The sequence below is a fragment of the Porphyromonas endodontalis ATCC 35406 genome (assembly GCF_000174815.1).
In the GTDB taxonomy this organism is placed as follows: Bacteria; Bacteroidota; Bacteroidia; order Bacteroidales; family Porphyromonadaceae; genus Porphyromonas; species Porphyromonas endodontalis.
On the sequence record NZ_ACNN01000020.1, the window covers coordinates 1 to 115,343 of the forward strand.

The following is a 115,343-nucleotide window of genomic DNA, read 5'->3' on the forward strand; positions in this document are numbered from 1 at the left end:
GCTTAACATTAAGCAAGCTTATAAGTTTGATTATTTCAATTCCACTAAGGTACAATTTGGAGCGATGAAGATAATGCTAGGTTTTCTGCGTTTAACCTATTTCAATTCCACTAAGGTACAATTTGGAGTTTGTCAAAGTCAAGACTAGCGGAGTTTGAAATCGATTTCAATTCCACTAAGGTACAATTTGGAGCCGTGAAGTTAGACAGAAAATATCACATAAACAAGGGCTTTGAGAAACGTTTCCGATGAGATAATGAGGAGAAAATATCGTCGATGTGCAATCCTAAGAAAAGGGCCGAGGATCGACAAGAGCACTAATTATCTGCTAACCAAACACTTCAACGGTGCAATCTATTTGAGGTATGGCTATCCTCAGAAAAAGCTCCTTCTTCGACACAAAAAGAGCTCTGAAACCGCTATCTCCCACCCTCTTTGTGCGAACTGGTACTTATCTAGCTCCAGCAATATTACCAATAAATACTGAAATAGAAAAGTACTCTCTTCAGTAGCAATCTATCGTTTAGTAGAAGCCTTGACCCTAGCAATCTTGTGCTACCTAGTATCAAGAACCTGTACTATAGGCGCCCATACAACAGAGAAAGGCCCCTCGTAATGCTAGAAAGAATAAAACTTTCTCGGATCTCCATGGCTAGAGGAAATTATCTATCGCAGCTTTTTCTTTTCCCAATATTTCCCTCTCTAGTCTTTGTCTCTGTCGCGAAGAAAAAATAATAACACTATCTTCTGTTTGATCTAAAATGCAGGATGCCTCAATCTTCAAATCCTTTAGTTTCACCTCTGTGATCTCTCCTTCAAAAACAGAGTTTTGGATCCAATTGAGGTATCTCCGGCAAAGCTTCAGCATCTTAGCCACGCGTTTTTCGCCAACGTCGTATACTAGAATAACGTACATTACCAATACATTCTAAAGGGTTCATACTCCTCTATTCCCAGCAAATCCTTCGCTAACTTATAGCACTCTAGACGAACCAAGTGCTTATAACTAACCGAACGCCCAAGCCGTCTGTGCTTTATTGTTTCGCTTAATCGCTCTTCAAATGCCTGTACGAATATCTTTTTCCCCGAAGGATTAAGCACACAACGATTCAACTTATTATCAAAGTGCCGCTCTTGTAGCATCCCCTTATTCAGCACCTTAAAGATAGTTCTATCCACAAGAATTGGCTTAAAAATCTCAGAAACATCCAAACAAAGAGAGTAACGTCTCTCGCCGGGAGTGTGTAAGAAGCTGATTGTCGGATTCAATTGTGTTTGATGTATTGATTTGAGACAAACGGTGTAACACATCATATTTCCAAACGAAATCAAAGCATTGACTTCATTCTGAGGGGGGCGTTTCGTTCTCGTTCCCATATCAAAATCATTGATGATGACGTCAAAAGCTCCGTAGTAAGCCTGTCTTATATTTCCTTCAATCCCCATTAGCTCTTCAATACTTTTTGTTGTAGCAATATGAGGAGTATACTGATCAATTTGCTCTATTATCGACTGCAAATCCTTCCCTCTATTGTGGTAATAACTTAGGTTTTTCTGCATATTGAATGCTGCTCCATAGACAAACTTTTGTGCCAGTAGGAGTCGGTGGCTTTTCTTATGATACGCTTGCGCCTGTGCCAATATCATTTTGCCGGAGAGAAGGGATTCTTTAGGCATAAATGAGCCTGTATAGTTCTCGTAGTAGTCGAAGAAATGCACGGCAATATCATTCATTCCTAGGAAATTAAACAAGGAACTATTAGCTCGCAAAGAGCCAAAGACATACATATCTCCTACAGTCTCTACAGGGATATAGCGAGGGACTCCAAAGGCTTCTGCACCATCAGCTCCCTCTTCTATCGGGAGGAAACGCAACGAATTATCCTTACGAGACAACTCCCCCGGATTGAATAAATAAAAACTCTTTTTCATAGATACCAAATCTTCACAATCTCTAATATTACACATCTCTCTCCTGGAGAAGGTTTTCCCTAGTTTCCCCCTTCTAATCCGACCTCTGCTATCTTTCGAAAAAAACCAGCCCTATTTTCTAAAAAATCTCACCCAAAATGGAAATGCCTTTTTGGGTAGAAAATTTTGAAATATCAGGCAGTAATGCTTTTGCTTTTAGGCTGGATATTTTTCTGCATTTACTTGGTCGTAAAATTGCCCTCCTCTACGACTCCTCTCCCGAGAAGCAGAAGTCGTAGTAACTGCAGAGCTTGCAAATCCGTGATTCGATACAGGAGGGACACTCCGAACTCTCTGTAATCTCTTCTATATCAGCCATTATCTTCTTGATATTTTCTCGATCAATATCCGTCAGCAAGACCTCTTCTGTTTTCCTCAGCTTGGGATATTCCAATATCCCCGTAGCTCCAAGGATGCCATTTTGTTCTAAAACATAGAGATAATAGAGCAGCTGGAGACGATGGGCTGGAGCTATTTTATTCGATTTCTTTACCTCGTGAACGATTTTATTCCTCGCGTCATAGAAATCTATTTTGATCCCATCAATAGCAAGTTCTTCGTAACGAACGGAACGTTGGGGGTAGGATTCTCCATGGATTAACTTGCCTTCGTAGACTAGATCCGAAGTGTGCTCCATCGTTATTCCTGAGGAAAACAACCACAACTTCCGATGGCAAACTTGATAGTAATTGAAGTGCGTTCCCGTAATAACCATAACGTAATAGAAGAAGAGATGTACCCCACCCTAAGAATACATCTCTTCTTTAGAAATCACATAGTTAGCATTGATTTTCGTAGTCGAAAGACTGCATCAAATGGATGAGATGCATCTCTGCCGCCTCAAGAGCATCGGCACTTTCATTCTCCACCACAATGTAAGCAGCACAGGGAAGGGCTACAAACAGATCAGCCCCGGCCTTCTCATCTACAATAGGTTTCGCCTTTGGCTTATCTCCTCCATCGTCAATCAGTTTGGCACGAATAGCTCCGGCAAGAGTATTAGCATTGTCACTAACAGCTATGGCCAAGGTCTCCATAATACTGAATGTACGTGCCTGGTTGGACGTAATGCGCCAATTTATCAAGGCATGGGCTAGAGCAGGTATCACTTTTTCACGCTCATCTTTGGGCAAAACTAAGCACTTACCAAAAACATTTTCACTCTCAACCCAACCTAAGTCTTTCAGTTTCTGTATTGTATCTGGGTCTATCTCAGGATCATGCTGATTGAGAGAAACAGAAAATAGTGTACGTAGGTCTACAGCAACATCATACACAAAGAGTCCTGAAGTTCGCTCATTATCAGGAATCCAATGGCGTCGAGTCAGAGTCCTCCCCGTGTTGTGCAAAAAATCTTCTATCTCTTCCTCGGTCAAAAGCTCCTTCTTTCCTGCTATGCGTACATTCACAGGATGATGATCCGGTCGGTCACTGCGGTCAAAGGTTATGTTCTCTTTTTGAGTTCCTGCTAGTAAAGGGTGTAATGGACGCATGGCAGATACAGATAGAGGACTACGACGTTTCTTGGTTATACCGTCTCCGGCACGCATCCATCCTCCAATAAGTTGGTCAACATGCTGAGGGTCACAGGGAGACCATGGTTCCTTCTGAGACAACTCCTTCTTTGCCGTAATCTCATAATTAAATGTCACAGGAGCCATCTGTACGCCTAGGTAGTCTGTAAGAGCCTCCAGTATAGAACGCTTTACCTGTTGCCCACTAGAATAGGCCAAGTAACGACTAAATTGGGCATCAAAATAGGTTTTCTGTCCATCTTGAACACAGAATACCGTATGCTCAGCTCGCTTGAGTGCTCGCAAATAAATGTAGGGGTTCATAACTTTATTCGTTATTAGAGTTTTTACTATTAATCACTGCATAATGGAAACGCATCAATGTAAGGAAGTAGGGAACATTGTCCGAAGGCATCGTATTTATAGTAGACGCTATATCCTCAAACTCGTTCATAGAGGCATCTGCTTCCTCCACAATCTTTCCCATTCCATCTATAAAAGCCCTCTTATTGGTAGACTCTAAAAGGATTTTTACCATGTTACTTCTCACTGTTCGAGCAGTCTTTCCTCCCAAAGAAAAGTCCTGTAGTGTTTGGGCAAAAGCCTTAGCTTTATCCCATAATTCTTCGTTGTTCAACATAGCTAATAACCAAATTTGATATGTTTCATACTGTATTATTTGTTCCTCATCATCAGACTTATAGGATGGGATCTTCCCTTTCTTCATAAGAGAACTTAGTCCCTTTGGTTCCAATGCCTTAAGACCAATAACTCCCTCTTTGCAAGCCATTGAAAAGCCAAATGCAGTACCAAATAGTTTCATTGCCCTCTTACTATTCTTTGTCCCAAAATGATGCTCATACAAATCATGAACCTTGCGAATGGGAGATAATACAAAGGGAATAAAACCAACGGTCGTATTAGTCTGACCAATATTGTACACATAGCCCATCATCCGTGGGTCCGGAAAACGACGACTCACTGCCGCAATCAGATCGACCCAAGGTAAAGTTTGAATCTCTACAAGGTCATCTTTCATTGAGAATTTATCAGGAAAGTCTAGAGAAGAGGAGCTATCTCTCGTATTATACTTCTTTTTGAGCCACTGTCCGTTCCAAGTATTGATTTGGTTCCCTCTCATCCGAGGAGTTGTATTTAGATAGTTACGATACAAGTCCCACCCCTCTGCAATATCAAGCAGAATATCGGGTTTAGAAAAAAGGATCGTCAACCCACCTTGTACTCCGATACCTAAGCCTGCACCAATCCATGACAAGTAACATTCCGCAGGATCTACCTCCTCTCGGACAATAGACACCTGCCCCGAAGTAGTAGAGAGCGTATCTACAGAAGGATACCCAACAGCAATACTTGCATCGGGCAAACCTGTATCAATCTTTGCCAAGAACTTATCCAAACGTTCTTTCCTTCTATCTGCGGACTCAAAAGGCTTCCTTCCCAAAATCATATCCTTCCAGGATAACTTAGGATTCTCAAAAGGTGAGTTACCCGCAGTCATCAGGTACTTCTCATGACCGAAGAAGCGCGGATAGTATACTTCCACAAAGAAACTCTTGGGCGTATAAGCCTTGTTATGCTTCTCATTGTATGCTTCTAAGAATATCTTTCCTATGACTGATGTTACCATTGTATCACTCTCATTTATAGTATTTCAAAGCTCTTGTTTTTCTCTTCCTCCAAAAAGTCCTCTACGTATCCTAGCTCCTTATCATAAGCTCTATCGGGAATAATATAAGGATATGACCCCTCCTCTATTTGTGTAAGCCCCTTAAATCGGATTGCTTCTGAGACAGGGATTTCAAGCTCTACCCGAGATGAGTAATTGCCCTGTAGGTAATCTGCATAATCGCTCTCCGTAATGCAGCAGACAGAATCAATGTCTAACATTTCGAGAAGAACCGACTTGGGTCTGTGCTTCAGCTCTTTAAGCGTCCATTGCCCTCCCCTAAAAATTGAATGCAACTCAATATCGACCATAGGGATTTCGGGATAAACAAAATCCAGTAGGGACTGAACTTCCGTCTCATGGAAAGGGGCTCCATCTTTCAAAGCATCGAAACTTCTTTGCAAAACATCCAACTTATAGGGTTTGCATTCAGCCTCTTGATCAGGAGGAGCCAGCACATATATAGGCTTTTGTTGGCCGATAGTTTCATAAGATCGTCGCCTATTGATCCGACCAAAGCGTTGAATTAGCGAATCCATTGGAGCGCACTCCGTTATCATAACATCAAAGCTAATATCCAAACTAACCTCCACAACCTGAGTAGATACCACTATGCAAGCCTCTGTACCTTTATCGTATTTCTCCTTCAAATCTTGCTCCAAACGCGATCGATCTCCTCGCTTGAAGCGACTATGAATAAGCATAGATGGAACTTCGGGATACTTTTCGTGCAACTCCATATAGAGCCTTTGCGCTCTCTTTACTTGGTTACAAACAAAAAGGAGCTTGCGTTTCTGTCGGATCGTTTCCTCTACGATAGGAGTCGCTTCTTCCAGCGTATTCAATTTATGAATAACGTGTCGGTCAAAAGTTGCGAGCTGCTCATCAGACAACTTTACCTCATACACTTGTTGAGATCCTCCTAAAAGGTTCAATAATGTATTGTACAAGATACTGGGCATTGTAGCTGTACCAATGTGTACACGACAACCTAGAGCTATAAGTATCTCGACAATCTTTAAGACCATAGCTTGAGCAACAAACGAATAGGTGTGGATCTCATCCAAGATTGCATCACACCCTCGTAAATCTAAAGCCATCGCCTCATACCCTTTTAGCCCAAATGCAATTGCTCCCATCTGATGCGGTGTAAGGATTTTGATAGAAGCTCCGACATGATGAGAAAGCACCCGTTCGTACTTTCCATCCAGCTTCAATATAGATGCTGCATGGAGTGGATAAATCTGAGCTTCTGACCCTTTCAAATCTTGTTTTACCCTATCGTACATGGCATTAATAGAGGCTTGAAAAGGCAATGTGTAGAATACACGTCCCTCACACCGCCTCAATAAGAAATCGGTTTTGCCTGCTCCCGTAGGAGCCGTTACTAAGGTGTGGATACGAGGGTCGTCAGACGAAATTTGGGATAAAGGGTACAATGGACTTTGCCTACTGCTGTAATAGGATAGATCCGGCTTGATAAATAGTTTCTGGAGAGCGGTATCTGTATAATCTTCTAGAGCTGAGGCCAAGTGGTCAGCAGCCATCAGTAGACCTTTCCAACGGGAACAATTGGGAGTAAGATCGCTACAATACTCTAGAGCATCATCGTAATTCTCTTCAGCCTCCTCGATAGAAATAGGACGTACTTGCCAGCCTAATTCCTTCAAAATTCCCAAAGCTTCTTTACTCCACAGCTCAAAATCTTTGCTATGATAGCTAAAGCATTCGCTCTCAATATCGTCTAAATCTAAGAATCCCTTATCTCCAATATCTTCACAAACAGACTTATGATGGGCAATAATCATCCGAGTAATAGTCTGTCTCTTTTCTACATCCTCAATCAACGATAGAAAGAAAAGAGAAGCAATCTCATGACGAAATACTAAAGCACAGGGAGGAAGATTTTTCTGTTTCAATCGCTCTTGAAAAATGGGACTAGCCTTACCAATATCGTGAAGATGCGCTCCCATACGGGCAATTTCGGGATCTAAACCTACATTTTGAGCTATACACACAGCTATCTTTGCAACATCCTCTAGATGCTGTTGGAGTGTAATCCCATTACTCTTAGCTAAAATGTGATCAAACATTTCCGTCTCTACGATAGGATAGCTTCGCCTCCAATTTCTATTCTTCCGTACATGTGAGCATTATCATCAAAGCGATTGAAGCCAACCATAAAAGCGTCCGAAAAAGAGGAGCCAAACCGTAATTCAAATCCTGGCAGGGCATCAAATTGAGATTCCTCCATGAGTATTATATCTTTTTCCGGTAGTACAACATCTTCGTTGCGACACAAGCATAGATGTTGCTCCGAAGCTACAAGGGCATCCTCCTCCGTTGTAAAAGCAAGATAAAGAGAGGGATAAAGCATCACACCCCTATTGAGAATAGATTGCTCTCTCTCGTAACATTTTTCTTTTTTCCGGAACTTCCAGGCTTGAGTCTGGGTTGTTTCTTGTTGTACATCTATACCTTTATAGGAGAGCTTATGGCGAGCAATTTTGTGTATTCCCTTATCTGATAATGTCTCGGGAAATAGTTTCTTTTCCATTCCCTCTACAATGGAAGGAGTGAGGAATTGCTGACTATACGTCTCTCCATCTCGAACGGCAGTCCAAGGTTTGATGTAGCCAAATGTACCCGAATAGTGAACTACAAATAATATTCTTTCCTTCTCCATCACATCTTTACTTTATGGCTCCAAATCCAATTCCCGTAGAGTTTCCCAAGCCGGCATTCCATGCCAAAAGTTTTGTCTCGGGGCTCCCTATAATCCGTACAGGAGACCAACTAACTTTATTTTTCACGCCTTTATAATCGACAAGCATCTCCTTAGCAACTCCTTCACAAGGAGCAAACTCTGCTGTTGCATCCCTATCATCAATCCCTGCTGCGAGGAGCTTTTTCTGTAGGTTTAGAGTCAATGCCTCATTAGCTTCTGAGTCTTGATACAACAGATGCTTATAACGGTTTTCCTTTTGTTTTACCTTAAGAAGAATAGGACTTGCCGGATAAAACAATTCGCGTTTACTTAAGTCCGGATCCTCTTCAATCACAACCTCTCGAATGATTAACCCACAAAACATCTCCGGATCTTGCTGAATCCCTCGCAAAATCTGCCTTAAGAAATCAGGGTTGCTAGCTCCAATAAAGAAAGTTGCTCGGTGATCAAAAAGAATACCCTCCAGATCTTTTACTGCCTTGCCCCCCGATAAGCGAGAGAACGAAAAGAGGGACGATTGCCCATGCCAAGTATTAGGTCCTAACCATTTATGGATACAACCTACCATTTTTTGCTGATGAAGAAAAGGAACAATGGTTCCATTTGCTTGTACATCTAATAATAATCTCATAGAATTTCTGATAAACTAATTACCAAGATCCGCCGGCTCCACCACCTCCGGTAGAACCTCCACCCCAACCACCGCCAGAGCTTCCGCCCCAACTACTTCCGGAGCTTCCTCTACCCGATAATCCTCCTAAAATACCACCCACAGCTGCGGCTGTCGCGATATCTCTCGCCGGACTTTCTTTCGGTCTTTTCTTCCTATCTTCATGGTCACAATAGAGGCATTTGTAATGGGTTATATAGTGGTTAGTCGTCTCTTCTTTTCGGACAATATAGTAGGCATAAGTACCACATTTGGGACAACGAGAATAACGCGAAGGAAGTTCTCGCACCGGAAAAACATGCTCATACCCACAGCTACTGCATTGCATCGCTCCGTACTCACGTGACTTTATATCCGCCTCCAGAAGCATCTGGGGATTGAGTAGAGCACGCACTTTTGCTCGGTCACTAATGGGTAGCATTGCTTCCTTTTGGCAATTAGGACAACGTCTACTCTCCCTATCGAGCTTCTTACGAAGATTCCTTCCTAAGAGGTAAATCACAATCCCAATAGGCAAACAAGCAATGGTAAATATCACGCTATAGGTTCTATTTTTCGACTTCAAGCGAACCAATCGCTCGGGCGCACTCATGTTTTTGTATTCTCCCTTTTTCTCGAAAATATTCGTCAATTTAGCATACGCATTAACGGCGCAATAAAGTACAAACAAGAGATAGAAAATGAAAAGAATATAGTCCCCTTCTTCATCTTCAGAGCTATTTCCTCCGTCTGATCCCTCAAAATCTCCCGTCTTAAATATCTCACTTATGGCATCTATTCCACTCATGAGACCCTCTGCATAGGCGTCTTCTTTGAAGTGGGGTATCATACGATTTCGAATGATACTAGAGCAAGTAGCATCGGGTAGTACTTCTTCTATGCCGTAGCCCGTGGTGATAAAAATCTTGTGGACGTCCATAACAAGAAGGATGAGCAGCCCACTATCGGTTTTCTTATTGCCCAATCCCCACGAGCGAAAGAGCTCCACACTAAAATCTTCTATCGTCCGATTTCCTATGGAGGGCAACACTACAAGGGCAGCATCTACCCCAAAATTTAAGCGAAGTTGATGGAGCTTATTATCCAACTCCTCCACCTCCGAGCTATCCAGGAAATGGCTAGGATCAGATACAAAACGTAGACTATCCCCTATCTGTACATTAGGTACATCCTTTACTTCAAAGACATCTCGACTCTCCGTCGCCTCCCCTGGAAGGAGGGTCGAGAGAGCCAGAAATATCCCTAATAAAGGAACTAAAAGTCTCTTCAAATTCATGGTATTATCTACCCATTTTTATGGACTTAAAATTGTACGGCAGGAGCGGATTCAGCTCCTTCTTGAGCTTTGAATTGGGGACGTACAGAGAAACCAAAAATCCCTGCTAGCATATTATTTGGGAAGCGGCGCACCAACTTATTGTAGATAGTAGCAGCATCGTTGTAGCTTTTACGGGCTACTGTAATACGGTTTTCTGTTCCCTCAAGTTGTGCTTGTAGTTGTAGGAAATTTTCGTTTGCCTTAAGCTCGGGATATTTCTCCACCACAACCATAAGTCTATTCAAGGCTCCGGAAAGACCATCTTGTGCCTTTTGAAAGTTAGCAAGTTGCTCTTCGGTCATATTGCTTGGATCTATGGTAGTTTGGGTTGCTTTGGCACGGGCTTCTATCACACCTTCGAGTGCCTCCTTTTCGTGTGATGCATAACCCTTTACTACATTTACTAGATTTGGGATAAGATCAAGACGGCGTTGGTACTGATTTTCTACCTCTCCCCATTGGAGATTTACGTTTTCATCCTCGTTTACCATACCATTGTAACCTTTCATAAGCCAGCCCCCAATGAGGATGATCAAGGCCACAATCCCAATAAGGATTAAGGGTTTCTTGTTTTTTGTCATAGTTTTATTCCATTAAAAGTTAGTAGTTATTTTCTCTGTTTGATAGGCTCTTTCCCTTTCTTTACAGACCAGCCGAAGTAGCCAACAAAGCTCCCTAATCCAAAATATTCTCCGTGTGCATAGGCAAGAAGTTCACTTTTATGGAGATCTAATTTACCCGTCTCGGGATTGAGCAAAGACTCATCTACCGATACACTTACAATCTCTGCCAAAAACATATCGTGTGAGCCAAGTGGCAAGATCTCACGCACACGGCACTCCATACTGAGGGGGCTCTCAGCCACCAAAGGGCATTGTATCAATTGAGCCTTCTCGGGGTGTAAACCCGTTTTTGCCCATTTATCTCCATCCCTACCACTAATAACGCCTGCCTTGTCGGTGGCTTCTGCCATAGATAGGGTAGTAAGATTGAGCCCAAACTCCATGCTCTCTTTGATAAGTTCATAACTATACCGCTCGGGGCGAATGCTTACATAGCACATTGCCGGATTGGTACAAACGATACCTGTCCAAGAAGCCGTAAAAAGATTGGTTCGCTTACCATCTAAACTTGCGCTCGTAACAAGTAGAGCCGGTACGGGACTAATCATCGTACCGGGTTTCCAGTGCTGTTTCATAGCTTGTATGTCTCCTTTTACTGTAAATCAGCCTCGGTGCCTATTACCTTACGACCACAATAGGCACATTGTATTACTCCCTTCTCATGCCCTTGTAGAGCCGAAAATCGGGTGGGCATAGGTTCGTTATTGGTAATACACTTGGGGTTAGAGCAGCGCACAATACCCACAATCTCGCTCGGCAGCTCTACCGATTTCTTCTCTACAACCTTGTAATCTCGTATTACGTTGAGGTGTACATTGGGAGCAATAAGAGCTATTCTATTGACTATATCCCCATCGAAAAAGTGGTCGGCTATCTTGATAATCCCTTTACGACCCAGTACTTTGCTAGGGAAGTTATTACCAATCGTAATGGGGCTTTCCATCGTGTCTAAATGCAAAAGGGCAGCTACCTTAAAAAGTTTATTACTCGGGATATGATCTATAACGGTGCCATTGCAGATAGAGGCAACAGGCATCTCTGCTGAATATTGTTTCATACTTTACGTTTACTCTAGAGACTCAATTTTTTACCTCAATGCCCAATACCTCGGACAAAATACTCTGACGAACATACAATCCGTTGAGTGCTTGCCGGAAGTAATAGGCTGCCGGATGATCATCTACCTCTTGAGCAATCTCCTGCACACGAGGCAAAGGATGCAATATTTTCAGGTTCGGCTTGGCAAGACGCAGCAACTCTCTGTCTAGTATATAGACGTTTTTGACACGCTCATACTCTTCCGGATCCGAAAATCGCTCCCGTTGTACACGTGTCATGTAGAGTATATCCGCCTCGGCAATTACCTCAGAGGTAAACTCGGTTACCTCCTCAAAGGGGATGTTATGCTCCCTACAATAGGAGCGATACTCCTCAGGCAAAGCCAACTCTTTAGGTGCCACAAAAATAAATCGTGGGGAGAAGGGTTGCATTCCCTCTATCAGCGAATGAATGGTACGCCCATACTTCAGATCACCCACCATCACTATAGTTTTCTGCTCTAGTGAGCCTTGAGTTTGACGGATAGAGTAGAGATCGAGCAACGTTTGCGAAGGATGCTGATTAGAACCATCCCCGGCATTGATAATAGGCACAGGGCTAACCTCCGTAGCGTACTGCGCTGCACCCTCAAGGTAATGCCGCATCACAATGGCATCGGCATAGTTAGAAACAATCTTAATAGTGTCCTTGAGAGTCTCTCCCTTAGTACTGCTAGAAGTACTAGCGTCTGAGAAGCCAATCACCTTGCCTCCTAAGCGACAAACCGCCGTCTCAAAGCTCAATCTGGTACGAGTGGATGGCTCAAAAAATAGGGTAGCTACCACACGCCCTTGCAAAAAGTCACGGTTGGGATTGCGCTCGAATAGAGTAGCTCTATCCAAAATACGCATAATATCTTCTGCACTACAATGGCTAATAGAGACGAGGTGTTTCATTGTCTAATGTAAAATCTAATACCAAATCTTACGTGCATTTTGGGGCTACTCAGAGATCATTTTAATCCTATAACCTCCACTTCATTTAACCTCAAATTCACTCAATACAAAGATACTATTTTTTATCTCTAAGAGGAAAGAAAGAATTTATACAGTCTCACCTCTTTTTGGGATAAGCCGGAAACGACAAAAACGCTACCCTCAAGATCGAAATTCTAAGGGTAGCGTATAGGTATCTAGAGGTAGCTTTTTCCTACGCAGAAAAGCTATGGGGTAAACTCTCCGTTACATACAAAGGGAGACGGGATTGCCACAAAGCGAACTCGCTTTCACCCACCCCGTAAAAGTCTTATTGCGACTATTCGTATGTTTTACCTTTACCCATTGCCCCTTTATTGCCATAGGCTGAACAACAACATCTGCCCCAATACGTATGGAGACAGGTGAAGACGAAGAGGGTTCTTTGAGAAGCTGAACATCTACACGAGTGGTACAACCAAGCAGTGAGCTATGAATCCATAGAGTAGGCATCTCTCCATCGCAGTAGAGATCTTCCTCTGTATCAAGTACCTGTATGGGGTTATCAATGCGAAACCAACCATTCCATTCTTCCAAAACACTCACCATATAAGAGTGCTCATTGGGCATAAGTATACGCATAACCACCCCATTGGGTGTCTGACGCACATTGGTACCCGTAGGATCGGGGTCTGTAACCCAAGCTTGAAACACCGGTTCATTGCGATGATTCTGATTGCGGTAGGTCTCCTTAAAGAGCTGCTGAGTGCTTTTCTTCTGTACCTTACTAGTTTCCGTGTTAGTGGTAGATTGTGTTTTGTTTTGCGCCACAGAGAAACAAGTGCCGAGGAGGAGCATCCCCATCATGGTCAAACAAAGTCTTACTTTTCTCATAACAATGGTATTACAATGATTTAATATTACTATAGTTAGCACAAGTAAAGATAATCTTTTTCTCTCTCATTAGGCTCAAGAAATATGTTCTTGACTCCATCAATTTTTCTGCTTCCTATCTTCTTATTGATTATTAAAATATAGAATTACATAGCTGAAGAAAAAAGCATGTTCATAGTGTAGATATCAGCTCTTACCATACCGGTAAAACCCTACTTATAAACCGATATACCAATGCTAAAATAACGAGTTATTGATCCTATTATCAACATCAATTTCCCTTGGTTTAATCGAACTTTTCTTCTGTTATCAACAATAAACCTTCTCGGTTTAGATTGCTCTTTTTAGTTTTGTCCCTTTTCGGATCGTAGAAAACTATCCCAATAACTAAATAATAACTTGTGCTAACTTGGCTTGTGTAGCTCGGATTAATTCCTTAAGGGAGGGAGGATATTAGGTCTATTTGCCCGAAGGTTGTTTTTCTTTGATAACAGGTTTGTAACGGCTTTTCTACAACTTATCAACGATTTTTCTAGCTGAAAACAGACTCGGAAAGTAGCTGGTTTTGCAAAATATATTAGCCTATTGTACCCTCCTATTTTGGCTGGAAACGGAATCTTTTTAGGGCAGGAGATTTTTCTTAATCAAGTACCTTTGTTACTCGTGAATGTATTACGCAGAATAAATTTCTAAGATGACTACAGAAGAACTCCTAGCATTTGACCAAAACCATCTATGGCACCCCTATACATCAACCATAGACCCTTTGCCCGTATATCCGGTGCAGAGTGCTAAAGGGGTAGAGATCACACTCGAAGATGGGCGTGTATTGATTGATGGTATGAGTTCGTGGTGGGCAGCTATCCATGGGTACAACAATCCCGAACTCAATAGAGCCATAGAGACGCAATCGAAGTCTATGAGTCATATTATGTTTGGAGGCTTTACCCATAGACCAGCCGTAGAGCTTGCCTCTCTTTTGCTTCCTCTTTTACCTAAGGGTATTGACCAAATTTTTTATGCCGATAGCGGTTCGGTAGCTGTAGAAGTGGCTCTTAAAATGGCTCTTCAGTACCATGAAAGCGTAGGGGACAAGAAACGAAAACATTTTGCAACGATCCGCTCGGGCTATCATGGGGATACCTGGCATGCTATGAGTGTGTGTGACCCGGTAACGGGTATGCACGGCATCTTTGGGTCGGTGTTACCGGCGCAGTACTTTTTGCCTCAACCTAAAAGTCGTTTTGGAGGAGAATGGAATGCTGAGGATATAGCCCCCTTTGCAGATCTTATTATGGAGCATGGAGATGAAATTGCAGCACTCATCTTGGAGCCCGTTGTGCAGGGAGCCGGAGGAATGTATTTTTACCATCCTCAATATTTAGTGGAGGCGATACGAAAGGCGCATGAGGCAGGTATATTGGTAATTTTTGATGAGATTGCAACCGGCTTTGGTAGGACGGGCAAATTCTTTGCGGCCGAGCATGCCGGGGTAGTACCCGATATTATGTGTATTGGTAAGGCTCTGACGGGAGGATACATGACCCTATCGGCCACTTGTACTCATAAGAGCATTGCCGACCAAATCTGTAGTGGTGCGGCAGGATGTTTTATGCACGGACCTACATTCATGGCCAATCCGCTAGCTTGCTCTGTGGCACTGGCAAGTCTGCGTCTCTTGCTCAACTCTCCTTGGCAGGAGCGCATAAAAGCAATAGAGAGCCAATTGAAGGAGGAATTAAGTCCGGCTGCTTCATTCGATACTGTTGCCGAGGTGCGTGTATTGGGAGCTATCGGAGTAGTGGAGATGCGCGAGCCGGTAGACATGGCAAAGATGCAGCGTCTTTTGGTAGAGCAAGGTGTTTGGGTGCGTCCCTTTGGGCGTTTATGTTACTTGATGCCCCCTTATATCATCAATCGGGAACAACTCCATAAGCTTACGGCTGGTCTCTTGGCGGCTATTGCAGAGAGCCGATAATAGACTTCTCTTCTTATTCTATATTCTTTATAGATAGAACATATAGTAGTAGAAGAGGGTGGGTAAATTCTGTTCTCATCCTAGGGCTATTCTGTACTTACCAACAGCTATATCTACCTATTATATATGCTATATAAACAGATTATTCACCTAGTTATCAACATAGATTTAGCTGATAAAACCAAGGAATAGACTACTTTTCAACAATAGAGTCTACCGAAGAAGTATATGATAAGAAGGAACAGACCTGAATTTATAGGTTGATAAGAGGGTGATAATCCACTTATAATTCGTGCTAACTCGCCTTGTTTAGGTCGATTTATTTTGCTAATGGAAAAGAAAGGGGTAGTCTATAATCCATAGATTACCCCCTATTTGTAGACAGGTTATGAACGGATTATCTCTCTAAAAAGGCATAGAGAGGAGTAAGGATTTCTTCGAAAGTTTGGGGCATAAGGGAGCTACGATCGGGACGCCAAGGAGTGCTAACAAGGTGTAGGGTAGCCTTGAGAGCCTCTTCGATTTGCTCTAGAGAGAAGGGATCGAAAAGCACTACCTCTTGTGTCTCTTGCAGCATACTGGCAATACCGGTAGCCTTGCTGATGGCACAGGGCAGTCCGATGGTAAGAGCTTCGTTGGCTACGGCCCCAAATCTCTCTAGGGTGCTGGCAAGTACAAAAGCATCCGCCATAAGGTAATGGCTATAAAGCTCTTTTCCCTCTTTTCTCCCTGCAAAATGAATACGTTGCCGACAAGGAGTTTTCTCTGCTTTGGCACTTAAGAAGCCTTCTAGAGGTCCATCTCCTACGAGTACTAAGTGTACGTTATTTTGCAGCTCAAAGGCACGAGAGAAGGCAGAAATAAGGCTATCTAGATTTTTTTCCGGCGAGAGTCTCCCCACGTAGAGTAGTATTTTGTCGGAGGGATGGTGGGTATAATGGCTACGAAGTGCTGCGGCATCGGGATAGAGAGGGGGCAATATCTCTCGGATCGTTTCTTCCTCTTGCAGGATAGGGAAGGTGTGGTAGCGGTGCCCCTTCCCAAACTTGTGAGAATATACCTCTTGTGCCCTCCGGTCACATAGTATCATCCCATCGAGCATACCGCTCTCGAGGATAATCTCTTTTAGGTCGAGTTGCTTTTTTACGGTCTCTTGGGCAAGGGAATAACTATCGTCTACCATGGGGACGATGCGACTATGAGGAGAAGCTATATAGCGAGCGGCAAGAGCGAGTAGGGTAGTGAGGTTAATTTCGCTGGTGAGAACAAGGTCGTATCGCCCCCGAGCTACGAGCTTGAAAATATCCCATCGCAGGTTTTTTATTCCGACTACTCCGGGGGATAGGTATTTATAGGGAAAGCGAACTCGCGACTTTAGTAGGCTTTGATTGAAACTATGGTTCTCGGCTTCTTTTTCTTCAAAGTAGATGTCGCACCCATAGCGAGAGTAGAGAGCGTTGAAAAGATCTATGCGGTAGGGAGTGAGTGCACGATGGATGATAAGGGTTCTGAGGTTCCTCCCTGATGGTTCTGTTTTCATACGAATCTACTTTCTTTATCTGGGACAAAAATACGAACATAAAGGCGAACCTCCATACCCTCCATCAAGCGAACATAATAAAGGTTTTCAATTTCCAGATTTTCTGATAGGAGGTACAATGCGGATTCAAATTCGAGAAAATTGAGCCCTTTGATTCCCTTCTATTCTCATGATAAATCGTTGATTACAAATAGAATGTATCTTGAAATATCTCTCTTCCTCTCTCCTATAATCTAGAATTATAATCTCTAAAAATCTATAATACATCGCCTAGCATACAAAAAGGGGTACCCAAATTGACTTTGAGCACCCCTCTTCTTACTTAGGATTTATTCCTCGGAAAATGTCAATCAATGACGTCCGGACCATCCAAAGGAACGAAGTTCATACTTGCAAATATGCGCTTACGTCCGTCTTTCATTTTGATAGTCCATTGACCCAAAGTGAACTTATTGCCCTTCTCGGCATGGCTGTAGAGGTTTTTCTTATCCCCGGTTTTGGAGATCGTATAGCCCAAGCCCTTGACATAAGTATCGAAGGCACCCATTATACCGAAGCCTTCTCCTGCGGGTTTAATGATGTAATTGGCAGGAGTTACTTGCAAGAGTACTTTCACGAGTTTGCCCTCTTTCATTAGGTAGCGAGCTATAAACATTTCTTCGTACTCCTCTCCGAGTTTTTGTGAGCCATAGATAATTTCCTTTCTTCCGAGTTCGTCGATTCTTTGTTCAAGGTATTTGCGACCGGCATTTTCTTCAAATTTCTTGATGGCATCTTCCGAAGCATTCCAGTCGAGCAACGGGAATGGAAGAGTTTCGAAGGTGGGTTCTTTTAGATTGAAGCCGAGGAAGGTACCAACCCCAGGATATTCTACATAGATGAATCCGGTAACTGTTTTGTACTTATCCGTCATGAGATTCATGAATTTGGGAGTCCAATCATTGCTTCCATAGATGAATCCATTTTTTTCTAAGAAGCTCTTCAACTCTTCGCTTTGAGCTACCTCGGGAGTCAAATCAATCTGAATAGACTGTCCCACGATGTACTTAATAACGGGCATCTTCTTACTCTTGGTTTGGAAAGAATAATACTGCATACTTTCGTCTTTTTCCGCAGGGATATTGCCACGAGCCGTCTCAAAGGCAATGAGTTCTTCGGCAGAATCGAACCATCGTAGGTAGGGCATCATAAGCTCTGGCTGTGGTCCATCTTCTTCTTTTTTGGTTACGGTGATGGTTGCTTCAGCTTCTTTCCCGTTGTAAGTAGCCTTGAGGGTGGCTTTTCCTACCTTGAGAGCCGTGATTTTCCCCTCCTTAGAGATGGATATAATATCCGCAGGTGTGGTGCTAAAGGCTGCTTGGCTGGTTACCTCTTTTTGACCCAACAATACTTTGATTGTGAGGCTTTCGCCCACCTTGATAGAGGCTTCTTTGGGTGTAATGGAGAGTGTCTCTTCTACGATCGGTGGTTGAGGTTTGTTACCGTTATCACAGCTTTGGAAGCCCATGAACCCCACAACGAGTAGGAGTAGAGAGGTTAGATAATTCATTCTTTTCTGTTTCATTTTCTTTTCTGTTAGTTTGTTTCTCTACTTGGTGTAGCTACTATTCACTCAGATGGTGAGGACCTTAGTTTGCTATCCTACTGACAAAGATATGCGTATTTGTGCTTGCATGTGTCACTTCTTGGGCGGTATTTGCAATATTTTTGAGTATAAACTTCCGAATTCTTGCTTCACATGTCTTTGATATCACCACGATAAATACTACTTTTGTTTGTCGGAAACAAGTAGAGATAGTGCGGAGATTGTGTCGCCTAGAGATATAGGAGATGAATATAATAGAGCAAATAGTTCAACCGATTGAGGATTATCGTTTGGCTTTCGAGGAGGAATATGCCCAAGCCTTTGTTACTGAAAGTTCTATCGTTGCTCAGTCTATAGAAAAGATCACAGCAACCCGTGGAAAGCATATTCGTCCTATCTTGATGGGGCTTCTTGTCTCATTACAGGGAAAGGAACCCAACCAGCGAACGATCTCGTGTGCAGTACTTCTTGAGATGCTCCATATGGCTAGTTTGATCCATGACGACGTGATCGATCAAGCTCCCTTGAGGCGTGGAAAACCTACCCTCAATGCCTTTTACGGCAATCACTCTGCTGTATTGGTGGGCGATTATATTCTATCTATTGCTTTTCTTCGTGCGGCAGAGATTGGCGGCTCTAGCTTGATACGCACTGTTGCCAATCTGGGAAAGCACCTTTCGGAGGGAGAGCTATTGCAGATACAGGTTGCCACAGAACGCATCATAGACGAAAAAAATTACTTCTCTATCATCGAAAAGAAAACAGCAACCCTCTTCGAAGCTTGTGCCGCCTTGGGTATGTATAGCATAGATGCTAAGCCGGAAGAGCTACTGAAAATGACGCAACTAGGCAAGCATCTTGGGATTGCTTTTCAACTCCGGGATGATATCTTTGATTATACGAAGGAGTCGGAGGTAGGGAAGCCTGTGGGTAACGACCTTAAAGAGGGAAAGATAACTCTACCGCTTATATACGTCTATAACCAAGCCGACGCCAATCTAAAAGAGCAGATAAAGAATCTACTCGATAAGGTGGAAAGTGACGAAAAAGCCATTGCGGACCTGCTCCAAATGGCACACCAATTCGGGGGTATTGACTATGCCCAAAAGAGGCTGGAAGAGGAGCTCTCGAAGGCCTTAACTATTCTGAGAAGTTTTCCCAATTCTCCCGCGAATAACTCGCTTGTCTTACTCACGGAGTACCTCGGTAAGCGCACCTATTGAGCATTTGCCAAAGCTCCTTACAGAGTGGGGTAGGGTAGTGCCAAAGGGAATTACCTTCCCTGTTTATTAGATAGATATATTTTCTCCAAGAGCATTCTATGGCTTCTTTATACCTTTGTGGGAAGAAAATTAGGACTACACTATGAATCGCGAAGAGTATGATGTGATTGTGGTCGGAGCCGGGCATGCAGGTTGCGAAGCGGCTGCCGCTGCGGCTGCAATGGGGTCGCGGGTACTGCTTATCACCCTCGACATGAATAAGATAGCCCAGCTGAGTTGTAATCCGGCTATGGGTGGAATCGCAAAAGGGCAAATCGTGCGAGAGGTAGATGCTCTTGGGGGATGGTCCGGATGGATCTCCGATGCCTCTTCCATACAATTTCGCATGCTCAATAGAAGCAAAGGCCCCGCCATGTGGAGCCCTCGTGCCCAGATCGATCGTATGCGTTTTATGGAACGCTGGAGAGAAACCCTAGACACAATTCCTAATCTTCACATCTGGCAAGATGGTGTAGCAGAGCTACTCGTAAAAAACAAGAGAGTAATTGGAGTTAAAACCTTGTTGCTCAAAGAGTTCTACTCTTGCTCTGTAGTGCTCACTGTAGGCACCTTCTTGGGAGGAATGATGCACTTTGGGCGTACCATGATACCGGGAGGGCGCATTAGTGAACCTGCTTCGTATGGACTCACCGAGCAGCTGAGGGACTTAGGGTGCCGCACCGATAGGATGAAGACCGGTACCCCGGCTCGTATCGATGGGCGTAGTGTAGACTGGTCTCTTACCACAGAGCAAAAAGGCGACGAAGGTGACTTCCATCACTTTTCTTACTGCACAGAGGGTGCGAATACCTTGCGTCAATTGTCTTGCCATATTCTCTATACTTCGCCCGAATGCCACGAGATACTTCGCGCCTCGCTCGCCGATTCTCCCCTCTACAATGGCCAAATACAAAGTATCGGTCCGCGATATTGCCCAAGTATAGAGACTAAGATTGTAACCTTTGCAGATAAGGAACAACACCAACTTTTCCTTGAGCCCGAGGGCGAAAATACCAACGAATACTATATCAATGGCTTCTCTTCGAGCCTCCCTCTAGAGGTGCAATTGGAGGCTTTACGTACCCTTCCGGCTCTGCGTAATGTGCGTATTTATCGCCCCGGTTACGCCATAGAATACGATTTCTTCGACCCCACACAGCTATATCCAACCCTGGCACACAAGCTCCTCGGGGGGCTATATATGGCAGGCCAAATCAATGGCACTACGGGGTATGAAGAGGCTGCCGGTCAGGGGATTTTGGCAGGAATAAACGCCCACAACGAGGCTCATGGGCTAGGAGATTTTGTCCTACAACGCAGTGAGGCCTACATAGGAGTGCTGGTAGACGACCTCGTAACAAAAGGGGTGGATGAGCCCTACAGAATGTTTACTTCGAGGGCTGAGTTCCGTACGCTCTTGCGCCAAGATAATGCAGACGACCGCCTTACTCCCTATGCCATGAAGCTGGGATTGGCGTCCGAGCTACGCAGAAATCGCTTTACCTATAAGGAGCAAATGATAGAAGAAGTGAAGGCATTTATGGCTCAATATTCGGTTCGTCCTGATAGAGTAAATAGCCTTTTGGAACAGCAAGGAGAGCAGCCTCTAAAGCATGCAATTCGCCTTAGAGAGTTGTTGCTTCGCCCGAGATTGACCCTCGATCATTTGCTGGATGTTTTGCCGCCATTCCATACGTTTGTGGAGAAGATAGCTTCGCAGCGAGAGGAGATCTTGGAGCGTGTGGAGATTGATATCAAGTATGCCGGTTATATAGAGCGAGAGAAACAGCAAGCAGACAGAGCCATGCGTCTTGAGAGTATTACGCTGGGCAATCGATTCGACTACCTTTCGCTGGAGCAACTCTCCACCGAAGCCCGACAGAAACTCGATCGTATTCGCCCCGAGACAATAGGCCAGGCAGCGCGTATTCCCGGGGTTTCCCCTCACGATATTAGCGTGCTTTTGGTACTCTGTGGTAGATAATTAGCCGCTTTTTGTTCCACGTGAAACAAAAGGCTCTTCCCCAAGATTTATGACCCTTGAAGAGATAAAAAAGATTCTTCCCACCCTTCCGCTTTCCCCGGGTTGCTACCAATACTACAACGCTGAGGGGGAAATTATCTATGTGGGTAAGGCAAAGAATCTAAGGCGGAGGGTGAGTAGCTATTTCCAGAAAGAGCATACCGATCGAAAAACACGCCAGTTGGTTGCTCAGATTGTGGATGTAAAATACATTGTTGTAGCAAACGAGAGTGATGCTCTTCTGCTCGAAAACAATCTGATTAAGACCTATCAACCTAAGTACAATATACTCCTTAAAGACGATAAGAGTTACCCGAGTATTGTGGTAACAAGAGAGCCTTTCCCTCGGATATTTGTTACCCGTACCATTGACCCCTCTTGGGGCGATTATTATGGCCCCTACACTAGCGTGGCTATGGCACACGGCATGGTGGGGATTATACGAGAGATGTACAAAGTACGTACCTGTAGGCATCGTTTTACCCAAGAGGCAATAGAGAGGGGTAAGTACGCTCGCTGCCTTCAGTATCATATCAAGCGGTGCGAAGCTCCCTGTGAGGGCCTCGTGTCAAGAGAAGATTATCTCAATAATATTGCGGCTGCGGTGGAGTTGCTAAAGGGGAATCTGCGGCAGGTGATACAGCAAACAACCAGCCGGATGCTAGCGCTTAGCGAGGAGCTTCGCTACGAAGAGGCCGGACAAGAAAAAGCTCGGCTTGCTATGCTGCAAGCTTATAGTACAAAACACATCGTAGCTCCCGAAACGCGTCACGATATTGACGTCTTCTCTTACGAAGAAGAGGGGCCTATGGCCTACGTTAATATGATGCAGGTGCATGAGGGTGCTATCGTGAGAGCCCTTACGGTAGAGTATAAAAAAGCGATAGACGAGGAGGCTGAGGATATTTTTGCCACAGCCATAACGGAGTTGCGAGGCCGTTACGAAAGCAGGGCAAAGGAGGTGATTTTGCCTTATCCCCTAGGCTGGGAGTCGTTGGGGCATTTCTCTATTACCATTCCGAAGCAAGGCGAGAAGAAGAAACTTTTGGAGCTATCTATAGATAACGTAAAGAGGTATAAACTAGATCAACTTAAGCGTGCCGAAAAACTGAATCCGGAGCAGCGTGTACAGCGCCTGATGAATAAGATGATAGAGGATTTGCACTTGCCTGTGGCTCCGCGTTACATTGAGTGTTTCGACAATTCCAATCTACAGGGAACGGCTCCTGTCGCTGCATGTGTGGTCTTTCGCAACGGAAAGCCCTCCAAGAAAGAGTATAGAAAGTTTCACGTGAAAACCGTAGAGGGAGCCGACGATTTGGCCTCTATGCGGGAGATTGTAGAGCGGCGCTATCGCCGTTTGCAAGAGGAGGAACTTCCTTTGCCGCAGTTGATCGTAATAGACGGTGCGCGAGGGCAACTCGAAGTTGCGGTGGAAACGCTTTCTGCCATGGGTATTGGAGCTCCGACTACTACCATAATCGGTTTGGCAGAGCGCATGGAAGAGGTTTATTTCCCGGGCGAGGAGAATCCTCTTTTTCTCTCTCGAGATAGTGAAACCCTCCGCACGCTTATGCAGATTCGAGACGAAGCACATCGCTTTGGGATAACCTTTCATCGAAGCATTCGGAGTAAGAATCAAATTCACTCTGCGCTTGATGATATAGACGGAGTAGGAAAACAAACCAAGGAGGCACTGCTCCGGCATTTTCGGAGTGTAAAGCGTATAGAAGCTGCCGAGTTGCCCGAGTTGGAGTCTCTTATTGGTAAGAAGCGAGGAGGCATTGTGTACAAAGCACTGCACTCTAATGAAGAGAAAATATAGATACTAGCTTAGAGAATGAGAGTTGTAATACAACGGGTACGCTATGCTCGCCTCTCTGTTGGAGGAGAGTTGATCAGCCAAATCTCTCAAGGTTTGATGGTATTGGTCGGCATCGCAGAGGAAGATGGTCGCGAAGAAATTAACTACCTTTGTAAGAAGCTGGCTGCCCTGCGCGTTTTTGATGATGACGAAGGGGTGATGAATAGATCCGTAATGGATGTGGGCGGAGAGGTGATGCTTGTAAGCCAATTTACCCTAATGGCCAATACTAAAAAGGGCAATAGACCTAGCTATATACATGCTGCGCGCCCTGAGATAAGTCGCCCTTTGTACGAGGAGTTTTGCTCCGCTTTGGAGAAGGTGCTCGGTAAAGAAGTGGCACGAGGACGCTTTGGGGCTGATATGCAGATCGAACTGGTCAATGATGGGCCCGTAACCATCACGATAGATACGGCTAGGGATCGATAAAAGAGAGCTATGACTATAAATGAATGGCAAAAATCCGTGGATGAATGGATTCATACTTACGGAGTGCGTTACTTCGATGAGCTAACGAATATGGCGATTCTTGCCGAAGAGACAGGAGAAGTAGCCCGTATCATGGCTCGCCGCTATGGGGAGCAAAGCGTGAAGGAGGGGGCTACTCTTGGGGATTTGGGTGACGAATTGGCCGATCTTATATGGGTAGCAACCTGCATTGCCAACCAAACCGGTATCGATCTTGAGGCGGCTCTGCATGCTAATCTGGAGAAAAAAACGCAGCGCGATAGGGAGCGTCATCGGCGCAATCCTTGCCTTCAGGGCTCAGAGAACAGCTCTCTTTCTCCTTTGAATCACGCTCAATCAAAAGACAATAATAACTCGAATTAAGATGGAACTACAAGGAAAAATCCAAGAGACTTTTGAGCATTTTACTCCGGCATCTTCTCCCGAAGAGATCGACAAGATCGTTGAGGGGATTATTGCTCGTCGCTACAAAGCCGCTTACACGATAGAGACTCTTCGCTTTTTATTCAGCACCATAGACCTCACAACACTCGCCGGGGCTGATACCAAAGAGAGTGTGCAAAAGCTTGTGGAGACGGTAAATCGCACGGCTTCTCATCCCGAGGAGGGGCTTCCCAACGTGGCTGCGGTCTGTGTATATCCCCTACAAGTGCCTGTTGTAAAGGAGTTTATGAAAGCCGATGGGGTGCATATTGCTGCTGTAAGTGGAGGCTTTCCGGCATCACAAACTTTCCTAGAGATTAAGTTGGCAGAGACGGCTCTTACTGTGGCTGCCGGTGCTGATGAGATAGATATTGTATTGAATCTCAATCACTTCCTCCCTGGCAACTATTCGGCTGTGGTGGAGGAGATAGAGGAACAGAAGGCGGCATGTCGCTCGGCACACCTCAAGGTGATATTGGAGACGGGCCTTCTCAAAGATCCGGAGTTGGTACGTAAGGCCTCGATTCTCTCGCTCTACTCCGGTGCCGATTTCATCAAGACGTCAACAGGTAAAGAGTATCCCGGTGCCGATCTTCGTGCTGCCTATACTATGTGTTGTGCCCTTCGTGATTACCGCAAAGAGACCAGTCTCTTGCGAGGAATTAAGTTCTCCGGAGGGATCCGTAGTGCCGAAGATGCGGTCAAATATTACTGCATTGTGGAGGAGATTTTGGGTGCAGAGTGGATGACCAATAAGCTATTCCGCATAGGGGCAAGTAGTTTGGCTGGGAATCTTATAAAGGCTATTTCTGAATGTAAATAACCTTCGATCATTTTGTCCTTGAAGCCCATGGCTCTTCGGAGCCGAGGGAATTAGGTGATACCTCATAGGGGTGTCACCTATTTTTTTGAGAGGATTTTTCTCTGGAGCTGGAGGCTGATTCTTGGGAATTTCCTGCGTAATATTGCGCTCTATTGTTGCCTAAAAAAGAAAAGAATTTTGCCCGAGATTTGGGAGGCTCCAGACCGAGAAACATTTTTTTCTTGCCCTGTGGCAGAATCTTTTTCACCCTGCCTTTTCTAGGAGTTTCTCACGTAATAAAATGCCTTTTCGATACCCATCAGAGAGGGACATTCCTAAGCCGAGTATGGGAGTTAGGGGACAACGACAAATGAATATCGCTTGGTGTGTTGGGTAGTAGTCAGCTCAATGGAGACAACGTAGGGAGTGTGGGGAGGTAGGGTGTAGAGCTGAGTAAGCTGCCCTTTGAGTAGTGCGCGACACCACGCTTGGGTAGTTGTGCGCCCCACGACTACCGAGCGATACCCTATGAGTGTGTAGAGCGTGAGGGTGGCATTATTGGCAGGATCTTGTAGCGTATAGAGGGTAAGTGCGGCTACCTGCTCCGGAGTAAGGGTTTCTCCCTCGCGCTCCTCGATGGGCAAATCGCACTCTGTCTGTACGGAGTTAGGCCTACCGGGGGTTGCATTTCCCTGCTCGGGGCGTGCTACATGCCAATTATCAGGAGCGAGTGCCGGTCGGGAGAATAGGATGCGCTCTAGGGATACTCCTTCACTCATTTCTCCTCGAGATGCAATTTTGGGCCCGTAGAACATCTCTTCCACAACAACCGAATCGCGGAGGGAGTAGAGTACTATTTGTCCTTCACGATTGGGGAGAGCCGGGAGCTTCTCCACCTCGCTAAGGCTGTCTATTGAGCAATGGTAGTAGTTGGCAAGACCACGCTTCCAAGGAGTGATGGCTCGATATTCGTTGGGTTGAATCAGATGATTTTCTTCCACCATGAGGGGATATAGTTTGCTTCGTCGGCCTTCTGAGCGAACCGCCAGCGCATAGTCTCGAATGTCAATGGGGTGTGTGGTAGGGTTATAAACCTCAACAAACTCCGCCGCGTGGGCTGTTGGGTGGGGGAGTACCTCGCTAAGGAGTAGATGCCCTTGGGGTAGGTGCTCTTCGTCGGGCTTGCCGAGTCCTATCGAGTCGCTGGGAAGAGATATTTCAAAATCGATCCGCTCCGAGGGGGCGAGAGCGCCATCTAGGGTTTTGATACCCCGAACAAAAAGACTGTAGTTGCCCGATTTGAATGGGTTTTCTAGATCTAGCGTGATGGTTTTCCCCTTGATGCCGGGGGTAAGAGTACCACAGGAGGGTTGCAGATTAAAGTCCGCACTCTCTATACTTACAAGGCTATGCGTTATGAGACGGATACTTTGAGGGGTAAAATCGAAAGAGGCAAAGATGGATTCTGTAGGGGTTGAAGGTGTTTCGTTTGCGGCGAGGGGCTTTTGGAAGTAGAGGAGCCGGTGAAGCGTAAAGTGCTGTGCGTTTTTGAGCGAGTAGCGTAGGGCAATGCCCGAGAAGGTGCCTTGTGCGTAATCTTGAGGGGGAAGACTTGTTGAGTCGCACCCTATGTAGACAAACTTCTGCTGTGGTTGTAGGCTCTTCTTTAGGTAAAGTTGCCATCCCCCTGTACCCGAATACGTGATATGCCAAGCGAGATGGTGGAGGTTGGATGAGGTAAATCGGATAGCGTCGTTTGCGTTGGAGGTGATGATAGGCTTGTCTCTATTCTTGTTTTTGTGTACTAGCTCTCCATTCTTGCCGAGTGAGAAATCTCCTTCAAAAAGCCCAATACTCCCTGTCTTCTCTCCCGAGAGATAGGCATAACGACAGGTTGTATACTCATTCTCTTGCCTGGGTGCGCTCAAAGGAGCTATGAGCACAACGAAAGTATTGGCGGAGGTGATGGCAAAGTGAAAAGAGACTTCGCCCCGCCACGTATGTATACCGGATAGTATGGGTGTGTGGAGTAGAGTTGCCTTATTGTTGGTTCTTTTTGGGGAGAGGTCGTGGAGCGCAACACCTTGAGGGGTGAGGGAAAACTTGGGAAGAGTACCCTGCCATGGAGGGCAGGATAGGGTAGTCGAATCCGCAAATACAACTCGCTCTTGAGCTTTTATCTGCGCTAGAGAGATTAAGAGGAGGAGTAGTGCGAGACTAACTCTAGAGGTTGATTTTACTTTATGCACGGCTACGGATAGCATCGCTTTCCCTACACTAGGATATACCTTTAGCACTGATGTATTCATCTGTTTGGGACTTAGATAAGATATTTCTTTGCAAATTTAAGCATTTCCATACTCTTGCGAGAAGGAAAGGTTTGGACTTTTAAATCCCCGAATGAAGTCCTTGCATTACTTTTGCCATACCGTTGCACTTGATACTACAATCTGAATATGTACCCGAAATGCTTTTTTCGGGTACACGTTACAAGGATGTGTACCCAAAATCCTATTTTCGGGTACATATCATAAGAGTGATTGATTATCTGTCACCGATTCTATCATCTCATCTTGTCAAGGTAATGCAGAACCTTGATTGAGAAACAAGTCCATAAGAGCGTGATTAATATAATAATTCTCCCTTCCTATCTTTACGACAATTAAAACCCTCTCTTCGACCATCATATTCAAATATTTGGCTGCTGTTTTACGCTGAACCATTAGATCCCTCTGCATGAACTCGATTTTAGTGTAGGGATGATAAAATAGATTGTTGAGCAACTCGTGTTTGTAGTTCTTGCCAAATAAGGGACGCAGAATCTGCTTATAGTCCTGCATTAGTTTAGAGATACCCTGCACCAATCGAATGGTGTCGCGAGCTGTTTGTTCGACTCCCTTGAGAATGAAAAGAATCCATTCTTCCCACTCCAACGAGTTATCTTCACTCTTATCCCTAATAGCCTGAATCAAGGAGTAATACTGCGATTTGTTTTGAGTAATATACCTGCTTAGGTAGAGAATTGGTAAGTCGAGCAAATTGTTTATCACCAAATAGAGCACGTTGATAATACGTCCCGTTCGTCCATTACCATCATAAAAGGGATGAATACTCTCAAACTGATGATGTATAATCGCCATCTTGATTAGTGGATCAACTTCGCACATCTCAGGATTATTGATAAAAGCCTCAAGGTTTGCCATATACCTCTTTATATCATCTATATTTTGAGGTGGAGTATAAACGGTTTCGCCCTGACTATTCTTTAGCATTGTCCCTGCTTGTGAACGGAAACCTGCTCTATTTCCTTCAAGGTGCATTTGAATATCCTTTATTCTGCTGTTGGTTAATAGAGCATCCTTTCTAACCAATTCAAATCCTCGCTGTAAAGCTTCTCGATACCTAAGGACCTCTTTGGTAGCCGCCGTTATAAGATGCTTCTCTATATCTATCTCAGCTTTGTAGAGATCATCTTGCGTTGTGATGATATTCTCTATTTCGGAACTCTCCTTTGCCTCTTGAAGAGTCAAGGTGCTAATCAGTATCGCTTCGTTAGGAATTGTTGCTGCTATCCCCTTTAATTCCGCCAAAGCACGATTGGCCTTGTTCACCTGTCGTAATATCTCTTTGCTCTCTATATCAAAGGCGAGAGGCAATGTAGGTATGTTATAGCCTTTGCCCATATCCATTTACTACTTATTAATTAGGCTTTCGAGTCCTTTTGAAAGAGTATTATACACTTTATCAGTGGCAAATGTAAGGAATAGAAATCTATTATATCCCTTTTCGGGCATTTATCAAGGCGCCTGCCGGAGCGGCTCGTTTCCACTTCGTTATGGGAATGTTGTGTATCTTTGGCGTGAGAATATCCGTCCTCTCTCTTGGGATTTTGCGACTCCCCGGAGAGCTTAGGATTGTTGTGCTAAACGATTAGCAGTGATAGTATGAAACAGAATACTCCCCTTTGGGCTACCGCCCTCTTGATGCTCTCTACAGCCGCTGTACAAGCTCAAGAAGAACGCTCTTTACACTGGCACGAGCAGCTTCAAAATCAAACTCTTCTTGCACATAGTGGGGCTATTCGAGGGTATAATCCTCGTCTTACGGCTCCTTTTATGGCTCAACCTCAAGGTGCTGTTCTTGCCGACCTGTTGGCTCGGAATGCTCACGAAAACTATCGTTTGGGACACACCCTTGCGGCGGAGACGATTCACTATTTCTTAACGAAAGTGCCGGTGGATGAGCGACGCCCTATTTTGTCTCTAGAGCGAGCTGCTTTGTATATGGCCGAGGGCGATTTTCATCGGGCACGCAATCTCCTCGAAAAGGTAGATGAAAGTGCCCTCTCGAGAGCCGAGCGTACCGAGTGGCAGGTGCGTACAGCGTATGCACTCCTGCGTACGAACCGAGGAGGAGAGCAGTTGGGTCCCCTGTTTGCCGAAGCTGCCCAAGCGAATAACCGCTGGGGGCGCATTGCCAAACTCTACGTGGCAAGCAGCAAGATGGCAAAGGGTGATTTGCAAGCGGCGGAGGCTATCTATCGATCTCTTTCGGGGGATCGAGAGTTGGCTCCCGAGACGCGCATCGGTATGGCCGCACTCTCCTATTACTCGGGAGACTATGCCAAGGCGGTGGCTGAGGTGGGTGAGATTGAGCGCGTAGAGCCTCGTTTGGCTTCTAATCCATCACTTTTGCAAGTGGCCGGTAATGCCTATTATCGATTGGGAGATGCCCCTAATGCGAGTAAATACTTAGAGCGGTTTATCGAAGATTCTCCCGAATTTGCTTCCCCGGAAGATTTCCTCTTGTTGGGAGCCGCTTACATGGAGCAACAGAGATACAATGAAGCTATCGAGCCCCTCAAGCAAGCTACGCAAGGGAAGGGTGCTACGGGATATGCTGCCAGCCTTTACCTAGGGCGCGCCTTGCGAGATCAGGGGAATTACCCCCAAGCCATTGTGGCCTACGAGCGAGCCGTAGAGGAGAGTGCCCCCACACAAGTGCGGGAGGCTGCCATGTACGAGATGGCGTTAGTTATGCGCTCTTCCGGCCAATCCAACTTCGGACAAGATGTGCGTATTGCCGAGCGTTTCCTCAATACCTTTCCCACCTCCAAGCATCGCCCTACGATGGAGAAGTTCCTAACGGAGTTTTATCTCTCCAATACGGACTATGCTACCTCGTTGGTATCCATTCGGCGACTGAAGAAAACGACACCAGCCATAGACGAGGCACGCCAATATGTTCTTAACCATTTGGCTCTTGATGCGCTCTCTCAGGGCAAATTTTCGCAAGCCACTAGATATATAGAAGATGCTCTCGATAAACAAGCCGTAAGCTCTCTATACAAGGGAGAGTCGCTGCTCATTCAGGCAGATATACTACGAGCTCAGGGAGATTATGCCGGCTCTATTCGCCCGCTTACCGCCTACCTCGCTTTGCCGGAGAGTGCACGGAGACCCAACCAATCGGAGGCGCAGTACTATCTCGGGTATGCCCTATTCAATGGCGGGCGGTATGCCGAGGCTAAGGGTTATTTCGCCTCTTCTGTACATGATTCTAAGCAGGGGGCTTTGCGTCAGAGCGATGCTTATACTCGCCTTGGGGATTGCCAGTATGCGACCAATGCTCTAGATGCTGCTTTTGCGTCCTACGAGCGAGCCATCAGTCTTGCCCCCTCGCAAAGTAGTGATGCTCTTCTGCGTTTGGCAGAAATTAATGGACTTCGCAAGCAATACTCTCGCCAGATAGCTTTGCTTGATAGACTTATCACCTCCTTCCCCGATAGCCCTGCAGCAGCACAAGCGTCGTACCAAAAGGGGCGTGCTTACCTGCTCCAAGGGAATAACGATGCTGCGGAAAAGGCTTTTGTTGCCACTGCTTCGCAATACAGTCAGAGTGAGGAGGGGCGTCTTGCTTTGTTGCAGCTGGCACTCCTCTATTACAATACACAACGCGTAGAGAAGTCGCTCGATACCTATACACAGCTGATGCACCGCTATCCCAAGAGTGCCGAGGCGGCTACTGCCTTTACGCACCTAAAGAGCATTTGCATCGAAGAGGGGCGCACCGATTATTTGCAAGGGGCTGTACAGAAGACGGGAGGGGCCTTCTCTTTGAGCGAAAGCGAGAGTCGAGAGCTAGAATTTAAGGCGCTGGAGAGAGAATATAAGCGTCGCTCCCAAGAGGTTGAACCCAAGATGGAGGCCTTTATTGCTCGATATCGTGTAGGGAGCGATGTCTCCACCATCCAAAAGTACCTCGCAGATTTGGCTTTTGAGCGCGGAGACAAGGATCGCGCCTACACCCTATATACCACCCTTGCAGCAGAGGTTAGGCAGTTGCCCCGTGCCGCACAATCTTCGGTACTACAACGCCTAGGAGCCTTGCAAATAGAGCGAGACGATAAGCAGGCGGCATACGATACGTACCATACCCTCTATACCCAAAGTTCGGATCGTTCGTTGCGAATGCAAGCGGCTGAGAAGGCGGCAGAAATGGCTCTCTCAATGGAAAAATGGAAGACTGCCATCGCTGTAACTACAGACGCCCTCACGGCTTTGGGAGAAGAGGGTGCAGAGTGGCTTCATCTCCTTCGAGGGAATGCTCATAGCGAACTCGGGGAGCGTGCTAAGGCACTAGCAGAGTACAAGACAATTCTTGCCAAGACGGATCTCTCGGCAGGAGCTGAGGCGACCGTCCACTATGCCACCCTACAGGCAAAAGGCTCGAGCAAAGAAAGACAAGAGGCTAAGCAGCTACTCAACAAATTTATTGAGAAGGGTACTCCGCACGAGTACTGGCTCGCTCGAGGGATATTGGCACTGGCAGAGATCTATCGCTCCGAGGGCGACAAGGTCACCGCAGACCAATATGTGGAGAGTCTAAAGAACAATTATCCCAAGCGTGAAGACGATATTCTTGAGCGCATTGCACGCTATCAAGACCAGCAAACAGGTACCCCAAAGAGATAGAGATAAGTGATGAAACGATATTCCCATACACTATTTTTTGTGGCATTTGCCACCTTCGGACTTCTCACAAGCGGTCTTGCTCAAGCCCAGCAACCCACAAAACCGCAAAGGGCAGATACACTCCGTCGTGAACTTACCGTGGTAAGCGATGCCGAAGTACACCTGGGCACAGTGCAACCCTTGGCCTCCACATATCAATTTGATAAGCCCAAAGTAACACGGCTAGAGCCTATCCCCCCTCGCTCTACGGGCGATTTTACCCCTCCTGTGCTATTGCCGGAGTATCCTGCTCTGAGCAATATGGCGTCGTGGGTGCCTCGGTCGAATAAGGCCGGCTACCTAGATCTTTCTCTAGGACTAGAGCCGGTGGTACGAGCTCAGGCCGGTTATACACAATGCTTCAAAGAGAAGCACGTTGTGGATTTGCACCTGCGTCACAACTCTACCTTCAACAACAATTCTCGTATCTATCAAGGGATCCCTGCAAGGCTTTACACCTATCGCCACCTAACGGACTGGGACTTAAGCTATGAGTATAGGGGGAAAAAGTTTGCACACTCCTTCCAGATTATTGGGGACTACGACCAGTTTAACTACTATGGATTGGATGCTCAAACAGCAGCCTACTTGACGAGCAATCGCCCTCCCATGGAGGTAAAGCAGGACTACGAAGCCGCTATTTATCGTTATGTCCGCCCCGGTAATGTGGGGCGAGCCAATCTGTTTGGTCTTGATAATCAGACCTCGTTTCGCTTCCTTGTTGAGCATACGGGCCGTAACTACTCGCAAATCCCTGCCTTCTTTAGCAAGTGGAAGCATCACGAACTCCGCTTCATCGGCGACTTCGACCTTCTCTTTACTTCTAAGCAAGACTTTGCTTGGGGGCTTGCCGGTATGCTGCTCTATCAAGATTGGCAAAGAACCCCAAAAGACCCAAAACAACAAACTATTTACGTACCAGGGGGGCCGTTGCTTTCTCTCTACTTCAACATCACGCCCAAGATTTATTTCAATGGCTGGCTGGGGAATACGGAGTGGCAAGTAACGGCGGGAGTGAATGTGCTCCCTCTTTCTCCGGTATTCAGAGCTTCGCTTCGTTGGCGTAATAATTTGGAAGTCTTTGCCCGTGTGGATGGTAAGGTAAACATGCCCTCTTTGCACGAGTTGGCTCGGGAGAATCGCTATCTGCACCCCGATTCGCTCCTCCGTCCTGAGATGAAGTTTGTGGATAGCGAGTTGGGCATACGAGCACAACTACCCGGTGGTGTCTCTCTCTCCCTCTCGGGAGGCTATGAGCGCACACGTAATACCCACTTCTGGCAACCCTTCCTTTTTGGCGAAAGGGCAGACAATAACACTCCTCGCTTCTTGGCTTTTACGCCTCAGTATGCGAGGTGCCACTCTTGGTTTGTTTCGGGTCGTGTAGGGTATGCCTTGGGGGCTAAGTTGCAAAGCTCTCTGCAATGGACCGAACGCCGTTACAAGCTCGATGGAGGAGGGGTAGCGCAAGGGAAGCCCATCCGTTCGATTGACTTTTCTCTTATCTATAGCCCCACTTCAAACCTCGACATCTCGGCTCAAGCCTCTTTGCGAGAGGGTATTCCCTTTATCTCTCCGCACGATGCAACCAAGACCCTTACCACGGCGCAACGTGTGGCTCGCGTAGCTACGGCATGGCGCATTACAGACTGGCTTGCCCTACACGGAGAGCTGTCCGCTCCCTTCCTTCTTAATAGCGAATATCCCCTGGCTTACCAAGATCCCAACTATATCGTAGGCATTGTTGGAGCCACTCTTCGCTTCTAAAGTAAGGATAATATGTTGAGAAAACGTACAAAGTCTAGTAGAATGTGCCTACCTTTGTGCCGTTATGGGGAGATAGAACGCTTCCTCCCATTTTGTTAGGACCAAGTAGAAATATCAATACAATTCTAGAATAATAATTGAGTTTAGTATGCAACTGAAACGTTTTGCACTAGGTGTGCTCCTGATCTTTGGCTGCCTCGTACCTGCGAGTTTGCGAGCCCAAGATCCAATGATGCAGCAGTTACCCATTGATCCGGCTGTACGTATGGGTACGTTGCCCAATGGTTTGACCTACATTATTCGTCACAACGAAAACCCCAAGAATCGTGCTAATTACTACATCGCACAGAAGGTGGGTTCTGTTCTCGAAGAAGACTCACAAGCGGGGCTTGCTCACTTTCTTGAGCACATGGCATTCAACGGGACGAAGAACTTCCCCGGGAAGAACCTTATCGGATTCTTGGAGCGCATTGGTTGCCAGTTTGGGGCAGACCTTAATGCTTACACTGCATTTGACGAAACAGTATATACTATAATGGATGCTCCTACAGACAAGGGGATTGAAATTATCGATAGCTGTCTTCTTATCATGCACGACTGGAGCAACAACATTACACTCGACGGCAAGGAGATTGACGAAGAGCGTGGTGTGATCCACGAAGAATGGCGTTCGCGAGACAATGCAAGCTTGCGTATGCTTACAGCTCAGCTCCCCAAAGTGCTCCCCAATAACAAGTATGCAAATCGCATGCCTATTGGCACAATGGAAGTAGTAGACAACTTCAAGCACAACGAAATCCGTGACTTCTACCACAAGTGGTATCGTCCCGATCTCCAAGGTATCATTGTAGTTGGGGATATTGATGTAGACTATGTAGAAAAGAAACTCAAAGAGATTTTTGCTGACGTACCTGCTCCCCAAAATCCTGCCGAACGCTACTTTGTACAAGTAGAAGACAACGCAACTCCTATTGTCGCTCTCGCTACCGACAAAGAAGCTACCTCTACCAATATCTCTGTAATGTTTAAACACGACGTTCTCTCTAGAGAGGAAAAAGGTTCTATTGCTGGAGCATTGGTAATTTATATGGAGGCTATTGCTACTCAGATCATCAATGAGCGTTTTAATGAAATTACCATCAAGCCTAATGCTCCTTTCCTTCGTGGTGGTGCTTTCGACTACAACTACATGGGCATTGCCAAGACCAAAAATGCCTTCACTTTTATGGCGATTGCTAAGGATGGTGCATTCAAACCCGCTTTTGAAGCTCTCGTAGCAGAGATCCAACGTGTGAAGCAACATGGTTTCCTCAAGAGCGAATATGACCGCGCTCGTACGGATGTACTCAAGATGTTCGAAGACCAATTCAAGGCTCGTGCTGACCGCAAAAATGGTTCGTTCTGCGAAGAATACAAAAACTACTTCCTCGATGGTGGCTATATCCCCGGTATCGAAGTAGAAAAGCAACTCATGGAAATGATTGCAGAGCAGGTTACTCCCGAGATGGTGGCTCAGTACATCCAAGAGATGATTACTACCGATGGTAAAAATCTCGTTATTACGGTTACCGGCCCCAAGAAGGATGGTATTACCTATCCTACCGAGGCTGAAATAATCGCTCTTTACAATGAGTGCGTTGCTAAACCTGTAGAGGCAAAGAAAGAAGAGATTGTTGATACAAACCTCATCGATAAGGATCTCAAGGGTGGTAAGATTGTTAAGGAAAAGAAGAATCAGAAGTTTGGAACAACGGAGCTAACCCTCCAAAACGGCATCAAGGTTTACCTCAAGAAGACCGACTTTAAGGAAGATCAGATCCTTATGTCCGGTACTACAAACGGAGGTTTCCGTCTCTACTCAAAGCCCAGCGACATACTCAATACTAAGATTGTAGACGATATTGTATCGCTTGGTGGTTTGGGCAAGTTCGATGCTATTGCTCTTGGCAAGGCTCTTACAGGTCGTACGGTAAGCGTATCTCCTGCTTTTGGCAACTTTACTTCAGGTTTTAGCGGAAACTCTACGGTAGCTGACTTTGAGACAATGCTCCAGCTCACCTACCTCTATATGACTGATATTCGTGCAGACAAAGAAGCCTTTGCTGCATACAAAGAAAAGACTACCGAAGCTCTCAAGATGGCCGAGCGTCAGCCCTTCGCTTCTCTCAGCGACTCTATAAACTACCTCCTCTTCGACAATGATATCTGGCGCAAGAAGGTAAAAGCTGATGATATGGAAAAGGTAAGCTATGAGCGCGCACTCCAGATGGCTCGCGAGCGTCTCTCTTCTGCTGATGGCTTCCAATTCTTCTTTGTTGGTAACATTGACGAAGCTAAGGCTAAGGAACTTATCGTAAAATATCTCGGATCTGTACCCAAGGGCAAGGCTACTCCTAAGATGGATAGAACGAAACAAGCCGGCTTCCGCAAGGGTGAAAAGACAATGGAAGTATACAAGGATATGAATACGCCTACCGGTATTGTTATGGACTACCTCCAGGGTAAGGCTGTTTACGATCATAAGACGATACTTGCAGCTCAGATCCTCAACGGCGTACTCGATCAGACTCTTATTGCCTCTATCCGTGAGCGCGAGAGCGGAACCTATTCGCCCTCTGCCGCTGCCGAGGTAGACGAATTCCCAACACCAGAAGGTTCTGTTACGGTTCAATTCTTCTGCGCTCCCGAGCGTGCTGCTCAGCTCAATCAGGTTGTATACGACGAGTTGAATCTCATTGTTAAGAATGGCGTAAGTCAAGAGTATTTCGACAAGACCGTTGTGAATATGAAGAAGCGTCATGCAGAACGTATTCGTGAGAATGGTTACTGGCTTGGCAACATAGAAGAATACTTCTTCAATGGTAAGAACTGGGTCGACAATTACGACAAAGTACTCGACTCTATCAAGCCTGCCGATGTACAAGCTCTGCTCAAGTCTATTGTTACCAGCGGCAATCGCTTGCAACTTTACTTCCGCAGCAACCAAACAGAAGCTGACCAGAAAAAATAAATTTTCAGCCCAGCATAGAGAGGGGAGTCTGACCTAAAGATTTCTCCTTTCTGCCCTGAGAGGATGTATCTCCGCAGCGGAGGAAATAGGAAAATACAACCTATTCCTTCTCTCGGAGATACATCCTCTTTCTTTTCTCCAAAGGGAGGGATACTCAAGGGAGTTACCTACCTACAAATGCCTCTATAGGAAGATTCTGTACCTATTAATTGGTACGAAATTTGCCTTTTTCTTCTATTCGGATGCTTAAATACCCCCGATTTATGTTCTTTTAGTTCGCATGATAGGAATGTTTTCGTACATTTGCTGGCGAAGAGCGAAGGGAGAGGAGGAAAATTCCGAGGAGGCAAAGTTGCCATCTGCCTCTCGTGCCTTGATAAAAGTTGATTGACACAGGATTTTATAAGGAATAAACGGATAATGTAATGAAGAAACAATTACTTGTTGGGAGAAATCTCTTTTTCTCCGCCTTTTTCGCGTTAAGCGGAAGCTGCTGGGCTGCGTATGCTCAGAGTGGGACTCCTACGGTATCGGATACCTATGTTGAGCTTACCACGAAAAATGCCGACGATCCCCTGGAGATTACGGTGAAGGGCGCGTCTTATGATGACCTCTGTTGGGTGGATCTTAATGGGAACAATAAGTATGATGGGGCAAGTGAAGACGCTCCTAGATTCTTTGGCAAGCTCGCAAAGAATATTGCTTCGGTGCGTGTTTATGGTAACATGGGAGAGTTGTCAGCCAATCGTACTAATCTCGTAAAGATTGATCTTACTCACAACCCTTCTACTCTAAAAGAGGTCTCAATCAATGGAAATGAAGAGTTGGCTGAGCTAGATCTTTCGAAGAGTCCTCAACTAGAGTCCTTAGAACTGGATGGGTGCAAAGCCATTACTAAACTTTCTTTCCCCGAGGGATCAAAGCTTACACTCCTTTCTTGTGGAAAGACCGCTATCAAAGAGCTTGACCTGAAGAATCTAAAGGAATTGACCGCCCTTATGTGTGGTGAAACGGGGCTTACAAAGCTAGATGTCTCTATGTTGAGCAAGCTTACGAACCTTAGTTGCTTTGGAAACAAACTCGCAAAACTCGACATTAGTAACAATAAAAAACTCTTCTCTCTAAAGTGTGATGCCTGCGAGATGGAAGAGCTTATTTTGGGCGATGTAAGCACTCTTAAAGCCTTCTCAGTTAACAACAATAAGCTTAAACACATAGATGTATCAAAACTGACAGGGATTACGACAATCGCCCTGCAGGATAACCTACTGGAGTCTATTGTTGTGAGCAAGGAGATGTCAAAGCTTAATGAGTTCCGCATCTACAATAACAAGCTGAGTGCAGGAGCTATGATGTCTTTCATCGAGCAGCTCCCGAAAAAAGAGTACAACGATGGTTCTCTTTTTGTTATCAACACAAAGGTTGCAGATAAAAATGTTTGTACCAAAGATGCTGTTGCTAAAGCAAAGGAACTCGGTTGGACTGCCTACGATTGGCAAGATGGTATGGGAAACGAGGGGTACAATAAGTACGAAGGCTCTGATCCTGAAGAGGAAACCCTTGCCAAAATGACGGTTACTGCAAACAAAAATGATGGAAGATGGAGATTCCTTTTCAATGCAGAGGAGGAGGATAAGGCTAACTGTTTTGTCGATCTTAACGGCGACGGAAAGAAAGATGTCGGAGAAGAAATCACCAACTGGAGCATGTATCTTGATGCCAATCACTATACTCGTAACACCAACTCCGTTACTATCTATGGTAATATTACCTCTTTCAGCTGCGGAAGCAATGATATTACAGAAGTAGATGCTTCTGCTAATCCTAACCTCAAGGTATTGCGTTGTACCAGCAGTCCTCTCGAGAAGGTAGACATGACTAAGCTCCCCAACCTCAAGGAGCTTATGGTAAGTCATACCGATATTGCCTCTTTAGACCTCTCAAAGAACACCGCACTTCAGGAACTTTATGTTTCTTCTTGTAAGAACCTCAAGTCGTTGAATGTTACTGCTAATACCGACCTTCGTATCCTCAATGTAGCTTTTGTGAGGGATCTTAAGGAGATTGACCTCTCAAAGAATACGAAGCTTACTACGTTCTTCTGCGATACAACTTCTATTAAAGAGCTTGACTTCTCTAACAATCCCGAACTTGACCGCTTTGAGTGTGCAGGTACAGGCCTTAAGAAGCTCGTTCTAAAGGGTACTAGCAAATTGCGTGTCTTGCATTGCAACGACAATCCTCTAGGCAAGTTGGACGTTTCGGAATGTGCCGCTCTCGAAGTGCTTCATGCTCACCGTGCACAACTCACCGAGGCTAACCTCTCGGGTCTTAAGAATATGACCGACGTTTGGTTGGACAACAACAAATTGTCTCAGCTCGATGTGAAGTCGGCTTCTGCCCTCCGCGAACTTGATATTAGAAACAATGAGTTTAAGACAATTGACCTCAGTGGTTGTAAGAGTCTAGAGAGCTTGTTCATCGAGTTCAATAAGTTTGAGTCGTTGGATGTCTCCAAGTGTGAAGCTATTGCTGTAGTTTCTTGCTTCCAAAACAATCTGAAGGGTGAGGCCGTAGACGCTCTTATTGCTTCTCTTCCCCAACAAGATCCCGACTTTGGTGTAGGTACTCTCCTCTTTGTGGATCTTACTCTCACGGGAGATAACAACAAGATCTACGAAGATCAAGTGAAGGCTGCTGCTAAAAAGGCTTGGACTGTATACGACCACAATGGCGGAGGTTCGATGGTGAAATATCCTGGTGAACCTCGTGGGCTAGAGTCTGTACGTGCCGAAGAGGTTACGCTCTATCCCGTACCCGCAGATGTAGAGATGACACTCAATATGCCTGCTGAGTTGGTTGGAAAGACCATTGCAATCTTTGATGCAACAGGGGCAAAAGTGCGTGAGTTTACAGCCACAGCACCCTCTATGCTCCTTTCTGTAGAAGATCTCAACGCAGGAGTATATGTACTCTCTATTGATACTATTTCTAAGACTTTTGTCGTTCGCTAATTAACCGATTATACTAGGAGTTCTCGCCTATATGGACTGGGAACTCCTAGTTTTATCTACAGAACACTATTAATTACAAAAACGCAAAATGAAAGCCTTTCGCTATTTCATGCTTGGAGGAGGGATTCTCTTTTCTTCCCTTGCTGCAACGGGTCGTGCCACGGCTGCAGACCCATCTTCATACACGACTGATGGTCCAAAGATTGTTATGACCACAGAGGCCGTTTCCTCGTTTGTCCCCTGGGCTATCATGATAAAGGCAGATGCTGCAGATGCAGAGTCTATTTGGATTGACCTAAATAATAACCAGAAGTACGACGACGGCGAAGATGCCAAAGTCAACACGGACAGAGCGGACGAATACCCAAAAACAGGAGCGACCGTAACTATATATGGAGCCGTTCGGGAGCTAACGGTTAATTTGCAAGCACTCTCCTCTTTGGTGGTTTCGGGGAACGAGAAATTACAAGTTCTCAATTGCTACAAAAATAAACTTACCTCACTCGATCTCTCCAAAAACAAGGAGCTGACCCATCTTACTTGTCGCAATAATCAACTCACGCGCCTTGATCTCTCGGCTAACGGCAAGTTGCAATCGCTTGATTGTGCTGTCAATAATCTTGCGGATCTTAAGCTCAATCCATCTGCTCCACTCCAGAAAGTGAACCTTGGCAGTAACCAATTCATAGGTTGGAGTGCAACCGGTTACGCTCAGTTAGAAGAGGTGGCTTGTTTTGGCAATTTCATCTCTTCTGAGAAGATGATAGCCCTCATTCAATCGCTCCCAATGCGCACTGCCGAGAATCCCGGTAGTTTCTATATGGTAGATACACAGGACTTCCCCAATGGTCGCTATAGCGCTGATATTGTAAAGGAAGCCACCAAGAAAAATTGGAAGGTTTTCGACAATAAGGGAGGGAAAAAAGGTGTAACCTATGAGGGAACATCCCTTACTATTGCTCCGGGAGAAGAGGAGTATATCATCATAACAACAAGTAAAACAACCGGTCAAGGTTCAGATACTTGGGGTATCAAAGCTGTGCTTGCCGATAATGCAGATGCAGGTAAGGCTTGGATTGACTTCAATGGCAATGGGGTTAAAGATGCGAATGAAATCATTAAGGAGAATGGAGTGCCCATCTACCTCAAGAAGACCGTTCCTACCATTGTTGCCTATGGTAAGTTTGCTGCTTTTGACTGTGGTGGTCTGGAAGTAGCAGATAATTGTATCTCTGCGATCGATCTTACTCATGCTCCTACTCTGGTCGTTCTTACTGCTTATCGCAATGAACTTACCGAGTTGGATATAACGAACAACCCTAATTTGGCTCAGGTTAGCTGTGCAAAGAATAAAATCGAAAAGGTAAACTTCTCGCAGTCTTCTAAGATGCAAGTAGTAGAGCTTTCGGAGAATAACCTCACCTCACTGGATCTCTCTGCATGTGAAGAATTGAAGGCTGTTTTTGCGATGAATAACGAGATTTCTTCTCTAGAGCTTCCTGAGTCTTCTCAGATGGAGATGTTGATAGTTCCTTTCAATAAACTCACGAGTATAGACCTTAGGGCGAACAAAAACTTACTCCAATTCGTTTGTGAGGGCAATAAGATAGAGTCGCTTAATGTGGCAGATCTTCGCAAGCTCTACCTCCTCAGCTGTGGTAGCAATAAACTGAAGAACCTAGACCTTCGCAATAATGCAAGTCTAAGGCTCTTGCGCTATGAAAATAATGACGATCTAGAGCCTGTAGATCTCTCCAACCTCGTAAACCTATATCAACTCTACTGCGGTACGAAAAAACTTACCGAGTTGGATGTTACACATATGCCCGCTATCTATGAGTTGGATTGTAGTGAAGCAAGTCTTACTAAGCTCCTTATCCCTAAAGAGAATATCTTGCATTTGGTAAGCTGTTACAATAATAAATTGAACGAGCAGGCTATACGAGACCTTGTTGATCGTCTCTGTGACCGCTATAAGGTAAATACGGCAGAGTTTGAGCCCGGTAGCTTTTATGCTATAAACACGAGCAATAGCGAGGAAGGTAACTTCGTCTCTGTGTATGCTGCTGATGTAGCTCGTAGCAAGGGATGGGATACCTACGACTGGCAAGACGGTGAAAATAAAGGTAAGAATCCCTATGCCGGAAAGCCTGGCGCTGCGGTATTGCTACAGACGGAGGCTGTGGCTCTCTATCCTACAGTAGCATCTGAGACTATTACGCTCTCTATCCCTAATAAAGAGGGTGCTCGAGTACAGATTTATGCGCTAGATGGTACACTCGTGCTTAACACTGTAGCTACTTCATCAAAGACTACTATAGATGTTTCTTCTCTCTCAGAGGGAGTTTACTTCTTGCATGTAGCTAATCGCATTGAGCGTTTTGTAGTAGCTCGCTAAATCATATTCTTCTAGCCCCTTTACAAGAGAGGCTAGGGGATTTCATCTTAGAGGGTGTCTTGTGAAGGGGGGGGATCTCTCACTGCAAGACACCCTATTCTGCTTTTAATTGAGGGCTTGGGAGTATCCCCGCTTCTTTTCTCCCTTGCACGTCCTCGGAAGGTGTTGGATGGTGCTAGCCTCGCGTTGTGGAGGTGTGAGGGGAGTGATGTCTCAACGGGATAGTTTATCCTCCACGTTGTGGCTGCTGTTCTAGCGAAGAGGTTACTCCCTCGCAGATTATTTGTTTTCTTAAGGAAATGTGCTAGTCTTACCGAGGTGAGGCTGTTGGCCGTTGCATCTTTTTCTCCCCGTTGCACTCGCTACTAGAATCTACATTCTGAGAAATAGGGAGAAAACTTTTGCCAGGTGAGAAATTCTTATTACCTTTGCCGCGCTATACGTATAGTTATGCTGTAGCAACTACATAAGTAGATTGATTAATAAATGAAATAAGAAATGCCTACGATTCAACAGTTAGTTAGAAAAGGAAGGGAATCATTCAACGAAGTTGGTAAGTCGCCTGCCTTGGGGGCTTGTCCGCAACGCCGTGGGGTTTGTGTACGTGTGTACACCACTACGCCTAAAAAGCCTAACTCGGCTATGCGTAAGGTGGCACGTGTGCGTCTTACTAATGGTAAGGAAGTCAATGCGTACATCCCAGGAGAAGGTCATAACCTCCAAGAGCACAGTATCGTGCTTGTTCGTGGTGGTCGTGTGAAGGACTTGCCAGGGGTGCGTTATCACATCGTGCGTGGTACTCTTGATGCTGCCGGCGTTAATGGACGTCTTCAGCGTCGTAGCAAGTATGGGGCTAAGCGTCCTAAGGCTGCTGCAAAGAAGTAATTCCCTTTGTTTTTAGAGAGACGTGAGGGTAGGGGGGTTAGAGAATACAATAGTCGCCCTCAACTCAAAGATCTCTCATCCTCCTTTCCTGTTCTACAGTTGTTTTAAGCCAAAGAGTGGCTTAGAGAAAGAAGAAAAAAAGAACCAGTTTCGGGTTCAATTGGATAGGCTATCCTTAGAGATAGGTTGAGTAAATGCCCTTGCGTGGGCGTTGAAGACGTAAATTACCGACAACCAATTCGATTCGAACGAATTTTAGACAACAATGAGAAAAGCAAAGCCTAAGAAGCGTCAGGTACTTCCTGATCCTGTATTTGGTGATCGTCAAGTGACTAAGTTTGTCAATCACTTGATGTATGATGGCAAGAAGAATCTTGCCTATAGCATCTTCTACAATGCCCTTGAGATCGTAAAGGGTAAGCTCGCGAATGAAGAAAAGTCTTCGCTTGAGATTTGGAGGGCTGCATTGGATAACATCACCCCTCAAGTAGAGGTGAAGAGCCGTCGTATTGGGGGGGCAACCTTCCAAGTGCCTACGGAGATCCGTCCTGAACGCAAGGAATCTATATCAATGAAAAATCTCATCATCTACGCTCGTAAGCGTGGTGGTAAGACTATGGCAGATAAGCTTGCTGCGGAGATTGTTGATGCTTACAACAGTCAGGGTGCTGCATTCAAACGTAAAGAAGATATGCACCGTATGGCAGAAGCCAACCGTGCGTTTGCCCATTTCCGTTTCTAATACATAACGCATCATGGCAAACGAAAAACATCTCGAATTAACTCGCAATATCGGCATCATGGCGCACATTGATGCCGGTAAGACTACGACTTCAGAGCGTATTCTCTTCTATACTGGTCTTACTCACAAGATTGGTGAGGTGCACGATGGTGCCGCTACCATGGACTGGATGGAGCAAGAGCAGGAGCGAGGAATTACGATCACGAGTGCTGCTACCACTACTTTTTGGAATTACAACAACAATCGCTACAAGATCAATCTTATTGACACCCCGGGACACGTTGACTTTACTGTTGAGGTAGAGCGTTCTCTTCGTATCCTCGATGGTGCTGTAGCTGCATTTTGTGCTGTAGGGGGCGTTGAGCCTCAGAGTGAAACTGTATGGCGTCAGGCTGACAAGTACAACGTACCTCGTATTGCATACGTAAATAAGATGGACCGCTCTGGTGCCAACTTCTTCGAGGTTTACAACCAGATGCAGACGGTCCTTGGTGCCAATCCTTGTCCTATCCAAATCCCCGTAGGGGCAGAAGAAACCTTCAAGGGAGTAGTGGACCTCGTACGTATGAAAGCTATCCTTTGGCACGATGAGACTATGGGGGCTGACTATGATGTAGTGGAAATCCCTACAGATCTTCAGTCCGAAGCCGAAGAATGGCGCGACAAGATGCTTGAAAAGCTCGCAGAGTGTGACGATGCTCTCATGGAAAAATACTTCGACGATCCTTCTACTATTACAGAAGATGAGATCCGTGCTGCTATCCGTAAGGGGGCGCTCTCAATGAAGATTTTCCCCATGCTTTGTGGTTCTTCTTTCAAGAATAAGGGGGTACAAACTCTTCTTGATGCTGTTTGTGCATACCTCCCCAGCCCTATCGATACTCCAGAGGTTACGGGTACGGCTGTTGATGATCCGGAGCAAGTTGTTACGCGCAAGACTTCTCCCGATGAGCCTCTTTGTGCTCTCGCCTTTAAGATTGCAACCGACCCCTATGTAGGTCGTCTCTGCTTCTTCCGCGTTTATTCAGGATCTCTCACGGCTGGTAGCTATATCTACAACACACGTACGGGTAAGAAGGAACGTATCTCTCGCCTCTTCCAGATGCACTCTAATAGCCAGAACCCAATGGAGGTAATTGGCTGCGGTGATATCGGTGCCGGTGTAGGTTTCAAGGATATCCGCACAGGGGATACCATCTGTGACGAAAACGCTCCTATGACTCTTGAGGCAATTGACTTCCCCGATCCCGTGATCGGTATCGCCGTAGAGCCTAAGACTCAAAAGGACTTGGATCGTCTCGGTGTTGGTCTTGCTAAGCTTGCAGAAGAAGATCCTACGTTCCGCGTTCAGACCAACGAAGAAACAGGGCAGACTGTAATTAGCGGTATGGGTGAGCTTCACCTCGAGATCATTATCGACCGTCTTAAGCGTGAGTTTAAGGTTGAGTGTAACCAAGGTCGCCCTCAAGTTTCTTACAAAGAAGCCATTACAAAGTCTGTTCAACTTCGCGAAGTGTATAAGAAGCAGACCGGGGGACGTGGTAAGTTCGCAGATATTATCGTGCGTGTAGAACCTGCCGATGACGACTTCGAAGGCGATCTTCAGTTCGTAGACGAAGTGAAGGGTGGTAATGTGCCTAAGGAATTTATTCCCTCTGTTCAGAAGGGTTTCCAACGTGCTATGAAGAATGGTGTGTTGGCAGGCTATCCTCTTGATCGTCTCAAGGTGACTCTCGTAGATGGTTCGTTCCACCCTGTGGATTCAGACCAACTTTCGTTCGAAGTTGCCGCTATCCAAGCATTCAAGAATGCCTCTGCACAGGCTGGTCCTGTCTTGCTCGAGCCTATCATGAAGCTTGAAGTGGTTACTCCCGAAGAGAACATGGGTGATGTCATTGGCGACTTGAATAAGCGTCGTGGTCAAGTAGGTGGCATGGAAACAAGCCGTACTGGCGCACGTATCGTAAAGGCAGATGTGCCCCTCTCTGAGATGTTTGGTTATGTAACTGCTTTGCGTACGATCTCTTCAGGTCGTGCTACCAGTACGATGACCTTCTCGCATTATGCAGAAGTTTCTTCGTCAATTGCTAAGCAGGTGCTTACCGAAGTTGATGGTCGTGTAGATTTGATTAAGTAATAAGCTCTATATAAAAAGATGAGTCAGAAGATTAGAATCAAGCTTAAGTCTTACGATCATATGCTCCTCGACAAGAGTGCCGAGAAGATCGTAAAGGCAGTAAAGGCTACCGGTGCTATGGTATGTGGTCCTATCCCCCTGCCTACGCACAAGCGTATCTTTACGGTGAATCGTTCTACGTTCGTGAATAAGAAATCTCGCGAGCAGTTCGAACTATCGTCGTACAAGAGACTTATAGACATTTATAATGCCTCTAAGCAGACTGTAGATGCTCTTACAAAGCTCGAAGTCTCCAGCGGGGTTGAGATTAATGTCAAGTTATAAACGTAGTAAATAACACAAGAAATGCCAGGATTATTAGGAAAGAAAATCGGAATGACTTCCGTTTTCAGTGCCGATGGTGTAAATACGCCATGCACTGTTATCGAATTGGGTCCTTGTGTGGTTACTCAAGTCAAGACAAGTGAACATGACGGCTACGATGCTCTTCAGCTCGGTTTCCAAGAAACCACTGAGAAGCATGCAACAAAGCCTCTCATGGGGCACTTTAAAAAGGCAGGAGTAGCCCCAATGAGACACTTGGCCGAGTTCAAAGGTTTCTCTGGAGACTACAAGTTGGGCGACACTATCAAGGTCGACATCTTTGAGAATGTAGTCTATGTGGATGTAATAGGTACTTCTAAAGGTAAGGGTTTCCAAGGGGTAGTTGGTCGTCACGGCTTTGGCGGTGTAGGTCAGTCTACTCATGGTCAGCACAACCGTCTACGTGCTCCCGGTGCTGTAGGTGCTTGTTCTTACCCTGCAAAGGTCTTCAAGGGTACTCGCATGGCTGGTCAGACGGGTAACGAACGCGTAACGGTTCAGAACCTCGAAGTAATTAAGGTAATGCCCGAGCACAACTTGTTGCTCATCAAGGGTAGCATTCCCGGGCACAAAGGTTCAATTGTAGCAGTGGAGATCTAAAGTATGGAAGTATCTGTATATAACGTAAAGGGCGAAGATACAGGGCGCAAGGTTGTTTTGGACGATGCCGTATTTGGTATCGAACCCAATGATCACGCTATCTATCTTGCTGTAAAGCTTTATCGCGCCAATCAGCGTCAAGGTACGCACAAATCGAAAGAGCGTAGTGAAATGAGTGGCTCTACTCGTAAGCTCGGTCGCCAGAAGGGCGGTGGCGGAGCACGTCGTGGGGACATTAACTCTCCTCTTCTCGTGGGAGGAGCTCGTGTGTTCGGGCCTCGTCCTCGCAGCTATAGCTTTAAGTTAAACAAGAAGCTCGTACGCCTTGCACGTCGCTCTGCTCTCTCCTACAAAGCGCAAGCTCAGGAGATTAAGGTTGTAGAGGCTTTTGACTTTGCAGCTCCTAAGACAAAAGATTTTGTAGCACTCACATCTGCACTTGGTCTTGCCGGAAAGAAGACTTTGTTTGTAATGAACAATATCCCTGCCAACGTGTACCTCTCGGCTCGTAACGTGCCTAGTGCTCGCATAGCTAATGCGGTATCTCTTAATACATATAGTGTATTGGATGCTACTCAGCTTGTGTTTACAGAAGAGGCTATTGCTACAGCTAACGAAATGTTTAAGGCTTAATCTAGGAGAGTACAATGAGTATTATTATCAAGCCTGTTATTTCGGAGAAGATGACAGCGATCACGGACAAGCAACCCGAGCGTTGCGCCTTCCGTGTTTCTCCTAAGGCAAACAAAATCGAGATCAAGAACGCTGTTGAGAAGATGTACAATGTGAAGGTGGTAGATGTCAACACTATCAAGGTTACTCCAAAGCTCAAGACTCGCTATACCAAAGGTGGTATTATCAGCGGTCGTGCAGCTGCCTACAAAAAGGCAATTGTAACTCTTGAAAAGGGGCAGTCTATTGACTTCTTCAGTAATATTTGATTGAGTAATGGGAATTAGAAAACTCAAGCCCACAACTCCTGGGCAGAGACACAAGATTATTGGTGCGTTTGACAAGATCACAGCCAGCACACCAGAAAAATCCCTTGTAGAAGGTAAGCGTAAGACCGGCGGTCGTAACAACACGGGTAAGATGACCATGCGTTACATCGGAGGTGGTCATAAGCAGAAATTCCGTTTTATCGACTTCAAGAGAACCAAGGATGGCATTCCCGCCACGGTGAAGAGTATCGAGTACGATCCTAATCGTTCGTCTCGTATTGCCCTTCTCTACTATGCCGATGGGGCAAAGGCTTATATCCTCGCTCCTGATGGTATAGAGGTTGGTCAAACTGTGATCTCGGGAGAGAATGTTGCTCCCGAAGTAGGGAACTCACTTCCCTTGTCTATGATTCCTGTTGGTACCGTGGTGCACAACGTCGAGTTGCGTCCCGGTCAGGGTGCTAAGTTCGCCCGTTCGGCAGGAACATTTGCACAGCTTGTTGCACGTGAAGATAAGTACGTCGTGTTGCGTATGCCTTCTGGCGAAACTCGTCGTGTGCTTTCTATGTGTAAGGCTACGGTTGGTAGCGTAGGGAATAGTGACCACGCTCTCGAAAAGTCGGGTAAGGCAGGTCGCTCACGCTGGCTTGGACGCCGTCCTCGCAACCGTGGTGTCGTAATGAACCCTGTAGATCACCCCATGGGTGGTGGTGAAGGACGTGCCTCTGGGGGCCATCCTCGCTCACGTACGGGGCTTTATGCTAAGGGTCTTAAGACGAGAGCTCCTAAGAAACACTCTTCTAAGTACATTATAGAAAGACGCAAGAAAAAGTAACTCTGATAAGAACAAGATAATATGAGTCGTTCGCTAAAGAAAGGTCCCTTTATCAGTGTAAAGTTGGAGAAGAAGGTGCTCGAAATGAATGAGTCCGGCAAGAAGTCCGTGATCAAGACTTGGTCTCGTGCTTCTATGATCTCCCCCGACTTTGTAGGGCATACGATTGCCGTACACAATGGGAATAAGTTTATTCCCGTGTATATTACGGAAAATATGGTAGGTCATAAGTTGGGCGAATTTGCTCTTACACGTACCTTCAGAGGTCACTCTGGTAATCGTAAGTAAGAGAGTGTAATTGGTCCAAGTTGTAGACACAATACAAAGTACAATGAGTGATAAGAATAAAACTATGGCCACCGACGGTACAATCGATTGCTTCGCGAAGCTAAACAATGTACCGACATCTCCTCGCAAGATGCGTTTGGTGGTAGACAATATACGAGGTATGGAGGTAACCCGAGCATTGGGTATCCTTCGTTTTTCTTCACGCAAAGCTTCTGCTACTCGTCTTTTGAAGCTTCTCCAGTCTGCTATTGCCAATTGGGAGCAGGTGAATGGTCGCAAGACCGAGGAGGGAGAGCTTTATATCTCTCGCGTTTTTGTCGATGGAGGTGCAACGCTTAAACGTCTTCGTCCGGCTCCTCAGGGGCGCGGCTACCGCATTCGTAAGCGTAGCAACCATGTGACCCTTTATGTAAGTTCGCTTAATAACGCTAATAATCAGAAGCAGGATGGGACAGAAGATTAATCCTATAAGCAACCGTCTAGGTTATATCCGTGGCTGGGATTCAAATTGGTATGGTGGAAAGAATTACGGTCCAACTCTTCTAGAGGATAGCCGTATCCGCAAATATCTCAATGCACGTCACGCCAAGGCCGGTATTTCTCGTATTGTTATTGAGCGTGCTCTTCACCTCGTAACAGTAACGATTTGCACTGCTCGTCCAGGTCTTATTATTGGTAAGGGCGGTCAAGAAGTAGATAAGCTCAAGGAAGAACTCAAGAAACTCACGAAGAAGGAAGTACAGATTTATATCTATGAAATCCGTCGTCCTGAGCTCGATTCTTCTCTTGTAGCCTCTAGTATAGCACGTCAGCTCGAAGGTAACGTTGCTTATCGTCGTGCCGTTAAGATGGCTATCGCATCTGCGATGCGTTCGGGAGCCGAAGGTATCAAGGTGCACCTCTCTGGTCGTCTCAATGGCGCAGAAATGGCTCGCAGCGAAATGTTTAAGGAGGGGCGTACTCCTCTTCACACATTGCGTGCCGATATAGACTATGCGCACGAGGAAGCTCTCACGAAGGTGGGGATGATCGGTGTAAAGGTTTGGATCATGAAGGGCGAAGTTTATGAGAAGCGTGATTTGGCGCCAAACTTCCAACAAGCCTCTCAGAACAACCAACGCCGTCAAGATTCCTTCGGTCGCAACGATCGTCGCCGTCGCAACAATCGTAAACCTAACCGCTAAAGAAAAGAAGGAAAGTAATTATGTTACAGCCAAAGAAAACAAAGTTTAGAAGGCAGCAGAAGGGTCGCATGAAGGGGAATGCCCAGCGTGGCAATCAGCTCGCTTTCGGTTCCTTCGGTATCAAGTCTCTCCAGACCAAGTGGATCACGGGGGCTCAGATAGAGGCTGCGCGTATCGCCGTTACTCGTTACATGCAGCGTCAAGGTCAGGTTTGGGTTCGTATCTTCCCCGATAAGCCTATTACTAGCAAGCCTGCCGAAGTGCGAATGGGTAAGGGGAAAGGTAATCCCGAAGGCTTCGTAGCACCTGTTACCCCAGGTCGTATGATCTTTGAGGTAGAGGGTGTTTCTTACGAGATTGCTAAGGAAGCATTGCGCCTTGCAGCTCAGAAGCTTCCCGTTACTACTAAGTTTGTTGTGCGTCGAGACTTCGATGCTACGAAAGAAAATGCGTAATCAGTAAGAGAGAGAACCTATGAAAATGTCTGAGATTAAGGAGCTAACAACTCCCGAAATAGTGGAAAAGCTTGAAGTTCTTCGCAAGAGCTACAACCTCGACCGCATCAATCATTCTGTTTCTCCTCTTGAGAATCCGGCATCGCTTCGCGCTCAGCGTAAGACGATCGCTCGTCTCGAGATGGTACTGGCTATGCGCCGTGTAGAAAATCAATAATAAGAGACTTCACAAGAATGATGAGAAATCATAGAAAAGAACGTGTCGGGATTGTGACTAGCAACAAGATGGAGAAATCCATCACGGTTGCTATTCGCTGGAAGGAAAAGCATCCCATTTATGGCAAGTTTGTAAATAAGACAAAGAAACTCTATGCCCACGACGAAAAGAATGAATGCAATGTGGGCGATAAGGTACGTATTATGGAGACTCGTCCTTTGAGCCGCCTTAAACGTTGGAGACTAACAGAAATCATCGAAAGAGCGAAGTAATAGACTATGATACAGCAAGAATCAAGACTCAAAGTCGCTGATAATAGTGGTGCTCGTGAGGTACTTTGTATCCGTGTACTTGGCGGTACTCGTCGTCGCTATGCTTCAGTGGGCGATATTATCGTTGTCTCGGTAAAGAGCGTTGTGCCTTCGAGTGATGTAAAGAAGGGTGCCGTATCTAAGGCTCTCATTGTTCGTACGAAAAAGGAAATTCGTCGTGCCGATGGTTCCTACATTCGTTTCAGCGACAATGCCTGTGTGCTCCTTTCTGCTTCCGGGGATCTCCGTGGTACTCGTATTTTCGGTCCCGTTGCTCGTGAGCTTCGTGCCGTTAATATGAAGGTTGTTTCACTAGCACCCGAAGTGCTCTAAAACCAGTTTGAATTTATGAGCAAGTTGAATATAAAGAAGGGCGACAACGTATTCGTCAATTCCGGCGAGTACCGTGGTCGTACGGGTCGCGTCCTTAAGGTGTTGGCCGAAAAGAATCGTGTCATTGTAGAAGGGCTTAATATGATCAAGAAGCATACGAAGCCCAATGCAAAGAATCCTCAAGGTGGTATCATCGAAGAAGAAGGACCCATTCACATCTCTAACGTCAATCTTGTAGATCCCAAGTCTGGGAAAGCTACTCGTGTTGGTCGTAAGAAGGATGCCAATAACAAGAGTATTCGTTACGCTAAGAAGTCAGGAGAGGAGATTAAGTAATGAGCGCCAATACAACGAGTCTTAAGACTGAATATAAGGAGCGCATTGCTCCCGAGTTGATGAAGCACTTTGGTTACTCTAGCATCATGCAGGTGCCAAAGCTTTCTAAGATTGTGATCAATCAAGGTTTGGGTATTGCTACGGGTGATAAGAAGATCATTGATGTTGCAATTGAAGAGCTTTCTGCTATTACTGGGCAAAAGGCCGTACCTACCTATTCGAAGAAGGATATCTCGAACTTCAAATTGCGTCGTAAGATGCCCATTGGAGTTATGGTTACTCTTCGTCGTGATCGTATGTATGAGTTCCTAGAGCGTCTCGTGCGTGTCGTTTTGCCTCGTATCCGAGATTTCAAAGGTATCAATAGCAAGCTTGATGGTCGTGGTAATTATACCCTTGGTATTGATGAGCAGATCATCTTCCCCGAAATAAATATCGATACGATTACCAAAATATTGGGGATGAATATTACCTTTGTAACCACTGCGGAAACTGATGAGGAAGGTTTCGAACTTCTCAAAGAGTTTGGTCTTCCCTTTAAGAGCACTGCTAAGTAAGAAGAGTTATGGCAAAAGAATCGATGAAAGCCCGTGAGGTTAAGCGCCAAAGAATGGTTGCAAAGTATGCTGCGAAGCGCGCTCAGCTCAAGAAAGAGGGCGACTACGAAGCACTCCAAGCAATCCCTCGCAACGCTTCTCCTGTACGTTTGCACAATCGTTGCAGCATGACTGGGCGTCCCAAAGGGTATATGCGCCAGTTTGGTATTTCGCGTATCCAATTCCGCGAAATGGCATCTAAGGGACTTATCCCCGGTGTAAAGAAGGCCAGCTGGTAAGGTCCTTTGGAAAGAAAGAGTATTTAAATATTGTCTGGGTAGCCAGATCAATTTAATTCAGAATATATATGACTGATCCTATTGCAGATTATCTGACAAGATTGCGCAACGCAATCAGCGCAGGACATCGTGTTGTAGAGATCCCTTCTTCTCGCCTCAAGCAGGAGATTACGAAGGTTCTCTTCGACAAAGGTTATATCCTAAACTACAAGTTTGAGGATGTAGATGAGTGTCGTGCTATTATCAAGGTCGCTCTTAAGTATGACCTTGCACAGAAGACCAATGCCATCAAGGCTCTAAAGCGTGTATCACGCCCCGGTCTTCGTCGTTATGTAGGTTATCGTGATCTCCCTCGCGTACTCAATGGCCTCGGTATTGCCATTCTGTCTACGTCTAAGGGTGTGATGACTGACAAAGAAGCTCGCGACCTCAAGGTAGGTGGCGAAGTATTGTGTTACATCTATTAATCACAGGAGAAACAGGTTATGTCAAGAATAGGAAAATTGCCCATAGCACTACCTAAAGGCGTTACAGTTACTCTTGCTGATAATAAGGTAACCGTAAAGGGCCCTAAAGGCGAGCTTACGCAGTATGTAGATCCTCGTATTAGTGTATCTATCGAAGAGGGTGAAGTAAAGCTCTCTCGTGCAACTGACGACAAAGAAGATCGAGCTCTTCATGGGCTTTATCGTTCGCTCGTCAATAATATGATTGTAGGGGTATCTGAAGGCTTCAAGAAGACTTTGGAACTCGTAGGGGTAGGTTATCGTGCTTCTAATCAAGGTCAGCTCCTTGAGCTTTCTCTTGGTTTTACACACCCTATCTTCTTTATGCTTCCCTCTGAAATAAAGGTGGAAACGAAGAGTGAACGTAATAAGAATCCTTTTATCTACCTCGAGTCTTGCGATAAGCAACTCCTCGGGCAGGTATGTTCTAAGATTCGTTCATTCCGTAAGCCAGAGCCTTATAAGGGTAAGGGTATTAAGTTTGAAGGCGAGATTATTCGTCGTAAGTCGGGTAAAACAGCCAGCAAGTAACTCTAGATTATCATGACAAGAAAAGAACTTAGAAGACTTCGTATCAAGACGAGTGTGCGTGGTAAGATTAGTGGTACTAAGCAGCGTCCTCGTCTTACGGTATTCCGTAGTAATAAACAGATCTATGCTCAGCTTATCGACGATGTAGAAGGTCGTACTCTCGCTAGTGCTTCCTCTCTCGCTCTCGAGGCTGCCGGAGCTAAAAAGGAGATTGCCGCCAAGGTGGGTGAGCTTATTGCTCAGCGTGCCAAGGAAGCCGGCGTTGAATCTGTAGTATTCGATCGCAATGGTTATCTCTATCATGGTCGTATCAAAGAGTTGGCAGATGCCGCTCGCAATGGTGGTCTTAAATTTTAAGGAACAATGGCAACAGCATTCAATAGAGTAAAGTCTACCAACGACTTAGAGCTAACCGATCGCTTGGTGGATATCAACCGCGTAACTAAGGTGACTAAGGGGGGGCGTACCTTCACTTTTGCCGCTATTGTTGTGGTTGGTAATCAAGATGGCGTTATCGGATTAGGGCTCGGCAAGGCAGGTGAAGTAAGCACCGCTATTGCTAAAGGTGTAGAGGCTGCAAAGAAGAACCTTATCCGTGTTCCTGTTCATAAAGGAACTATTCCTCATGAGCAGAAAGCGGCTTTTGGAGGTGCTCGTGTCCTTATTCGTCCGGCATCTCAAGGTACCGGAGTAGTGGCCGGAGGTGCTATGCGTGCCGTATTGGAGAGTGTGGGTATTACCGACGTTCTCGCAAAGAGCCAAGGCTCGTCTAATGCACACAACCTCGTAAAGGCTACTATCGCGGCTCTTGCTGAACTTAGAGATCCTCTTATGGTTGCTAAGTCTCGTGGCATCTCAGTAGAAAAGGTTTTTAGAGGTTAATAGGAAAGGAGAAGATAGACTATGTCTACAATCAAAATCAAACAAGTACGGAGTCGTATCCGTCGCCCCAAGAACCAAAAGCTAACCCTTGATGCCCTTGGGCTTAAGAAGCTCAATCAGGTTGTAGAGCACGAAGATACTCCTCAGATAAGGGGTATGGTCGCCAAGGTTAGCCATTTGGTGGAAGTAGTAGAGTAATAAGCATAAGCAATAGAGAACTATGAATTTGTCTAGTTTGAAGCCAGCAGCTGGTTCTGTTCATGCTCGCAAACGTATTGGTCGCGGTCCCGGTTCGGGGCTTGGCGGTACCTCTACTCGCGGTCATAAGGGGGCTAAATCGCGCTCTGGCTATAAGCATAAGGTCGGCTTCGAAGGAGGTCAGATGCCTATACAGCGTCGTCTCCCGAAGTTCGGATTCAAGAATATCAATCGTGTAGAATATCGTCCGGTAAACTTGGAGGTGGTACAGGATCTCGCAGACAAGCTAGGTTGTACTACCATCAACAAGGAGCTACTTATAGAGACAGGTTATGCTTCTGCTAAGGATTTGGTTAAGATCCTTGGATGTGGAGAAGTGCGTACCGCTCTTACTGTAGAAGCTGATGCTTTCTCTAAGAAGGCAGAAGAAGCTATCACGGCTGCTGGTGGTTCTGCTGTAAAACTGTAAACTTTATGAGGTTAGTAGAGACATTGAAGAACATATGGAAGATTGAGGATCTTCGCAAGAAGCTTCTTGTCACCATATTATATGTGGTTATTTACCGCTTAGGATCCTTTGTGGTGATCCCTGGGATCGATCCCGAAGCATTAAGCGCCCTTCAGTCTCAGACTGAGGGTGGTCTATTGGCTCTAGTAGATATGTTCTCTGGGGGAGCATTCTCTCATGCTTCGATCTTTGCGTTGGGTATCATGCCCTATATCTCCGCATCGATCGTAATGCAGCTTGCCGCCATTATTGTTCCTTCTATGCAAAAATTGCAGCGAGAGGGAGAGAGTGGGCGTCGCAAGATAAACCAATGGACACGTTACCTTACGGTCTTAATCTTGTTGCTTCAGGCTCCTGCTTACCTCATGAACCTTAGTTCGCAACTTGCCGCAACAGGGGCTCAACTCCCTGCCGGATTCTGGTTCCAAGCATATGCTACAATCATCCTTGCCGGTGGTAGTATGTTTGTGCTTTGGCTGGGAGAGCGCATTACAGACAAGGGTATTGGTAATGGTATTTCATTTATCATTCTTGTAGGTATTATCGCACGTTTGCCTCAAGCTCTATCTGCGGAGTTCCTGTTCCGTTTGAATAGTGCTGCCGGCGGTATGGTTGCTTTTTTGGCCGAGATTGTTTTCCTCCTTTTTGTTTCTGCAGGTGCTATCCTATTGGTACAAGGTACTCGCAAGGTGCCTGTACAGTATGCAAAGCGCATCGTAGGCAACAAACAATTTGGAGGTGCTCGTCAGTATATTCCTCTTAAGGTTAATGCTGCGAACGTGATGCCTATCATCTTTGCTCAGGCTATCATGTTCATCCCTATCTCTGTGATGAACATGGCTCGAGTAGGAGAGGGAAGTGCCTTTGTGCGTGCCTTTACGGATAACACAAGTTTTTGGTACAACTTTACGTTTGCCGTCTTGATCTTGCTCTTTACCTACTTCTATACTGCAATCACTATTAACCCAACGCAGATGGCAGAAGACCTCAAGCGCAATAATGGTTTTATCCCCGGGATAAAGCCTGGCAAGCAGACTCGAGACTACATTGACACGATCATGGATAGAATTACCCTCCCTGGGGCATTCTTCCTTGCCATTGTTGCCATCCTTCCTGCTTTTGCTGAGTTGCTTGGTATTAGCGCAGGTTTTGCTCAATTCTTTGGGGGGACTTCGTTGCTCATCCTTGTGGGTGTAGTGCTTGATACGTTGCAGCAATTGGAGAGCCACCTCTTGATGCGTCACTACGATGGCTTGCTCAAGAGTGGTCGAATCAAAGGGCGTTCGGGTAGCGTTTCGGCATATTAATTTAGAGAATGATTACTCTCAAAACAGAAGAAGAAATTAACCTCATGAGGGCGGCCAATCAGTTGGTTGGTCGCACCTTGGCTGAGGTTGCCAAGCATATTGCTCCTGGTGTATCTACCTTGCAGCTAGATAAGATAGCGCACGACTTTATTTGCGACAACGGAGCAACGCCGGCCTTCCTAGGATACGGAGGTTTCCCTGGGAGTATTTGTACTTCGATAAACGATCATGTGGTGCATGGTATCCCACGGGCTGATGTCCTCCTGCAAGAAGGAGATATCATCTCCGTAGATTGTGGTACCAAGCTTAATGGCTTTACTGGGGACTCTGCTTATACATTTGCTGTAGGTGAGATCTCTGAAGAAAAGCGAGCTCTACTTGTGGCAACAAAGACTTCTCTTTACAAGGGTATAGAGCAAGCCGTTGCCGGTAACCGAGTGGGGCATATTGGCGAAGCAGTGCAGCGATATACAGAAAGTCTCGGTTATGGGGTGGTGAGAGAGCTTGTAGGGCATGGCATTGGTCATGACATGCACGAGTCTCCCGAGGTGCCCAATTATGGACGCCGAGGCACGGGCGCATTGTTGCGCAATGGTATGTGTATCTGCATTGAGCCCATGATCAATATGGGAAGCAAGAATGTAGTATTCGGCGATGATGGCTGGACGGTACGTACCAAAGATGGTAAGCCTTCAGCCCATTTCGAGCACTGCATTGCTATCGTACAGGGCAAGGCGCAGATTCTTTCTTCATTTGATTTTATAAAAGAGGTTTTGGGAGATCGAGAGTTTTGATATGGCAAAACAAACAGCGATAGAGCAAGATGGCGTAATTTTGGAGGCTCTCTCCAACGCCATGTTTAAGGTCGAATTGCAGAATGGGCACGTTATTACGGCTCATATCTCGGGGAAGATGCGTATGCACTTTATTCGTATTCTCCCCGGAGATAAGGTAAAAGTAGAAATGTCGCCCTACGATCTAACTAAGGGGCGTATCAGTTATCGTTATAAGTAAATAGAGACTTCAAGAGATATGAAAGTAAGAGCATCTTTAAAGAAGCGTACGCCCGATTGTCAAATAGTACGTCGCAAAGGGCGTCTGTACGTGATCAACAAAAAGAACCCTAAGTTTAAGCAACGCCAAGGGTGATCCGCAACCAAAGAATAATACAAATATAGACTATGGCTATAAGAATTGTCGGCGTTGACTTGCCGCAAAACAAGAGAGGTGAAATTGCCTTGACCTATATTTTTGGTATAGGCCGCAGCCGAGCCGCTTATATCCTTGATAAGGCGGGTATCGACAGAAACATCAAGGTAAAAGATTGGTCTGACGACCAAGCTGCCCAAATCCGTGAGATTATTGGTTCTGAGTTTAAGGTAGAGGGAGACCTCCGCAGCGAAGTTCAGCTCAATATCAAGCGTCTAATGGATATTGGTTGCTATCGTGGTATTCGTCATCGTGCTGGTCTTCCTGTAAGAGGGCAAAGCACCAAAAACAATGCCCGTACACGCAAGGGTAAGAAGAAGACCGTTGCAAACAAGAAGAAGGCTACTAAGTAATAAGGCGATTATCATAGATAAGATATGGCAAAGAAAGTAACAGCCAAGAAGAGGGTGGTAAAGGTAGAGGCTACCGGTCAGGCACACATCCACTCTTCTTTCAACAACATCATTGTGTCTATCACCAACAACGAGGGGCAGGTTATCAGCTGGTCTAGCGCCGGTAAGATGGGGTTCAGAAGTTCTAAGAAGAACACTCCCTATGCTGCTCAGATGGCAGCTCAAGATTGTGCCAAAGTGGCTTATGATCTTGGTCTCCGTCGCGTAAAGGTGTATGTAAAGGGACCGGGTAATGGTCGTGAATCGGCTATTCGTACTATCCATGGTGCCGGGATCGAGGTAACAGAGATTATCGACGTTACGCCATTGCCACACAATGGTTGTCGTCCTCCCAAGAAGCGCAAAGTATAAGTTTTACGGCATAAAGATAAGAATAGGGATACTGACTGCATCTCGGATGCCCTGTGGTATTTCTCTTGTGTAGTGCAAGCGTGCATTCGCAACTCCCATATCGTTTCTTTCTTCCTCATTTGGAGGTTTTTGACCTATTCACTTTTCCCTCTCTTACGAATAGGACTGCGGCTGTCTACTCTCCAAGGATTGGGTGGAAGAGAAAGAGATGCGGAGACAAGAAAATACAAGGCTTTGCAAGCAAAGAGATAACTATTATAACACACAGAGACCCATCTCTCTTGAAGTAGAGGATGCAGGGTAAATGTCCCATTACTCATTAAATATTATGGCAAGATATACAGGTCCTAAATCAAAAGTCGCTCGTCGCTTTGGCGAGCCTATCTTTGGCCCCGATAAGGTACTTAGCAAAAAGAACTACCCCCCGGGGCAGCATGGTGAAGGTCGCCGTCGTAAGTCGAGCGAATATGGTATTCAGCTCGCAGAAAAGCAAAAAGCAAAGTATACCTACGGGGTGTTGGAACGTCAGTTCCGCAATCTCTTTAAGGCAGCTCAACGCTCTAAAGGGGTAACGGGTGAGGTGCTTCTCCAGCTTTTGGAGTGCCGTCTCGACAACATCGTTTACCGTCTCGGTATTGCTCCTACGCGTGCTGCAGCTCGTCAGATTGTGTCGCATCGTCACATTACGGTGGATGGCAATGTGGTAAATATTCCTTCTTACTCTGTAAAGCCCGGGCAGATTATTGCTGTTCGTGAGCGCGATAAGAGCATGGAAGTAATAGCCAACTCACTGGCAGGCTTCAACCACGGTAAGTATTCTTGGATCGAGTGGGACAACAGCTCAATGTCCGGTAAGTTCCTCAACATACCTCAGCGTGCTGATATCCCCGAGAATATTAAGGAACAACTTATCGTTGAATTGTACTCTAAATAATCCCTGACATCATGGCAATATTAGCATTTCAAAAACCCGAGAACGTAGTAAAGGTAGAGGTGCCTCAGTATGTCCTTGACGAATGCGAACCGTACGAACTTGTCGGTCGTTTTGAGTTCAAACCTCTAGAACCCGGCTATGCCAAGACGATTGGTAATGCCCTGCGTCGGATCTTGTTGTCCTCTCTTGAGGGGTATGCCATCGCCTCTATTCGCATTGATGGTGTAGAGCACGAATTTGCTACTATTCCTGGTGTAACGGAAGATGTTACAAACATTATACTCAATCTCAAGAAGATTCGCTTCAAGCAAAAGGTTGACAATGCAGACGAAGAGGTGGTAACAGTAGCTTTCCCTGCGAATAAAGACGTATTTACCGCAGAGGATCTCAATGCCGCTCTTGGCAACTTTGAGATAACGAACTTAGATCAACATATCTGTAGTTTCGACCCTCAGGTAGCTAGCAATGTCAAGATAGAGTTCCGCATCAATAAGGGGCGTGGTTATGTACCCAGTGACGAGAATGCTCGTGAGGGAGACCCTCTCAATACGATTGCTATCGACTCTATTTACACTCCTATTCGTCGGGTAATGCCCAAGGAAGAGTCTTTCCGTGTGGAGCAGAAGACCGACTACGAGAAGCTTATCTTGGAGGTAGTTACCGATGGTACTATCGAGCCGGAGATGGCTCTTCGCGAGGCTGCAAAGATCCTTATTGATCTCTTCTCTCTCTTTAGTGATGGAGAGATGCATATGGAAGAAGCCGGCGACGAGACGGGTGATGTAATGGACGAAGAAACGCTCCGCATACGTCAGATGCTAAGACAAGAGCTTGACTCTTTCAATCTCTCGGTGCGTGCTCGCAATTGTCTTCGCTCCAACAATGTCTTCACTCTAGCCGATCTCGTGAAGCACAATCGCCAAGAGCTGCTTAAGTTCCGCAACTTCGGTAAGAAGACGTTTGAAGAACTTGAGGGATTCCTCGCAGAGGTTGGCTTGGAGTTTGCTACCGACTTGAGTAAGTATAACCTAGATAAAGAGTAAAAGATGAGACACAATAAGAAATTCAATCATTTAGGTCGCACGAAGGCACACCGCGAGGCTATGCTTTCTAACATGGCCACTTCGCTTATTATGCATAAGCGTATCGCTACTACGGTGGCTAAGGCAAAGGCGTTGCGTGTGTATGTAGAGCCTATCATCACACGCTCTAAGAATGACAATCTTCACTCACGCCGTATGGTTTTCTCTGAGCTTCAAAACAAAGAGGCTGTGAAGGAGCTTTTCGGTGTAGTGTCGGATAAGGTTGCCAATCGTCCCGGTGGGTACACTCGTATTCTTCGTACGGGCTATCGTCTTGGAGACAACGCTGCTATGTGCATTATCGAGCTTGTAGACTTCAACGAGGCTATGCTTGGCGAAAGCAAGAAGGCTGCTCCTCAGAAGCGTACTCGCCGTTCGCGCAAGTCTTCGGCTGCTCCCGCAGAAACTGCAGCTCCTACAGAAGCTTAATCGCTTTTCTGTAGAGCTTCGAAGAAGCGAGGCTACATTGCGAGGAGGCTTGTGATTAGGCTTCCGATAATATGTAAAGACCTCCATTCTTTCAAATACTAAGGTCCTACCCCAACACATCCGTGGGGTAGGACTTTTTGTTTGTAGAGAGCTTTCTCCTCGGGGACTATCCACGGGGTAGGCGACGAGAGGCCGCACCTTGTGATATCGTTTAGTCCTAGCCGCGAATGGTGGCTCCTACATACTAATCCCTCCTCTCTATTCGTTTCTGTAGTATGTACGAGAAAGGATTGAGGCGTAGAGCGACCTTGTGGTGGCTCCTCAAAGGGGCGTTTTTGTTGCTATTAGGGGTAAAGGCTTTACCGCTGATGGGGCAATACGACGCCATTTTCTCGCAGTACGATAGGGCGGCTACCTTCTATAACCCTGCCGCCGCCGGCGGGCAAGAGGAGTTGGATATAACCGCCATATACCATCAGCAATGGGTAGGTATCTCGGGAGCTCCTGCCAATATCTCCCTTCTTGCCAATACGCAGGTCGATTTTTTAGAGCGAAAGCATGGGGTGGGAATAGCCTTCCTTACGCAGAAGAAAGGGCTTTTTGTCAATACCGACTTAGCCGGACAATATACCTTTTTTTTGCCCTTGTTTAAGGGGCAATTGGGCATAGGGCTACAAGCCGGTTTGTTCAATAGTGCCTTTGATGGTACGAAGCTTTTTCTACCCGATGGTGAGGGCATTACCCCTAATGACCCTGCTTTACCCCTTACGCGAGTGTCCGGGAAGTCTTTTGATTCTGCGGTGGGGCTTTCGTGGCACAATAAGCGCATGTATATAGGCGTGGCGTCGCATCATCTTTTGGCTCCGCGTGTTCGGCTCAGTAATAATTACTCTATTGAGCTAAAGCGGAATTATACCTTTCATACCTCTTATAAGTTCTCTTCGGAGACCTCGTTGCTTACTTGGAAGCCCTCTCTCTTGGTGCTTACGGACCTTAAGGCATGGCGCATTGATGCCAACTTGCAGCTGGAGTATGCCGAGCGTTTCAGGGCAGGGGTAATGTTCCGGCCGATGAATGCCGCAGGCTTTTCCCTCGGGATGAAGTTTGGGAGTGTAGCGGTAGGGTATGCCTTTGAGATGCCTATCAATCAAATGGCTAAGGGGAATTGGGGTAGTCACGAACTGGCGGTCTCTTACCTCCTCCCCCTCAAGAAAAACAAAAACAAAGAGGTGCGCTACAAGAGCGTGCGTCTACTCTAGAGACCGGCTAGCCAATTTTGTACGATGCTTGCACCGTGGGGCGATAGGTAGCTCTCGGGATGGAATTGTACCCCAAACAGGGGGAGTGTTTTGTGTCGGAATGCCATGATAGCCCCATCGCTTAGTGCCGTCGCCGTAATCTCTAACACGTTGGGGAAAGACTCTTCTGCCACGCACCACGAGTGATAACGCCCTACCGAACTATCGGCGGGGAGCTGCTCGAGGAGGGTGTGCCCTTCTATCTCTTTTATCGAGAGCCTCTCTGCATGACCATGTAGGGGGTGGGGCATTTGCAATAATCGCCCACCAAAGTGTAGGGCAAGAGCTTGATGCCCGAGACAAACCCCAAAAAGGGAGTGTGTATGCACGGTGCGAGCAATGAGGGGCATGAGCCCTTTCACCTCCTCAGGATGCCCCGGCCCCGGGGAAAGCAGTATCCCTTGGTAGTTCTCTAGGGTTAGGGAGGAGCAATGCTCCGTCGCTACAACGTCGAAGGTACAATTAGGGCATTTCCTAAGGATTTCTACGAGATTGTAGACAAACGAATCGTGGCTATCTGCCACCAATAGATGCACTTTGTTCATTCCGACCACGAAGGTACTACGGATTCTCTATACAAGGAGCACTCTCTGCAAAAAGAGGGGCTCCTCTCTCTCTAATACTACGCCTCTTCCTTTGGGGAGGGAGCCCTCTCTTCCTCCCATGCGCCCTCTTTGCATACAAACGAAGAGCCCCCGACTCCTGTAAGAGACGAGGGCTGTAAGAGATGAAAAATAGTTGTATTTCGTTATAAGGGGGCGGCGTTACTTCGTCGTAATGTAGACAACCCCGTCTAATCCGAGGGCTTTGAGGTCGTACTTCTTCCCTCCGATGGTTACTTCCTTTTGAGATTTGTCTACGCGCATTTCTGCGATCTTTTCGCTGGGCAGGTTGCTTACGTCGCTTACTACCTTGCCGTCTAGTACATAGAGGGCTTTAGGCGCAGTTGGGCTACCCGTTGTGGAGGACTTGCTATTATCCGCGCTTAGCTTGAAGTGGATGGGGAGGGTAAAGGAGACACGTACGACTTTTCCTTTGAGCTTCCCGGGTGTCCACTTGGGCATCTTGCCCACTACACGTAGGGCTTCGGCGTCGAGCAGAGGGTCTACACTTTGCATGATGGTGGGGCTGCTTACGCTGCCATCTTTTTCCACAATGAAGTGTACAAGCACTCTGCCTTCGATACTCTTTGCTTCCGCCTCTTTGGGATAGCGTACCTCCTCGGCAAGCCAGAGGAAGAGATTGTCATTCCCTCCGGGGAATTGGGGGAGTACCTCGCACGTTTCGTAGACGGGGTCTTCATCCCCTATGTTTTGTAGGAGGGGGAGACGCTCCGCAACCGGGCGAGCCAGTAGGTAATTACCGCCTAAGAGAGTAAGAGTAGCCATGGGTAGGGCGAGCCATAGGCGTTGGATAGCTCGCTTGGGTGAGTTTTTCTTGTTCATCATTTTGATCCTTTCTTTTAAGTTGTTAGAGCCATTGTAGGGGTTGTATAGAGGGCTTACAGAGCTGTCTGTAGCGCATCTTAGGAGTTGGTATTGATAGGGTTTGCCCTCAATGCCTTGGGCTAGCACGGCCTCGTCGGCTAGGTGCTCAAGGTTTAGGCTGAGGTCTCTACGCAGTAGCCACATGGCGGGGTTCCACCACGAGAGGATGAGAGATAGCTCTGCGAGTAGAAGGTCTATGTAGTGTCGCTGTTGGGTGTGCTCCTCTTCGTGTGTGTAGACCATAGTCCACTCGTTCTCCTCTAGCATCTTTTGGGAGATGTATATCTCTCCGAAGGCACTAAACGCGGTATACCCTTGGGGGAGAAGTTGTATTTTCCGTCCATTGGGGAGGAGGTAGGGGGTGCAGTGCCGTTTGAGTTTGACCAGAGCTCGCAGAGCTCGCAGGGCGACCAAGAGGCGAATCCCTCGAGCGAGTGCTCCTATCCCCCAAATGCAGCTCAAAGCTAGGGGGAGCCACCCCCAAATGGAGGGCGATACCTCTTCCGTCATGGGAGATAACTCTAGGGGGAATGGGGCGAGTGCTACTCCCCCTTGGGAGGGTGAGAAGAGTATTGACCAGTCGATATAGGGAACTACAATGCCAACGAGCGGTATCACCCACGCCGAGACGAGAATGATAAGGTAAAAGGCGCGAGTTGCCTTATGCCACGTAAGGGGGAGGAAGAGCCACCGCCCGAGCAAGGCTCCGAGGGCGAGGGATGCTCCGCTGATGAGTAGGTAGTAGAGTAGTACTTCCATGGGGTAAGGGTGGCTAAAAGGTGAGGTTACTTCTTCTGCTCAATCAAGTCTATTATCTCTTTGAGATCCTGGGGCGAGATACTCTCTTTGCGTGCAAAAAACTGCACTACTTGCCTGTAATCTCCTCCAAAGAAGTTTCGTACGATGTGCTGGAGAGAGGAGGCGGAGTATTGCTCTTGGGTTACTTCAATCCCGTACAGCATGGTCTTTCCGCTTTTTTCGGGTTGGATGTATTCCTTGGTGTGCAGGTTTTTTACAATGCTTGCCAGGGTGGTGTAGGGGGGCTTGGGTTCGGGTATCTTGTCCAATATCTGCCGTATGGCTACTCCATCCCCTAGCTCCCAAATAATCTGCATAACGCTCTCTTCTTGAGGGGTTAATGGGGTGAGTTTTGTCTTGTTCATAGCTCTTTGTATTGCTTATCGAGCGCAATGTACGAACTTTTCGTAGATAATCAACGATTTTTTCGTAGATATTTTTCTCTTTCCGATTTGGCTGAGGATAAAAGAGCCCTCTTGAGGGATGTCCTTCGAGAGGAGGGAGGGGACGAGGGGATTCGGGTATCGCTCTCTCTCAGCTTGTTTTTGGTGCCATTTTCGCCCTCGGGGGAGCAGCGTGTGGGTCGTTGGCTAAAATCGTGGAGAAAACTATCCTAGAAATATTTTTATTTCAGCTGGTTTTACCCTCACATTTTGGGCAAGAAATATTTTATTTTCAGCCAAGAGGGGAAATGGTTTTCACCCAGCATTTTTTCTCCGTTTTACGCCACCTGACTTGCGCTATTCTCGTGGACTGAATATCGATGTTCTACTTCCGTAAAAGAGCCTGTCTCCATTTTTTCGGAGGGAGAGTCTGTAAGAGAGGAGCGATCACGGGGGCTACTCTCTAGGCAGGGCGAGGCTGGCATTTGGCTAATTCAAAAAGAATCTGTACCTTTGCAGGGAAATTGAGACAATATCGCGGGGTGGAGCAGTGGTAGCTCGTCGGGCTCATAACCCGAAGGTCAGAGGTTCGAGTCCTCTCCCCGCAACTCTATACAATACATTACAGGTCTCCAAAATTCATCTAGGGTTTTGGAGACTTTTTTTGTGCATTCTCTCCGCCTTCTTTATTACCCTTCGCCGTTTCTAGGGTTGTCTTGCGTCATTTTCTGTTTGGACGGTCGGCACCCTGTCTCTTGCTCTTTATGGGAGGCCTTCTATCGTCTCTATGTACTCTTCTTAGGGCTCGTCCTGTTCCATTTGAGGGTTATTCCCTCCTTTTTATCACCTAACTTGCGATAATTGGAGAGATATGGCGATGCTTTTTCATTACCTTTGTAGCCGGTTATTATAGAGCAGTATGCAAGAAATACGCAATATCGCGATTATCGCCCACGTAGACCACGGCAAGACAACGCTTGTTGATAAGATGCTACTAGCGGGCAAACTTTTCCGAGACGACAAAGCTACCGAGGTAGATACCTATCTAGATAACAATGCTATCGAGCGAGAGCGTGGGATTACCATCGTGAGCAAAAACGTGAGTATTCGCTATCGCGGTGTTAAGATCAATATTATAGATACCCCGGGGCACGCGGACTTTGGAGGCGAGGTAGAGCGTGTACTCAATATGGCAGATGGATGCCTTCTCTTGGTGGATGCCTTCGAGGGCCCCATGCCACAGACGCGCTTTGTGCTCCAAAAAGCTCTAAACCTGGGTCTCAAGCCCATTGTAGTAATTAATAAGGTGGACAAACCCAATTGCCGCCCCGGTGAGGTGCAAGATATGGTCTTCGACCTGATGGCAAGCCTCGATGCGAGTGAAGAGCAGTTGGATTTCCCCACTCTCTTTGGTTCGGCCAAACAGAACTGGATGAGTGAGGACTATAATAATTCCACCGATACCATAACCCCCCTACTGGATGCTATTGTAGATCATATACCCCCACCACCCATGCTAGAGGGACCGGCGCAGATGCTTATCACCTCGCTCGACTACTCCTCTTATGTGGGGCGAATTGCCGTGGGGCGTGTGCATAGGGGTACTATCTCCGAGAATAGCGATATTGTGCTTTGTCGCCGCGATGGTTCTGTAGTGCGACAGAAAATAAAGGAACTCAACACCTTTGAGGGGTTAGGGCGTGCCAAAGCGTCATCGGTCTCCTCGGGCGATATTTGTGCCATTATCGGGTTGGAGTCCTTTGAGATTGGGGAGACGGTGGCCGATGCTTCTGCTCCCGAACCTCTTACGAGTATCCGTGTAGATGAGCCTACGATGAGTATGCTCTTTACCATCAATAACTCGCCCTTCTTTGGCAAAGATGGCAAGTTTGTCACCAGTCGTCATATCCACGACCGCTTGGTCAAAGAGCTGGATAAGAACCTCGCACTACGTGTAGAACCAACAGACTCTGCAGATTCGTGGCTCGTCTATGGGCGAGGCATTCTGCACCTTAGTGTGCTTATCGAGACGATGCGCCGCGAGGGGTATGAGTTGCAGGTGGGGCAGCCCCAAGTAATTATAAAGGAGATAGATGGGGTTAAGTGTGAGCCGATAGAGCAACTTACGGTCAATCTGCCCGAAGAGTATTCGAGCCGTGTAATCGACCTAATTACCCGCCGCCGTGGAGAGATGACCTCTATGGAGAGTAAGGGCGATCGCATCATGCTGGAGTTCACCATCCCCTCTCGAGGTATTATCGGTCTCAACAACTCCGTACTCACGGCTTCGGCCGGGGAGGCTGTGATGGCGCACCGATTTATCGAGTTTGCCCCCTGGCGAGGCGATATACAACGCCGCCTCAATGGCTCTATTATAGCGATGGAGAGTGGTACGGCTTTTGCCTATGCTCTTAATAACCTCCAGAGCCGAGGCCGATTTTTCATTGCACCGCAAGACGAGGTGTATGCAGGCCAAGTGATTGGGGAGCATACCAAAGACAACGATCTCGTGGTGAATGTGTGCAAAAGCAAAAAACTGACCAATATGCGCGCCTCGGGTAGCGATGATAAGGTGGCTCTTGCCCCTCCCGTCATCTTTAGCCTTGAGGATGCTCTCGAGTACATCAAAGCAGACGAATATGTAGAGGTTACCCCCAATAGTATGCGTATGCGTAAGATTATCCTCGATGAGCTGGAGCGCAAACGTCGCTCTCGTAGCGAAGATTAAGGGTTCTCTTCCCTCCTGTCTACTCTGGAGGAGGGACCACAATAGTATAAACAAGAAATTAATTATGAAAGTAAGAAATCTGATTCTAGGGCTAGCCGTAGCTTTCGCAGGCTTTGCCTCTTTGGGTGAAGCAAATGCCCAAAAAACGTTTGAAAAAGGTACGCAGACTGCAAGTATTATGATTGGCTTGCCCAGCACCACCGGTTTGTTCTCTAGCATTGTTGTTCCTCCCCTTACGGCAGTGTATGAGTATGGCATTGTGGGCAACCTCTTTAGCAACGGCAAGGGTACTATCGGTGTTGGTGGTCAGGGCGAGTATGTCCTCTTCCGCTCCGGGGCTGATAACTATGCCGGTTATTTCTTCTTGGGAGGTCGTGGTGCATTGCATTATGAGTTCGTTCCCAAATTGGATACTTATGCCGGGCTTGCTCTAGGATGGTCTTTCGTTGGCGGTGCTGCTCTACGGAATAGCGGAGCCTTCGGTACTCAAGGTTTTGTAGGAGCTCGTTACTATGTGACTCCTACTCTTGCCCTAGGGGGAGAACTGGGTTATGGCCTCACCCTTGTAAACCTAGGGGTGACCTTCCGTTTCTAAACCTCGTCTCTTAGGTACCTCTCCTCTTCTTTTTATTGGAGAGATGCCGTCAATGTAGGGAGATGCTCCAGGTAGAGGGGCATCTCCTTTTTTGTTTGGAGGAGGTTTGTCAGAGGGGGGAGAGGTTGTCCTCCCCTTCTGCTTCCAATGACGATGGTGAGAAAATCTTGTCTGTAGTCTTTAATCTCCGATCGCAAGAAGATAGACAAAGGCCTCCAAGACGAAGATGCAGAATGTCTGTGCCTACAGGAGGTTGCTACTCTCCAAGGAGGGGCTGTTGTCGTTACAGGAGATTATACATGCAACTTGCGAAAGTAATGGAGAGATTACATATACGGTTACTTCTACTAATGCATTTTACATGAGAGTTGCATATATACCTACGAAAATGAAGAAATACACAGTCTTGTGACAAGTCAAAAATCCACTCTACCTACGGTCACATGGTTAGCAACAGGGAGCTACACTTTAAGGTAGAAGTGCTTTTTACCAACAGGAATAAAGAGGTGGTAAGTCATTCGGGGATTAAAGTTGTCTCTTTGGCGCCTATTCAGCGAGAAACTCGTAACTTTACCGCTTGATAACAAAGTGATTAGATAATGCATAAAGACGATATAAAGTCCATTGGTTCGGCTCAGATAGACTCAGCGGGTTGCAAAGGGTGTGGCAAACAGCCCCTTAATAGCTACGACTGGCTCTCGGGTTATGCCGATGATATAGACCGTAATAAATACGTAGAGGTTCAGTTTAAGAATACCCGCAAAGTAGTCTTTACCAATCCTCTAGGGCTGGAGGTACACAAAGATGATATAGTGGCGGTGGAGGGTTCTCCCGGTGTGGATATAGGGCGAGTGGTACTCACAGGCACACTGGCGGCTCTCCGATTCCGCCGTCAAGAAGCCCATAGTCGTGAGCCCATCCGTCAGCTTTTCCGCCTAGCTACCCAGAGTGACCTCGACCGTTGCGAGGAGGCAAAGCGCCGAGAGCATGGTACCATGATTGAGGCACGCCAGATAGCCGAGGAGCTGGGACTGGAGATGAAAATAGGCGATGTAGAGTACCAAGGTGATGGGAGCAAAGCCATTTTCTACTATATAGCCGATGGGCGTGTAGACTTCCGTAAACTCATCCGCGTACTGGCAGAAACCTTCCATGTACGCATCGAAATGAAACAGATTGGGGCGCGTCAGGAGGCTGGGCGTATTGGGGGGATTGGTCCGTGTGGCCGTCCGCTCTGCTGTGCTCAGTGGATGACCTCCTTTAAGAGCGTAAATACGGCTGCGGCTCGTTACCAAGATCTTACCCTCAATCCCGAGAAGCTCACGGGGCAATGTGCCAAACTCAAGTGTTGCACCAACTTTGAGGTCAATGCCTATGTGGAGGCTCAAAAGCGGATGCCACCGCGTGATGTGGTGCTAGAGACGGAGGAGGGAAGTTTCTATTTCTTCAAATGGGATCTCCTCAAAGGAGAGGTGACCTACACTGCAGAGAAGAATCGTTCTACCAATGCATGTACGATTACAACCCGACGTGCTCGGGAGGTGATTGAGATGAATCGCCGAGGAGAGAAACCTGCAACTCTACTTGAGGAGCGGTATATAAAGAAACCTGTTTCGCTAGATATTTTGGACGAAAATCTCCTTACTCGCTTCGACGATAAGGGGCGTAAGCGTCGCAAGGGCAATGGCAACAACAATCGAGGTGATCGTACTTCTCGCTCCCGTAATACAGGGGAAAAAGAAGCCGTAGAAGGGGCGAATCCTGAACGTAATACACATCCCAAGCCCAAGAGAGAGACGGATACTCCTTTAGTCGAGGGGGGCGTATCTGATCGTAATCTGCCTAGAGAAGAGGGAGCAGAAGAGGGGCGCGCAAATAATCGTCGTCGCCTCCCTGGGGATCGTTATTCCAATTCTCGCCGTCGTTCTCCACAAGAGTCTCGCGAGGGTGAGGGCTCACACCTCGAATTTGAGGGAGGGGCTCGCAGAGAGAGGCGTACCCCAAGGATGAACAGCAACCGCCCCGTAGGCGATAGGCCGATAAACTCAGAGGGAGAATCTACAGCTCGCCGAGAGCATCGCACTCAGCGTGATAGGCGTTCCGTTCGCCCGGGAGGAGAGGCTCGTCTTATTAATAAGGACACTGAGCCTCACCTAGAGTAAATCACCCTGAAGGAGCGTGCTTTGTACTATGGCTTGGAGGTTTCGGCGAAGTCTGTTGCTGCTACTTTCTTCGTTCTTTGTCACCCTGTTTTTCTGTGTGGTGGCTTGCCGTCCTACACGCGAAGCCTCTATCGTCTACGAAAAGGTGCCTAACGCGAGCTGGAAACGAGGCCAACAGCTTTCATTCCGCTTCTTGGTGACGGAAGCGCATCGCCCCTACTATTTCGACCTCCTTATTCGGCATAATAACAATGTGGAGTACTGCGACTTTGAGGTGTTGGCAACGCTCAGTAATGGAGCTCTCTATGAGCGACGAGATACGTTGCATCTTCTTCTCTCGGAGCAAGAAGGGCTTTGGCGAGGAACCGGTGTTGCCCTTACTGAGCTTTCTTTCCTCTATTTACAGGGGATTCGTCTCCCCACGTCAGGTATATATACTTTGACTTTAGAGCCGTGTAGTTTGCGACCCTCGATTCGAGGGATTGAGAATGTAGGGGTGGCCTTTTGCTCCTCGGCTGGGGTGTCTTGGTAGATGTGTGGGAGAAAAATCCTTGCCTAGTTTCTCTCCAGAAACCAGCTGGTTTATTTTAATTTCTCACCCAGAAAGGGAGAGACATTCTGGCTGAGAAATATTTCGTTTTAGCCCTGCACTTTTCGGAGTGTAGGGCTGTTTGGGAGGGGGGTAGGAAGCTAGGTTTTCGCCTATTTCCTATTCATGAGAAGGGGAACGAAGAGAAGGGTGTTCGGAGAGCCCGAATACCCAAAGGGGAGGCTGTGACAAATGGAGCGAGGGGGAAATGTTCTGTTAGGGCGGAACGATGTGAGACCTTAGGTGTGATCGATTCCTAGAGAGTGGGGATTGAGGGTTTAAGTCACCCTAGCCTAAAGGCGGATAGTCCCCTTGGCTTATTTCTCGGCAAGAGAGAAGAGCAATTGCCAGAGTTTGTCGTGGGGCGGTGTGGCGTGTAGTTCTATCTTTTGGTGGCTTACAGGGTGCTCAAAGACCATGGAGTAGCTTAGGAGGGAGATGCTTCCGTCGGGGTTGGAGCGTGGTGCTCCGTATTTAAGGTCGCCCTTGATTGGGCAGCCCATCCCTGCAAGTTGTGCTCGTATTTGGTGATGTCTCCCCGTCAGTAGCTCTATCTCCAGCATTTGGAAGCGCTCTGCCGTGGCAATTCGTCGCCAGCGGAGGTGTGCTCGCTTGGCATCGGGGTGATTCTCTTTTACGATGTAGGTTTTGTTTTGTTTGGCATTGCGCCAGAGCCAATCTATACACTCCCCTTGTGTGCCTTTGGGACTGTTTTGTACCACAGCGCGGTAAGTTTTGTGTACTCCGCCCTCGGCAAAGAGTTTATTCATGCGTGCCAGAGCCTTGCTGGTTTTGGCAAAAAGGACCAATCCGCCCACCGGTCTATCGAGCCGGTGTACTACGCCCACGAATACATTCCCCGGCTTATTGTATTTCTTTTTAAGGTAGAGGGCGACCATGTCCTCTAGGGAAGGGTCGCCCGTCTTATCTGCGTGAACAATCTCGCCCGGCAGTTTGCTTACGACGAGAAGGTGATTGTCTTCGTATACGACTTTCATTAGCAATTCATGCCGCCACAGCAATGAATAACTTGCCCCGAAACGTAGGCAGAGAGGTCGCTTGCAAGGAATGTTGCCACCCCTGCCACGTCTTCCGGCGTACCACCGCGGCGTAGAGGGATTTGGGCAGCCCACTGCTTCTTCACATCTTCTGAGAGTGCGTTGGTCATATCGGTGATGATGAAACCGGGGGCAATGGCGTTGGCGCGGATGCCACGAGATCCGAGTTCCTTAGCGGTACTTTTGGCGAGACCGATCATCCCGGCCTTGGAGGCGGAGTAGTTGGCTTGCCCTGCATTACCGCTCACCCCTACTACTGAGGCCATGTTGATAATGCTGCCGCTACGTTGGCGCATCATGATGGGAGTTACGGCGTGGGTTAGGTTGAATGCGGATTTGAGGTTGACGTTAATCACCATATCCCATTGCTCCTCGGTCATACGCATGAGTAGCCCGTCGCGAGTAATCCCTGCATTGTTTACCAGAATATCGATAGCGCCAAAGTCAGCAGCTACGGCCTCTACCGTCTTGTGAGCATCGTCAAAATCGGCAGCGTTGGAGGTGTATGCCTTGGCTTTTACGCCCATAGCATTGAGTTGAGCGATGAACTCTTCTACCTCGTCTGTGATCCGAATATCTGTAATGGCTACGTTTGCTCCCTCTTGGGCAAAGCGGAGTGCAATAGCGCGACCGATACCGCGACCTGCGCCCGTTATAAGGGCAGTTTTTCCTGCTAATAAGTTCATGATTTCTCTGTATTATCGTTGTTTTGATCTTGTTTTTCTGTGGGGTAGTGGTGTATCTCACCTCTGTAGCCAACGCCTCGGAATACTAAATACTCGGCGGCTCGGCGTAAGGAATCGAATTCTTGGCTCCCCATGCGGCGCGTTTGCCGGTGTATGTAGGGAACTTCCAGCCCCTTGAAGGCGTGTTGTAGGATATTGGCAGTCATCTTGACATCGCGCACCGAGAAAATGCCATCTCGGTTACCCTCCTCCAGTATGGAGGCAATAATATCCTGCTCGCGGAGGTCAAACTTATAGCGAACCCGCTCCACGCGGCCTATATCGTTGAAAAACTGAGCCTTGAGAGAGCCGTTGCGCATGACTACTTGCAAGATGGTATCCATGTGGGTATAGATGAGGCTCATCAATTTTTCGGGGGCAGACCCCTCGGACTCTGCCACAGCCTCAAGCCGCTTGCAGAGGAGATCCAGCTCTCGCCCTACCACAGCATAGAAGACATCGCTCTTGCTATTGAAGTACATATAGACGGTACGCCTACCCCGCTTGGAGGCTTCGGCAATATCGTTCATGGTGGTTTTTTCTACCCCAAAGCGTGCGAAGAGCTGACGAGCTGCGTCAATAAGCAGTTCGCGAGTGCGCAGGCTCGATTGCCTTATCTTGTTTCTACTTGGCGTCTTCATCCTCTACAAAGTTATACATTATACATCATAGAGCCTAACTTTTGCCTGCAAAGTCTGAGAAAAGTCCCCTTTTATGTATGCTTTTCTCCCCATTTCTCGGGAGGCTATTACTGAGTAGTTTGCCTAGGGGTAGCCTCCACACAATTGGGGATTGCGTAGAAAAGAGAAGGGGAGTACCTTTGCCTTGGAGAAAAAAGTGTGCAAGAGGAGCTTTTTTGGGGTAGTAGGGAACCCAATCTCTCTTTCTCTTGTTATACACAGATATACAAAACGCATAATATGAATAGGTACATTTTACTTCTGATTTCGTTGCTGATATGTTTTAAGGCAACAGCTGTTACTCCTACTCCTCCGCCCAGTGATGCAAATATCATCGGGCACGTTGTGGATCGAGCAACCGGAGAGCATTTGCCCGGTATCTCTGTCTTTGTTAAGGGGACTAACATCGGTACTGCCACGGATGCTTCCGGGCATTATTTCCTTCGCCACCTACGCCCCGGGGAGGTTACCCTTGTGATGCGAGGCATGGGTTACCTTACGCAAGAGAAAAAGGTAACCGTGGTGCGAAATAAAATTGTGGAGGTCAATTTCGAGGCTCAGGAAGATGCCGTCGCCATTGACGAAGTGGTGGTCTCCGCCAACCGCCAAACCACGCTCCGCCGTTTGGCTCCTACCGTCGTAACGATTGTGGACGAGAAGGTTTTTGGTAAAGTGAACGCGAATAATCTTCTCCAAGGTCTCGTGTTTCAGCCTGGGGTGCGCGTGGAGAACAATTGTCAAAACTGCGGATTCAATCAGGTGCGTATCAATGGTTTGGATGGACGTTACTCGCAGATCCTTATCGATAGTCGCCCTATCTTTAGTGCCCTAGCCGGCGTGTACGGTATTGAGCAGATTCCCACCAACATGGTAGACCGCGTGGAGGTGGTACGCGGTGGAGGTTCGGCTCTTTTTGGCTCTTCGGCTATTGGCGGTGTGGTCAATATTATTACCAAGGAGCCTAATGGCAATAGTTTTTCCATCAATGAGTCCGTATCGTTTACCGGTATGAGTAGCCCCGACAATAACCTTGGTATGAATGCCTCCCTCGTCTCCCCCGACAATAGAATGGGAGCCATGCTCTATGGTCAGGCTCGCTACCGAACGCCTTGGGATGCCAATGGCGACGGCTTTAGCGAACTTGGCAAACTTAATGCGCGCACCGTGGGAGCTCATTTCTACCTCAAGCCTAGTGATTACAGCAAAATATCGGCGGACATTCATACCATTCAAGAGGATCGTCGAGGGGGAGATCATTTCGATTTGCCCGATCATGTCGCTGCCGTCTCGGAGCATCTCGGCCACAGTATCTACAGTGGGAACCTTAAGTACGACCTTTTCTCTCGCAACCTCAAGCACCACTTTCAGGCTTTTGCCTCGGGGCAATCTGTAGACCGTAATAGTTACTATGGGGGGCTCGCAGATCGTGCGGATGAGCTAGGGAAGGAGTTCGGTAAACTCGGAGCTCCCGTACCTAAAGAGCTGTATGGCGATAATTACGGAGTTACTCGCGGACGTACCTACATGGGAGGAGTGCAGTACAATTATAGTGCAGATCGTCTGCTCTTTATGCCTGCTGAGATCCTGTTGGGTGCAGAGTATGTGTATGACTTCCTCGATGACAAAATGCCCATCCGCTCGTGGCAGCAACGGAAAGACGACAAGGGAAACGACATCCTCGAAGGTGGCAAACTCCTCTCGGCATTCCCCGGTATTCATCAGCATGTGCACAATGCGAGTCAGTTTGCTCAGGTAGAATGGAAAAATCAGCACCTCTCCATCCTCTTGGGTACACGCCTCGATGAGCATTCGATTGTGGGCAAGCCGATTTTAAGCCCGAGAGCTACTCTGCGTTACAACCCGACTAAGGAGGTTAACCTGCGCGCCTCGTACGCTAAGGGCTTCCGTGCTCCTCAAGTTTTTGACGAAGACCTACACGTGAGCATCGTAGGGGGTGAAGCCAAAAGGGTAATCAATGGAGAGGGGTTAAGACCCGAAACCAGCCATTCTTTCAATATGAGTGCCGATCTCTACCACCGCTGGAAGGGAATTAGCGGCAATCTTCTTATAGAGGGCTTTTACAATCGCATTATTGACGTCTTTGTGAATGAGGAGCAACCTTCGCAAAACGATGGCGTGATGCGCCTCTTGCGCACCAATAGTCAAGGAGCGCGTGTATACGGATGCAATATGGAGGGCAAGCTAGCATGGCGTAACCTCCAGTTGCAGGCAGGCTTTACCTATACTCAGAATCTCTACGACAAAGCCGTGGAATACGGTGAGTATACCGAGTTCGATGCCTCGGGAATGCCGATAATTGACGCGGATAAGAAGGTGCAGAACCGTAAATTGACCGACCGCCGGATGATGCGAACGCCCAATGCATACGGTTATTTTACCCTTGGCTATGAGCCGATTCATGCCCTTTCTTTCTCCTTCACAGGTACTATAACGGGGCCGATGCTTGCACCCCATACGATAGAGTATGGAGCCGGTAGTGCCCAAAGCGATAGGGAGGCCAAGCACGATGCCGGCATATTTACCGAGCACTTCAAGAGCCATGGCGTTGCGCCTGAAGACCGGATTGTACGTATTGACGAGTTGACGACTACGCCCACCTTCGTGGAGTTGGGTGCGAAAGTCTCTTACCACTTCGATATTTTCCGCCACAGTGAGATTGAGTTGTACAGCGGTATCAATAACTTCCTAGACGCACGCCAAAAGGATTACGACCAAGGTGCCGGTCGGGATAGTGCCTATATCTACGGGCCTACCCTCCCTCGGACGCTCTACCTAGGTTGCCGCCTCTCGTTTTAGGGCGAGCCCTGTCCCCTTTTTGCCCCTGCTCCCTTCGGCTTCGGCCGTCGGGATGCGGGGCGTTTTTTCTTTTCTTCCCCTCGTGTGATAAGCTCGACAGGAGGGAGAGAGTTTTGTGAGGGCTCTCATTCAAATTTTCGCGCGGAGAGAAAATTGTTTGTGTGCGGGAGAAAGAATATTTTCGTGGGCACAAAAAAATATTTTTGTGCCCACGAAAATTTGAACTTGAGCGGATGTGTGTTAAAATGGTTAGATACAGATTGTTAGCATGATCGAGGGGTTGTCCCCTCCGCGCCCCTCCCCAAAAAAGTTGTTACCTTTGGGTTCGGATAAAGAATACAACCCTCTTTGCCGGAGGTAACAGCCAATGAAGCAGACTACCCTTAACCTCGGGGGACGATTATTCTCCCTCGCTCAGCCCCAAGTAATGGGTATCGTTAATGTAACTCCCGACTCCTTCTATTCGGGGAGCCGCGTCTCGGGAGAGGACGCTTTGTGCGCTCGCTTTGAGGAGATTGTGCGCGAAGGGGGGACGATGATTGATCTAGGCGGCTGCTCCACACGCCCGGGGTGTACCATGCCGAGTAGTCAGGAAGAGATGGATAGGCTGCGTCCTGCCCTCAAGCTCTGGCGCGATGAGTATAGTACCGTCCCCCTCTCTGTCGATACTTTTCGTGCCGATGTAGCTGCCATGGCTGTGGAGGAATACGGAGCCAACCTCATTAACGATATTGCCGGAGGGAGCGAAGACGACAAGATGTTTTCCACAGTAGCTCGTTTGGGTGTGCCCTATATCCTGATGCATCTAGAGGGGCGCGTTGAAGGGATGCACCACGAGGCGACTTACCTCCCCGATGTGGAGACGGCCGTTCTCGACTACTTCGTGCGCAAGGTAGACACTCTCAGGCAACTCGGAGCCAAGGATATTATCCTCGATCCCGGCTTCGGCTTCTCTAAGTCCCCCGATGATAATTACCGCCTTTTGGCACGCTGTGCAGAAGCCCTTGCGCCCCTGCAACTGCCCATCCTTATAGGCGTCTCTCGTAAGCGCATGGTCTGGCAGTTACTCGAATCCTCTGCTGCGGAGGCTCTTAACGGCACTACCGTACTTCATACCATAGCCCTACTGCAAGGGGGGGCGGACATCCTACGCGTGCATGATGTGCGTGCTGCTGTGGAGGCGATTCGCCTTGTAGAGCGGATGCGTCCCTACCTCTCCTTATGACCCTCTTAGCGTTTCCCCTAGAGATAATCCCCTCCTAAAGACAATGCCCATGCCTCTACTCTGGCTCACCTTCTCCTTCAAAGACGCCATAGATGTGCTGCTTGTTGCCGTCTTTTTGTACTACACCTATCGCATTCTCAAAAGCTCCGGCTCCAAAGCGATCTTTGTGGGTCTGTTTACCTTTGTGGCCATTTGGGTTTTGGTTTCTCAGATACTGGAGATGCGTCTCATGGGGGCTATCCTCGATAAAATTGTGAGTGTAGGAGCCTTGACGCTCATCATCATTTTCCAAGACGAGATCCGAAAGTTCCTTGTGGGGATGGGTTCTACTCGCCGGTGGCGTGCCGTACGCCGTTGGTTCAATAAGGAGGCGCGCGCCGCCGAGGTGGAGGAGAAAAAATATATTGCTCCGGTGGTTCTGGCGTGCCTTAACCTTGCCAAAAAGAAAACAGGAGCCCTCATTGCCATTCAGCACGCCATGGATCTCTCCAATTACATCCATACGGGCGAAATGTTTCGCGCCGAGGTCAATGCTCGACTGCTCGAAAATATCTTTTTCAAAAACAGCCCCCTGCACGATGGAGCGGTGATTATAGCCGAAGGCAGTATCCGTGCTGCAGGATGTATCTTGCCCGTATCGGGGGTGGACGACCTGAATAAAGACTTGGGCTTGCGTCACCGATCCGCCCTCGGGCTCTCTCAAGAAACCGATGCCATGGTGATTATCGTAAGCGAAGAGCGTGGCAAAATATCCTATGCCTATCGCGGTGAGATACACCAAGATATAACCACAGAAGAGCTTCGTCTGGCTCTTGAAGAAAACTTCTAATCTCCTTCGAAATATGTCTATGAAACGACTTATTCTCCTCCCCTTTCTCGCCTTTTGTCTTTTTGCCGAGGGGGGACTCTCTAGTTATGCCCAGTCTCGAAACGACAAGCAAATCTACTTCGATGCCCTACAAACAACGGGTACTATCCTCTCGAGTGTGCAGCGATATTTTGTGGATACGATAGACCTGCCAACTATTCACGCTCTGGGGATGAATGCGATGCTCTCGCGTCTTGACCCCTACACTGAGTACATGACTCCGAAGGATGCTCAGGCCTTTCGTGAAGCAACCACCGGTGTCTATGCCGGTATCGGAGCCATCATCAGTCAACGCCCCGATAGCACCGTGATCATAAACGAACCCTTCGAGGGGCAACCGGCCGAGAGAGCAGGGCTCAAACCCGGAGACCGTATACTTAGGATTGATGGAAAGAGCTACGCCCGCTCCACTACGCCCGAAGTTAGCAATGCGCTAAGGGGCAAGGAGGGTACGGAGATTCACCTCGTGGTGCAACGTGCCGGAGAGCCGGCTCCCCGAGAGTTCCGCTTTATGCGAAAAAAGATTTCGCTCAATTCGGTTGCTTATGCAGGGCGATTGGCAGGAGATATTGGTATTATCAGGCTCTCGCAGTTTACCCAAGACTCGGGTAAGGACTTCCGCGAGGCGCTTACCTCTCTTACGGAGAAGGCTCCCCTCAAAGGCCTTGTGATTGACCTGCGTAGCAACGGAGGGGGAGTGTTGCAGTCCGCCATAGAGATCGTAAGTCTCTTTGTTCCCCATGATACGGAGGTGCTAAGTGTGAAGGGGCGTGACGCCTCAAGCAACAGTACCTACCGCACCACATCCGCACCCATTGCTCTAGATCTTCCGTTGGTTGTGCTTATCAACGAAGAGAGTGCCTCCTCTTCTGAGATTGTAGCCGGTGCGCTGCAAGACCGCGATAGAGCCGTTATCATTGGAGAGAAAAGCTACGGAAAGGGGCTTGTGCAGAGTACAATACAAACCCCGGGTGAGGGGCTGCTAAAACTTACTACGGCTCGCTACTATATCCCTAGTGGGCGGTGCATCCAAAAGATTGCCTACAATCACTTGGGCGACCGCACTCAGATTGCCGAAGAAGACAGCCTGGGAGCCGCCTTTTCTACTCTTGGCGGACGTACCGTGTACGATGCCGGAGGTATCATGCCCGACCTCAAGATTGTAGCAGATACCATGGCGAGTATGCTCGTCTACATGAGTGTAGATACCCTTGTATTTGACTACATAACGCGCTACGAAGCAACCCACAAAACTCTTGCCTCGCCCGAGCAGTTCCATCTGACGGATGCTGAGTACAACGATTTTATCACCTATCTCTCGACCCACGGATTTACCTACAAACCCCGTAGTTTGAAGTATCTTGATCAGATGCAGGAGCTGATAAACTACGAGCAGGTACCCGAGAATGCGGCTAAGGAACTGGAAGCATTGCGCAAAGTGCTTGAGCCGGATATCAAAAGGGATGGTACGCGATTTAAGCGAGATATTAAGGAGTACATTGAGTCACAGATCATGCTGCGTCGTTACCACAGAAAGGGCTACTTCGGATTCATTATGCCAGGAGATAAGCAGGTGAAAGCTGCTTGTGAAGTGCTGAGTAATCCCTCTCGTTACAAGGGGCTCTTGGCGCCCCAAAAAGGGACTGCCCCTACAAAAGGAAAAGCGAAGTAGAGTAAGGGCGCTCTTTTTCTTCCCTAATTTTTCATCAGAAAATAGCCTAAAACGATAGCAAGTTTTGGGCTATTCTTTTTTATTTTCCACCCAAAACCACAAGGCGTTTCTGCCCTAAATCGGAAAATTTCTTACCCTATATTCGGGGTGTTCTCTCTTGAGGTCTTTATTCTACCTAGAAGATGGGCAGAATTGGGGTGAGGCAAAAGAAAACCCCTCTTTCTGCATCTCCTCGCTCCGATGTACGGGGGAGAGGGGCAAAAAGAGGGGGAAAGCGAAGAATCCGACCGCTTAGAAGGTCCACTTAAGACCTAGGGTCGGCATCACGAAGAAGCGATTTCCTGCAAAATTGTAGCTCAACTCCCACTCTGTACCTACGCTCAGACGGAACTCTTCGTTCATACCCGGGATCTCGTTTAGGTTGAGCCAGAATTGGGGTTCGGATAGGAATATAACAGGCGTTTTTGCCTTACTGTCGCCATCATACCAGAGGTCCATAAAGCCGTTGAAAGAGCAAATCCTATTTGCAAAGTGGTAATACCACGTAGCTGTTAGTTGTGCCGAATGGGGATTCTTGTTGCCGCGGATGTACTTATACATGGGGGTGATTGTGAACCCATAGGAGAAGTCGGGATCATTGAGTGCGTACGTACCCCCGAGGAGAAAGGCACTGTGGAACGAAAATTTGTTGGTCAGTCCGCCATTGTACTCAGCGTGGATAGCAAAGGGGGCTTCCCAGAATTTAAACTCACGAGCAATCTCCCAATAAGCACCGCGTATGCCACTCCCGCCGTAATCCATATCGATGAAGAAGAAGGTATTACCCCAACTGTCAGGGCGGAACATCTCTACCGTGGTGGTGAGACGAGGTCGAGTAGGGGCATCTTTGCTGTAAATATGGCGCCCGAAGTCGTAATGCAATTGAATGTTTGTGCCTTGGCAAGACGAGGTGCGGCACACAGGGCAACTGTCGTTGCCATAAAGAGTAGTAATTTTTTCATTTCTTATTATTTTCTGTTTTTGTTGTTTCGATTGATTTCTTAGGCTCAGGCAGGATAAGATTGAGGACAACAGCAATGACAGCCGAGAGCCCAATCCCTGCGAGAGAGAAGTTGCCAAATTGCATGATGGCACCACCAATCCCCGTTGTAAGCGTCACAGAAATGATGACAATATTGCGAGACGAACCAAAGTCTACCTTGCTATTGAGGAGGTTGGAGATACCGGCTCCGGCAATGGTCCCGAAGAGAAGTAGCATAATTCCTCCTAGTACGGCTTGTGGGATACTGCTAAGAAGAGCACTGACTTTACCCACGAGAGAAAAGACAATACCCGTAACTGCAGCAATGCGGAAGACAGAAGGGTTGCTCACTTTAGTCAGAGACATGGCTCCTGTTACCTCGCTATACGTGGTAACGGGTGGCGCCCCGATCACGCTTGCCACGAGGCAGGCAAGTCCATCCCCAAGCATGGTGCGGTGTAGCCCCGGGTCTTTGACAAAGTTTTTCCCCGTAACACTATTAACTACGTACACGTCTCCGATATGCTCAATAACCGGCGCAATAGCTACCGGAATCATGAAGAGAATGGGCTCCCAAGAGATCTTGGAGGGGAAGATTAGCTTGGGAAGAGCGAACCAATCTGCCGCCGCTACTTTAGTGAGATCTATCTCACTGGGGAAGAATATGAGAGCTAAGATATACCCTACGACAATGCCGCAAAAGATAGGGATAAGCTTGATAAGACCGCGGGTGTAGAGCGTTACGATAATGGCCGTCGCGAGCGATGCCGCAGCCAGCCACCAATTGGTCGATGCCATATTAACGGCACTCGGGGAGAGCGATAGCCCAATGAGCATGATTACAGGCCCTATCACGATGGGAGGGAAGAGCCTATTGAGTAGCTTAGTGCCCTGCCAGCGAACCAATGCTGCCATCACAAAGTAGACGGCCGATACACCTATCAAACCGAAAAGAGCACCCTCCAATCCGTATAACTCCGTTGCCTTGACAATGGGGGCAATAAAGGCAAAACTACTCCCCAAAAAGATGGGGACTTTACCTTTTGTTACAAGGTGAAAAAGCAGTGTGCCGATACCAGCCGAAAATAGGGCTGTAGAGGGATCTAGCCCCACCAATAAGGGGACTAATACTGTTGCCCCAAAGGCTACGAAAAGATATTGCACACCTACAATACCCTTTCTGATAGGGCTCAAGTCGTTTGATTGATTCATCTCTTATTTTATTTTGACAAAGCTATTCTGTCCACAAAGGTAGCAGAAACTAGCGCAATATCCCCTGTCATGTGCAGGTTATTCTCTCCTTAGCACGCAAGATAATAGGGGTGGGAGGCGGTACTTGACAATGAGAAGTCACGAGTTCTCTCCCCTTAAAACAACGAGGGTGAGAGTAGAATGGATCCACCCTCACCCTGTTAAGGTTGAAGCCTGAGGCGATAATTTATTCGCTTACAAGTAGACGATAGGCTTTAGATCCCACGACGAGGACATAAGTACCCGGCGTTATCCCTTCTAATCCAATGCGTAGAGAACCTTGGGCATCGCACTGTATCTTGCGCAATAGCACCCCATCAAGCGTTGTCAAGCGCACTTCTTCCGAGGCATTGGCACCTTGCAACTCGGTATAGCTCGAGGCGGGGTTGGGTGCAACAATAAGCGAATGAGAGGGAAGAGTAGCCGCCGTAGAGGTCAGCTTTTGCACCAAAGAGTCCGGATTTTTGAGGATGAAAATACCATCATTGGTGCAGACGTAGAGCTCGCCTTTCTCATTAAAACGAGCCATATATACATCCGTGGGCGTGAAGCCTTCTGTAGTCCCAATTTTGTAAAAGACACCCTCTTTGGTCATCAAATAAAATCCTTCTGTCCAGCAAGAGATCCAGCGATTGCCTTTTGCATCAAAGGCAACATGATTGACATAGCCAGAGATAAAACCGTTGGAGGCACCGTAGTTGGTATATTCGTTGGTAGTTAGGTTACGTACCTGTAGCCCCGTATTCGTGCAGATATACATGGAGCCGTCGGAGGCGAAAAGGATGTTGCGAACGTTATCATCGGGGAGCTTATGCTCACTCTTTGTGAGGGCAGTGAATTTTCCCCCCTTGTACTGAATGGCTCCGGCTACTGAGGAGAGCCAAAGCGATCCGTCGGCTCCGGGGGTTATACCCAAGAGCGAGTTGGTAGGCAATCCTTGCTCCTGCTTTATCGTTTCCCACTTATTGTTTGCATATTTGGCAAGCCCTCCGGAGAAGGTGGTGACCCATGCTATTCCTTCGGCATCTACCCATACATCGGTAACGGTACCTACCGGTAGTTTGCCTTCTCCTACGCCGTGGTTGGTCCACATCTCCATAGTAGGATTGTAAACAGAGACACCCCCATCGTAGAACGCAGCCCAGAGTTGCTCCTTTGCATCAAGATAAAGACGACGAGTATTCAAGCCAATCAGGCCTCCATTCGCTTGGGTAAAGCTTTTCCACTTCTTACCGGTAGCATCGTAGTGGCTTATGCCTGAGGTGGTTGCCACCCAGAAGTTCCCTCCATTGGAGAGTACTATATCTTTGCAGACATTGCCCACAAGTCCATCGCCCGAGTAGAGTGCCCATGTATTGCTTTCTGTCTGGTAAGCTACCCCTGTCTTGTGGGTTGCAAGATGAGCCTTGCCCTCAGAAGAAAACGTTATATCGAAGATATCTTTGGCATGTAGGCCTTCGTTCTCTCCGATGAGTAGCCATTTTCCTCCTTCTTGGTGGCATACTCCAAAGCCATCAGTACCGACCCAAAGTCTCCCCTTTGCATCAAACATTACCGTGGTAAGGAAGTTGTCGGGCAACCCATTTTCGGTTGTTTGGGTGCTCCATCGTGTGCCATCGAAGTGTTGTAGTCCGTTCTGAGAAGCAATCCAAACGTCCCCTTCGCGCGTTGTAATGTCTTGGATAGATCCAAACGTATTAGATTCCTCTAGAACTTTCCACTCCGTGCCTTCGAAGTAGTAAACACCGCTCTCGCAACCAGCCCACACCTTGCCGGCTTTGTCTATTGCGAGGGTAGTGAAGGTGGTAAAAGGGTTGGATGCGGGGTGATAATGGGTGCGCTCTGCTCCCTTTATGTAGGTGAGCGTAGCTCCATCGGCTACCCAATAGCCGCCCTTCTCGTCCTCTAGAATATCTTGAGTGAAGCCTCCCTCTAGGTCACCGCTCTCCGTGGTATAGAAGGTCCATTCTCCCTGTGGAGAACGCATGGCAAGCCCCTCTTCGTTGGCTGCGAGCCACATGTTTTTGTTCTTGTCTAGGAAGAGTTGGTTTGCAGCCTTTCCCTCCAGAGCCTGCATCCCTTGGAGCATTGTCCAAACTCCTCCCTTTAGGAGAGCAACCCCCTTGTTGGTGGCAGCCCATAGGGTGCCTTGCCCGTCGAACTCCAAATCGTAGACCTCATCGCTAGGTAATCCTGAGGAGGTGTTGTCGGTACCAAAGCGTACCCACGTTTGGGCTTGTAGTGTAAAAAGGCTTGCCACGAGGGCAGCGGTGATCAGAAAAAGTCGTTTCATCAAATAGCTATTATGGTTGAATTATTGCTCGAGAGTTGCCTGTTTAGAACTCCATTCGGTAGCGGATGGGGCGCTCAAAGGGAGGTGTATTGCCTTTGGAGGTGGCGGTATAAATCACATCATTCCACTTACCTAGCATGGTGCCACGCATGTCAATTGGAGCCTCCTTTATAGCATTGGAGCTGTAGGTCTTGCGCTGTGTGAAGTGATAGCTTAGTACATCTTCGGCTTCTTGGCTCTCAGTATCAGCAACGAAGCTACCCGCAAGAGCCTCTTGCCATAACCCGTTTTTGTTCTTTGTCACGAAGAAGATGCGGAAGTCGTCCGTGCCTACGAGTGCGCTTTTGGGCGATCCATCTGAGTTTTTCCCGTCTTCGGAAAGAGTCGTTATAAAGTAGGAAGAGTCTAGTTCTACCTCTGTTCCATCCTTTAATATGGCAAAAACGGATCGATAATTGCTCTCTTCTTCGTCGCGACTTATCACATTTACAACCTCGCCTTTGGGGGCTGGGTGCCGGAGAGCCTCGAAGTCGTTGAACCAAATTGCACGCAAAAACGAAAGCACCTTTACTGTCCCATCTTTTTGGATGAAGTAAAGCATCGGGTTATCCCAGTGCTGACCTTTATTGATAAACACAATCTTAGAGCACTCTTCTGTAAGCCCCGAGACCTCGTACTCGTCGTTGGCAGCGTAGTAGAAAGGAGCGAGGGGGATGTCTTGGATAGGATAGAATTCCCAGATCTTCTCGCGGAGAGATTTGGGGAAGCGCAGCCAAGCCTTACCGTCTCTGAGAATGGCTTCGAATGCAATATCCTCCTCAATGAGCATAAGAGCTAAGGGGCACTGTTGGACTTCCTCTTTGCCAGAAGTAGAAGATTGCTCTGCATTGGCAGAGTCTTTTTGCTTATCTGAGTGGTTGCTACCGCAGGCGGGTAGGATAAAAAGCCCCAAAAGGGCGGTGATTACAACGCTGTTTACGAGTCTCATACTATCTGTTTTATTTATATATCTGTGTTGCGTCTACGTCGCATATTTCTGCAATTTTGGATGAGGTTAGCTCAACAGGATTGCCTATCCCTTCCCTACGGGTGAGGGTGAAGTTGCCCGTCTCTTTGATATCAAATGCCTTTGCCCCTTGCCCATCTTCACGTTCGAGATAGAATAAGTCGAAGGTGTAATTGCCTTTCTGTCCCTCGTCAAGCCAATCGGGGCCCTCGAAAGTGCCTTGATAGACTTGTCCCCAAGTACCTTCATAACGATCCATCAAGATTTGGATTTTGTAGTCCGAGCTGAGCACGATTACGAGAGGAGGATTGCCCACTTCGTTTAGTATGGGGTAGCGCAATTCGTGCTTTACCATAAAGGGGAGGATCTCAAACTCTTTGCCCGAAGCGTCTTTGGCAAAAATGGTTACGTAGGTGTTGTCCACCACTTTAGACTCAAAGCTTTTTATATTCTGGAGCTGTTTGATAGGGGCACTGGCATTAAAATCTTTGTATAACACCGCTTGGAAGATATTGAGTAGCTGTACTCGCCCATCACTTAGCAGCATACAGAGCATAGGATTTACGTCTTGACCGATGTCACCAACAAAGATATTGACGCAGGAGCCTGCAAGGCGAGTTACTTCGAATAGGTCTTTGCCTACGGGATTTGCCACGTCTTCGGGGAGGTATAGCGAGCTCCCGAGACTAAGCTCTTGGCGCAGTGCTATGGGTAAGTGTAGGGAAACTCTCCCATCCTCTAGGAATACTTCGTAGGGGATATCACCGTCTACACTAGGGAAGGTGAGCTTGATGGTGTCTGACTTTGTCGTCTCATTTGTGTCTTTTTCTTCTTGCGATGAGTTTTTTTTGCCACAAGAAAGGCATGTGAACGAAACGAATAATAGAACAAATAGAAGTGTTTTCGTTTTCATGGATGTCGTCGTTTGGAGGAGGATAGTTGGCTAGATAAGGCAAAGTCCCTGCTCTTCTGTTCTGCAACTCTGCGAGCGGAGTGTGTGGTGAAAGGTGGGGGCTGAGGGACTTGAGCAGTCGTCTAAAAAGCCAAGAAGAGAGGCGTTGAGCATTCGAAACGCTCCGCCCCTCTTCAAGTGCCTTTGAGTATTACTTCAGCGGTTTGATGTGCTGAAGATTTACGGGTTTGATCATATTTTCGGGACTCAAGATGGTGTCAAGGTCTTCCTTCGATAGGATGCCATGCTCGAGTACGAGGTCGTAAACGCCACGGCCTGTCTCCATAGCTTCCTTGGCAATCTTGGTTGAGTTCTTATACCCAATTACGGGGTTAAGAGCTGTTACAATGCCGATGCTGTTGCGGATATAATCGCGGCAAACATCTTCATTTGCGGTGATGCCATCAACGCAAAGGGTGCGGAAGGTGTCCATTCCGTTCATGAGGAGGTCGCAGCTTTCGAAGCAGCATTGTGCCATCACAGGCTCCATTGCGTTAAGCTCCATTTGGGCAGCGTCGCCGGCCATGGTCACCGTGAGGTCATTACCGATCACCTTGTAGCAAACTTGGCTGAGCACTTCGGGGATCACGGGGTTAACCTTACCTGGCATGATCGAAGAGCCGGGCTGCATGGCGGGTACGTTGATTTCGTGTAGACCGCAGCGAGGACCCGAGGCAAGGAGACGAATGTCGTTGCCAATCTTATTGAGTTTTACAGCGATGCGCTTGAGGGCACTAGAGTAACCAATCATTACCGAGGTGTCGCTCGTTGCTCCTACAAGGTCTTCTGTCAATTTGATATCCCAGCCTGTGATATCTGCCGTAGCCTTGATGCAAGCTTCTGCATACCCCGGTTCGGAGCAGATACCTGTACCGATAGCCGTTGCCCCCATATTGATGGTGAGGAATTGCTTAGCCGCAAAATCGAGGTATGCCAATTCTTCTTCTAGGATAGCGGCAAAACCGCCGAATGTTTGCCCTAGAGACATGGGCACGGCATCCTCAAGTTGGGTACGACCCATCTTAAGGATATGGGCAAACTCTGCACTCTTTTTGCGCAGTGATGCGATCAGTTCTTCGAGGTGAGGACGCAGAGCAAGGTGCGTTGCATAGAGCCCAAGGTGGATAGCCGTTGGGTAAGCATCGTTGGTCGATTGGCTGCAATTGACATGATCGTTGGGCTGTAGATATTTGTATTCTCCGGCCTCGTGCCCCATGATTTGTAGGGCGCGGTTGCAGATCACCTCATTGGCATTCATATTGGTGGTAGTGCCGGCACCACCTTGGATCATATCCACAGGGAATTGATCGTGGTGCTTGCCTTCGAGGATTTCTTTGCAGGTGGCTACGATGGCGTTGTATTGCTCATCGGTGAGCAAGCCGTGGGCATGATTGGCAATAGCAGCCCCCCACTTTGTGTAGGCTAGCCCATTGATAAAAAGGGGATACTGATCTAGACGGAAACGACTGATCTGAAAGTTTTCGATACCGCGCAGTGTCTGCACTCCGTAGAGCTTATCTGCGGGGATTTGGCGTTCGCCCAAAAGGTCGCTCTCTAGGCGGAATTTAGAGTCGGGATTCATGTTCGAGTACGCTTATTAATAGTATTGTATTTATAGAATTCTCTGTTTGTACGCCTTTTGTTTGAGGACAAAGATAGCCATTTTAGTTAGCTTTTGCACCCCCCGGTACATAAAGCAAGGCAAAACGGGAGGGGTGTGGAATGGGACGCTCCATCAGGGCGTTGTAAATACGCAGGCAGGCATAGGCGTCGAGGGCGGCATATAGTTGCTGTTTGAAGGAGAGGGTCGGGCTCTCCCAGTTGGTCACTCTCTGAGATTTGCTAATGCGCTCCCCAAAGATGATGGCGTAGATATTTTGCAATCCGGCATCACGTATACCATAGGCAGGGCATAGGCTCTGTAGCTCGATGAACCCCTCGGGCTGCACCTCTGCACGGCGGCGCATTACCTTGTAGTCGTCGCGCAAACTTAGCCCAACTTTCAAGATATTGGGGTTGGCAAGAAAGGCTTTGAGGCGGGGCGTAAAGTCTGTTTTATTTACACGGATAAGGTAAGCATCCTCCAACGTAGAGATCTGTATCAAAGCTACTTCTGCGGTTTCGCCTCGGGTGAAACAGGGTTTAGACTCGGTGTCAAAGCCCACAACGGACTGCCGTTCTAGCTGGTCGAAGATTGCTTCTGCCTCTTCTGCCGTCTCCACGAGGTGTATTTGTCCCGGGAAAAACGCGGTATGAGAGAGGGTGGCGATCTCCTCTTTTGTAATATGCTCCTGTAGGGATTCCATTTTCTTTTCGTTAAAAATCCTCTGTTGTAGGCTCTAGTGGGGTCTCTTCGTCAGGCTCAAGACTCTCGGTAAACTTTAGGTGATGCAGGGCACGTAGGGCAGCCAAGATGCGATCGCCCCAATAGGTGCCAAATTGCTCAGAAAGCTCGTAGAGAGCTAGAGGGATGAGGTCGAAGACTTCGTCGCGAAGAAGCCCAACAAAGTTGCCGATAGGTTGATAAATATCCGTAAGCGTCTCCGAGAGGCGTGCCGTAAGAGGGCGGTCGCTATACTGCATCTCGGGCGATAATGCTTCAAGGAAGAGGTCGCCTCGCCCAAATTGCTGCTCCAAACCTCGCTCTACGAGGGTGTACTCCGTCTCGCTTACGTACTCCGGGAGAAAATACTCCTCCTCCTTGTCGAAGAGCGTAGCATCGTCTCCTCCCGATTGGAGCAGGGGCAAGGTCTTGATATAGAGGAGGGGGAGTATCCTCAGCAACTTATTGGTAAGCTCAGCCGGAGCCATCTGTGCGGCATCGTGCAAGAGGGTGCAAAAGGGGACGGCTACTGTGGCAAATTCGAGTACCTCCGGCGTGAGAGCGGTTTGAGATTGTTTCATCACAAGTGGGGGAATGGGTTACTTGGCAAACCTGCCATGGGCGATAAGCCATTCGGCAATTTGCACGGCATTGAGAGCCGCCCCTTTGCGGATTTGGTCGGCAACGCACCAGAAGGTGATGCCCCCGGGGTGTGCAATGTCTTGTCGGATACGCCCTACATACACGGGGTCTTGATCCGCGGCCAAAAGGGGCATCGGATAGCGGAGTTGTTTGGGATCGTCCACAACAACGATGCCCTCTTGTGCCTCAAAAGCACGGCGCGCCTCCTCGGGAGTTATCGCGCGTTCGCCCTCTACCCATATTGCCTCGCTGTGTGCTCTCAGTACCGGAACTCGCACACACGTTGCACTCACGGCTATTGAACTATGGAGGATTTTTTGCGTCTCGTGGTACATTTTGAGCTCCTCTTTGGTGTAGTCGTCATCGGCAAAAACATCAATATGGGGAATCACGTTGTACAGGAGTTGATGGGCAAATTTATTAACCTCAAGAGGTCTGTTTTCGGCTTCGTCTCGTACCTGCTGGCGTAGCTCTTCCATAGCTAGGTTACCGGCTCCACTGGCTGCTTGGTAAGTCGCCACATGCACCTGCCGCAGAGGGGTTATCTTATTGAGGGCATGTAGAGCCACCACCATTTGTATCGTAGAACAATTGGGGTTGGCAATGATATTTCTAGGAGTAACGAGGGCGTCGGTTGGGTTTACCTCAGGTACAACGAGAGGTACATCTTCTGCCATCCGAAAGGCACTCGAATTGTCGATCATCAGTGCTCCGTGGCGCGTAATTACCTCGGCATACTTACGAGATGTGTCTCCTCCTGCGGAGACGAAGGCTATATCCACACCGCGGAATGCATCGTTGTCTTGCAATTCTTCTACCTTGCATAGCTGCCCTGCTACCTTGTACTCTTTGCCTGCACTGCGAGAGGAGCCAAAAAGACGGATCTCTGCTGCCGGAAAGTTGCACTGCTCAATAAGGCGCATGAACTCCCCGCCTACTGCTCCCGAGGCTCCTACAATTGCTATTTTTATACCCATATTTCTGTAGACTACTGACTAACTCGTTGATTCTATTCGCACTCACCCTTGCATGGAGAAGAGAGCCCTCGCCGTATGGGTGTTGCCTCCCACAAAAGTAGTCACTTTGGGTGGATAAACATCGCCTTTCACCTGCTTCTGTGGGGAGTTGCGTCGTGTGGATGGGTATTGACTTGCCCTTGTGGCGTGGTGCTGTCTAGAAGAGTTGCACCCCCCCTCTCAGCTAGGGGTAAATCTCCCTAAGGGAGAGAGGCTCGAAATTCTCTGGGTGAAAAATTTTCCGTTCTTGCCCAGAATGTGTCTCCATTCTTGGCTGAAAAATAAAAAAGTTTTAGGCAGAAAAGAGAGTACTTTCTACCCAAGAAAAAGTAAGAATCTAGGCAGCCATTTTTTCGTCCTCCCCTTTTAGGTGAAAAAGAGTGCGTACTCGGGTTCCCTCTACCAATCCGCTGTGCAAAGCACCTCTACGCCGTCAAGTGTGAGACCTGTGCCATCGCCCCGGCTTTATGCCCAAGGGGGCAGCAACTTCTTCCGCTGGATTCGGGTAGAAGTAATGCCTCCAATTGAGTGGATTCTTCGTAACATTTTATCCGAGAGGGATTGTTGTCCGCCATTTTTGTTGGTTTTTGCTCTCAAGTAAAATCCCATTTCCTCCTGTATACGTTGGGGAGGGGTTGGGCTAAGATTTGCCCGATAGCGGGATTTGTGCTACTTTTGCGTGGTCATAGATTGTATAAGTGAAATAGAAATAGACAAGAGATACAAATGAACAGTACGTTTACCACAGAAGCTCCTCGCAGAGGCATCGTAACCGTCTCTATCGAAGCTGCCGACTACGAAAAGGCAGTGAAAGAACAACTCCGTAACATCCGTCAGCGTATGGATATGCCCGGATTCCGCAAGGGCATGGTACCCCAAGGTATCGTAACAAAGAAGTACGGAGCTTCTGTAAAGATCGAAGAAATCAACAAAATGGTGGGCGACAAGCTCTTTGAAACCCTCCGAGAAAATAATGTGGAGTTCCTCGGTCAACCCATGATTCAACCCAATGATCAAGATCTAGAGAAGGGGTCGGACTTTACTTTTTCTTTCCATCTTGCCCTTACTCCCGACTTCAATATACCTCTCTCTTCGGACGTGAAACTTCCCTATTACACCGTAAAAGTGGGAGAAAAAGATATTGATGAGGCAGACAACTACATGCGTAGAGCCTATGGTAGCATGCAACAAGCTGAGGTAATGGGAGAGGACGACTCTCTCTATGGCCTACTCGTAGAGCTGGACGAAGAGGGGAATCCTAAAGAAAACGGTCTTCGTAAAGAAAACTGCCTCCTTCTGCCCAAGAGCTTCAAGGATGAGGCCGAAAAGGCAAAGTTCAAAGATGTGGCCCTCCACTCTGTGGTGCGCTTCAATCCCTACAAGGCAGACGGAGAGACGGATGCTATCACCAGCAATCTCTTGGGCATCAAACCCGAAGAAGTAGAAGATCACAAGGGGGACTTTAACTTCGAAGTAGAGAAGATTAATCACTTTGTAGAGGCTGAACTCGGCGAAGAACTCTATAAGAAGGCCTTTGGCGAAGAGACAACAATCAAAGACGAAGCTGCCTACCGTGCTGAGTTGGCAAAGCGTCGCGAGATGGAGTATGCTTCTGGTTCTAACAACCTTTTTGCCAATAAGCTGATTGAATATGTAAAGGCAAATATCGGCACTCCCGAGTTTGATAAGGAAACTTTCCGTCCTTTCGTTGCCAACATTCAGAAGAAGAATAACGAAGAGCTTACAGAGGAGAGTTTCCAGTCCATCATAGACTACGTCTTCTTCACAACAGCCCTCCGCCAGATGGCAAAGGCACAAGGCGTAGAGGTTACAGACGAGATAATCCGTCAAGAAGCTCTTGGTGAGATTCGTCAGCAAATGGCCGCTTATGGTTATAGCAGTCTCCCCGATTCTATTTTTGAAACACTTGTAAAGTCTCACCTCGAAGACGAAAACAAGCGTGCCGAGACTGAGCTAAATGCAACGATCCGTCTTGTGGCTCTTGATGCTCAAAGCAAGGTAACTCTCGAAAAGAAAGAGGTTACTTCCGAAGAGTTTGAGAAGCTCTTCCATGGAACAAGTGAAGAACCTGCCGAAGAGGCATAAGGTAAACTAAGGAGAGAGACTGCTCTCCCCCTCAATCTTTGCAGCACTCATCTCCCTTTGGTGTGGGATGGGTGCTGCTTCTTTTTTAGTAGCCGGAGAAAAGGAAGAACCCTATGAATGTACGTATTGAAGAGGGCTGGAAAAAGGTGCTTGCCCCTGAGTTTGATAAGTTTTACTTCGAGACTTTGACCGATTTTGTGCGCAAGCAATACCGGCAAGGTGCGGCCTATCCCCCCGCAGCACAGATCTTTAGAGCCTTTGATTGTTGCCCTTTCGATCGGGTGCGTGTTGTGATTTTGGGGCAGGATCCCTACCATGAACCCGGGCAAGCCGAGGGGCTGGCATTTTCTGTCCCCGAGGGGATTACTCCGCCTCCTAGTCTACGCAATATTCTGCAAGAGATTGCAAGTGACTTGGGGCATCCCTCCATCATACAGGGGGGGCATCTAATGCCTTGGGTAGAGCAGGGGGTATTGCTTCTCAATGCCACGCTTACGGTGGAGGCGCACAAGGCTGCTTCGCATCAAGGGCGGGGCTGGGAGACTTTTACCGATGCGGCTATAGAGGCTCTTGCTAAGCAGCGCGAGGGGCTTGTCTTCATGCTCTGGGGTAGCTCCGCACGACGTAAGGCAGCCATGATACCCCAAGGAAAACACTTTGTACTAGAGGCTCCTCATCCCTCTCCGCTTTCGGCACATCGTGGCTTCTTAGGCTGTCGCCATTTTAGTAAAGCCAACGAATATCTCCGCCGTCGTGGGCAACAGCCCATTGAATGGTAGAGCAACGCCCTCTATCCCCATTGACTAGGAGATAAGGGCGTGTGGTAGCAATGAAAAAGCCTAGAAGGCTAAGATTGTAGTATCCGAGCTTAGCGCATCTTGAGTGTCGCCAGAGAGAAAGCGGCAAGTAGCAGGGCTATAATCCAAAATCGAACAACCAACTTATTCTCCTTCACGAGCTTTTTGGGTACATCAATAAGCACTCTTGTATCGACATTTTGCACCGCTTTTTGGAAGTGATGGTGCAGCGGAGCCATCCTAAAGATACGTACAGGCCCTCCTGCCTTGTGCTTTGTGTGCTTGTAGTAGGCCGTCTGGATCATTACAGAAAGTCCCTCTACAACGAACAATCCGCATAGGATAGGCAAGAGGAGTTCTTTGCGCACCAAAATGGCAAAAACCGCAATGATTCCACCCAACGTGAGGCTCCCCGTATCGCCCATGAAGACCTGTGCGGGATTGGCGTTGTACCAAAGGAAGCCAATGGTGGCACCAACAAAGGTTGCCGCAAAGATAACAAGCTCTTCCGCCCCTGGTATATACATGATATTGAGGTAGCTAGCCATGTTGATATGGCTGGATACATAGGCAAAAATAAGGAGCACAACTCCGACCGGCGCCGAGGAGCCTGCCGCCAGTCCATCCAATCCATCTGTAAGATTAACGCAGTTGCTGATAAAGGTCACGATGAGGGTAGCAACTACGATAAATAGAATCCATCCGACAACCTCTTTGTGCTCAGCCTTGACGGGGAGGAGGTCCGCATAGTCGAAGTTATTGTTCTTGACAAAGGGGATGGTGGTCTTGGTGCTTTTGGTTTCTACGTTGGAATAGGTCACATTAGTGATCTTGCCTTCGTGTCGTACCTCTCTATTCTCGCGGATCGAAGTCTCGGGGCTAAGGTAGAGTACAAGCCCCAAAACGAGACCGAAGAGAGCCTGCCAAACTAGTTTGTACTTGCCCGATAGTCCTTTTTTGTTGTGCTTAAATACTTTGATATAGTCGTCGATAAAGCCGAGAAGCCCCATCATCACCGTGGTGATAAGCATCAAGATAATGTAGATATTATCGAGGCGAGCAAATAGGAGGGCAGGTATAAGTATTGAGATAATTATGATAATTCCCCCCATGGTGGGCGTGTTTTTTTTGGATTGCTCCCCCTCCAAACCTAGCTCTCGGATCGTCTCTCCAATTTGTTTCTGACGCAATTTGTCGATAATCTTGCTCCCTACAAGAGTGGCAATAAGGAGCGAAAAAACGAAGGCGAGTACGGCTCGAAAGGAGACATAATGGAGTAGGCGCGCTCCTGAGAGTTGCCAATCTTGCATTAAATCTGCTAGGTAGTAAATCATATGAATAGAGGCTGTATTTAATTTGCTTGGAGAGGGGTGTTGCGGAGGGCTAGGCGTAGCTCTTCGCGGTCGTCGAAGTGATGGCGTACCCCATGGATCTCTTGATATGTTTCGTGCCCTTTGCCGGCAACGAGTATTACATCGCGAGGGGTGGCAAGACGGCAAGCGGTGGCAATGGCACTACGCCTATCCACATTGGTAAGGCATTGAGCCTGTTCTTCGGGGGTTAATCCTGCCATCATTTCGTTGATGATGGCTTGAGGGTCTTCGTCTCTGGGGTTATCGCTTGTAAGGATAAGTAGGTCACTCCTGCGGAATGCCTCCTGAGCCATGATGGGGCGTTTCCCTCGGTCCCGATTCCCTCCGGCTCCTACTACGGTGATCACTCGCCCCCCCTGAGGTACTAAAGGACGGATGGTTTCTAAGACTTTGATAAGGGCATCGGGGGTGTGAGCGTAGTCTACAATACCGATTCTCCCCCCCTCGGAGATGACCTCAAATCGCCCTTCTGCCGTTTCAATCGTGCTGAGGGCTTGGAGCAAAACGTCTTGCTCGAGATCCGGCAATAGGAGCCGGGCAGCGGCATACACTAAGGTGATGTTGTAGGCATTAAACGCCCCTACAAGGGGAATCCATACGGAGCGGTCATTGAGGAGCAGCTCAGTGCCTCGGAAGTCTCCCTCCACTACTTTGGCTTTGAAGTCGGCAAAACTCTTGAGTCCGTAGGTGTACTTCTTGGCGGAGGTGTTCTGCAACATTACAGAGCCGTTGCGGTCGTCCGCATTCACAAGAGCAAAAGCGTTGGGCGAGAGTTGGTCGAAAAACATTTTCTTCGCACGTATATACTCCTGCATGGTGCCGTGATAATCAAGATGATCGCGAGTGAGATTGGTGAACAATCCACCCACAAACTCCAGCGAACCTATGCGTCGCTGATGCGCCGCGTGGGACGAAACCTCCATAAAGACATGGCTACACCCAGCCTGTTGCATCCGATAGAGCAACTGGGCTAGGGCTATCGGATCGGGGGTTGTGTGCGTAGCTGGGATAATTTCGTTGCCTATTCGATTTTCGACTGTGCCGATCAATCCCGATTTGTAGCCGAGTCGCTCAAAAAGTCGATGGAGCATAGTGGCAGTGGAGGTCTTGCCATTGGTTCCTGTCACCCCCACTAAACGTAGATGTTTGCTCGGGTAGTGCCATAGGGCTTGAGCTAGGGCGGCGAGAGCTTCGTGTGCCGAAGAAACTGCAATATACGAGGCATCTACCTGCTCAAATAGCGCCTTCTCTTCTTGCGAGAGCACGTGCTCCCCTACAATGTATTTGGCTCCTGCCGTTAGAGCTTTGGGTACAAATTGCCAGCCATCCAGCTCTGCGCCCGGGATGGCAACAAAGAGACTGCCCGAGGTTACCTTGCGAGAGTCGTTGGTAATATGCTCTACAGAGGGGGAAGTCCCTGCCTCAAAATCCTGTTGGGGCAGGTGCCAAGAAGCAACGGCTTCGAGCAGCATCTCTCGGGATAGAGACGCCGGTTGTAGGGAAGTATTGAGGGGTTGATCAGAATTCATGAGGGAATAATTTAGCAAAGATCATCCTTTGGGCACAACAACCTAAGAGGACTTGTTCTAACGTTTTTGTGGCGTTTCCTCCTTAGTCTCCGAGATCGCAGGCTTTGGCTGAGCAGCTGCGCGATACCCCAAGGTGAGTACGATGACATCGCCTTTTTGGAGGGGCATCCCATAAGCGCGAGACTGAGCGATGACGTGCCCTTGTCCCATTAGTCGCACCTTTGCACCGCGGATTTGGAGTTGATATAGAGCCTCGCTAACCGAGAATCCTATGAGGTTGGGCATAACATTCTTGGGCACATCTGTATGAGCGCGTACCCTCCATTTCCCTTCGGAGATCTCTTCTACCGAAACCGGAGTCTCGTGTTGTATCTTCTTGTCTATCTCTAAGTCGGCTTTCTCTTGTGCCGCAAATTTGGAGATGGCACCTAGTCTGCCGGAGGTGATATGTACCCCCTTGAGTTTATCCTGCTTCGGTACCATTTCGGTTACGCTGCGGGCTGTCCCACGACTGGCTACCGCCTCGGCAATGGCACGAACTACCGCTCCGGGTTGCTGCCCTGCCGAGTAGACCGCTCCGGGAGGCAGCATGACGGTCGATATCACGGAGTAGCGAGGGTTGTCGCTAGGGAAGTATCCACAAAAAGAAACATAGTGCCCACAGTGCTCGTAGGTTCGTGTTTTAGGATTAAGGGTTTGGGCTGTACCTGTCTTGCCACTAATGGAGACAAGAGGAGAATTGACCGCCTTACCCGTCCCATCTACGACTACACCGCGGAGCATGTGGCGTAGTTGCTCGATAGTTCTGTCGCTACAAATGGAGTCGCGCAGCACTTTGGGTTGAGCAGAATAAATTACTCTTCCCGATTTATCCACGATACGATCGACCAAATAGGGGTTAAGCATTTTCCCCCCGTTGGCGATGGCGTTGTAGAATGATAGTATGTTGATGGGTGGATGGCGCGACACGTAGCCAAAGGAGAGCCACGCCAAGGTGGTTGCGTCCCACGTGTCTACCGGTTTGATTCCACTCTTTTGTGCTCCGGGGATCTCTTGGCAGCAAAGTTCGTCGAACCCAAGGTCTAAGAAGGCTTTGCGGAAGTCGTTGGGAGAGTCGTGGAAGCCGCCCACAATCATTTTGGCGATACCCACATTAGAAGAGTACTTCATCACCTCTTCGTAACTAATGGTTCCATACCCTCCTCTATTGGCATTGTGGTCGCGAACGAACCTCTTTCCATATTCCCAAACACCGTTCCCAACGTCTACCATTTGCTCCGGAGTGACGATGCCTCTGTCTAAGGCAATCATCATGCTTACCGGCTTGATGGTACTCCCGGGCTCTACAAAGTCGATGCAAGCCGAGTTGTCGCGCTCTTTGTAGGCGGGGTCTTTGGCTAGTCGTTTGAGGTTGCTGATGGCAACAATTCTTCCCGTAGATGCCTCCATTAGGATGGCGGTGCCGTAGAGAGCATTGCTCGTCTCTAGTACCTCGCGGAGGGAGTTGGTGGCCACACGCTGTAGCTCCGGATCTATCGTAGTGTAGATGTCGCAGCCATGGATGGGGGCTGTGGTAATGATACGAGTGCCCTTGCGTGAGGCATAGGCTACCTGAGAGCGTCCGTCAGCTCCCGAGAGCACATCGTCGTAATAGGCTTCGAGCCCACTTTTTCCTATCCCGGTTTCTTTGTTTATTGAGCCTATTGTGGCATCGGCTAAGTGGTTGTAAGGGCAGGCGCGTACGTAACGATTTTGAGACTTGAAGCCTCGATAGTAGGGACTTCTCTTCTTATTCCCTCTCCTGTCGTAGCGGTACATTACAAGCGAATCGGTAAAAAACGCATTGTACTCGTAGTAGGTGATAAGGCGACCAATGGGGTCTACGATAGGGTGAGCCTTACTGTTTTTGGTCTTATGTATCTTCTGGCTCCATTCGTTAACGAGCTGATTGTGCGATTTTTTTGCCTTTATATCGGGGAAGTGACGCAGCACGGCATCGGCAAGGGTGTCGAGTACTCTTCGCTCGCCGCATTGCTCATACAGATTCTTGAGCCCCTCAGCTTTTAAATCTAGATCAATCTTGTAGTAGGCAACGGTTACACGCAGAGGCTCTCCTGTGGAGGCATAGATATTGCCTCGTAGTGCGATCTCCTTTTTCTCGCGTGGCCCATCCAGGGTTTTGCTAAGAGCGACCCACTTATCTCCCTCTACACAGCCCGTCTTTGTGGCGCTGATAACGATCGCAAAGAGAGAAAACAGAGAAAAGACCACAAAGAGGGTGTGCCAAATACGCATGATGGAGCGTTTGCGCTTCTCTTGAGCATGATGCTCCCGCCGTTCTTGCACAGAACGTGGCTCTCGTTTGGCCTTAGATGTGCTTTCTTTGCCGCTGGGGTGAGTCTGTTCCATAAACAATGGTAATCGAGATAAATTACTCCTCTCTTAGATCATTGGGGATTGGGACGTATATAATATAGGGGGCAGAGTCTGCAGGCGCTAGCGTCATGCCCTGCTGTCGGAGTCGCTCCAGAAGATCTTCTTGAGTGAGGGCATGGGTAAGCTCCGATGAGATAAACTGCTGCCGCTTTGTGTAGTCGTCCATTTCGGTTTGGAGCCGTTCTTCCTCTTTGAGCTGACCGGCGAGGATGTAGTGCAGCGTGATATTAAAAATAAGACTAAACAATATAGTGACGAAGACCAAGCGATAGGGACCTGTCAGTATGGCTACAAATCGATCGCCTTTGAAACCCATGAGGGAGCGACCGAGGAGGCGTCCGATGTTGCTTGCTACGGAGCCTTGCGAAGAATTTTTCTTCTGTTGGGGTGTGGATGAGGGGTGGGATTGTGCCTCTTCTGGGGTTGAGGAGACTTTCTCTTGGGGCTTAGACGAAGACCTGTCTACACCGATGCTCTCTTGAGTAGACGGCGCGGAGAGTATCGGCTCCTCCTCTTGTGACCCCTTTCCCTCCGGAGCTACTTCTCCCCGAGAGAAAGACTGCTCAGGAGCCTCTTCTTCGTCCTCTTCTATAAAATAACTTTCGCGAAAATGAGTCGCTCTCTCGGGGGATGACTTAGTTTCTCCATAGGGAGCCTCATTAGAATCCCCCATGATTGGACTCTCATCTCTATTTGGATTGTCTCTATCCATCCCTATAATTCCCCCTAAAAATAACTAGACAAAGGTACTAAATAAGATTTGAAAGATCAAGATGTATGGACGCGTAGCTGAGGGAACGCAAAGCCAATGCCCTCTCGGTTGAAGACCGTATAAATCTCCCGATTGATGTCCCAATACAACTGCCAATACTCTTCGGTGTGGCACCACCCTCGTAAGAATATATCTACGGAGCTGGCACTCAGTTTGCTAAGAGCTACCTGATGGGCCGGCTCGGGTAGGATGCGTCTTTCGTTAATGGCAATTTGTTCTAGGAGTGCGCGTACTCGTTCGTAGTCGGTGTTATACTCTACATTCACCACCCATTCGCAGCGTCTCAATTTCATTTCGCTGTAATTGATGAGGGCGTCACTTGTGATTTTGGCATTGGGGATATAGATCGACTTATTGTCCACCGTGGTAAGAGTGGTAAAGAAGATGGCGACACGGCTTACAATCCCTTCTACTGTACCCGTAGAGATGTAGTCGCCTACCCGGAAGGGGTGCGTAATCAATATGATAACGCCACCGGCCAGATTTTGCAGTTGCCCACTGAGCGAAGCCCCGATAGTAACTCCGGCAGCAGCCATAAGAGCGGCAAATGATACGGGGGCTACCCCTAGGGCATTAATGGCGGCAACTACTACGGCAATGAGTAGGATTACCTTGAGAATAGAATGCAAGAACCCACGTACGGCAGCTTCTAGTTTACGGCGTTCCATGGCACGATCTGCCACCCGAAGTAGCCACTTGACGATAAGGCGTCCTACATAAAATATAAGCACCGCGATTAGGACGCGGACGCCAAAATTGATGGCTTTCTCTAGCCAGTCTGAGAGAAGCCCCCCGTAGTCGATGTTTGTCAACTTATCGGGAGTTAGCACCTCTGTAATGGGAGGAGCCGCTGTGGCAGTTGTGTCTATAATGGGAGGAATAGCGGGCATATCTAACGTTGTTTAGAGCTCAGAAGGAGGGGCATTGCTAATGGTAATGGCAGCAAGACGCGCTTTTTGTCGGGGTGTAATGTGGGCAGGGAGACAAGAAGCTGGGAACAAAAGAGTGTGACCACATGGCAGCTCTACTTCGTAGCCGGAGCAGTCTCTGACCGATACACTTCCCTCTAGAGCGACAAAAACGACGCACTCGTTTTCTCCCGAGGGAGGCATGTAGCATAGTGGTTGGGTGAGCGAAAGGGTGGAGAATACGAAGTAGGGAGTTTCTAGCAGTACATTGACTTGGTTAGGCTCCTCGTGGTAATCAATGCGATAGGGCGGGGTGGCATCGAAGTCGAGAGCTCTCTCTGCGGCTTCGAGGTGTAGAGGACGTTTCTCTCCGGCACTATCGAGACGATTGTAGTCGAAGATGCGGTAGGTTACATCCAAGGCTTGCTGTACCTCCAAAATAAAAGAGCCTGCCCCAATGGTGTGAATGCGCCCTGCCGGGATATAAAATAGGTTGCCGCGAGCGATAGGGTCATAGCGGAGAAGATCCGTAATAAAGCCGCCTTTAATGGCTTGTTGGTACTGCTCTTGAGTTGTGGAGGCGGCAAATCCTGCCGAGAGACGAGCCCCTTTTGTTGCATCTACAATGTACCACATTTCGCTTTTCCCGTGAGGGAGCCCAAGAGAGGGGGCTAAAGCGTCCGACGGATGTACCTGTACCGATAGGTCTTCTCGAGCATCGATAAATTTGATGAGGAGGGGAAAGCGCGCGCCGTAGCGGCTGTAATGTTTTTCTCCTAGGATAGAACGCCCAGCTTTTTGCATCAATTCTGTGAGAGAAACTCCTGCCAAAGCTCCCTCTAGCACTACAGAAGTATGCCCCTCCATGGGTGATAACTCCCAACTCTCTCCTATCGCTCTAGGCTCGCTTAGGATACCTTTGTAGGGCGCAATGCGGTAACCCCCCCACAGTACGGGGCGGAAGATTGGGGCAAAGCGCAGAGGATAGAGAGGAGTATTCATCCAATCAAATAGGAAAATTTAGGTGTCGGACACCTGTTTGTGGATTGTTTTCGCGCGGATTATTGGCGCCATTAGTCCGATTTTTAGCTTTAATGGCATCGCGCTTTCGCAGTACAAAGTAAAGTACGATAGGGAGGAGCAGTGAACCTCCGAGGATAAGGTAAAAATCCCAAGAGGGGACAATACGCTCTTTGAGCAGGGCATAGAGGGCAATCCCTATTACCCATAACTCTAATCCTATGACGAGTAGGAGCGTGCGTTTTTGGGAAGGTAAGGATGACTTGACCATAACTCCTAAAGCCAAGGGGATTTAACCGCGTATTTTGTGTTCCATCTCAAAGGGGATAATCATAGACAGCTCTACAAAGCCCATGTATTCCCCTTCTTCGTACCAAGGAATTTGATAGATGAGCTTTTTCTTTCCCTTCTTTTCTATGGTGTACACATGCTTCTCGCCGTTCTCCATCATACGCACGAGCAGAGAACGTGCGGGCTCGGGGTGGCAGTCAAGAATGTTCTTTCCCATCAAGTCTGTCCCGGGCTTTTGGTTTACCTCTTTGCTTTGGTTATTCATGTAGATGATGCGTCCTTCGCGGTCGCATACGGTCATCGCAATGTCTGCTTCTTTTAGGAAATCTATCATAAGGCTACTATGGCTCTCTATGGGTTTTGTCTTAATTGTGGTGGTAGGGTTCGTTGTTTAGTATCGTGAGAGCACGATAGAGTTGCTCTACGGCAAGGAGGCGAATCATATTATGAGTGAAGGTAAGTCGACTAAGAGACAGACGCTGAGGGATGGCGTTGTACACCTCTTGTGAAAAACCAAAAGGCCCTCCTACCACCCACGTCCAACGCTTGGCGCCGGAGAGCATCTTCTTCTCAAGCAAAGTGGCTAGCTCTTGACTCGTGGGTTCTTTGCCCTTTTCGTCGAGTAAAACCACCTCGTCACTAGGCTTTATCCGTCGTAAGATTTGCTCGCCCTCTAGCTGTTTGAGTCGTGCTAGGTCATAACGAGTTTGCCCTCCCGATATGTTGGGGATTACCTCTATTTCAAAGGGGATATAATGAGAGATGCGCCCACAATACCCCTCAATGAGAGAAGTGAGTAGACGATCTTCTGTAGGTCCCACAATGAGGAGGCGCACTTGCATATACTCTCTCTATATCTAGTACTACTCTAAGCTAAAAGAGGCAATGCCCTATCTCGTACTGAGTAAGGGCTTGCCTTTTCGTGACGTCTCTATTTTCTTCTCCCTCCGGAGAAGGATTTTCTTTCTTCCTTCCCTGTCTTTGTCGTGGAGGTTAGAAAGGCAGATCGTCGCCCTCGGCAGGAGCGTTAAACTCGCTCTGAGTCTGGGGCGCTACTTGCTGTGCTTGAGAGAATGAGGGGGCTCCTCCGGAGATCCCTTGGGCTCCACTGTATCCGTCCATGGGGTTCATAGATGGCTCTGCACCACGCTCTACGCGCCATGCGCGGATGTCTGTATACCAACGGCCATTGAACTCACGGCTCTCAATGTCTACGGAGACGGTAAGGGTTTCTCCCTCTTGGATGGCAAACTCGTCCACCTTATTACCAAAGGCATTGAAGCAGATCTTTTTGGGGTATTGGTCAAAGGTTTCCAATACATATTCTTGCTTTTTCCACTGATTTCCGGCCTTGCTTATCCCTGAAACTTCGGGGAGGACGGCTATAATGCGACCTTGAATTTTTAGATCCATATTCTGTATCCTATTTGTATGAATTTTAGTGAATTGTGGGCATGAAGCCAATGATATGGCGTACTTCTTCCAGCGTCTTGCGGGCACTTTCTCGAGCACGTTCTGCTCCCTCACGAGCCACCTTATTAAGGAACTCTTGGTCGCTGCCCAGCTCTACGATACGCTCGCGGATAGGGGCTGTGAGGGCAACGAGATCCGCAGCGAGCTGAGCTTTGAGGTCGCCATAACGGATGGAGCAATCGTTGTAGGTGGCAAGATAGTGCTGATAGGTCTCTTCGGACGAGGCGATTTTGAGTAGCGTAAACAGATTGGCAATAGGCTCCGGCATTGTGCTATTAGGCTCCGTGGGTCCGCCGTCTGTTACGGCACGTTTCACCTTTTTGGTAAGGGTCTTTTCGTCGTCGATGAGGTAGATGGCGTTTCCTTCGCTCTTACCCATCTTGCCGGATCCATCGAGCCCGGGTATTTTTATCGCCTTATCTCCAAAGTGCCAAGAGGCCGGTTCGGTAAAGTACTCGGTCTGGTATATCGTATTAAAACGACGCGCAAACCGACGAGCCATCTCCATGTTTTGTTCTTGGTCTTTGCCTACGGGCACCTTAACGGCTTTGTGGATAAGGATGTCGGCCGCCATCAAAGAGGGGTAGGTGAGTAGCCCCGCATTGACGTTGTTGGGTTGCTGGCGTGCCTTGTCTTTGAAAGAGGTCGTGCGTTCGAGTTCCCCTAGGTAGGCATTCATGTTGAGGTAGAGATACAACTCGAGCACCTCGGGTACATCACTCTGCCGGTAGATGGTTACTTTGTTGGGATCGAGTCCACAAGCGAGGTATTCGGCAAGTATCGTATTGGCACCGCGTACGATGTCTCCGGGGTGGGGATGGGTAGTAAGAGAGTGCCAGTCTGCGATGAAGAAAAAACAATCGTACTCATGCTGCATCTCCAAGAATCCTCGCACAGCCCCAAAGTAATTCCCCAGGTGGAGGTTCCCCGTGGGTCTAATACCACTTACTACTCGTTCCATTATTAGTATGTATTATTCTACAATCTCGTGCAAAGGTAGCAAAATTAGGTGCGTTGTACAATTCTTTCTTTCCGTTGCAGATTCTACAGATTCCAGTATCATGTGCAACGGTATGACAAAAGTAGTGCTAGTACTTTAGATTTGTTGTTGCCTGCATTTTCATTTTCCATAGCAAGATAAATAACCATTGGAATTGACCTTCCTAAGTGGGGGGGCTGGAGCTTTTAAAATGTTGTACTTCTGACTAGAATGTCCATAAAAACGGGCTATTGAACAGAGTTCGATTTAGTTCGGTTCCTTTTTAGGCGTTCGAGAAGGAAGAGTAGAGATGCAACAACTCGGGATAGATACAAGCTGAAAGGATAACTCTTGGGAGAGTTGAAATAAATAGATGTTAGGTATTTGATAAACTTGAAAGAGTCTCGTATGATGGCTTGGGGTTTTTGTCGTTTCCGAGAAGAGGAACTCTCTCTCTCGTTGACATAATAGGTAGTGTCTTTAGCTAATCCAACATATTTAATATCTCGACTTAGTGTAAACATGAATAGGGCGTCTTCACTAATGGCGCACTGTTCGTTGAATCGAAGTCCCTTTATCAAGTTAATGGGGATGAGTTTTGAGCAGACAGAATTTAAGATGCCACGCTCATAAAAGAGTGAAAATCCTCGCTTCTCCCGACTCTTGGTGATGACCTGTAGCCGGGTATTTGTCTTGTTCTTGGGGGCTGTGGTTCCATCGGGTCTTAGTGCTTTTGTTTGCGATTGAGCAAATCCATGTTCATCCCCAACAGCTGCAAGTAATGCCACAAGGTAATTGTCTGCAAGGAAGTCATCATCATCTACAAAGACAAGGTAGTCATAGTCCTGTGATTGCTCTATCCCTATATTTCGTGCATTTGAGACTCCTTTTTTTCTCTGTATAAATCAGAGATGTGTTGATCTGAAGATCTTTGGTGTATTGTTGGATATTACTATAGTAGGGCTCTTTTTCACCATTAAGGACAATAAAGAGATGGCTACAATAGGGAATGTCGCCCATTTTTTGTCCTTCAATAGACTTTAGACATTTATAAATATACTTTCCAGGGCGGTATGTTGGTATGATAATACTTATCCGTTTCATATGATATTTTGAAAAAAAATAGAATCGTAAATATACTCTCTCTCAGGGGAAATGGTTACCTTTAGAATGTAGAGAAAGGCAAAAAAGATGAAGATAAGAAAGGAAGTTGTAGGGCTCTTAGTGTTGAGATAGCGAAGTAAGAAAACTAAAGGAAAGATCATTAATAGCTCGAAAGACATCCCCAGTCTATTGGTGATAGAAGAAGCTAGACACATTAGTTTTAATGCGTAGAAAAAAATGCCTGTAGAGAATAGTTTGTTTTCAAAGTCGTTAAAGACAAGTCTTTTTCTCATATAGATAGCTGTCATAAAGAAGGGGAGAAATATGAGCTTTGAGTAGATATTAATAGGAGAGAGGGACATTACATAATCGGCCTTCCCTTGTAGGTATCTTTGATACCCCAATCCTAAGGTGATTACCTGTTCTATGAGAAATGGGATCTGATCGAAATATACACTTGAGAGTAGGGGTACTAAGCTTGATATTATGAGAAGGAGGTAGAGAATTTTATTGGAAATCTTACATCTGGATAGGAGATAAAGGATAAGGGCAATGGCAATAAATATAATACCAGACTTATGAATGCCAAAGCCAATGGTGAAAAATAATAAGGCGGGAAGGTGCTTCTTTCGCAAAAGCAGTATAAAGGCAAGCGAGAGGATGACGATAGCTAAATATTGTCGAATAGCATTAAATTGGTTATTAAAGGCTGTAGAGAATGTGACGAAAATGAAAAAATAAATCCACCAATCTCCCTTATCCATAGATTCTTTCATGAGGATATACAGAAAGGTGACGAAAATGAGAGATAACAGGAAGAATGTTATTTGTGGATTATTCCATATGTCCTTTGATAACTTTATTATAGAGAGAAATACATATTCGTTGCTGAACGCGACTTCGGCCGAATCGATATCAGAAAATTTCTCTAGGTAACTAAAATAGTCTGTTCCTACACCATACTGCCCCCCTACAAAAAGTATCCAACTGATAACAAATAATACAATCGGGACATACTGACTTTTCTCCCCTAATCTTCCGGCAAGATGAAGTAATAGGGTAGAAATCAGTAAAAATAGAATAAATGCCATAATTACTTATTTGTATGGTTACATAATATTGGTGGAGAGTTTTTGCTGGCTTTTTTTTACTGCTTGAAGAAGGATGTCATTATCCTCCACTTCCGTAGATAGAAGGCTTCCGTTTATCTCTTTTTCATGAGAGATGATGTCTATTTTTAATGTGTTTAGCAGGGAGGAAAGTCGGTCTTTCCCTCGAAAGCGATTCTGTAGAGATATACAAGGACGGTGATAAATGAAGGAGAAAACGGTTCCATGGAACGAATCTGTAATCACCATATCAGCACTGCGCATATGGGCCAACCATGATGCTGGAGAAAGCGATCGTTTGTGCGTAGGGATACTTGCAAAGACAACCTCCATGCCCTGCTTTTGGGCATATCCTTCTATAGATTTCATTTTCTCCGAAGAGAGGTCTAGTACATATGCCAAAATGTATTTAGAGCGAGGTAGAGGAGTTTCGTTGCTCTTGCTATAAGTTTCTATCAATTCGTCGTAAAATGAAGCAGGGTGCAATAATGTGGGATCCAAGCATACGCTCCCTTTGGTATAATGAAACGTGTTTTCTAAAATGGCAATACCAGATTGTTCACGCACCGAAACGTAATCGAATTGCTGGAGTAGGTCCTCTAGTTCTTTATTCTGAGCATCATTATGGCCTTCCCATTCGGAGATCCCAAAAGATGCAGCGTAGGCAATTTTTTTAGTTGAGTTGTCGATCCCTTTTAGGAAGTACTTCTCAATTTTATTGCCAACATAAGCATATCGCCATACTTGATCACTTCCTACTATGATGGCATCTAAAGCATTCCCTGTCGTAATGAAATCTTTTTCGGAACTTACAATCTTCGTTTTTCGAGAAAAGGCCCTATCAACGAAATCGCACATGGGCTGGCAGTTGAGAAACCTCCGGTGGATATGGTTATGATCGTAAATTCCTGCGAAAGGGTTACGCTCCATGACTTTGCGAAGCATACTTTTTAGGGGGGACTCATCCTTACTGAGACGAAAGAGGATTGGGGTATGTCCAAGCTGCTCCACCTCCTTATAGAGGGCATATGCCTGTAGAATTCCTCCCATATTTTCCCTTAAGTTCATTGTGAGTATACCAACATTTGCCATTGTGCTATTCCTCCTATTTTTGATTAGTGCAGGATTTTTTTTGCTATGCCTTTAAGACTCTCGAAGGTTTCATTACCTAGGTTTTCTCGTATTAGATTGCCTACTACATTGGCCGTTTTTAGCGTTTTTGAAGCCTTAATGTTAGCAATCTGTTCTAGGGCATCACTTTCGTTTTGACTATCGGTAAAAACCTCAAAGAGCAAGGGTCTATTGCCAATTTCTGGCGCTACAAAGGCGTGGTACTTTTCGTTAAACTCTTCTTTGGACGAAGCTGATAGATACTCGAAGCCGAGATCCTCAGCGAAGTGTTTTACGAGAAGGGGAGATTTATTCCCATAGTGTCCGCGAGCTGCCATAAAGGCATCAGCATCTTCTCCAAACTCCGCAGCTCGGTGATTGTAATTCCTAAATTCAGTGCCTACTCCATTGTTGAAGAGTAGTATACGTAAGTTTTTGCCTAAGTGTCTATTGCCAAGAACATTCATGTCGTAGAAGAAGGCTAGGTCTCCTATAGCAATAAAGAAGAGCTTTTCTGGGCGAGCAAGAGCTGCTCCAAAACAGGAAGAAAGCCCACCATCTATACCAAATCCACCCACATTGGAAAAACCATCCACTCCTTGAGGAAGTGGAAATAAATTCCAAGCTCTTAGGCTATTAAGGATCCCCAAGTGCAGAGATGATCCCGAAGGGAGGAGAGGGATAACTTGCTGAGCAACCCAAACATTGGAGAAAGGGACTTCGGGAAATTTACTTCGTAGTTCGCTATCCAAGGATTGTACCGTTTGATGGTATGATTGTTCTCTGGAGATCGTTCCCGTCTGCTTGTTGTAAAAATCAAAGAAAAATTTTGGTGCCACTTCAAATAGATGGGATAGTTTGCCAAACGTGTCGCGGAGATTTCCATCTTCGCTGATACGCCATACTTCTCCTTTATAGAATCGCGTGGAGGGATAATCTCCAGACACCTCTCCTATGTGCAATACAAGTTCGGGCTCTATGCTGTGCAAATCTAGGCTTTTTTGACTCCCTATAAGAGCCCCGACTACTTTATACTTTCCATAGTATCCACTAGTGTGATCGCAAAATACAATGGCATTATACTTTTTGCAGAAAAACTCAATAGACTCAACGAGAGCCCTATCCATAAGGACATGTGAACCAATAGAGATTCCAACCTTAGAAGCGGTAATCTCGGGAAAAATATCCGTGTAGGTGTGGTAGTGAATTTCTCGTACTGTAGGAAGCTCTTTTACGCCATAATTACGGCTATAGGAGGTCTCTATATTTATATGTATAGGGCCACCGCCTTTTCGTGTAAGGGCAATGAGAGCTTCGTTTACTTTTGCTTCACAGGATGCGAAGTCCTCTTGGTCTTTTACGATGGGAAGTGTTGTGCTATACAGTGCGACATCGTTAGCTATCTGTCTGCGGTCGAGGACTTGAGGGACATGCTGTCCAATACGTGAAGATATCTGAGTAGAAGTAACAGCAATAATGGGAAGTTTCCTGTAGAAAGCCTCTGTCATACCGGGATAGTAGTTCCGTGAAGCAGTTGCCCCTGTACAAGAGAGAACAACTGGCTCTTGTCGCTCTGCTGCCATACCACATGCGATATACGCAGCCGAGCGTTCGTCAACCGAGGAGAATATCTTGAAAAAAGGATCCGACTGTACGCTTGATAAAAATGAGACGTTTGTAGCTCCTGGTGAAGCTATGATATACCTAATGCCTTTTTTCTTGAGGAGTGCAATTAGGATTTGATGATTCTTTTCAGATGTGTAGTGAAACTCCATAAGTGATGTATTGCTATTAAGGGGAGATACCGGACGCAAAGATACAATACACGATCTTTTGTTGTTGGGATCTCTTTAAGTGGCGTTCTTTCTTTGCATATTTTGTCAATGCGGGCTTGAGCAAACCAGTTAATGGTAGAGAAGTTCGGATGCTCAAAGAAATACTTTAGACATGATGCAAGACCATTCAATGGGGAGGTGAATAGATTTGTATCTATATATTGATCAATTCTTTTTGTTGAAAAGATGCGATGGTACTTCCGATCATAAAGAACCTGATAAGGGGAGTGTTGTAGTGTGAGAAACGTTTTTAAATCGACAAACTTGACTGCAGGAGTCTCTCCCAAATGATTACTCAGAAGCTGGATATAGAGTTGTAGAGCCTCTTGCCAAGTGATCGCTTTCGGTTGGACAATATGGATGGCTTTCCCGAATACCTTAGTTTGTCCTATTATGCTCTTTATCCCTAGAGCTACATCGCGTCCATAGGATAGGGTTGTGAGTTTAGAGCCAATCTCCTCTGTGAATAAGATACTTCTTCCATGCAATGCTCGGTATAGCCAAATTTCCTTCTCTAAGGTGCCTAATTGCAGGCGCTCTTCGCTATAGGTTATATAAGGCCGGATTATTGTCCAATTCTGTTTTTCAGAGGATTGCAACAGGTTTTCTTGTCGGGCTTTAGTGAGGGAGTATTCGTCCGTGCGGAGAAATTTCTCATCTGTGGATTGATCAATCAGTCTTGGAGAATCCTCTTGTATGGGGAGATTGCTTTCAGCATATACACGCGAAGAGCTTAGGAATAGGTAGTGGTTTGTGGCAGATAAAAGTGCTTTATAATGATTTTGGAACTCTTGTGTATTATAGATCATAAAGTCCACAATCGCATCCCAAGGTCCTAATTGTAGTGTTTCGGCAATAAAGGATTCTTCTTTGGCATTCCCTTGAAGATAGGTTAGGTGAGGATGAAGGGGGGGGCGTTTGCTTCGAGTGGTAACAAAGACTTGATTATCCTCCTCCAATAGTATTTCCGTTAGGTGTTTTCCCATAGCACCTGTTCCTCCGAGCAACAATATCTTCATGGCATTACTTTTTTTGCCTTTTGGATAAGGAGTTGCCTTACCCTTAATCTCCACTGCTTATCTAGTCCTAAGAAATAGATACAAATTCCGTTAATGAGGAAAGAACAGAGGATAATGAGAATCGTGTACAACGGCCCCGTGGGTAATAAGCTCTTAAGAGCTATTGATGGAGAGGCTGAGCAGAAGACCACCACAAGGCAAGGACTCACAACGTACTTTAGGAACTGACTCATGGAGAGTCCTATAAGATTTTGTACTATGTAGAGACGCAATACAAAGAGAAGTGCATTGGCAATTATTGATACCACATACATGCTGTAAGCAGCTGCACCGAAGTGGAAAGCAATAAGTGTTGCTACAAAGATCAGAATTTGTACAATACCTAATGATAACTCATATGTACGCATCCTGCCGGGAGCGCGAGCTGCTGTAGTGAGAGGTAGAGAGAGAGCATGCAAAAGAGCTTCTATAATGGAAAGATTCGCAAACAAAACGAGTAAAGGAGGGATTGAGCCTAACCACAAGGCAAGTACTGATTGCATCTCCAACATAAGCGGAAGTGCTAATATCCACAAGAGGAAAAAGCATATTTTGGAGCCACTATATACCAAGGAGTGCATTTGAGAGTGTTCTCCGGAGGCGTAGTATTTAATGATAGGAGGATACAAACTAGTATTGAAGTTTGTGGAAAAAGAGTTGACAGCTCCCGAAATATTCTTGGCTATTGATTGAGAGGCCAAAACAACGGGAGAGAAGTATTGATTTACAATAATGGTAATAGCTTGTGTGCGAAACACCGTACTTATCTGCCCAAAGAGAGTCCAACCTGTGAAACTCAGTAAGTGTCGTGCAATTTTAGTATCCCAGTAAAACTTTCGGTATTGACATTCCGCATATTTAATACCACATAAGGTAATATAGGCTATGGCTGTAAATAGAGATACCAAGCAAAGCAATCCTCCATAGAGGATAAGTTTATCGGTAGTTATAAAATACTGAAGTATTATTACCGATCCCAGTTTGAGCAATGCTTCAACTATGGATATCCCTGCAAAAAGGTGCATGTCTTCGTGCGCTATCATGATAGCATTGAACGGCGTGCGAAGAACCATAAAGAAAAAAGAGAATACGGCAAGATGGAAGTTTGCCACAACGGCATCGAAGCGTGCAGGGGGAATGGTTAAACGATGATGTACAAACCATAATCCGATTGTCTCTAAGGCTAGAAGTAGCAATAGGGCTATGCCCACATAGAGAACCATATTAACGGAAAAAATCGATTTAAGTCTCTCTTGTGTTTTTTGCCCTAGCTCGAAAGAGAAAAATCGTTGTGTTGCGGAGGTAAGAGTACCGCTCACAAAAGACAGTACTGTAACTGTTCCCGCAACAAGATCGAAGAGCCCATAGTCTTCTGCTCCCAAGGCTTTTAGAGCTGCACGCACTGTGTAGAGACTTACAACAAGAATCACCAACTGCCGGACATAGAGCAGAAGGGTATTCTTGGCAATGCGCTTGTTATTTTCGTTGTTGTTGCCCACAGAGTAATAGGATTGATTAGTTGTACTCAAAGGTTTTATGCATATAAACTATCATTCTGCTCGTGGAAATGCCCTTCTGCCTCGACACTATCTTATACATGAGAGTACTCTACCCCTATAATTAATCTAGCGATATACTGCTTTTGTCATTGTTACAGATGCTTCACCCTATTTCCTTGCACAGGACAGAAAAAGTGAGTGTACTCGCATGCAAAGGTAGTGTTTTCAGACTAAAATGAACCCCCTACTAGATTGTGGATACTAGCTTTGGTATACTTCCTTTGCGAAGAAGGGCTCTTTGTTTTGTTCCTGATTTGTATGCTCTTTGCAAAATGATAATAAAAATTCCTAGAGGAAACATCCCTCTAGGAGTGAGTGTCCACTAACAAGTGCATAAACATTCCTGTATTTGGAGCGGAAAACGAGACTCGAACTCGCGACCCTAACCTTGGCAAGGTTATGCTCTACCAACTGAGCTATTTCCGCAGGCGAGAGACCTTCAAAGAAGGTGATGCTCTCTATATTGCTACTGCAAAGGTAATGCAAATAAATTCTTCTGACCAAATTTTGAGCAAGATATCTCGGAATAAGAGAGGTTGTGCTGCCGCTTGATCGCTGCCTGTTTGGGAAGTCCTCTAGGGGGAGCCTTTGTAGCCTGCTAGATGGTTTGGAAAATCCTTCAGGTGAAAAAGCAAAAAAACACAGCTAAAAAGTGCTTCCATTTTTGGCTGAGAAATTTTTGAATTTAGCCCGAAAATCAAAAGTTTTCTGACCTGTGGATTTTTTGTTTTCAGGCAACGTTTTTGCCCCCATGGGGGAGGCTGTCGATTTTTCCCAAGTGGCACCTTTCGGTCGGGCAGCCTCTAGAGTATCGGGAATATGCCGAGTTATTACTATTTTTGCACGAGATATACTACAACGTACAACTGAAGATAGAGATGACTAACGACCCTTCTACAAAGAGATTTAAGCGTACCCTTGTTACAACTGCGCTCCCTTATGCCAATGGACCTGTGCATATAGGTCACCTTGCCGGTGTGTATGTCCCTGCGGACATTTACGTGCGCTACAAACGAATGCGAGGAGAGGAGGTGTTGTTTATTGGGGGGTCTGATGAGCACGGAGTGCCCATCTCTCTCAAAGCCAAAGCCGAGGGCATCACCCCTCAGCAGGTGGTCGATCGCTATCATACGCTCATCAAGGAGTCGTTTGAGCAGTTCGGTATTGATTTCGATATCTACTCTCGCACCTCTAGTCGTGTGCATGCCGAGACGGCATCTCAGTTCTTCCGTACCCTCTACGATAACCATAAATTTATAGAGCGTACGAGTGAGCAGTACTACGACCCTAAGGCAGAAGCCTTTTTGGCCGACCGCTATATCGTGGGAACTTGCCCCCATTGTCACAAACCCGGTGCCTATGGAGATCAATGTGAGTCTTGCGGTACATCTCTTAACGCGACTGACCTCATCGATCCTCAAAGTACCATCAGTGGAGCAAAGCCCGAGCTGAGAGAGACGACCCATTGGTACCTGCCATTGGATCGCTACGAAGATTGGCTTCGTGAGTGGATACTCGATGGACACAAAGAGTGGAAGAGCAATGTATATGGTCAGTGTAAGAGCTGGATTGATATGGGGTTGCAGCCACGCGCGGTGAGCCGAGACCTTGATTGGGGAATCCCCGTCCCCGTGGAGGGAGCCGAAGGTAAGGTGTTGTACGTTTGGTTTGACGCCCCCATCGGTTACATTAGCAATACAAAAGAGCTTCTTCCCGAGACGTGGGAGACGTGGTGGAAAGACTCGGAAACTCGCCTTATCCACTTCATTGGTAAGGATAATATCGTTTTCCATTGCATCGTCTTCCCTGCCATGCTTAAGGCTGAGGGGAGTTACATTCTCCCCGACAATGTGCCGGCTAACGAATTCTTGAACCTCGAAGGGGACAAGATTTCCACGAGTCGGAATTGGGCAGTTTGGCTGCACGAGTATTTGCAAGAGTTCCCCGGCAAAGAGGATGTTTTGCGCTATGTGCTTACGGCTAATGCGCCCGAGACAAAAGATAATGACTTCACTTGGCGAGACTTCCAAGCCCGTAACAACAATGAATTGGTAGCCATCTATGGCAACTTTGTGAACCGTGCCGTTGTGCTTACCCACAAGTATTTTGAGGGGAAAGTGCCCGAGATGGGGACGCTTACAGAGTATGACCAAGCAACTTTGCAGGAGGTAGCCGATTTGGTGCCGCACCTTGAGCGTCATCTTGATGAGTTCCACTTCCGCGATGCTCTACGTGATGCGATGCAGATTGCACGTATTGGGAATAAATATCTTGCCGATACCGAGCCTTGGAAGGTGGCAAAAACGGATCTCTCAAGGGTGGCTACTATTTTGCATGTTGCCCTCCAGATTTCGGCGAATCTATCCATAGCTTTTGCGCCTTTCCTCCCCTTTAGTACCCGTCGTTTGCTCGATTTGCTTCGTGTTGCTCCTTTTGATTGGAGCAGTTTGGGGCGTGCCGATTTGCTCGTGCCCGGGCATCAGCTGGCCGAGCCTTTCCTCCTATTCGAGAAGATAGAGGATGCCGCTATCGATGCCCAGATGCAGAAACTTGCTGCCGCCAAGGCTGCCAATGATGAGGCCAAGCGCAAGGCAGAACCCATTGCTGAGAACACAACCTTCGACGATTTCACGAAGATGGACCTTCGTGTCGGACGTGTTTTGGAGTGCGTTAAGGTGCCTAAGAGCGACAAGTTGCTCCGCTTCCGCTTAGACGATGGACTCGAAGGGCGTACCATTGTTTCGGGCATTGCCAAATATTACGAACCCGAAGAGTTGATGGGTAAGAACCTTGTTTTCATTGCCAACTTCCCCCCACGTAAGCTCATGGGAATTGAGTCGCAGGGGATGATCCTCTCGGCTGTGGATTATAAGACAGAACGCCTCCAAGTAATGATTGTGAGCGATGATATTGCTCCGG

General features: G+C 47.2%; 108 protein-coding genes and 2 tRNA genes (1 of these 110 running past the window's edge). 59 read left to right on the forward strand and 51 right to left on the reverse strand.

What is annotated here, in order from left to right:
- Nucleotides 1–652: 652 nt before the first annotated feature.
- The 14 genes from cas2 to POREN0001_RS04435 form a co-directional block, all read right to left on the reverse strand.
- The gene (gene cas2, locus POREN0001_RS04370) at nucleotides 653–916 is read right to left on the reverse strand and encodes a CRISPR-associated endonuclease Cas2 (RefSeq protein WP_040580730.1); all 264 of its coding nucleotides are present in this window, start codon (nucleotides 914–916) and stop codon (nucleotides 653–655) included.
- Nucleotides 916–1,932 carry a type I-B CRISPR-associated endonuclease Cas1b gene (gene cas1b / locus POREN0001_RS04375; RefSeq protein ID WP_040580733.1) on the reverse strand — a complete coding sequence of 339 codons (1,017 nt, stop codon included), beginning with the start codon at nucleotides 1,930–1,932 and terminating at the stop codon, nucleotides 916–918. Before cas1b ends, cas2 begins: the two co-directional genes overlap by 1 nt.
- Before the next feature lie 244 nt (nucleotides 1,933–2,176).
- Entirely contained in the window at nucleotides 2,177–2,686 is a 510-nt protein-coding gene (gene cas4, locus POREN0001_RS04380) for a CRISPR-associated protein Cas4 (protein ID WP_004333643.1), read from the reverse strand.
- 64 nt (nucleotides 2,687–2,750) lie between these two features.
- Entirely contained in the window at nucleotides 2,751–3,809 is a 1,059-nt protein-coding gene (locus POREN0001_RS04385; RefSeq protein ID WP_004333577.1) for a hypothetical protein, read from the reverse strand.
- Nucleotides 3,810–3,813: 4 nt separating this feature from the next.
- Nucleotides 3,814–5,133: a hypothetical protein gene (locus POREN0001_RS04390; protein ID WP_004333553.1), complete on the reverse strand. Its 1,320-nt coding sequence runs from the start codon at nucleotides 5,131–5,133 to the stop codon at nucleotides 3,814–3,816.
- Nucleotides 5,134–5,147: 14 nt separating this feature from the next.
- Entirely contained in the window at nucleotides 5,148–7,265 is a 2,118-nt protein-coding gene (locus POREN0001_RS04395) for a CRISPR-associated helicase/endonuclease Cas3 (RefSeq protein ID WP_004333836.1), read from the reverse strand.
- 8 nt (nucleotides 7,266–7,273) lie between these two features.
- Nucleotides 7,274–7,858, reverse strand: a complete 585-nt coding sequence (locus tag POREN0001_RS04400) for a hypothetical protein (protein ID WP_004333741.1) — start codon at nucleotides 7,856–7,858, stop codon at nucleotides 7,274–7,276.
- Nucleotides 7,859–7,865: 7 nt separating this feature from the next.
- Nucleotides 7,866–8,531 carry a CRISPR-associated endoribonuclease Cas6 gene (cas6, locus tag POREN0001_RS04405; protein ID WP_004333790.1) on the reverse strand — a complete coding sequence of 222 codons (666 nt, stop codon included), beginning with the start codon at nucleotides 8,529–8,531 and terminating at the stop codon, nucleotides 7,866–7,868.
- A gap of 19 nt (nucleotides 8,532–8,550) precedes the next feature.
- Nucleotides 8,551–9,846, reverse strand: a complete 1,296-nt coding sequence (locus POREN0001_RS04410; RefSeq protein ID WP_004333689.1) for a TPM domain-containing protein — start codon at nucleotides 9,844–9,846, stop codon at nucleotides 8,551–8,553.
- A gap of 26 nt (nucleotides 9,847–9,872) precedes the next feature.
- Nucleotides 9,873–10,469: a LemA family protein gene (locus POREN0001_RS04415; RefSeq protein WP_004333499.1), complete on the reverse strand. Its 597-nt coding sequence runs from the start codon at nucleotides 10,467–10,469 to the stop codon at nucleotides 9,873–9,875.
- A gap of 26 nt (nucleotides 10,470–10,495) precedes the next feature.
- The gene (locus tag POREN0001_RS04420) at nucleotides 10,496–11,086 is read right to left on the reverse strand and encodes a flavin reductase family protein (protein ID WP_004333711.1); all 591 of its coding nucleotides are present in this window, start codon (nucleotides 11,084–11,086) and stop codon (nucleotides 10,496–10,498) included.
- 17 nt (nucleotides 11,087–11,103) lie between these two features.
- The gene (locus POREN0001_RS04425) at nucleotides 11,104–11,568 is read right to left on the reverse strand and encodes an aspartate carbamoyltransferase regulatory subunit (protein ID WP_004333517.1); all 465 of its coding nucleotides are present in this window, start codon (nucleotides 11,566–11,568) and stop codon (nucleotides 11,104–11,106) included.
- Between the two features lie 22 nt (nucleotides 11,569–11,590).
- Entirely contained in the window at nucleotides 11,591–12,505 is a 915-nt protein-coding gene (gene pyrB / locus POREN0001_RS04430) for an aspartate carbamoyltransferase (protein WP_004333659.1), read from the reverse strand.
- Between the two features lie 285 nt (nucleotides 12,506–12,790).
- Nucleotides 12,791–13,417, reverse strand: a complete 627-nt coding sequence (locus tag POREN0001_RS04435; protein ID WP_083797837.1) for an SH3 domain-containing protein — start codon at nucleotides 13,415–13,417, stop codon at nucleotides 12,791–12,793.
- Nucleotides 13,418–14,111: 694 nt separating this feature from the next.
- On the opposite strand from POREN0001_RS04435, the gene bioA reads away from it, so the two are divergent.
- Nucleotides 14,112–15,395 (forward strand): adenosylmethionine--8-amino-7-oxononanoate transaminase, encoded by a 1,284-nt coding sequence (bioA, locus tag POREN0001_RS04440; RefSeq protein ID WP_004333682.1) that lies wholly within the window; start codon nucleotides 14,112–14,114, stop codon nucleotides 15,393–15,395.
- Between the two features lie 397 nt (nucleotides 15,396–15,792).
- On the opposite strand, the gene POREN0001_RS04445 is transcribed toward bioA, so the two are convergent.
- Nucleotides 15,793–16,935, reverse strand: coding sequence for a glycosyltransferase (locus POREN0001_RS04445; protein WP_004333635.1), 1,143 nt, complete (start codon nucleotides 16,933–16,935; stop codon nucleotides 15,793–15,795).
- Nucleotides 16,936–17,281: 346 nt separating this feature from the next.
- Entirely contained in the window at nucleotides 17,282–18,499 is a 1,218-nt protein-coding gene (locus tag POREN0001_RS04450; protein WP_083797838.1) for an Ig-like domain-containing protein, read from the reverse strand.
- Between the two features lie 266 nt (nucleotides 18,500–18,765).
- Between POREN0001_RS04450 and POREN0001_RS04455 the strand changes: the two genes are divergently transcribed.
- The 6 genes from POREN0001_RS04455 (at nucleotide 18,766) to deoC (ending at nucleotide 25,383) form a co-directional block, all read left to right on the forward strand.
- Nucleotides 18,766–19,743 carry a polyprenyl synthetase family protein gene (locus POREN0001_RS04455; RefSeq protein ID WP_004333713.1) on the forward strand — a complete coding sequence of 326 codons (978 nt, stop codon included), beginning with the start codon at nucleotides 18,766–18,768 and terminating at the stop codon, nucleotides 19,741–19,743.
- A 142-nt stretch (nucleotides 19,744–19,885) separates the two neighbouring features.
- Nucleotides 19,886–21,766 carry a tRNA uridine-5-carboxymethylaminomethyl(34) synthesis enzyme MnmG gene (gene mnmG / locus POREN0001_RS04460; protein ID WP_004333838.1) on the forward strand — a complete coding sequence of 627 codons (1,881 nt, stop codon included), beginning with the start codon at nucleotides 19,886–19,888 and terminating at the stop codon, nucleotides 21,764–21,766.
- Nucleotides 21,767–21,815: 49 nt separating this feature from the next.
- Nucleotides 21,816–23,630 carry an excinuclease ABC subunit UvrC gene (gene uvrC / locus POREN0001_RS04465; protein ID WP_004333812.1) on the forward strand — a complete coding sequence of 605 codons (1,815 nt, stop codon included), beginning with the start codon at nucleotides 21,816–21,818 and terminating at the stop codon, nucleotides 23,628–23,630.
- A 15-nt stretch (nucleotides 23,631–23,645) separates the two neighbouring features.
- Nucleotides 23,646–24,098, forward strand: a complete 453-nt coding sequence (gene dtd / locus POREN0001_RS04470) for a D-aminoacyl-tRNA deacylase (RefSeq protein ID WP_004333708.1) — start codon at nucleotides 23,646–23,648, stop codon at nucleotides 24,096–24,098.
- 9 nt (nucleotides 24,099–24,107) lie between these two features.
- On the forward strand, nucleotides 24,108–24,500 hold the full coding sequence (locus POREN0001_RS04475; RefSeq protein ID WP_004333547.1) for a nucleotide pyrophosphohydrolase: 393 nt from the start codon (nucleotides 24,108–24,110) through the stop codon (nucleotides 24,498–24,500).
- A 1-nt stretch (nucleotide 24,501) separates the two neighbouring features.
- Nucleotides 24,502–25,383 (forward strand): deoxyribose-phosphate aldolase, encoded by an 882-nt coding sequence (deoC, locus tag POREN0001_RS04480; protein ID WP_004333648.1) that lies wholly within the window; start codon nucleotides 24,502–24,504, stop codon nucleotides 25,381–25,383.
- A 332-nt stretch (nucleotides 25,384–25,715) separates the two neighbouring features.
- On the opposite strand, the gene POREN0001_RS04485 is transcribed toward deoC, so the two are convergent.
- Both POREN0001_RS04485 and POREN0001_RS04490 read right to left on the reverse strand, forming a co-directional pair.
- Nucleotides 25,716–27,671, reverse strand: a complete 1,956-nt coding sequence (locus POREN0001_RS04485; protein WP_040580740.1) for a lamin tail domain-containing protein — start codon at nucleotides 27,669–27,671, stop codon at nucleotides 25,716–25,718.
- 267 nt (nucleotides 27,672–27,938) lie between these two features.
- A complete protein-coding gene (locus tag POREN0001_RS04490) occupies nucleotides 27,939–29,051 on the reverse strand; it encodes a Fic family protein (RefSeq protein WP_004333853.1) in 1,113 nt (370 codons plus the stop codon).
- 255 nt (nucleotides 29,052–29,306) lie between these two features.
- On the opposite strand from POREN0001_RS04490, the gene POREN0001_RS04495 reads away from it, so the two are divergent.
- The 39 genes from POREN0001_RS04495 to POREN0001_RS04685 all read left to right on the forward strand — a co-directional run bounded on the left by POREN0001_RS04495 (nucleotide 29,307) and on the right by POREN0001_RS04685 (nucleotide 62,635).
- Entirely contained in the window at nucleotides 29,307–32,336 is a 3,030-nt protein-coding gene (locus POREN0001_RS04495; RefSeq protein ID WP_004333668.1) for a tetratricopeptide repeat protein, read from the forward strand.
- A gap of 9 nt (nucleotides 32,337–32,345) precedes the next feature.
- Nucleotides 32,346–34,142 carry a hypothetical protein gene (locus tag POREN0001_RS04500; protein ID WP_040580742.1) on the forward strand — a complete coding sequence of 599 codons (1,797 nt, stop codon included), beginning with the start codon at nucleotides 32,346–32,348 and terminating at the stop codon, nucleotides 34,140–34,142.
- Nucleotides 34,143–34,290: 148 nt separating this feature from the next.
- Nucleotides 34,291–37,152: a M16 family metallopeptidase gene (locus POREN0001_RS04505; RefSeq protein ID WP_004333578.1), complete on the forward strand. Its 2,862-nt coding sequence runs from the start codon at nucleotides 34,291–34,293 to the stop codon at nucleotides 37,150–37,152.
- 425 nt (nucleotides 37,153–37,577) lie between these two features.
- Nucleotides 37,578–40,166 (forward strand): T9SS type A sorting domain-containing protein, encoded by a 2,589-nt coding sequence (locus tag POREN0001_RS04510; RefSeq protein WP_004333619.1) that lies wholly within the window; start codon nucleotides 37,578–37,580, stop codon nucleotides 40,164–40,166.
- Nucleotides 40,167–40,254: 88 nt separating this feature from the next.
- A complete protein-coding gene (locus POREN0001_RS04515; RefSeq protein ID WP_004333591.1) occupies nucleotides 40,255–42,564 on the forward strand; it encodes a T9SS type A sorting domain-containing protein in 2,310 nt (769 codons plus the stop codon).
- A 498-nt stretch (nucleotides 42,565–43,062) separates the two neighbouring features.
- On the forward strand, nucleotides 43,063–43,449 hold the full coding sequence (gene rpsL / locus POREN0001_RS04520; RefSeq protein WP_004333797.1) for a 30S ribosomal protein S12: 387 nt from the start codon (nucleotides 43,063–43,065) through the stop codon (nucleotides 43,447–43,449).
- A 265-nt stretch (nucleotides 43,450–43,714) separates the two neighbouring features.
- Nucleotides 43,715–44,191 (forward strand): 30S ribosomal protein S7, encoded by a 477-nt coding sequence (gene rpsG / locus POREN0001_RS04525; protein WP_004333602.1) that lies wholly within the window; start codon nucleotides 43,715–43,717, stop codon nucleotides 44,189–44,191.
- Nucleotides 44,192–44,204: 13 nt separating this feature from the next.
- Nucleotides 44,205–46,328 (forward strand): elongation factor G, encoded by a 2,124-nt coding sequence (fusA, locus tag POREN0001_RS04530; protein ID WP_004333760.1) that lies wholly within the window; start codon nucleotides 44,205–44,207, stop codon nucleotides 46,326–46,328.
- An 18-nt stretch (nucleotides 46,329–46,346) separates the two neighbouring features.
- Nucleotides 46,347–46,652, forward strand: coding sequence for a 30S ribosomal protein S10 (gene rpsJ, locus POREN0001_RS04535; protein ID WP_004333583.1), 306 nt, complete (start codon nucleotides 46,347–46,349; stop codon nucleotides 46,650–46,652).
- Nucleotides 46,653–46,673: 21 nt separating this feature from the next.
- Entirely contained in the window at nucleotides 46,674–47,291 is a 618-nt protein-coding gene (rplC, locus tag POREN0001_RS04540) for a 50S ribosomal protein L3 (protein WP_004333552.1), read from the forward strand.
- A 3-nt stretch (nucleotides 47,292–47,294) separates the two neighbouring features.
- Complete coding sequence (gene rplD / locus POREN0001_RS04545; RefSeq protein WP_004333510.1) at nucleotides 47,295–47,924, forward strand: 50S ribosomal protein L4; 630 nt, start codon at nucleotides 47,295–47,297, stop codon at nucleotides 47,922–47,924.
- A gap of 14 nt (nucleotides 47,925–47,938) precedes the next feature.
- Nucleotides 47,939–48,232, forward strand: a complete 294-nt coding sequence (gene rplW, locus POREN0001_RS04550) for a 50S ribosomal protein L23 (RefSeq protein ID WP_004333657.1) — start codon at nucleotides 47,939–47,941, stop codon at nucleotides 48,230–48,232.
- Between the two features lie 7 nt (nucleotides 48,233–48,239).
- Nucleotides 48,240–49,067, forward strand: a complete 828-nt coding sequence (gene rplB / locus POREN0001_RS04555; protein WP_004333537.1) for a 50S ribosomal protein L2 — start codon at nucleotides 48,240–48,242, stop codon at nucleotides 49,065–49,067.
- Nucleotides 49,068–49,088: 21 nt separating this feature from the next.
- The gene (gene rpsS / locus POREN0001_RS04560) at nucleotides 49,089–49,355 is read left to right on the forward strand and encodes a 30S ribosomal protein S19 (protein WP_004333700.1); all 267 of its coding nucleotides are present in this window, start codon (nucleotides 49,089–49,091) and stop codon (nucleotides 49,353–49,355) included.
- 43 nt (nucleotides 49,356–49,398) lie between these two features.
- Entirely contained in the window at nucleotides 49,399–49,818 is a 420-nt protein-coding gene (gene rplV, locus POREN0001_RS04565) for a 50S ribosomal protein L22 (protein WP_004333762.1), read from the forward strand.
- A complete protein-coding gene (gene rpsC / locus POREN0001_RS04570) occupies nucleotides 49,802–50,539 on the forward strand; it encodes a 30S ribosomal protein S3 (protein WP_004333616.1) in 738 nt (245 codons plus the stop codon). The genes rplV and rpsC overlap by 17 nt, the downstream gene beginning before the upstream one ends.
- Nucleotides 50,540–50,559: 20 nt before the next feature.
- Nucleotides 50,560–50,994, forward strand: a complete 435-nt coding sequence (gene rplP, locus POREN0001_RS04575) for a 50S ribosomal protein L16 (protein ID WP_004333770.1) — start codon at nucleotides 50,560–50,562, stop codon at nucleotides 50,992–50,994.
- A 19-nt stretch (nucleotides 50,995–51,013) separates the two neighbouring features.
- Entirely contained in the window at nucleotides 51,014–51,211 is a 198-nt protein-coding gene (rpmC, locus tag POREN0001_RS04580) for a 50S ribosomal protein L29 (protein WP_004333826.1), read from the forward strand.
- A gap of 17 nt (nucleotides 51,212–51,228) precedes the next feature.
- Nucleotides 51,229–51,483 carry a 30S ribosomal protein S17 gene (gene rpsQ / locus POREN0001_RS04585; RefSeq protein ID WP_004333615.1) on the forward strand — a complete coding sequence of 85 codons (255 nt, stop codon included), beginning with the start codon at nucleotides 51,229–51,231 and terminating at the stop codon, nucleotides 51,481–51,483.
- Nucleotides 51,484–51,489: 6 nt separating this feature from the next.
- Entirely contained in the window at nucleotides 51,490–51,855 is a 366-nt protein-coding gene (gene rplN / locus POREN0001_RS04590) for a 50S ribosomal protein L14 (protein WP_004333691.1), read from the forward strand.
- A 15-nt stretch (nucleotides 51,856–51,870) separates the two neighbouring features.
- A complete protein-coding gene (gene rplX, locus POREN0001_RS04595; protein WP_004333623.1) occupies nucleotides 51,871–52,191 on the forward strand; it encodes a 50S ribosomal protein L24 in 321 nt (106 codons plus the stop codon).
- Entirely contained in the window at nucleotides 52,191–52,748 is a 558-nt protein-coding gene (gene rplE / locus POREN0001_RS04600; RefSeq protein WP_004333655.1) for a 50S ribosomal protein L5, read from the forward strand. The genes rplX and rplE overlap by 1 nt, the downstream gene beginning before the upstream one ends.
- Before the next feature lie 8 nt (nucleotides 52,749–52,756).
- Complete coding sequence (rpsN, locus tag POREN0001_RS04605; protein ID WP_004333502.1) at nucleotides 52,757–53,026, forward strand: 30S ribosomal protein S14; 270 nt, start codon at nucleotides 52,757–52,759, stop codon at nucleotides 53,024–53,026.
- A gap of 68 nt (nucleotides 53,027–53,094) precedes the next feature.
- On the forward strand, nucleotides 53,095–53,493 hold the full coding sequence (rpsH, locus tag POREN0001_RS04610; protein WP_004333663.1) for a 30S ribosomal protein S8: 399 nt from the start codon (nucleotides 53,095–53,097) through the stop codon (nucleotides 53,491–53,493).
- Nucleotides 53,494–53,511: 18 nt separating this feature from the next.
- Nucleotides 53,512–54,063 carry a 50S ribosomal protein L6 gene (gene rplF / locus POREN0001_RS04615; RefSeq protein WP_004333498.1) on the forward strand — a complete coding sequence of 184 codons (552 nt, stop codon included), beginning with the start codon at nucleotides 53,512–53,514 and terminating at the stop codon, nucleotides 54,061–54,063.
- A 12-nt stretch (nucleotides 54,064–54,075) separates the two neighbouring features.
- A complete protein-coding gene (rplR, locus tag POREN0001_RS04620; RefSeq protein ID WP_004333670.1) occupies nucleotides 54,076–54,420 on the forward strand; it encodes a 50S ribosomal protein L18 in 345 nt (114 codons plus the stop codon).
- Nucleotides 54,421–54,426: 6 nt separating this feature from the next.
- Entirely contained in the window at nucleotides 54,427–54,945 is a 519-nt protein-coding gene (gene rpsE, locus POREN0001_RS04625; RefSeq protein ID WP_004333653.1) for a 30S ribosomal protein S5, read from the forward strand.
- Between the two features lie 21 nt (nucleotides 54,946–54,966).
- Nucleotides 54,967–55,143: a 50S ribosomal protein L30 gene (gene rpmD, locus POREN0001_RS04630; RefSeq protein WP_004333535.1), complete on the forward strand. Its 177-nt coding sequence runs from the start codon at nucleotides 54,967–54,969 to the stop codon at nucleotides 55,141–55,143.
- Between the two features lie 22 nt (nucleotides 55,144–55,165).
- Complete coding sequence (rplO, locus tag POREN0001_RS04635) at nucleotides 55,166–55,612, forward strand: 50S ribosomal protein L15 (RefSeq protein WP_004333835.1); 447 nt, start codon at nucleotides 55,166–55,168, stop codon at nucleotides 55,610–55,612.
- A 5-nt stretch (nucleotides 55,613–55,617) separates the two neighbouring features.
- Nucleotides 55,618–56,958, forward strand: coding sequence for a preprotein translocase subunit SecY (secY, locus tag POREN0001_RS04640; RefSeq protein WP_004333822.1), 1,341 nt, complete (start codon nucleotides 55,618–55,620; stop codon nucleotides 56,956–56,958).
- Between the two features lie 8 nt (nucleotides 56,959–56,966).
- Entirely contained in the window at nucleotides 56,967–57,752 is a 786-nt protein-coding gene (gene map, locus POREN0001_RS04645) for a type I methionyl aminopeptidase (RefSeq protein WP_004333606.1), read from the forward strand.
- A 1-nt stretch (nucleotide 57,753) separates the two neighbouring features.
- Nucleotides 57,754–57,972 (forward strand): translation initiation factor IF-1, encoded by a 219-nt coding sequence (infA, locus tag POREN0001_RS04650; RefSeq protein ID WP_004333810.1) that lies wholly within the window; start codon nucleotides 57,754–57,756, stop codon nucleotides 57,970–57,972.
- A gap of 18 nt (nucleotides 57,973–57,990) precedes the next feature.
- Nucleotides 57,991–58,107, forward strand: a complete 117-nt coding sequence (gene ykgO / locus POREN0001_RS04655) for a type B 50S ribosomal protein L36 (RefSeq protein WP_004333565.1) — start codon at nucleotides 57,991–57,993, stop codon at nucleotides 58,105–58,107.
- A gap of 32 nt (nucleotides 58,108–58,139) precedes the next feature.
- The gene (rpsM, locus tag POREN0001_RS04660; RefSeq protein WP_004333525.1) at nucleotides 58,140–58,520 is read left to right on the forward strand and encodes a 30S ribosomal protein S13; all 381 of its coding nucleotides are present in this window, start codon (nucleotides 58,140–58,142) and stop codon (nucleotides 58,518–58,520) included.
- A 24-nt stretch (nucleotides 58,521–58,544) separates the two neighbouring features.
- Nucleotides 58,545–58,931, forward strand: a complete 387-nt coding sequence (rpsK, locus tag POREN0001_RS04665; protein WP_004333829.1) for a 30S ribosomal protein S11 — start codon at nucleotides 58,545–58,547, stop codon at nucleotides 58,929–58,931.
- 328 nt (nucleotides 58,932–59,259) lie between these two features.
- A complete protein-coding gene (gene rpsD, locus POREN0001_RS04670; RefSeq protein WP_040580746.1) occupies nucleotides 59,260–59,865 on the forward strand; it encodes a 30S ribosomal protein S4 in 606 nt (201 codons plus the stop codon).
- 11 nt (nucleotides 59,866–59,876) lie between these two features.
- Nucleotides 59,877–60,908 carry a DNA-directed RNA polymerase subunit alpha gene (rpoA, locus tag POREN0001_RS04675; RefSeq protein ID WP_004333497.1) on the forward strand — a complete coding sequence of 344 codons (1,032 nt, stop codon included), beginning with the start codon at nucleotides 59,877–59,879 and terminating at the stop codon, nucleotides 60,906–60,908.
- 3 nt (nucleotides 60,909–60,911) lie between these two features.
- On the forward strand, nucleotides 60,912–61,376 hold the full coding sequence (gene rplQ / locus POREN0001_RS04680; RefSeq protein ID WP_004333824.1) for a 50S ribosomal protein L17: 465 nt from the start codon (nucleotides 60,912–60,914) through the stop codon (nucleotides 61,374–61,376).
- Between the two features lie 275 nt (nucleotides 61,377–61,651).
- Complete coding sequence (locus POREN0001_RS04685) at nucleotides 61,652–62,635, forward strand: PorP/SprF family type IX secretion system membrane protein (protein ID WP_083797839.1); 984 nt, start codon at nucleotides 61,652–61,654, stop codon at nucleotides 62,633–62,635.
- Here POREN0001_RS04685 and POREN0001_RS04690 read toward each other — a convergent pair.
- From POREN0001_RS04690 to POREN0001_RS04700, 3 genes are all read right to left on the reverse strand, one after another.
- The gene (locus POREN0001_RS04690; RefSeq protein WP_004333722.1) at nucleotides 62,632–63,219 is read right to left on the reverse strand and encodes an anthranilate synthase component II; all 588 of its coding nucleotides are present in this window, start codon (nucleotides 63,217–63,219) and stop codon (nucleotides 62,632–62,634) included. The genes POREN0001_RS04685 and POREN0001_RS04690 overlap by 4 nt on opposite strands.
- A gap of 219 nt (nucleotides 63,220–63,438) precedes the next feature.
- Nucleotides 63,439–64,920: a M56 family metallopeptidase gene (locus POREN0001_RS04695; RefSeq protein ID WP_004333735.1), complete on the reverse strand. Its 1,482-nt coding sequence runs from the start codon at nucleotides 64,918–64,920 to the stop codon at nucleotides 63,439–63,441.
- A gap of 26 nt (nucleotides 64,921–64,946) precedes the next feature.
- Nucleotides 64,947–65,324 (reverse strand): BlaI/MecI/CopY family transcriptional regulator, encoded by a 378-nt coding sequence (locus POREN0001_RS04700; protein ID WP_004333515.1) that lies wholly within the window; start codon nucleotides 65,322–65,324, stop codon nucleotides 64,947–64,949.
- Nucleotides 65,325–65,878: 554 nt separating this feature from the next.
- Between POREN0001_RS04700 and POREN0001_RS04710 the strand changes: the two genes are divergently transcribed.
- From POREN0001_RS04710 to gldH, 6 genes are all read left to right on the forward strand, one after another.
- Nucleotides 65,879–65,950, forward strand: a tRNA-Met gene (locus POREN0001_RS04710).
- Nucleotides 65,951–66,261: 311 nt separating this feature from the next.
- Nucleotides 66,262–68,070 carry a translational GTPase TypA gene (gene typA, locus POREN0001_RS04715; RefSeq protein WP_004333642.1) on the forward strand — a complete coding sequence of 603 codons (1,809 nt, stop codon included), beginning with the start codon at nucleotides 66,262–66,264 and terminating at the stop codon, nucleotides 68,068–68,070.
- Nucleotides 68,071–68,134: 64 nt separating this feature from the next.
- Complete coding sequence (locus tag POREN0001_RS04720) at nucleotides 68,135–68,665, forward strand: hypothetical protein (protein ID WP_004333833.1); 531 nt, start codon at nucleotides 68,135–68,137, stop codon at nucleotides 68,663–68,665.
- 443 nt (nucleotides 68,666–69,108) lie between these two features.
- A complete protein-coding gene (locus tag POREN0001_RS09375; RefSeq protein ID WP_004333720.1) occupies nucleotides 69,109–69,246 on the forward strand; it encodes a hypothetical protein in 138 nt (45 codons plus the stop codon).
- Nucleotides 69,247–69,264: 18 nt separating this feature from the next.
- The gene (locus POREN0001_RS04725) at nucleotides 69,265–70,827 is read left to right on the forward strand and encodes a regulatory iron-sulfur-containing complex subunit RicT (RefSeq protein ID WP_004333513.1); all 1,563 of its coding nucleotides are present in this window, start codon (nucleotides 69,265–69,267) and stop codon (nucleotides 70,825–70,827) included.
- A 28-nt stretch (nucleotides 70,828–70,855) separates the two neighbouring features.
- Nucleotides 70,856–71,359 carry a gliding motility lipoprotein GldH gene (gldH, locus tag POREN0001_RS04730; RefSeq protein ID WP_004333629.1) on the forward strand — a complete coding sequence of 168 codons (504 nt, stop codon included), beginning with the start codon at nucleotides 70,856–70,858 and terminating at the stop codon, nucleotides 71,357–71,359.
- Nucleotides 71,360–71,733: 374 nt separating this feature from the next.
- Here the strand turns inward: gldH and POREN0001_RS04735 are convergent, their stop codons facing one another.
- From POREN0001_RS04735 to POREN0001_RS04745, 3 genes are read right to left on the reverse strand one after another with little or no spacing between them, the layout of a single operon-like run.
- Nucleotides 71,734–72,414, reverse strand: coding sequence for an RluA family pseudouridine synthase (locus POREN0001_RS04735; RefSeq protein WP_040580748.1), 681 nt, complete (start codon nucleotides 72,412–72,414; stop codon nucleotides 71,734–71,736).
- Nucleotides 72,414–73,160, reverse strand: a complete 747-nt coding sequence (gene fabG / locus POREN0001_RS04740) for a 3-oxoacyl-[acyl-carrier-protein] reductase (RefSeq protein WP_004333645.1) — start codon at nucleotides 73,158–73,160, stop codon at nucleotides 72,414–72,416. Before fabG ends, POREN0001_RS04735 begins: the two co-directional genes overlap by 1 nt.
- A complete protein-coding gene (locus tag POREN0001_RS04745; protein WP_004333678.1) occupies nucleotides 73,157–73,840 on the reverse strand; it encodes a TetR/AcrR family transcriptional regulator in 684 nt (227 codons plus the stop codon). The genes fabG and POREN0001_RS04745 overlap by 4 nt, the downstream gene beginning before the upstream one ends.
- Before the next feature lie 279 nt (nucleotides 73,841–74,119).
- On the opposite strand from POREN0001_RS04745, the gene POREN0001_RS04750 reads away from it, so the two are divergent.
- From POREN0001_RS04750 to POREN0001_RS04765, 4 genes are all read left to right on the forward strand, one after another.
- Nucleotides 74,120–76,696: a TonB-dependent receptor gene (locus POREN0001_RS04750; protein ID WP_004333686.1), complete on the forward strand. Its 2,577-nt coding sequence runs from the start codon at nucleotides 74,120–74,122 to the stop codon at nucleotides 76,694–76,696.
- Between the two features lie 367 nt (nucleotides 76,697–77,063).
- On the forward strand, nucleotides 77,064–77,921 hold the full coding sequence (gene folP, locus POREN0001_RS04755; RefSeq protein ID WP_004333693.1) for a dihydropteroate synthase: 858 nt from the start codon (nucleotides 77,064–77,066) through the stop codon (nucleotides 77,919–77,921).
- A 49-nt stretch (nucleotides 77,922–77,970) separates the two neighbouring features.
- Entirely contained in the window at nucleotides 77,971–78,750 is a 780-nt protein-coding gene (gene cdaA, locus POREN0001_RS04760) for a diadenylate cyclase CdaA (protein WP_004333631.1), read from the forward strand.
- A 19-nt stretch (nucleotides 78,751–78,769) separates the two neighbouring features.
- Nucleotides 78,770–80,461, forward strand: coding sequence for a S41 family peptidase (locus POREN0001_RS04765; RefSeq protein WP_052296684.1), 1,692 nt, complete (start codon nucleotides 78,770–78,772; stop codon nucleotides 80,459–80,461).
- A 291-nt stretch (nucleotides 80,462–80,752) separates the two neighbouring features.
- Here POREN0001_RS04765 and POREN0001_RS04770 read toward each other — a convergent pair whose 3' ends face one another.
- The 9 genes from POREN0001_RS04770 to POREN0001_RS04810 all read right to left on the reverse strand — a co-directional run bounded on the left by POREN0001_RS04770 (nucleotide 80,753) and on the right by POREN0001_RS04810 (nucleotide 90,920).
- A complete protein-coding gene (locus tag POREN0001_RS04770; RefSeq protein WP_040580750.1) occupies nucleotides 80,753–81,421 on the reverse strand; it encodes a nucleoside-specific channel-forming Tsx family protein in 669 nt (222 codons plus the stop codon).
- A gap of 37 nt (nucleotides 81,422–81,458) precedes the next feature.
- On the reverse strand, nucleotides 81,459–82,694 hold the full coding sequence (locus tag POREN0001_RS04775; protein WP_004333649.1) for a uracil-xanthine permease family protein: 1,236 nt from the start codon (nucleotides 82,692–82,694) through the stop codon (nucleotides 81,459–81,461).
- Nucleotides 82,695–82,920: 226 nt separating this feature from the next.
- Nucleotides 82,921–85,026, reverse strand: coding sequence for a two-component regulator propeller domain-containing protein (locus tag POREN0001_RS04780; protein WP_004333613.1), 2,106 nt, complete (start codon nucleotides 85,024–85,026; stop codon nucleotides 82,921–82,923).
- 43 nt (nucleotides 85,027–85,069) lie between these two features.
- The gene (locus tag POREN0001_RS04785; protein ID WP_004333729.1) at nucleotides 85,070–86,014 is read right to left on the reverse strand and encodes a hypothetical protein; all 945 of its coding nucleotides are present in this window, start codon (nucleotides 86,012–86,014) and stop codon (nucleotides 85,070–85,072) included.
- 10 nt (nucleotides 86,015–86,024) lie between these two features.
- Nucleotides 86,025–86,945: a hypothetical protein gene (locus tag POREN0001_RS04790; protein ID WP_004333662.1), complete on the reverse strand. Its 921-nt coding sequence runs from the start codon at nucleotides 86,943–86,945 to the stop codon at nucleotides 86,025–86,027.
- A 190-nt stretch (nucleotides 86,946–87,135) separates the two neighbouring features.
- Nucleotides 87,136–88,566, reverse strand: a complete 1,431-nt coding sequence (locus POREN0001_RS04795; protein WP_004333506.1) for an aspartate ammonia-lyase — start codon at nucleotides 88,564–88,566, stop codon at nucleotides 87,136–87,138.
- An 82-nt stretch (nucleotides 88,567–88,648) separates the two neighbouring features.
- Nucleotides 88,649–89,290 (reverse strand): 3'-5' exonuclease, encoded by a 642-nt coding sequence (locus POREN0001_RS04800; protein ID WP_004333680.1) that lies wholly within the window; start codon nucleotides 89,288–89,290, stop codon nucleotides 88,649–88,651.
- A 10-nt stretch (nucleotides 89,291–89,300) separates the two neighbouring features.
- Nucleotides 89,301–89,888: a DUF5063 domain-containing protein gene (locus POREN0001_RS04805; RefSeq protein WP_004333799.1), complete on the reverse strand. Its 588-nt coding sequence runs from the start codon at nucleotides 89,886–89,888 to the stop codon at nucleotides 89,301–89,303.
- A gap of 18 nt (nucleotides 89,889–89,906) precedes the next feature.
- Nucleotides 89,907–90,920: an aspartate-semialdehyde dehydrogenase gene (locus POREN0001_RS04810; protein ID WP_040580805.1), complete on the reverse strand. Its 1,014-nt coding sequence runs from the start codon at nucleotides 90,918–90,920 to the stop codon at nucleotides 89,907–89,909.
- A gap of 771 nt (nucleotides 90,921–91,691) precedes the next feature.
- Here POREN0001_RS04810 and POREN0001_RS04815 point away from each other — a divergent pair.
- Both POREN0001_RS04815 and ung read left to right on the forward strand, forming a co-directional pair.
- Nucleotides 91,692–93,071 (forward strand): trigger factor, encoded by a 1,380-nt coding sequence (locus POREN0001_RS04815; RefSeq protein WP_004333864.1) that lies wholly within the window; start codon nucleotides 91,692–91,694, stop codon nucleotides 93,069–93,071.
- Between the two features lie 113 nt (nucleotides 93,072–93,184).
- A complete protein-coding gene (gene ung, locus POREN0001_RS04820) occupies nucleotides 93,185–93,850 on the forward strand; it encodes a uracil-DNA glycosylase (protein WP_004333501.1) in 666 nt (221 codons plus the stop codon).
- A gap of 89 nt (nucleotides 93,851–93,939) precedes the next feature.
- Here the strand turns inward: ung and mraY are convergent, their stop codons facing one another.
- From mraY to POREN0001_RS04915, 18 genes are all read right to left on the reverse strand, one after another.
- Nucleotides 93,940–95,202, reverse strand: coding sequence for a phospho-N-acetylmuramoyl-pentapeptide-transferase (mraY, locus tag POREN0001_RS04825; RefSeq protein ID WP_004333647.1), 1,263 nt, complete (start codon nucleotides 95,200–95,202; stop codon nucleotides 93,940–93,942).
- A gap of 17 nt (nucleotides 95,203–95,219) precedes the next feature.
- The gene (locus tag POREN0001_RS04830) at nucleotides 95,220–96,770 is read right to left on the reverse strand and encodes a UDP-N-acetylmuramoyl-L-alanyl-D-glutamate--2,6-diaminopimelate ligase (RefSeq protein ID WP_004333749.1); all 1,551 of its coding nucleotides are present in this window, start codon (nucleotides 96,768–96,770) and stop codon (nucleotides 95,220–95,222) included.
- 57 nt (nucleotides 96,771–96,827) lie between these two features.
- Entirely contained in the window at nucleotides 96,828–99,179 is a 2,352-nt protein-coding gene (locus tag POREN0001_RS04835) for a penicillin-binding protein (RefSeq protein WP_004333580.1), read from the reverse strand.
- A gap of 22 nt (nucleotides 99,180–99,201) precedes the next feature.
- On the reverse strand, nucleotides 99,202–99,879 hold the full coding sequence (locus tag POREN0001_RS04840) for a hypothetical protein (RefSeq protein WP_004333665.1): 678 nt from the start codon (nucleotides 99,877–99,879) through the stop codon (nucleotides 99,202–99,204).
- 95 nt (nucleotides 99,880–99,974) lie between these two features.
- Nucleotides 99,975–100,868 carry a mechanosensitive ion channel family protein gene (locus tag POREN0001_RS04845; RefSeq protein WP_004333847.1) on the reverse strand — a complete coding sequence of 298 codons (894 nt, stop codon included), beginning with the start codon at nucleotides 100,866–100,868 and terminating at the stop codon, nucleotides 99,975–99,977.
- Between the two features lie 12 nt (nucleotides 100,869–100,880).
- The gene (locus POREN0001_RS04850) at nucleotides 100,881–101,888 is read right to left on the reverse strand and encodes a type I phosphomannose isomerase catalytic subunit (RefSeq protein WP_004333694.1); all 1,008 of its coding nucleotides are present in this window, start codon (nucleotides 101,886–101,888) and stop codon (nucleotides 100,881–100,883) included.
- A 4-nt stretch (nucleotides 101,889–101,892) separates the two neighbouring features.
- Nucleotides 101,893–102,177: a hypothetical protein gene (locus POREN0001_RS04855; protein WP_004333621.1), complete on the reverse strand. Its 285-nt coding sequence runs from the start codon at nucleotides 102,175–102,177 to the stop codon at nucleotides 101,893–101,895.
- Between the two features lie 21 nt (nucleotides 102,178–102,198).
- On the reverse strand, nucleotides 102,199–102,531 hold the full coding sequence (locus POREN0001_RS04860; protein ID WP_004333676.1) for a PAS domain-containing protein: 333 nt from the start codon (nucleotides 102,529–102,531) through the stop codon (nucleotides 102,199–102,201).
- A 31-nt stretch (nucleotides 102,532–102,562) separates the two neighbouring features.
- Nucleotides 102,563–103,039, reverse strand: coding sequence for a 23S rRNA (pseudouridine(1915)-N(3))-methyltransferase RlmH (locus POREN0001_RS04865; RefSeq protein ID WP_004333658.1), 477 nt, complete (start codon nucleotides 103,037–103,039; stop codon nucleotides 102,563–102,565).
- 151 nt (nucleotides 103,040–103,190) lie between these two features.
- Nucleotides 103,191–103,610, reverse strand: coding sequence for a DUF3127 domain-containing protein (locus POREN0001_RS04870; protein ID WP_004333644.1), 420 nt, complete (start codon nucleotides 103,608–103,610; stop codon nucleotides 103,191–103,193).
- A 25-nt stretch (nucleotides 103,611–103,635) separates the two neighbouring features.
- Nucleotides 103,636–104,631 (reverse strand): tryptophan--tRNA ligase, encoded by a 996-nt coding sequence (gene trpS, locus POREN0001_RS04875; protein ID WP_004333555.1) that lies wholly within the window; start codon nucleotides 104,629–104,631, stop codon nucleotides 103,636–103,638.
- Between the two features lie 266 nt (nucleotides 104,632–104,897).
- Nucleotides 104,898–105,551 carry a glycosyltransferase family A protein gene (locus POREN0001_RS04880; protein ID WP_083797840.1) on the reverse strand — a complete coding sequence of 218 codons (654 nt, stop codon included), beginning with the start codon at nucleotides 105,549–105,551 and terminating at the stop codon, nucleotides 104,898–104,900.
- Nucleotides 105,552–105,749: 198 nt separating this feature from the next.
- Nucleotides 105,750–106,844, reverse strand: a complete 1,095-nt coding sequence (locus POREN0001_RS09680) for an EpsG family protein (RefSeq protein WP_004333622.1) — start codon at nucleotides 106,842–106,844, stop codon at nucleotides 105,750–105,752.
- A gap of 18 nt (nucleotides 106,845–106,862) precedes the next feature.
- Entirely contained in the window at nucleotides 106,863–107,954 is a 1,092-nt protein-coding gene (locus POREN0001_RS04895; protein WP_004333521.1) for a polysaccharide pyruvyl transferase family protein, read from the reverse strand.
- A gap of 23 nt (nucleotides 107,955–107,977) precedes the next feature.
- Nucleotides 107,978–109,747 (reverse strand): thiamine pyrophosphate-binding protein, encoded by a 1,770-nt coding sequence (locus POREN0001_RS04900; protein WP_004333743.1) that lies wholly within the window; start codon nucleotides 109,745–109,747, stop codon nucleotides 107,978–107,980.
- Nucleotides 109,705–110,826 carry an NAD-dependent epimerase/dehydratase family protein gene (locus POREN0001_RS04905; RefSeq protein WP_004333783.1) on the reverse strand — a complete coding sequence of 374 codons (1,122 nt, stop codon included), beginning with the start codon at nucleotides 110,824–110,826 and terminating at the stop codon, nucleotides 109,705–109,707. The genes POREN0001_RS04900 and POREN0001_RS04905 overlap by 43 nt, the downstream gene beginning before the upstream one ends.
- On the reverse strand, nucleotides 110,823–112,394 hold the full coding sequence (locus tag POREN0001_RS04910) for a lipopolysaccharide biosynthesis protein (RefSeq protein ID WP_224208862.1): 1,572 nt from the start codon (nucleotides 112,392–112,394) through the stop codon (nucleotides 110,823–110,825). The genes POREN0001_RS04905 and POREN0001_RS04910 overlap by 4 nt, the downstream gene beginning before the upstream one ends.
- 380 nt (nucleotides 112,395–112,774) lie before the next feature.
- Nucleotides 112,775–112,850 (reverse strand) — tRNA-Gly (locus POREN0001_RS04915).
- 452 nt (nucleotides 112,851–113,302) lie between these two features.
- Here POREN0001_RS04915 and metG point away from each other — a divergent pair.
- Nucleotides 113,303–115,343 carry the 5' portion of a methionine--tRNA ligase gene (gene metG, locus POREN0001_RS04920; RefSeq protein WP_040580758.1) on the forward strand. Its footprint extends 17 nt past the window's final position, so only the first 2,041 of its 2,058 coding nucleotides appear in the window; the start codon lies at nucleotides 113,303–113,305; its stop codon lies beyond the right edge, outside the window.

Coding starts and splice junctions, on each gene's coding strand:
- cdaA (WP_004333631.1), top strand. CDS start 77,971: ATGCCTCTACTCTGGCTCACCTTCTCCTTCAAAGACGCCATAGATGTG.
- rplC (WP_004333552.1), top strand. CDS start 46,674: ATGCCAGGATTATTAGGAAAGAAAATCGGAATGACTTCCGTTTTCAGT.
- typA (WP_004333642.1), top strand. CDS start 66,262: ATGCAAGAAATACGCAATATCGCGATTATCGCCCACGTAGACCACGGC.
- fabG (WP_004333645.1), bottom strand. CDS start 73,160: ATGAACTTATTAGCAGGAAAAACTGCCCTTATAACGGGCGCAGGTCGC.
- POREN0001_RS04695 (WP_004333735.1), bottom strand. CDS start 64,920: ATGGAAGTACTACTCTACTACCTACTCATCAGCGGAGCATCCCTCGCC.
- POREN0001_RS04500 (WP_040580742.1), top strand. CDS start 32,346: ATGAAACGATATTCCCATACACTATTTTTTGTGGCATTTGCCACCTTC.
- rpoA (WP_004333497.1), top strand. CDS start 59,877: ATGGCAATATTAGCATTTCAAAAACCCGAGAACGTAGTAAAGGTAGAG.
- POREN0001_RS09680 (WP_004333622.1), bottom strand. CDS start 106,844: ATGGCATTTATTCTATTTTTACTGATTTCTACCCTATTACTTCATCTT.
- POREN0001_RS04420 (WP_004333711.1), bottom strand. CDS start 11,086: ATGAAACAGCACTGGAAACCCGGTACGATGATTAGTCCCGTACCGGCT.
- rplW (WP_004333657.1), top strand. CDS start 47,939: ATGAGTATTATTATCAAGCCTGTTATTTCGGAGAAGATGACAGCGATC.
- ung (WP_004333501.1), top strand. CDS start 93,185: ATGAATGTACGTATTGAAGAGGGCTGGAAAAAGGTGCTTGCCCCTGAG.
- POREN0001_RS04860 (WP_004333676.1), bottom strand. CDS start 102,531: ATGATAGATTTCCTAAAAGAAGCAGACATTGCGATGACCGTATGCGAC.
- cas6 (WP_004333790.1), bottom strand. CDS start 8,531: ATGAGATTATTATTAGATGTACAAGCAAATGGAACCATTGTTCCTTTT.
- POREN0001_RS04515 (WP_004333591.1), top strand. CDS start 40,255: ATGAAAGCCTTTCGCTATTTCATGCTTGGAGGAGGGATTCTCTTTTCT.
- POREN0001_RS04685 (WP_083797839.1), top strand. CDS start 61,652: ATGTACGAGAAAGGATTGAGGCGTAGAGCGACCTTGTGGTGGCTCCTC.
- fusA (WP_004333760.1), top strand. CDS start 44,205: ATGGCAAACGAAAAACATCTCGAATTAACTCGCAATATCGGCATCATG.
- POREN0001_RS04490 (WP_004333853.1), bottom strand. CDS start 29,051: ATGGATATGGGCAAAGGCTATAACATACCTACATTGCCTCTCGCCTTT.
- POREN0001_RS04900 (WP_004333743.1), bottom strand. CDS start 109,747: ATGGAGTTTCACTACACATCTGAAAAGAATCATCAAATCCTAATTGCA.
- POREN0001_RS04865 (WP_004333658.1), bottom strand. CDS start 103,039: ATGCAAGTGCGCCTCCTCATTGTGGGACCTACAGAAGATCGTCTACTC.
- mraY (WP_004333647.1), bottom strand. CDS start 95,202: ATGATTTACTACCTAGCAGATTTAATGCAAGATTGGCAACTCTCAGGA.
- folP (WP_004333693.1), top strand. CDS start 77,064: ATGAAGCAGACTACCCTTAACCTCGGGGGACGATTATTCTCCCTCGCT.
- rplP (WP_004333770.1), top strand. CDS start 50,560: ATGTTACAGCCAAAGAAAACAAAGTTTAGAAGGCAGCAGAAGGGTCGC.
- rplV (WP_004333762.1), top strand. CDS start 49,399: ATGAGTGATAAGAATAAAACTATGGCCACCGACGGTACAATCGATTGC.
- dtd (WP_004333708.1), top strand. CDS start 23,646: ATGAGAGTTGTAATACAACGGGTACGCTATGCTCGCCTCTCTGTTGGA.
- POREN0001_RS04795 (WP_004333506.1), bottom strand. CDS start 88,566: ATGAATCCCGACTCTAAATTCCGCCTAGAGAGCGACCTTTTGGGCGAA.
- rpmC (WP_004333826.1), top strand. CDS start 51,014: ATGAAAATGTCTGAGATTAAGGAGCTAACAACTCCCGAAATAGTGGAA.
- POREN0001_RS04425 (WP_004333517.1), bottom strand. CDS start 11,568: ATGAAACAATATTCAGCAGAGATGCCTGTTGCCTCTATCTGCAATGGC.
- POREN0001_RS04845 (WP_004333847.1), bottom strand. CDS start 100,868: ATGCCCGCTATTCCTCCCATTATAGACACAACTGCCACAGCGGCTCCT.
- POREN0001_RS04785 (WP_004333729.1), bottom strand. CDS start 86,014: ATGAGACTCGTAAACAGCGTTGTAATCACCGCCCTTTTGGGGCTTTTT.
- rplD (WP_004333510.1), top strand. CDS start 47,295: ATGGAAGTATCTGTATATAACGTAAAGGGCGAAGATACAGGGCGCAAG.
- POREN0001_RS04505 (WP_004333578.1), top strand. CDS start 34,291: ATGCAACTGAAACGTTTTGCACTAGGTGTGCTCCTGATCTTTGGCTGC.
- rplO (WP_004333835.1), top strand. CDS start 55,166: ATGAATTTGTCTAGTTTGAAGCCAGCAGCTGGTTCTGTTCATGCTCGC.
- rpmD (WP_004333535.1), top strand. CDS start 54,967: ATGTCTACAATCAAAATCAAACAAGTACGGAGTCGTATCCGTCGCCCC.
- POREN0001_RS04390 (WP_004333553.1), bottom strand. CDS start 5,133: ATGGTAACATCAGTCATAGGAAAGATATTCTTAGAAGCATACAATGAG.
- mnmG (WP_004333838.1), top strand. CDS start 19,886: ATGAATCGCGAAGAGTATGATGTGATTGTGGTCGGAGCCGGGCATGCA.
- trpS (WP_004333555.1), bottom strand. CDS start 104,631: ATGGAACGAGTAGTAAGTGGTATTAGACCCACGGGGAACCTCCACCTG.
- rplN (WP_004333691.1), top strand. CDS start 51,490: ATGATACAGCAAGAATCAAGACTCAAAGTCGCTGATAATAGTGGTGCT.
- gldH (WP_004333629.1), top strand. CDS start 70,856: ATGGCTTGGAGGTTTCGGCGAAGTCTGTTGCTGCTACTTTCTTCGTTC.
- cas4 (WP_004333643.1), bottom strand. CDS start 2,686: ATGGTTATTACGGGAACGCACTTCAATTACTATCAAGTTTGCCATCGG.
- rpsQ (WP_004333615.1), top strand. CDS start 51,229: ATGATGAGAAATCATAGAAAAGAACGTGTCGGGATTGTGACTAGCAAC.
- POREN0001_RS04765 (WP_052296684.1), top strand. CDS start 78,770: ATGAAACGACTTATTCTCCTCCCCTTTCTCGCCTTTTGTCTTTTTGCC.
- POREN0001_RS04475 (WP_004333547.1), top strand. CDS start 24,108: ATGACTATAAATGAATGGCAAAAATCCGTGGATGAATGGATTCATACT.
- POREN0001_RS04905 (WP_004333783.1), bottom strand. CDS start 110,826: ATGAAGATATTGTTGCTCGGAGGAACAGGTGCTATGGGAAAACACCTA.
- map (WP_004333606.1), top strand. CDS start 56,967: ATGATTACTCTCAAAACAGAAGAAGAAATTAACCTCATGAGGGCGGCC.
- POREN0001_RS04815 (WP_004333864.1), top strand. CDS start 91,692: ATGAACAGTACGTTTACCACAGAAGCTCCTCGCAGAGGCATCGTAACC.
- POREN0001_RS04840 (WP_004333665.1), bottom strand. CDS start 99,879: ATGGGGGATTCTAATGAGGCTCCCTATGGAGAAACTAAGTCATCCCCC.
- bioA (WP_004333682.1), top strand. CDS start 14,112: ATGACTACAGAAGAACTCCTAGCATTTGACCAAAACCATCTATGGCAC.
- rpsK (WP_004333829.1), top strand. CDS start 58,545: ATGGCAAAGAAAGTAACAGCCAAGAAGAGGGTGGTAAAGGTAGAGGCT.
- POREN0001_RS04850 (WP_004333694.1), bottom strand. CDS start 101,888: ATGAATACTCCTCTCTATCCTCTGCGCTTTGCCCCAATCTTCCGCCCC.
- POREN0001_RS04510 (WP_004333619.1), top strand. CDS start 37,578: ATGAAGAAACAATTACTTGTTGGGAGAAATCTCTTTTTCTCCGCCTTT.
- POREN0001_RS04495 (WP_004333668.1), top strand. CDS start 29,307: ATGAAACAGAATACTCCCCTTTGGGCTACCGCCCTCTTGATGCTCTCT.
- POREN0001_RS04750 (WP_004333686.1), top strand. CDS start 74,120: ATGAATAGGTACATTTTACTTCTGATTTCGTTGCTGATATGTTTTAAG.
- secY (WP_004333822.1), top strand. CDS start 55,618: ATGAGGTTAGTAGAGACATTGAAGAACATATGGAAGATTGAGGATCTT.
- POREN0001_RS04485 (WP_040580740.1), bottom strand. CDS start 27,671: ATGAATACATCAGTGCTAAAGGTATATCCTAGTGTAGGGAAAGCGATG.
- deoC (WP_004333648.1), top strand. CDS start 24,502: ATGGAACTACAAGGAAAAATCCAAGAGACTTTTGAGCATTTTACTCCG.
- POREN0001_RS04835 (WP_004333580.1), bottom strand. CDS start 99,179: ATGGAACAGACTCACCCCAGCGGCAAAGAAAGCACATCTAAGGCCAAA.
- rpsE (WP_004333653.1), top strand. CDS start 54,427: ATGGCAACAGCATTCAATAGAGTAAAGTCTACCAACGACTTAGAGCTA.
- rplR (WP_004333670.1), top strand. CDS start 54,076: ATGACAAGAAAAGAACTTAGAAGACTTCGTATCAAGACGAGTGTGCGT.
- POREN0001_RS09375 (WP_004333720.1), top strand. CDS start 69,109: ATGGTTAGCAACAGGGAGCTACACTTTAAGGTAGAAGTGCTTTTTACC.
- POREN0001_RS04415 (WP_004333499.1), bottom strand. CDS start 10,469: ATGACAAAAAACAAGAAACCCTTAATCCTTATTGGGATTGTGGCCTTG.
- rplE (WP_004333655.1), top strand. CDS start 52,191: ATGAGCGCCAATACAACGAGTCTTAAGACTGAATATAAGGAGCGCATT.
- rplQ (WP_004333824.1), top strand. CDS start 60,912: ATGAGACACAATAAGAAATTCAATCATTTAGGTCGCACGAAGGCACAC.
- cas1b (WP_040580733.1), bottom strand. CDS start 1,932: ATGAAAAAGAGTTTTTATTTATTCAATCCGGGGGAGTTGTCTCGTAAG.
- POREN0001_RS04895 (WP_004333521.1), bottom strand. CDS start 107,954: ATGGCAAATGTTGGTATACTCACAATGAACTTAAGGGAAAATATGGGA.
- POREN0001_RS04410 (WP_004333689.1), bottom strand. CDS start 9,846: ATGAATTTGAAGAGACTTTTAGTTCCTTTATTAGGGATATTTCTGGCT.
- POREN0001_RS04450 (WP_083797838.1), bottom strand. CDS start 18,499: ATGAAACAGAAAAGAATGAATTATCTAACCTCTCTACTCCTACTCGTT.
- ykgO (WP_004333565.1), top strand. CDS start 57,991: ATGAAAGTAAGAGCATCTTTAAAGAAGCGTACGCCCGATTGTCAAATA.
- POREN0001_RS04775 (WP_004333649.1), bottom strand. CDS start 82,694: ATGAATCAATCAAACGACTTGAGCCCTATCAGAAAGGGTATTGTAGGT.
- POREN0001_RS04790 (WP_004333662.1), bottom strand. CDS start 86,945: ATGAAAACGAAAACACTTCTATTTGTTCTATTATTCGTTTCGTTCACA.
- POREN0001_RS04455 (WP_004333713.1), top strand. CDS start 18,766: ATGAATATAATAGAGCAAATAGTTCAACCGATTGAGGATTATCGTTTG.
- POREN0001_RS04735 (WP_040580748.1), bottom strand. CDS start 72,414: ATGAAAGTCGTATACGAAGACAATCACCTTCTCGTCGTAAGCAAACTG.
- POREN0001_RS04385 (WP_004333577.1), bottom strand. CDS start 3,809: ATGAACCCCTACATTTATTTGCGAGCACTCAAGCGAGCTGAGCATACG.
- rpsL (WP_004333797.1), top strand. CDS start 43,063: ATGCCTACGATTCAACAGTTAGTTAGAAAAGGAAGGGAATCATTCAAC.
- pyrB (WP_004333659.1), bottom strand. CDS start 12,505: ATGAAACACCTCGTCTCTATTAGCCATTGTAGTGCAGAAGATATTATG.
- rpsG (WP_004333602.1), top strand. CDS start 43,715: ATGAGAAAAGCAAAGCCTAAGAAGCGTCAGGTACTTCCTGATCCTGTA.
- POREN0001_RS04855 (WP_004333621.1), bottom strand. CDS start 102,177: ATGGTCAAGTCATCCTTACCTTCCCAAAAACGCACGCTCCTACTCGTC.
- POREN0001_RS04435 (WP_083797837.1), bottom strand. CDS start 13,417: ATGAGAAAAGTAAGACTTTGTTTGACCATGATGGGGATGCTCCTCCTC.
- rpsJ (WP_004333583.1), top strand. CDS start 46,347: ATGAGTCAGAAGATTAGAATCAAGCTTAAGTCTTACGATCATATGCTC.
- POREN0001_RS04690 (WP_004333722.1), bottom strand. CDS start 63,219: ATGAACAAAGTGCATCTATTGGTGGCAGATAGCCACGATTCGTTTGTC.
- cas2 (WP_040580730.1), bottom strand. CDS start 916: ATGTACGTTATTCTAGTATACGACGTTGGCGAAAAACGCGTGGCTAAG.
- rpsD (WP_040580746.1), top strand. CDS start 59,260: ATGGCAAGATATACAGGTCCTAAATCAAAAGTCGCTCGTCGCTTTGGC.
- rpsN (WP_004333502.1), top strand. CDS start 52,757: ATGGCAAAAGAATCGATGAAAGCCCGTGAGGTTAAGCGCCAAAGAATG.
- rpsS (WP_004333700.1), top strand. CDS start 49,089: ATGAGTCGTTCGCTAAAGAAAGGTCCCTTTATCAGTGTAAAGTTGGAG.
- POREN0001_RS04830 (WP_004333749.1), bottom strand. CDS start 96,770: ATGAATTCTGATCAACCCCTCAATACTTCCCTACAACCGGCGTCTCTA.
- uvrC (WP_004333812.1), top strand. CDS start 21,816: ATGACCCTTGAAGAGATAAAAAAGATTCTTCCCACCCTTCCGCTTTCC.
- rpsM (WP_004333525.1), top strand. CDS start 58,140: ATGGCTATAAGAATTGTCGGCGTTGACTTGCCGCAAAACAAGAGAGGT.
- POREN0001_RS04780 (WP_004333613.1), bottom strand. CDS start 85,026: ATGAAACGACTTTTTCTGATCACCGCTGCCCTCGTGGCAAGCCTTTTT.
- POREN0001_RS04720 (WP_004333833.1), top strand. CDS start 68,135: ATGAAAGTAAGAAATCTGATTCTAGGGCTAGCCGTAGCTTTCGCAGGC.
- POREN0001_RS04800 (WP_004333680.1), bottom strand. CDS start 89,290: ATGGAATCCCTACAGGAGCATATTACAAAAGAGGAGATCGCCACCCTC.
- POREN0001_RS04395 (WP_004333836.1), bottom strand. CDS start 7,265: ATGTTTGATCACATTTTAGCTAAGAGTAATGGGATTACACTCCAACAG.
- POREN0001_RS04725 (WP_004333513.1), top strand. CDS start 69,265: ATGCATAAAGACGATATAAAGTCCATTGGTTCGGCTCAGATAGACTCA.
- rpsH (WP_004333663.1), top strand. CDS start 53,095: ATGACTGATCCTATTGCAGATTATCTGACAAGATTGCGCAACGCAATC.
- rplF (WP_004333498.1), top strand. CDS start 53,512: ATGTCAAGAATAGGAAAATTGCCCATAGCACTACCTAAAGGCGTTACA.
- POREN0001_RS04745 (WP_004333678.1), bottom strand. CDS start 73,840: ATGAAGACGCCAAGTAGAAACAAGATAAGGCAATCGAGCCTGCGCACT.
- POREN0001_RS04400 (WP_004333741.1), bottom strand. CDS start 7,858: ATGGAGAAGGAAAGAATATTATTTGTAGTTCACTATTCGGGTACATTT.
- rplX (WP_004333623.1), top strand. CDS start 51,871: ATGAGCAAGTTGAATATAAAGAAGGGCGACAACGTATTCGTCAATTCC.
- POREN0001_RS04445 (WP_004333635.1), bottom strand. CDS start 16,935: ATGAAAACAGAACCATCAGGGAGGAACCTCAGAACCCTTATCATCCAT.
- rpsC (WP_004333616.1), top strand. CDS start 49,802: ATGGGACAGAAGATTAATCCTATAAGCAACCGTCTAGGTTATATCCGT.
- POREN0001_RS04870 (WP_004333644.1), bottom strand. CDS start 103,610: ATGGATCTAAAAATTCAAGGTCGCATTATAGCCGTCCTCCCCGAAGTT.
- rplB (WP_004333537.1), top strand. CDS start 48,240: ATGGGAATTAGAAAACTCAAGCCCACAACTCCTGGGCAGAGACACAAG.
- POREN0001_RS04805 (WP_004333799.1), bottom strand. CDS start 89,888: ATGAAACAATCTCAAACCGCTCTCACGCCGGAGGTACTCGAATTTGCC.
- POREN0001_RS04700 (WP_004333515.1), bottom strand. CDS start 65,324: ATGAACAAGACAAAACTCACCCCATTAACCCCTCAAGAAGAGAGCGTT.
- infA (WP_004333810.1), top strand. CDS start 57,754: ATGGCAAAACAAACAGCGATAGAGCAAGATGGCGTAATTTTGGAGGCT.